Below are 112347 nucleotides of genomic sequence, written 5' to 3'. Positions count from 1 at the left end.
GGCCGGGTGCGGTCGGTTGCCAGGAAGGATGGGACCTGTGTGGCAAACACCGCGGCGATGCTTGCGAATATGACGGTACGCACGAGCATGGAAACAGAAATCCTTCCTGTATAAACCTCGCATCATGCGAGGCCATGTCTCTAGCAGCTACACGAAAATTGCTGACAAGTTGCTAATACAGGCAGGCAAACAGGCCCGGGATAGCGTTCCGGGCCATTTGCCTGTTGATAAAGTCGGAATTATTTGGTGCCGTACATGCGGTCACCTGCATCGCCGAGACCGGGAACGATGTAGCCCTTTTCGTTCAAATGGCTATCGATCGAGGCCGTGAAAACCGGGACGTCGGGATGGGCTTCGCGGAAGTTTTTGATGCCCTCGGGCGCCGCCAGCAGGCAAAGGAAGCGAATGTTGTGTGCCCCGCGCTCCTTGAGCTTCTCGATCGCGGCAATCGACGAATTGCCGGTCGCCAGCATCGGGTCGACGACGATGATCAGACGTTCGGCGATATCTTCCGGTGCCTTGAAATAGTATTCGACCGGCTGCAGGGTATCGTGATCGCGATAGACGCCGATATGGGACACGCGTGCCGACGGCACCAGATCAAGCATGCCTTCCAGCAGGCCGTTGCCGGCACGCAGGATCGACGCGAATACCAGCTTCTTGCCTTCGAGGATCGGCGACTGCATCGTCTGCATCGGCGTCTCGATCGTTTCCATCGTCAGCTCGAGATCGCGCGTGACCTCATAGCAGAGCAGCGTGGAGATTTCGCGCAGCAGGCGGCGGAAGCTGCCGGTCGATGTCTCCTTGCGCCGCATGATGGTGAGTTTGTGCTGCACAAGCGGATGATCGATGACCGTAACGCCGTCCATGGCCGAGCCCTTTCTTTAGCTGTTCTTATCGGATGTTTCTTTCATGGAAATCGCCTCCGCCGCAAGAGCAGAGGGCAATTTGCAATGCTGATCCCCAGTCTCGGCCGCCTAAATGCGAGCGAGAAGCGCCTGGCGCGTGGTCTCGTCGACGAACGCCGCCTCGATGCCGGTGCGCGTCATCTCGTCGATCTCGGCATCGCTGAAAGCAAAGATGCCGGCTGCAAGCTCATACTCGCGCTGGAGCGAGGTATGAAAAAACGGCGGATCGTCCGAACTGATGGTCACCCGCACGCCCGCTTCCTTCAGACGGCGCAGCGGATGGGACGGGAAATCGGGAAAGACGTTCAGCGCAATGTTGGAGCCGGGACAGACCTCCAGAACGGTCCCCTGGTCGGCAAGGCGCCTCACCAGGTCGGCGTCCTCGATGGCGCGGACGCCATGGCCAATGCGTGCCGGGCGAACGACGTCTAGGGCATCAGCGACGCTGAAGGCGCCACAGACTTCACCGGCATGAATGGTGAGGCCCATGCCGGCATCACGGGCAATATCAAAGGCCCTGCTGTAATCGGCAACGCGGCCCATCCGCTCCTCGCCGGCAAGGTTGAAGCCTGTAATAAGCGGGTTCTGTGCCTTCGCTGCATACTCCGCTGCGCCGATCACGCTTTCCGGACCAAAATGGCGCTCCCCGGTGACGATCAGCCGCGCTTCGATCCCGCTGGCCGCCTTGGCGCGGCGAATGCCTTCGCAGACACCCGATATATACGCGTCCGCGCCCAGGCCGATGCGCTTTCCATGGTCCGGCGAGACGATAAGCTCGCTGTATATGGTCCCGATACCGGCGAGTTCATCGAGATATGTTTCCGTCAGGAGCGCATAGTCTTCCTCGGTCTTGTAGACCTCGGAAATCTTGTCGTAGCATTGCAGGAAGCTTGCAAAATCATGCCAGACATAGACGCCGTCCCTGAGGTAGGCGCCGATGTCGATGTTGTACTTGCGGGCCTGCGCCAAGGTGAGCGCCGGCGATGCTGCACCTTCCAGGTGGCAGTGCAGCTCCACCTTCTTCAAATGCGCCGTCATAAAAAGCTTCTCCCATTCGGCCCCGTGGGAATACGCAGGTGCCGCGCAATCGTTTCGCCGATATCGGCATAGGTACGGCGGATCCCGATGTCACGCGAGCCGAGGCCAGGGCCGTACGCGATGATCGGAACACGCTCGCGGGTATGATCGGTACCGCGCCATGTCGGATCGCAGCCGTGATCGGCCGTCAGGATAACGAGATCGCCGGGTTTCAGCTTGCCGCCGACTTCGGGCAGGCGTGCATCGAAAGCCTCGAGTGCCGCCGCATAGCCCGGCACATCGCGGCGGTGTCCATAGACCATATCGAAATCAACGAAATTGGTGAAAACCAGATCGCCGTCTTCGGCAGTATCCATGGCCTGCAGGGTGGCATCCATCAGCGCCTGATTGCCGTTCGCCTTGATGACGCGCGATACACCCTGGTGCGCAAAGATATCGCCGATCTTGCCCACGGCGTGGACCGAGCGGCCCTCCTTCACCAGGCGATCGAGCAGCGTGGGCTCGGGCGGAGGAACGGAGAAATCGCGGCGATTTCCGGTGCGCTCGAACCTCGAGGGCGTTTCGCCGACAAACGGGCGCGCGATCACACGGCCGATGTTCAACGGATCGAGCAGGGCGCGTGCGATCCTGCAGAATGTCATCAGCCTGTCGAGGCCGAAGTGGGTCTCGTGCGCGGCAACCTGGAAGACCGAGTCGGACGACGTGTAGCAGATCGGTTTTCCTGTCCGAATATGCTCCGCGCCGTGGCGGGCGATTATGTCCGTGCCGGAGGCGTGACAATTGCCGAGTATACCGGGCACATCTGCCGCAGCGCATAGCGATTCGACAAGGTCGGACGGGAATGCGTCGCCCTCGGTCGGGAAATACCCCCAATCGAACGTCACGGGTGTCCCTGCTATCTCCCAGTGACCAGACGGTGTGTCCTTGCCGCGCGACACCTCGCTTGCCGATCCGAATATCGCATAGAGCTTTTCCGGGACCGGCATCCCCTGGGGAAACCGGCCGGACGCGGCCTTTGCGAGGTGCAGAAGCCCAAGCGCAGACAAATTCGGCAGCTGCAGGGGTCCGGAACGCAATCCGTCTCGGTCGGCAGCGCCGGCAGCGCAGAATTCGGCGATGTGCCCGAGCGTATCCGCGCCTTCGTCTCCATAGGTCGCGGCATCCGGCGCGCCGCCGACGCCAAAGGAATCCAGAACGAAAAGAAACGCACGCGGCATGTTGCACCTGAGAGAAGCGAGGCCTGCCTCGCAGACCGTCAAGATCCAAGGATTATAACGAGCAAGGCCGATTGGCAAATATCGCGATCGGCGGGCCTGATGTCAGCAATCGCTGCAAAGAACGTTGTCGCCCTGACGCTGGCGATAGAAATAGGTGCGGCTGATCGTCAGCGTGCGCTGGTTCGGCATCAGATTGGGTGCAAAGAGAAACAGCTTGTAAGGCACGCTCAGCTCCGTCCGAACGAGGAATGAATTGGCCTTCTTCAAATCGGGAGAGACTGTGACCGCAGAATTGGCTATGTAGGGCGCCGGCTTTCCCTGTTGCCACGACCATTTTACGGTCGGGTTTGCCGATCCATCGATGGCAATGCCTGTTATCTTGACCGTCAAGTCGGTCGTTCCATAGGGCGCGAAGATGGCGGCTGCTACGGACGGCATGTCATTGAGCCAGGCTTTGGTCACAGTCTGCTGCTGCGTCACAATATCGGCGATCGCGGCGGACGAGCGGGCCGCGCGCTTGCTGATACTGAGGCCGATGGTGATCTCGAAGGCACCGACGTACAGCATCACGAGGATCGGAAAGAGGATCGCAAACTCGATTGCGCCAACGCCTTCCCTGTCACCCATGAAGCGACGGCACAGTGTCTCCAGTCTTTCGAGCATGTCGCGTAGCGCCATCACGGATACTGCTCGTTCTGGAACGCCGTTGTCGCAACAATCAGGAAATAAGCGGCGGAGCCGTCAGCCGGTTTGACATTGGTGATGTAGGGGCGGATGAGATCCGTGATGACTTGCCAGCGATAATAGGCGCGCACCATGTTGATCGTGCCGGCGCCACCCGGCGCATACTGGAAAACCGACGTTTTGATATCGGCATCGGCCGCTGTCGAAACCCTGGGAATGGTGGTCGGAATGGCCGCGAACGTCGCGAATTTCTGAACATCGACGTAGAGCTTGCTGGGCGTTGCGGCTTCTGTCGAGGAGCATCGGATCAGAATGGATATTTCGCTGCAGAATGCCGTGCGAAACGCCGTGCGATTGGTATTCGCCAGCGTAATCTGGCCCGTTCGTATCTTGCGGCTCATCGTGTCCACGGCGTTGGACACAAGTTGTTCGCCGGCAAAGGCGACGAATGTCTCGATGATGGCGAAGACCACCATGAAATAGGGAATCGCAAGCAGCGCAAACTCAATTGCGGCTGTTCCGTCACGCGAACGTGCGAAAGCGGCAAGCGGCCGACGCCACGTGCGACGCTGATCGACCATTTCCGCTGCTTGATCCGGTTCCATCATGGCCTATCCGACACAGCTTCGATTACGCACTTGTAATCCGCGATCGTTGATATTCCGTTTCATGCCGGATCAAGAGTTTAACGAAGACGATTCGCCGAGCGTTTCAGGGGGCGGTGGCGGCCGCGGCCGCGGTATCGCTATGCTGCTCGCAGTTGGGGGTGCAGGACAGCACGGTGCGCTCGGTCTGGCGAAACACCCGGACGGTGTTAGCCTCGTCGATCGAGACGAGAATACTCTGGTCAAGGATGGCGTTGCCGTCGGCATCCAGCAGCACAAGATTGGTGCTGCCGAAGCTTCGGCCGGTCAGCACGATCGTCTTGGCGTCGGCGACAGTCGCATCCGCAACCTTGGCATTGCCGACGATGACCTTGCTCACCGGCCGGTCGAGCTTCAACACACGCGCCTGGTCCATATAGACTCGCAGCATGTCCTGCTGCTGGGCAAACGCGGACTCGCAAATGCCCAGGGCGGCAAGAATGCCGGCTAGGAATATCCTTTTGCCGCTCGAGGACATTGGCTCTCTTTCACGATCTCAACGGAACTTGCTGACAGCATGAGAAAAAATGGTGAACGAAGATTTAATCACACGCCGATTCGTCAACGAATAGGCGTTTCGCCATATATTAGCATCAACATCGATGGCCTTTCGACCCAAGGCAACGTTCTTCACCTGTCATCAAGCATCGGGGACGCTCTTTTACGATATGGCGGAGGAAATTACTTAAAATTTTACAATGTTTCGAAAACCGATACTTACCATCGTCAGACACTTCATGGCGTTTACAGATCGGTAACCCAATTCTTTAAGTTGATGGAAAGAGCGGTTCGCTAGTTTGGCGCAATCCGATCAACGGCAAACAGTTGGCGGACGTGCTGAACATCAACTGGAGTTAGGAGTTATCATGACCAAGCTTGTAAGCCGTTTTCTCAAGGACGAATCCGGCGCGACCGCAATTGAATACGGCCTGATCGCCGCGCTCATCTCCGTAGCACTGATCGCCGGCGCGAGCACGCTCGGCAGCCAGCTAAACAACGTCTTCACCACCCTCGGCACCAAGATGACCACTGCTAATACGACCGCTAGCGGTTACTAAGAAGTTTGACATTCAATGACCAGGCGCAACATCGCACTTGGTCGGCAATATAGGCCCACGTGCTAACGCAGTGGGCCTTTTCGCCATTTTGAAATCGGTGACTAGAATGATCGCAGCAGCCGTCTTCGTGATCTTTCCGTTGTGCCTTGCGGTCGCGGCATTCTCCGACCTGTTCACGATGACGATTCCCAACCGGACATCGATCATCCTTATCCTTGCTTTCCTCGCCCTAGCGCCGTTTGTCGGCCTCCCACTTCCCGAGATCGGTGCCCATCTTGGCGGCGCCTTGGCGGTCTTTTTCGTCTGCTTCGCGCTTTTCGCCACGAACACGATGGGCGGAGGCGACGCAAAGCTGCTGACCGCGGCATCGCTCTGGTTCGGCTTCAATCAGTCGCTTGTCGAGTTCCTCGCCTATGTCGGCATCATCGGCGGCGCTGCCACCTTGGTCATTCTCATCATACGCGCGCAGGCGAACACAATTCTGGCGATTGGCCTGCCGATCCCCAGCTCCATTCTCCTTGCCAAGAAAATCCCCTACGGTATTGCGATCGCGATCGGCGGCTTCATGGCCTTCCCGTCGAGTCCGTTGTTCATGGCTGCGCTGCAGAGCCTGAAATAGAGGCAAGTTAAACTTCCATTAACCTAAGATGGAAGGTTTTCGTTAACTATAATTACACCAATTGCAGTCCATTCTCCGGATCGAATATCTCGAATCTCCGGGGAACGACCGATGAAACCCGCCCGCCTTTTGATACTTGGAGTGGCTGTCGTAGCGGCTGGCCTTGCCGGCGTGCTGGCGATGAGCCTTGCCGGCCGCGGCACGGTCGTCACCCAGGTGAAGTCGGTGGTCGAGAAGGAAGCCTCGGTCAACGTGCTCGTCTCCAGCGCCAATCTGCCGGTGGGCGCCAGGCTCGATGACAAGGCCGTGCACTGGATGGCTTGGCCGCAGGGCGGCGTCGTCCAGGGTTTCATAACGGAGACTGACAAGCCTGACGCGGTCAAGGACATGCAGGGTGCCGTGGTCCGCCTTCCGATTTTCGAAGGCGAGCCTATCCGCGCGGAAAAGATCGCCGACTCCAACAGCCGTATCCTGTCCTCGCTCCTTCCATCCGGAAAGCGGGCCGTGGCCACCGAGATCTCGGTCTCTACCGGCGCCGGCGGCTTTATCCTGCCTAACGACCGGGTCGACCTCATCATGGTCCGCAAGGCCAAGACCGGCGACAAGTATCTGACCGAGACGGTGCTCAACAATGTGCGTGTCCTCGCGATCGACCAGCAGATCCAGGAAAAGGACGACGGATCGAAGGCCGTCGTCGGCACGACGGCGACGCTGGAACTAACCCCCGACCAGACGAAGGTGCTTGCAGTCGCCCAGCAGATGGCAGACCGCCTTTCGCTGGCGTTGCGCTCGGTCGCCGACGCGCGCGAGCAGGATACCAGCGCGGCTGACTACCTGCTCAGCGGCGACAACGGCAGCGCCCTCGTTCAGGTGATCAAGTCCGGCTCCATCGTCAGCGACACCACCACTGCGAAGGCCGAGTAAAGGAAATGGAAATGGGCAATTCAAAGCGGCGCATGAAGCCCCTGATGGCAGGCTGCCTGTCCTTTGCGATCGGCGTCACGGGCATGGCACCGGGCTTCCTTGACGGGACCATCGGCGCTGGCGTCGCACGCGCGGAATCCGACGGCATGGTCAACATCACCCAGGCCGGCCCGGGCGCGCACCGGAGCTTGAAACTGGGATTGAAGAAGGCGATCGTCATCGATCTTCCGGTCGACGCCCATGATATTCTCGTCTCCGATCCCTCGATGGCCGACGCGGTCACCCGCTCGTCGCGGCGCATATATCTTTTCGGGAAGACCGTCGGACAGACGAACATCTTCATCTTCGGAGCCGACGGCCAGCAGATCGTCAGCCTCGACATCGCGATCGAGCGCGACGTCGCAGGGTTGCAGAAAACCCTTCGACGCTTCATCCCCGATTCCAACATCAACGTCGAGATCGTCTCCGACAACATCGTTTTGACCGGCAATGTCCGCACGCCGCAGGATGCCGCCCAGGCTGCGGACCTGGCGCAGGTCTTCCTGAAAGGCGGCGAGGCGACCACACGCACGGAGACGGCCAGCTCCAACGGCGGCGACGTCGCGCTCTTTGCCGAGGGCCGACAGACCTCGCAGGTCGTCAACCTGTTGCAGATCGAGGGCGAGGATCAGGTCACGCTGAAGGTCACGATCGCAGAAGTGCGTCGCGAGATCCTGAAGCAGCTTGGCTTCGACAATCTGGTGTCGAACTCGAAGGGCCTGACGGTCGCACAGCTAGGCGCGCCGAACGCCAGTAGTGCGGCCGCGACCATCGGCGGCGGCTTGGCGGCTCTCTTCAAGAGCTCCGTCGGCAAGTACGATATATCGACCTATCTGAGTGCGCTCGAACAGGCGAAGGTGGTGAAGACGCTGGCCGAGCCGACGCTGACGGCCATTTCCGGCCAGGCGGCGACATTCAATTCTGGCGGTCAGGTGCTGTACTCGACGACCGACAACGACGGGAACGTCACGATCGTTCCGTACAACTACGGCATCAATCTCGCCTTCAAGCCCGTCGTGCTCTCCTCCGGGCGCATCAGCCTCGAGATCAAGACGAACGTGTCGGAACCGGCGCCTTCGGTCTCCGGTTCGACACCGACCTACCAGCGTCGCTCGGCCGAAACGTCCGTCGAGCTTCCGTCCGGAGGCTCCATCGCGCTTGCCGGCCTGATCCGCGACAACGTCCTGCAGACCTCGAACGGCACCCCTGGCGTGAACAAGATCCCCCTGCTCGGCACGCTGTTCCGCCAGAGAACGGTGGAACGTGACGAAACCGAACTGGTGATCATCGCCACGCCTTACCTTGTCCGTCCGGTGGCCCGCAACCAGCTGAACCGGCCTGACGACAATTTCAGTCCTGAGGGCGACGCCTCGGCGTTCCTGCTCAACCGCGTCAACAAGGTCTACGGCGGCCGGCAAGTGCCGATCGCGGACACCCAGTTCCACGGCTCAATCGGGTTCATCTACAAATGAGCGAAGCGGGATCAGCAATGGCACAACATAGAGATCAGCAGCCGATGGCTCACAAGAAGACCAGCTCCCACCCGACGGGCCTCCGCCTGGCGCGCTTGTCCAAGCCGATGCTGTTCGTCGCCGCAGTGGCCGCAGCGGTGCTCTCCGGCTGTGCGTCACGAGACGACCTGACGACCGGGGGCATCCCGGACGACTATCGCCAGCGTCACCCGATCGTCGTTGCCGAAGCCGAGCAATCGGTCGATATCCCCATTGCCTCTACCGATCGTCGGCTCAATACCGCGCAACGCGACATGATCCGCGGCTTCGCCCAGAACTACGGGTCGAGGGCGACCGGCCCGGTCTACCTCTTGACACCGGAGGGATCGCCCAACTCTGCAGCCGCGCGCCAGCTGCGCGGCCAGGTCCGCGCCGAACTCTCCGCACGCGGCATTGCCAGCTCAAAGATCGTCAACAGCTCGTATGCCGCCAACAGCTTCGGCGACGCAGCTCCGATCCGCCTGACCTTCGTCGGCACGACGGCGATGACATCGCAATGCGGCCAGTGGCCGAAGGATATGATCAACGACTTCAACAATCAGAATTACTACAATTTCGGTTGCGCGACGCAGAACAATCTCGCCGCGCAGATTGCCAACCCCGAAGATCTGATTGCCCCGCGCGGCATGACTCCGATCGATGCCGCGCGCCGAAACGCCGCCATCAAGGAGTATCGCGAGCGGACAAGCACGATCGAGGAAGTCAGCGGCAGCGCCAACTTCTGACCAAGGTAGGATTCACGATGGGTACGGTCGAATACGACATCAAGAACACCACCGAACTCCGACACGCTGAGGAAGCGATGCGGATGGCGGAACTCGAGAACATGCGGCCGCTGCCGCGCATCTCCGTGCACGCCTTCTGCGAAAGCGAAGAGCTCCAGCGGGTGATGGAACGCTGCGGCAACGACCGGCGGATGTCCAAGGTCGGCCTGCGGATTACCAGCGGCGGGATTGCGGCGGCCGCAAACATGTTCGCAAGCGCGCCGACGCCGAACCTGATCATACTCGAGACCAAGACGAGCAGCAGCAGCCTGCTCAGCGAACTGGCTCCTTTGGCGAGCGTCTGCGATCCATCGACGAAGGTCGTCGTCATCGGCTACTACAACGACATCGCGCTCTATCGCGAACTGGTGCGCAACGGCATCTCCGAATACATGGTTCAGCCGGTCGCCATGCCCGATATCATGGGGGCGATGGCGACCATCTTCGTCGATCCGGATTCGGAACCGCTCGGCCGCAGCATCGCCTTCATCGGCGCAAAAGGCGGCGTCGGCTCCTCGACCATCGCCCACAATTGCGCCTTCGGCATCTCGCGCCTGTTTTCGACGGAGACAATTCTCGCAGACCTCGACCTGCCCTACGGCACGGCCAACATCGACTTCGATCAGGACCCGACCCAGGGCATCGCCGAGGCTGTCTATGCGCCCGAGCGACTGGACGAGGTGTTTCTCGATCGCCTGCTGACGAAATGCTCGGAGCATCTTTCGCTGCTCGCGGCACCCTCGCTTCTCGACCGAGCCTACGATTTCGAGGGGCAGGCGTTCCAGCCCGTGCTCGACGTGCTGCAGCGCAGCGCGCCCGTCACCGTCCTCGACGTCCCGCATGCGTGGTCGGAGTGGACGCGGTCGGTTCTTTCAAGCGTCGACGAAGTCGTCATCTGCGCGTCTCCCGATCTCGCAAACCTGCGCAACACCAAGAACATGATGGATGCGCTGCGCAAGATTCGGCCCAACGACAAGACACCGCATCTCATTCTCAATCAGGTCGGCATGCCCAAGCGGCCGGAAATCAGCCCCTCCGATTTTTGCGAGCCGCTGGAAAGCGAGCCGATCGCCATCATCCCGTTCGACAGCAACCTGTTCGGCACAGCAGCCAACAGCGGCCGCATGATCTCGGAGATGGATCCGAAATCGCCGACCGCCGAGACCTTCTCGCAGCTATCGCATATCGTCACGGGCCGCATAGCCGTCAAGAAGGCGAAAAAGAGCGGTCTGCTCGGCCTGCTGAAGCGTAAATGACACCGGCCAAGAGCGGATTGGAATAAGGCATGTTCGGAAAACGCGGAAACGAGGGCTTTGGCAAGACGGGCGGTACCATCGCGCCGCCTCAGCCTGTTGCGCCGAGCTCCTCGTCGTCGCCTGCGGTTCTGGTCGAGCCGCAGCGCGAGCCGGCGCGCCATCAGGTCCCGCCGCCGCCGATGCAGACGCCGCAGCGCAAGCGCCCCGCCCGCACCGAGGAGTACTACGATACCAAGGCGCAGGTCTTTTCCGCGCTGATCGACACGATCGACCTCTCGCAGCTTGCCAAGCTCGATGGGGAAAGCGCGCGCGAAGAAATCCGCGACATCGTCAACGACATCATCACGATCAAGAACTTCGCGATGTCGATCTCCGAGCAGGAAGAGCTGCTGGACGACATCTGCAACGACGTGCTGGGCTACGGTCCCCTGGAACCGCTGCTTGCACGCGACGACATCGCCGACATCATGGTCAACGGCTCGGGCCGTACCTTCATCGAAGTCGGCGGCAAGACGATCGAATCAGAAGTCCGTTTCCGCGACAATTCCCAGCTGCTGTCGATCTGCCAGCGCATCGTCAGCCAGGTCGGCCGTCGTGTCGACGAATCGAGCCCGATCTGCGACGCACGCCTTCCGGACGGCTCGCGCGTCAACGTCATCGCGCCGCCGCTCGCCATCGACGGCCCGGCCCTAACCATCCGCAAGTTCAAGAAGGACAAGCTCACGCTCGACCAGCTCGTCCGCTTCGGTGCAATCACGCCGGAAGGAGCAACGCTCCTCCAGATCATCGGCCGCGTCCGCTGCAACATCGTCATCTCCGGCGGTACAGGCTCCGGCAAGACGACGCTGCTGAACTGCCTTACCAACTATATCGACAGGGACGAGCGGGTTATCACCTGCGAGGACACCGCCGAACTGCAGCTGCAGCAGCCGCACGTCGTGCGCCTTGAAACCCGTCCTCCGAACATCGAGGGCGAAGGCGAGATCACCATGCGCGACCTCGTCAAGAACTGCCTTCGCATGCGTCCGGAACGAATCATCGTCGGTGAAGTGCGCGGACCCGAGGTCTTCGACCTGCTGCAGGCGATGAACACGGGTCACGACGGCTCCATGGGTACGATCCACTCGAATTCGCCGCGCGAGTGCCTGAGCCGCATCGAGTCGATGATCGCAATGGGCGGCTTCACACTGCCGGCAAAGACGGTGCGCGAGATCATTTCGGGTTCGGTCGATATCATTGTCCAGGCGGCGCGCCTGCGCGACGGCTCGCGTCGCATCACGCAGATCACCGAGGTAATCGGCATGGAAGGCGACGTGATCATCACCCAGGACCTTATGCGCTACGAAATCGAAGGCGAGGATGCGTCGGGACGACTGATCGGCCGCCACAAATCGACGGGTATCGGAAAGCCGCATTTCTGGGATCGCGCGCGCTATTTCAACGAGGACAAGCGCCTTGCGGCCGCTCTCGACGAAATGGAAGCGAAGTCGAAGGAATAGACAGATGTTCGGTTTCGATCCGAAAGTCCTTGCCATCATCGTTCTCGCCGCCGTCGCGGCGGGGGCGGTCTGCTATGGTCTGCTGTTCTCAAGGATCGAGACCGAGAAGAAAGCCGCAAGCCGCGTCAATCGGGTCGCGTCGGCACAGCTTGACAAGGCGAACGTCAAGGCTGCGCGCGACCGGGTGCAGGAAATGTCGAAGCGCCGCAAGTCGGTGCAGGACAACCTCAAGGACCTTGAAAAACGGCAGCAGGAAAACGCAAAGAAGAAACTGACGCTGAAATCACGGCTGACCCAGGCCGGCCTGGCCGTCACTCCTGCGCGGTTCTACATGTTCAGTGCCATTTTCGGCGTTGTGCTGATGTTCGTCGCCTTTCTGGCCGGCGCCTCGCTGATGGTGATCCTCGGCGTACCGGTGGTCGCCGGCCTTGGTCTGCCGCGCTGGGTGCTTGGTTTTCTCATCAAGCGCCGCCAGAACAAGTTCCTCGATGAATTTCCCAACGCGCTCGACGTCATCGTCCGTTCCATCAAGTCCGGCCTGCCGCTCAACGATGCGATCCGGCTGATCGCCAACGAAGGCAAGGAGCCCGTGAAGGGCGAATTCCGGAGGGTAGTCGAGTCGCAGCAGGTTGGTCTCAGCGTGCCCGATGCATGCGCGCGCATGTCGAACCACATGCCGCTCCAGGAGGTGAGCTTCTTTGCGATCGTCATCGCCATCCAGTCGCAAGCCGGCGGCAACCTGTCTGAAGCGATCGGCAATCTGGCAAAGGTGCTTCGTGAACGCAAAAAGATGAAGGCGAAGGTCAAGGCCCTGTCGATGGAGGCAAAGGCATCGGCAGTCATCATCGGCGCGCTACCGTTCATCGTCGCCACGCTCGTCTACCTGACGTCTCCCGAATACATGATGATCCTGTTCACCGATCCGCGGGGACATCTCATCATGGGCATTTCCGCAGTCTGGATGTCCATCGGCATCTACGTCATGCGCAACATGGTCTCTTTCGACATCTAGCTGGAGAAAATGCGGTGTCATCCGATCTCGCGACAAGACTGACCGATCCCTCCATGCTGATTGCGGTGCTCGTCGCGCTGGCTGTCTTCGCGAGTTTCTATACTCTTGCCATGCCGTTCTTCGAGCGCGGCGACCTCGCCAAGCGCATGAAGGCCGTGTCGACGGAACGCGAGCAGATTCGCGCCCGCGAACGTGCCCGCATGAACGCCGATTCGGGCGGCAAGACATCGCTTCGCACGCAGAACAACCGTTCCGTTCGTCAGATCGTCGAGAAGTTCAATCTTCGTCAAGCGCTGGTCGATGAAAATACCATGAACAAGCTGCGTGCGGCCGGGTATCGGTCGGAGAACGCGTTGAACATGTTCCTGGTGGCTCGTTTCCTGCTGCCCTTCGCCTTCTTCGGATTGGCAATCTTCTGGGTTTTCGGCCTCGACCACCTCGTCGACAAACCAGCACCGATCCGCTTCCTGCTGACCCTCTTCGTCGCCTATGCTGGCTTTTATGCTCCGAACATCTTCATTTCCAACCGCATGGGAAAGCGCCAGCACTCGATCAAGCGGGCCTGGCCGGATGCGCTCGATCTGATGCTGATCTGCGTCGAGTCGGGGATCTCGATCGAAGCGGCGATGCGCCGCGTGTCGGACGAACTTGCCGAAGCCTCGCCGCCGCTCGCCGAGGAAATGGTGCTGACCACGGCCGAACTATCCTTCCTGCCGGATCGGCGTGTCGCGCTTGAGAACCTCGGCACGCGCACACAGATTCCGATCGTTCAGTCGGTCGTGCAGGCGCTGATCCAGGCCGACCGCTACGGGACGCCAATCTCGCAAGCACTGCGCGTCCTGGCTCAGGAAGGGCGCGACGAGCGCATGAACGAAGCCGAGAAGAAGGCGGCCGCCCTGCCCCCCAAGCTCACTGTTCCGATGATCCTGTTCTTCCTACCGGTTCTGGTCGCGGTCATTCTCGGACCAGCCGGTATCCAGGTCTCCGACAAATTCTAGGCCTTCCCGGCGATTTCGGCGCAAGGGCGTTTTCAAACGTCGCACGGCTTGCGTTTGCGGGTGGACGACCGACGGAGCATGGAGCACAGTGCTCCGCATCCATCTCCTGAACCGTGCGGGGCCACTGATGTCTTCACTGGGCGTATTTCTGAGCATCATTGCAGCCTTGTCGATCGGAGCCATGAGCCCCGGGCCGAGCTTCGTTGTCGTCTCCAGGATCGCCATATCGCGCTCGCGCGCCGATGGCCTCGCGGCGGCTCTCGGAATGGGTCTCGGCGGTGTCGCGTTCAGCGGATTGGCACTCGCGGGGCTGACTGCCTTGCTGTCGCAGTTCGAATGGCTCTATCTCGCCCTCAAGGTGGCCGGGGGCGGTTATCTTGGCTATATCGCATTCAGGATCTGGCGCAGTGCCAGGGAACCACTCGATGTCGGCGAGCGGACGATCGGCAGCCGCGCGCTCGGACGGAGCTTTACGACCGCGCTTTTGACGCAACTCAGCAATCCGAAGACCATTGTCGTCTACGCCAGCATCTTTGCGGCGCTGCTGCCTAAGACCATTCCGCTTGGGCTCGTTGTTGCCCTGCCGGTCGGTGTGTTTTTCGTCGAAGCCGGCTGGTATACGATCGTGGCGCTGGCCTTCTCGTCCCGGCACCCCCGCAGGATCTATCTTGCGGCGAAGACTTGGATCGACCGTGCTGCCGGCACCGTCATGGCGGGGCTCGGCCTGCAGCTGGTCGTATCGGGCCTGACGGGCCGGTGAAGGGTCAGTTCGTGCTGTTGGCGGCGCCGCCGGCGTCCTTGGCCGCGAGCTTCTGCCACGAATTCTGCTGCGACAGCATCGAGCGCAGATAGGCGACGTTGGCGTCCGCCTGCTGCTGCGACAATTCCCGCCGCGCGATCTGTTCCGCCTCGGGAAAGTGTCCCTGCAGACCGACAACGAGCGCAAGGTTCTGGCGGACGCGGCTGTCGGCCGACGGCTGGGCGGCGGCCTGGCGCAAATAGGTCTCCGCGGTGCGCAAATCGCCCGTCAGTACATAGGACATGCCGAGATTGGACAGGATCGACGGCTCGGTCGGCTGGATGTCGAGCGCATCGCGGTAGCGCTGCCGTGCCTCGGGAGAGCGGCCGAGCTGATCGAGAATCGCACCCTCTGCGGAGATCAGCTTCCAGTCCGGCCGATCCGGCGTCTGTGCGCGACCGATGGTATCGAGAGCCTGCTGCAACTGGCCAGCCGCGGCTTGTGCCTTGCCATAGGCGGCGAGTACGTTTCTATCCGACGGGTTGCTGATCGCAACCTGCTGCATCACGGCAAGTGCCTGGGCGTCCCGGCTCTGCATCCGCAGGAGATTGGCATAGTTGACGCCGTTGACCGGATCGCGCGGGTTCTTCTCGTAGGCCTGGCCCACGCGCTCTGTCGCGGCACGAACTTCCTGATCGTCCATCGTCTCGACGGGTTTCGTCAATTTCGGCACCGAACCGGTGGTCATCCGGTCCTTTGTCGTGGTGCAGCCCGCAAGAGCGAGCGCGACCAGCGTCAGCGCTACGCCATGGAAAATGCGGGTTTTGATAAGAGGGTTCGCCAAAGCAGGCATCGCGCTTTCCTGAAATCCATTGGCGCCTGACCTAGAAGCAGAACAGGGGAAAGGCTTTGACGCAATCTTCACTCCAGCAATAGTCTGTTAACCCTAACATACCGTTAAAAAGCGATTCCCGGACGCCCCCGAAGGATAATCATGGCCCCCTACCAATTCATCGAGAGACCGACCCCCTTCAACACCAAGAGTGGTTCGACCTTACCGATATTCGCCGTCACGCCTGCCCATATCGAGACGGGCACCATCGACCCGATCGCGCTCGATTGGGCAAAAAAGGCCGGATACAAGGCCGAAAGCGGCTCGATGCTGCTGATCCCGACGGAGGACGGCCATCTTGGCGGGGCGCTTTTCGGCCTCGGGACCAATCCTTCGGAGCAGCCCTATATCACCGGCAAGCTGGCGCGCTCGCTGCCGGCCGGCGATTGGCACATCGAAACCGCGCCGCTGACAGCGAATCGCCTTTCGCTTGGCTTCGGCCTCGGCAGCTATCGCTTCGACAGATACAAGTCCGAGAAAATTCCAGCTGCGACGCTGATGATCCCGCGTGACGCCGACGAAGCCGACATCAAGCGCCAACTTGCCGGCGTCTTCCTGGCACGCGATCTCATCAATACGCCGACCAACGACATGGGACCGAACGAGCTGGAAGCCGCATTCCGCGGTCTTGCCGCGCACTACAAGGCGGAAATCTCGGTCGTCGGCGGCGAGAACCTCAAGCAGAATTTCCCGCTGATCCATACCGTCGGCCGGGCAAGCGCCGACGCGCCGCGGCTGCTCGAACTGCGTTGGGGCAAGAAAGGTCACCGCAAGATCACGCTTGTCGGCAAGGGCGTCTGTTTCGACACCGGAGGCCTCGACATCAAGCCTGCTTCCTCCATGCTGCTCATGAAGAAGGACATGGGTGGCGCCGCCAACGTCATGGGCTTGGCGCTGATGATCATGGATGCGAAGCTAAAGGTCGACCTGCGCGTCATCGTCCCCGTGGTCGAGAATTCGATCTCGTCGAATGCCTTCCGTCCCGGCGACATCTACAGGAGCCGCAAGGGCCTTACCGTCCAGATCGACAACACGGACGCCGAGGGTCGGCTCATCCTCGCGGACGCGCTGGCCTATGCGGATGAAGATGCGCCGGATCTGCTGATCGACATGGCAACGCTGACGGGTGCCGCCCGCGTGGCGCTCGGCCCCGATCTGCCGCCGTTCTTCACCGACGATGCGGACCTTGCCCAGGACCTTATGGAGGCGAGCCTGGAGACCGACGATCCATTGTGGCGACTGCCGCTCTATGCCGGCTACGAGAAAGACATTCGCGCCAAGTTTGCCGATATCACCAACGCCCCGGCCGGTGGCATGGCGGGTGCGATCACCGCCGCGCTGTTCCTGAAGCGCTTCGTCAGCAACACGACGAGCTGGGCGCATTTCGACATCTACGGCTGGGCGCCGTCAGAGCGTCCGCATTCGCCGGGCGGCGGCGAAGCCCAGGCGATCCGCGCGCTCTACCACCACATCCGACAATCCGTGCGCTGATCGTTAAAATTCTATTCACCTTGCGGCGCGGCAGTTTAGCCGCACCATTGCGTCGGGCACCCGAGTACCGGAAAATGGAACGCTAGCGTAACGAATATCCGGAGGGCCCGTGCCGATCGAACTGACAGCCTCGCAGGCGCTGGGGCTTTGGCATGGCGTTGCGCTCGATCAGGTGCGCCATGACGACCGCGATTTGACGTTGCGCCAGATGGCCATCCTGCTGCATATCTATCTGGTGCCGCCGCCGCACACGGTTCGCGGGCTGGCGGCAGAACTGAACGTGACCAAGCCGGTCATCACGCGGGCGCTGGATACGATGGGTGAGATGGGTCTGGTCGATCGCGTGCGCGACGAGCGCGACAGGCGTAATGTCGTGATCAAGCGGACCGTCGGCGGCGCGCTCTACCTGGAAAAGCTCGGCGACCGGGTGCGCGAGCAGGGCCGCCGCCTGTCGCCTTGAGAGGCCGGAATCACCTTGGGAGAAATGACATGACCATCCTCGATCGCCGCTTGCACGCCTACAGGCCCGATCTCGCCGAGAGTAGCCTTCAGGGCCAGGTCGAGGCGTTGCGCTTCGTGGACGGCATGCCTGCGCGCGTTGCGGTCCCTGTCGTCGGCCTGCGGCCGAAGCCGGACCTCGCGGCCGGCATCGACACCGAACTGCTGCTTGGCGAGGAAGTCACCGTTTTCGACCGCGCCGACGGCTGGTGCTGGGTCAAGGCCGCGTCCGATGGATATGTTGGCTACATCGAGGAAAACGCGCTCTGCGAAGGCGAAGCAGCACCCACGCACATCGTGACGGTGCCGCGCACGTTTCTCTATCGAGAACCGGAACTGCGCAAGCCCTACAAATCCACCCTATCGATGGGCAGCCGCATCAGGATCGTCGGCGAGGCCGAGGCACGCGGCAACCACTATGCGATGCTGGAAGACGGGACGGCCATCTTCGCCAAACACCTCCAGCCGATCGGAGCGGGCGATGGTGGAGACTACGTCGATGTCGCGGTGCGCTTTTTGGAGACGCCGTATCTCTGGGGCGGCCGCTCGGGGCTCGGGATCGACTGCTCGGGCCTCGTCCAGCTTTCGCTGCTCGTGACAGGCCGGCGCGCACCTCGTGACACGGACATGCAGGCAGCAACGCTCGGCGATCCCATCGACCGTTCGGAGTTGCGCCGTGGCGATCTGGTTTTCTGGAAGGGCCACGTCGCCGCGATGGAAGATCCCGAAACGATCGTCCACGCAACGGGCAATACCATGACCGTCGTCCGCGAGAACTTCGAAGCGGCGATCAAGCGGATCGGCTGGCTCTACGAAGAGCCGACCGGCTATCGCCGTCCGGTCACCTGACCGGCGGTTGCGGCCAGGCAGCGACGCCGCCGGTCCAATCCTCGAAGGCCTTCGACAACCTCAGCACGCGCATGTCGTCATATCGCGGGCCAACGATCTGTAGCCCGATCGGCATCCCGGACTTCGAGAAACCGCAATTGATCGAGGCCGCCGGCTGCTCTGACATGTTCCAGGGAACCGTGAAGCCGATGTGTTCGAACGGCCGGGCGGGATCGTTGGTGGGCGACGCGCGCTCCGCCGGGTAGGAGACGATGGGATTGGTCGGCGACAGCAGCGCGTCGACCTGGGCGAACAGCGTTCCGCAGGCCTTGCGCATCTCGAACGTCTGGTTGAAGCCCTTGACGGCATCGACCCCGCTGACGTGCGCGCCGCCCTTCGCCCAGCTGTAGATATAGGGAAGGATGCTGCTGCGCCGCTCTTCGCTGAGGACCTCGATCTCGCCCCAGAAGCGGGCGCGCCAGAAGCTGTCGAGGCCATCGAGCATCGCGCGCGTCAGTACCGGCGCAATGGGGACGACGATCGCACCGGCTTGCTCGAAACGCCTTGCGGCGGCTTCGACCGCCGACTGCACCTCTGCATCGACGGCAAGACCGCAGCCGGCGTCCAGCATGAGACCGATCCTCAGCCCGCGGACGTCGACATCAAGGTCCATCCAAGCGAGATCGTTCGGCGGCAGGCTGGTTCCGTCGCGCCAATCCGGGCGCGACAATGTGGCCATGGCAAAGGCAGCATCTTCGACCGTGCGCGTCATCGGCCCGGCGCAGCGGCCGACGTAGGAGGGATCGACGGGAATGCGGCCGTGGCTCGGCTTGAAGCCGAAGATGCCGGTCCAGCCGGCGGGAAGGCGCACGGAGCCGCCGATGTCTGTCCCCACATGCAAGGGTCCATAACCCGCGGCGGCGGCGGCGGACGCCCCGGCGCTGGACCCGCCCGGGTTCTGCGTCAAGTCCCAGGGATTGCGACATAGAGGATGGAAGCTCGAAAGCCCCGACGATAGCATTCCGTAGTCCGGACATGTCGTCTTGGCAAAGATCACCGCGCCGTCTTCACGGAGCCTCGCGGCAGCAGGGGCATCTTCCTCGGCGGGCTGGAGCTCCGCAGCCCTCGTCCCGAGCGGCACGGGTTGCCCCCTGGTGGCAATCAGCTCCTTCAGAGTCACCGGAACGCCATCCAGAGCGCCGAGCGTTTCGCCCTTCATCCAGCGTTCCGTCGACGCCTGCGCCTGCTTGCGGGCCGCGTCGGGGTCGTAGGCGTAGAGCGCGCAGATCGATGGCTCCCACCCGTCGATATGCGTTTCCAACGCCAGCCAGTATTCGAGCGGAGACAGGCTTCTCTCGCCGAAACGCCGTCTCAGTTCGCGAATGGTAATGTCGGTTTCGGTCATCGGAGGTTCTTTTTCATCTGTGCAATCACCGGCTCGCGTCGCGCGGATCCAGCAGGTCGCGCAATCCGTCACCAAGCATGTTGAAGCCGAAAACGGCAAGTGCGATGGCAAGGCCGGGCAGGATCGCCAGCCAGGGCGCGAGTGCAAGGTAGGTCTGCGCCTCGGCCAGCATGCGTCCCCAGGTTGGAGCCGGCGGTGCTAGACCGAGACCGAGGAAGCTCAGCCCGGCTTCCGTCAGGACCGCGAGACCGAGCTGGATCGTCACCTGCACGACGATCTGGCTCGCAATGTTCGGCAGTATATGTCGCACCGATATCGCGAAGCGGGAGTTTCCGATCGCGCGCGCCGCCAGCACATAGTCGCGGCTCCATGCCTGCAACGCGCTCGCCAACGTGACGCGTGCGAAGACGGGGATCATGAAGGTTGCAATGGCGACGATCGCGGTCGTGCGTCCCGTGCCCAGAAACGCGCCGAGCATCATCGCCGAGAGGATCGGCGGCAGAGCGAAGATGACATCGCATGCCCGCATCAGCAGGCTCTCGAAGACACCCCGAAATGCCGCCGCGGAGATGCCCGCGATCGAGCCGAGCGTTCCGCCGATGGCGACCGCGGTGACCGCGATGGACAGCGAATTCCAGCTGCCGACCATCAGCATCGAGAGCACGTCGCGGCCGAACTGATCGGTCCCGAGAACGCCGAAGACGAACGGCGGCTGCAGCTTGTGCACGATCTGCATCCTGGCCGGGGGCAGAGGCGTCCAAACCAGCGAAAGGACCGCGATGGCAGCAAGGCAGGCAATGATCGTCCCGCCGGCGATCACGTTAATTCGCCGGCTAACTTGAATGCCCCTGCGTCTGATCATGACTTCGTTGGAGACCACCGGCGCCATCGTCAAATGCCTTTCCGCAGGCGAGGGTCGATCGCCAGATAGGAGAGATCGACGAGGAAATTCATGACGATGACGAGGCCGGCGAAGAACAGCACGACATCCTGCATGACAACGATGTCGCGTTGCGAGAGCGCCTGGTACGCAAGCCTGCCGAGACCCGGCAGATTGAAGACGTTCTCCACCAGAACAGCGCCGGCGACGAGAAAGGTGAACTGCAGGCCGAGAACGGTGAAGATCGGGACGAGTGCATTTGGCACCGAATGCCGCCACAAGACCTTGCGGGCCGAGAGACCCTTGGCGAGTGCGGTGCGGGTGAAATCCTCGTGCAGGGTTTCCAGGACGGCCGATCGCGTCACGCGCGTCAGCACGCCCGCCTGCGGCAAGGCGAGCGCCACGGCGGGCATCAGCAGTGCCTTTACGGCGGGCCAGATGCCCGCGCCCCAGCCGGGGAAGCCGCCGGCCGGCATCAGGCCGAGCGTCGTCGAGAACAGGACGATCAGCAGCAGCGCCACCCAAAAGGCCGGGACGGCTATGCCGATCTCGGAGAAGATGGAAGCGATCACGTCGATGACGCCGCCGCGGCGAGCGGCGGCTAGAGCACCCAACGGGATAGCGACCGCAACCGACAGAACGATCGCCATCAATGCAAGCGGCAGCGTAACGGCGAGACGCTCAAGGATGAGACCTGTGACCGGAACGCCATAGGTGTACGACTGCCCGAGATCGCCGGCGAACACCCCTGCCAGCCATTGGCCGTAGCGAAGGAGCAGCGGCCGGTCGAGGCCCAGATCATGGCGCAACGCCGCGAGCGTTTCCGGCGATGCGGATGTGCCGAGCATGATGGATGCAGAATCGCCCGGCAGAAAGTCCATCACCGCGAAGATCAGCAAGGACACGACCGCAAGGGTCAATAGAAGTCCCACGAAGCGGCGCGTGAGAAGAGCGATCATGCGGCGACTCTTGGATACTTCAAGGGGTTGCAACCGCGGCTATTGACGACGCCGAGACCAGGCGCGAGCAAAACCACATCCCACCGTTCCGATCTCATACCCAGCCTACGCTCCCTTTTCCGTGCCGCGGCTCCGCCTCTACCCTCAGTCCTCCCAGAAAACGTTGGTCAGCACGTTCGAGGGAATCGGCTCGTTCTCCCACAGCCCCTTCAGCTTGTTGTTCCAGACACCGAGTTTCGGCATGACGAAAAGATAGAGCGCGGGGACATCTTCGGCGAGAATCGACTGGGCCTCACCGTAAAGTTTTGCCTGAGCAGCCGGATCCGAGGTCTCCTGCACCTTCTTCATCAGGTCGTTGAAAGCCGGATTCCTATAGTTGAAGTAGTAGGGATCGCGCGAATAGATGTCGATGTCCATCGGTTCGGCATGGGCCACGATCGTCATTTCGTAGGCGCGGTCCTTCATGACGTCCTGAACCCATTTCGCCGGAAATTCGGTTGGCTCGATGTTCATGGTCACGCCGATTTCGGCCAGCATCGCCTGCATCACCTGGGCGCTGCGGGGCGCGTAGGCCATCTGGGGCGACTTGATGGTGAAGCTGAAGCCGTTCGGATAGCCGGCTTCGGCAAGCAGCGCCTTTGCCTTTGCCGGATCGTAGGCCAGCTTGCCGGTGAGATCGAGATAGCCGGGATCGTTCGGCGTGTAGTGGCTGCCGATCGGCGTGCCGAGGCCGGACCATGCGCCGTCGACTACGGTCTTCCGGTCGATCGCCATCATCAGCGCCTGGCGCACCCGCTTGTCGTCAAACGGCTTCCTGTCATTGTTCATGCCGGCGACGACCTTGAGCTCGGTGTTGCCGATCTTGGCGAGGAGCTTCGGATCGCCGTCGAAAGAACTCATCAGCTCGGGTGCGGCAAATTCCGGGATCGCATCGACGTCTCCCGACTTCAATGCAGCGGCCTGCGCCTGCGGATCGGCGATGAAGCGGAAGGTGACCCTGTCGAGCTTCACCGAAGCCCGCTTGTTCCAGTAATCCAGGTTCCTTTCGAGTTCGACCTTGTCGCCCTTGGCCCAGCTCACGAACTTGAAAGGACCGGTGCCGATCGGCTTGGTCTTGTCGCCGGCCGCCGAGTTCGGCGCCACCATGACCGAGGCCGGCCATCCGAGCCAGTAAAGCAGGCTGCCTGTCGGTGCCGAAAGGTGCAGCACCAACGTTTCGGGATCGGGCGTATCGATCGAAGCGATCGAGGCAAAGAAACGCTTCTGCGGATTGACCGAGTCGGCGCCGCGGGCGCGATCCAGCGCAAACTTGGCCGAAGCGGAGTCGAACGCCTCGCCGTCGTGGAACGTCACACCGGTCTGCAGCTTGAACGTATAGGTCAGACCGTCGGGCGAAATCTCCCAGCTCCTTGCGAGCTGCGGCTGCACCTTGCCTGCCTCATCGACCATCACAAGGCCTTCGAACACATTCTGCCAGGTGACCTGCCCTATTGCGACCGGCGCGGCGATCGTGGGGTCCAAGCCGGCCGGCTCGATCGTCATGCCGAGATTGAGCGTTGCCTTGGCGGCCTCGGCGGGAGCCAAGTTCAAAAGGATGAGGCCCGCCGAGATGGCGGCTCCGAGCGAGAGCCGCCGGACGCGACGCGCGGAGGGCGCGAGCAACACCTTGATCATCATGTTCCCCTGTCTGGCCGCCGCATCTGCAACTGGCCCATTGCGGATAGAGTGTCACCCTATGTAAGCGATCGGCGGCGATCCGGATAGCGGTCGCTCCAGGCTTCCTGCGCGCCCTCGAAGGGAAGCGCGGTCGCCTCGTAGACACCACGCGCGATGGCGCGGGCCATGACGAGGGCGGCAAGATGGCAAAGCTCCAGGAAATCGCCCGGGCCAACCCGCGGCTTCTTGCCTGTCGACGCTGCAAAGACCGTATCGCCGTCGAGCGGCAAATGAGCCGGCAGAAGGCCGCGGGCCAGGCCGTCATGAGCCATGACGGCCAGCCGATGCGCCTCGGCCTTGGTCAATTCGGCGTCGGTCACGATCGCGCCGATCGTCGTTGCGGTGGTGTTCATCCCCTTGAGACGCATCGCCGTGTCGCCCTGCGCGATCGACGACGGCAGGCCGAGACCGCCGAACTCGCCGTCCCGCTCGAATGGCGCTGACCAGAAATGCGGTCCCTCGCCGACCGTTGCTGATCCGAGCGCGTTGACGGCGACGATCGCGGCAATGCGATGGCCGGCGCTGCTTTGAGCGCTCGCAGAACCAAGGCCGCCCTTGAATGTCGCGGTGGTTGCGCCCGTCCCTGCGCCGACCGAACCAAGCGCGAACCGACCTTTGGATGCCCCCCGGAAGGCCTCGTACCCCATGTCGCGATAAGGTGAGTGCGTGCCCCAGTCCTTGTTGCCTCCGTTCAGGAGGTCCATCAGGATTGCCTGCGGCACGATGGGCACCCGCAGATTGCCGACCGGATAGCCGCGGCCAATTTCGCGCAGGCCGGCCTGGACGCCGCCTGCCGCATCCAGACCGAATGCCGAGCCGCCGGAGAGGACGAAAGCATCCACCTGGCCGACCGTCATCGAAGGATCGAGCAGCGCGGTATCGCGGCCACCCGGTGCGCCGCCCAGGACGACGCCCGATGCGGTTGCAGGCTCGTCGAAAACGATAGCGGTGACGCCCGAGCCGAGCTTCAGTTCGGTCGCATGGCCGACTGAGACACCTTCGATGTCGGTGAGGAGATTGAGCAAGCGCGGCATCCTTCCTTCGATCGGACCGTGATCCGGGAGCGCGCGATAGGACCGCAAGGAGGACCAAAAAACAAGACCGGCCCTGCTTCTGGCGGGACCGGTCGGAGATTTCTGATGGCCGTTCCTGGCCGAGACTGAACCATGCCCTCAGGCATGGAGGGGTTTTGGATGGCGGCGTGTCATCAGATCGTGAATTGCGAGTTTCACCTCGGCTGGCGAGCCGAAATGCTGCTCGTCAAGATCGTGAACGTGGTACTTCACTGCGATGAACTTCAGCCGGTTTTCATCCGGAATGACGATCCCGACGGGAACGCCTGCATATTCGATAACTTCTTTTTTCATACGTAGAACTCCTGCAGCGCGGTGGCGCTTGCGATGGCGAATTGACCTGTCTGGACCGTTTGAAGGGGGACGAACGTCACATTCGACAGTTCGGGCGGGAGAGAGCGCCCGGACGGTCATTTCCAAGCGCGGATCGCTCAAGGAGCGCGGCAAGAATATGGGTGTCTTTCATGTCTCGTTCCTTTCTTTGCGTTGCGCTTGCTTTGGGCCCCGGGGCACCGGGACCGGCGGTGACTGTCTTTCTTAATCTACTTTATTTGTAGACAATACTGGACAGCTTGTCGGAAACATATTCCGAAACGTGTCAAAATGTCGGCGATTAGGAAAAAATCATTCCGCCACAACCGAATTCACTGGAAGACCACTATCAGCTCTTTGTGCAATTCGTGTGACGCAGGAAGCTTTCCGTCGCTCGCAAACAGACATAGGAAGCACCACTGATTCCGGCAATGGGGCATTTGACTAAAAAGCGGAAAGCCGCGAAATGACCGAAATGGTTAACGCCACCGCGGCGCTTTCACCAACCGTCGGATAGTAGAGTTTCCAGCGTGTCCGCGAAGAAATCCGCGCTCTCGACCGACAGGCAGAGCGGCGGCTTTATCTTCAACACATTGAGGTGATCGCCGGTCGGCTGCATGACGATGCCAAGATCAAGCAGCCGTTCGCAGATCCCCGCGGTCTCTTCCGTTGCCGGTTCAAGCGTCGTTCTGTCGCGGACGAACTCGACGCCGAGATAGAGACCCGCGCCGTGAACCGCCCCGACGAGCGGATAGCGCTCAATCAGCGCACAAAGGCGGCTCTTCAGGTGGTCACCAACTACGCGGGCATTCTCCTGCAGCCGCTCGTCGGCCATGATGTCGAGCACGGTCATGCCGACGACGCAGCTTACCGGACTGCCACCGGTGGAGGAGAAAAAGTAGCCTTCCTTTTCAAGCGATTCGGCAATAGCACGGGTCGTGATCACCGCGCCGAGCGGGTGGCCATTGCCCATGCCCTTTGCGATGGTAATCATGTCGGGCACGACGCCCTGCTGTTCGAAGCCCCAGAACTGATGACCCAGCCTGCCATAACCGACCTGCACCTCGTCGGCGATGCAGAGACCGCCTCGGGCGCGCACTTGCGCATAGACGGCAGCCAGGTAGCCATCCGGGAGTGCGATGCCGCCGGCATTGCCATAGACCGGCTCGGCGATGAAGCCAGCCACGCCTCCACCCTTCTCGTCGACCGCTTGCAGTGCAGCCAGCACCCCTTGAAGATATTCGCCGGTGGAGTCCGGGCCGCGGAATTGCCCGCGGTAGGTATTGGGGGACGCGACGGGATGCACCCATTCGGGCCTTGACGTCAGGGCCTGCGGATTGTCTGCAATCGATGTCGAGACCGCATCGCTTGCCACCGACCAGCCATGATAGGCCTCCAGCAGGCAAAGCATGTTGCGGGCACCGGTGTGGGCCCAGGCGAGCCGCAGCGCCAGATCGTTCGCTTCCGAACCGCTGTTGACGAGAAAGACCGCGTCCAAGCCTTCCGGGGCCAGAGACGCGAGACGCTCGGAGAATTCGGCGATCGCCGCATAGTGGAAGCGCGAGTTGGTGTTGAGCCTCAGCCACTGCTCGCTGACGGCTTCTGCGATACGCGGATGCCCGTGGCCGAGAATGGAGACATTGTTGACCATGTCGAGATAGGCGCGCCCCTCGACATCGAACAGGTGCTCCTTGCAGCCGCGCTCCATCTGCGGCGGAGCCTTGTAGTAGTTTTTCTGCGGGCGGGCGAAATGCGCTTCGCGGCGGGCAAGGAGCGCCGCCGGCGCAGGAGCCGGCGCCTCGACGCCCGCGCCGAGCAGGGTCGCGGGTGATGGGCAAAGTGCCGACCAGGCGAAAACCTCGGAAGGCACGCAAAAGAGCGGCGGCTCCGCACCCCTAAGGGTGGACAATTGCACCCGAAGCCCTCCAAGGGACGATGGCTCGCCCGAGACCGTTCCGATCGCCTGTCCGGGCTCGACCTCGGCGCCATCGGCCGCGACAAGGTCCAAGCCGTCGAGATGAAGGCTCACAGCCTCGCCTGCCAACACGAGATGATGATCCTGCCAGCCGATCTTGCCGGCAAAGGGCGCCGCGACGGTGCTTCCGGCGGGCAGACAAACGTCGGCATGCAGCGCATAGGTAGCAGGGGGTTTCGCGCTTCGCAGACTGGCGCGCGACAGCCGGTATTCGCCATAGCGGGTCGCGGCCGCCCCACGTTCGGCAGCGGCACGCGCGAGCAAGCGCCAGTCGATATCGCCTTGCGACCAATTGCCTGCCGCAAAGTGCTGGCTCTGGACGCCGAGATCGACATAGGCGAGCGTATCCAGATCGAGATCGGGAAGCAGCGGCTGCCACCCCTCCGTTGCGACAGTAGCGACCGCGACCCCGGCAGTCTTCAGGATCGCGGTTTCCATCAGGTCGAACGGTACCGACATGGCGACGTCGAAGATGCGTCTCTCAAGTTCGAGATTGCCGCGAACATAGTCGTTGTCCGGATCGATGGAAATCTGCTGCTCGCTGCTGGCAACCAGAATGACGGCGCGTGCGACGACGAGCGGCCAGAGCGCCTTCAACTCCTCGTCTTTCAGCGGGTAATCGTCGTGATAGGCCTTGACGGCCGGCAGCACATAGAAGGGATCGCCGTCCGCCTGGTGCAAAAGCGACGCGCAGGTCACGGCCAGATCGCCGACCAGCCAGCCACGGATGATGTCACCGAAATCGATGACGCCGTCCGGGATCAACCGGCCATGCGCATCGCGCCGACTGACGACATTGTCGCCGGTCACATCGTGGTGCACGGCCTGCAGGCGCAGTGCCGGCGCAAACGGCTGAATGCGGCGCACTGCCGCGACCATGGTCTTGGCGATACGATCCCGGGCGGCGCTGTCGGTGATTGCCGAGAGGAGCTGCACCGCCACCGGTCCGGCGCGGCGGAGATCCCATTGCAGATTGCGATCGAGGCCGGGATGATCGAAATCCGCAAGCGACCGGGCCAACTGCGCGCAGAGTGCTCCGAGCGCGGAGACGGAAACCTTCGGCAGATATTTTCGCTGCGTCAGCCCCTCGCCTTCGAGATACTCCAGCAGGCGCACCTGGAAGGTCTGGTCGCGAACCGTGACCGCAACGATATCCTGCCCGTCCGTCGAGGCGACGACCCGCGGAACGCGCGGCGCGTCATCCTTCATGCACAGATGCCGGATCGCCGCATTCTGCGCCTCCAGCTCGAGGGTCTGGTAATCCACGTGGCAGATCTTAAGCACATAGCGGCGCTCACCGGTATCGACGCGGTAGTTGCGATCCTGCTGGCTGCCAAGTTCGTTGATCGTGCCGGACAGTCCATAGCGCGACAGGAGAATGTCGCCGGCCTCCGCGGGCGTCACATCCGGACGCGGAAGCTCGAGACGCCGAGCAAGCGTTTCATCGGTCATGATATCCCCCACCGCGCGATTCGATCTTGCACAATAAGCAGATAATCGAATGCTTGCTATCGGCAAGCGGTCAGATCACATCCCATGAAACCCTCGCGGCGCTTGCGCGTCGATCAGCCCATGCGCTCGGAAGCGTAGCTGCCGGGGCTTGCCGGGAAGACGATCGTGCGATTGCCGTTGAGGAAGACGCGGCGATGGATATGGGCGTGGATGGCGCGTGCCAGGACCTGGCTTTCGACGTCGCGGCCGATCGATACGTAGTCGTCGGCGCTCTGCGCGTGGGTGATGCGCGCCGTATCCTGCTCGATGATCGGGCCTTCGTCGAGATCGGCAGTGACGTAGTGTGCCGTTGCACCGATGAGCTTCACACCGCGCTCATATGCCTGCTTGTAAGGGTTTGCTCCCTTGAAACTCGGCAGGAAGGAGTGGTGGATGTTTATGATCTTGCCGGACATCTTCTTGCACATTGCGTCGGACAACACCTGCATGTAGCGCGCGAGCACGACGAGTTCGGTTCCCGTCTGCTCCACGAGATCGAGGATCTGCGCTTCGGCCTGCGGCTTGTTCTCCTTCGTCACCTTGATGTGGTGAAAGGGAATGTCGTGGTTCACCACGACCTTCTGGTAGTCGAAATGATTCGAGACGACGCCGACGATATCGATCGGCAGCGCGCCGATCTTCCAGCGGTAAAGCAGATCGTTCAGGCAGTGGCCGAAGCGGGAGACCATCAGCAATACCTTCATGCGGTGCTCGCCGTCATGGATTTCGGCATCCATGCCAAACTTTCCGGCTATCGGCTTAAAGCCTTCCTTCAGCACGGGAAGCGTTACCCCCTCTTCCGAAATGAAGGAAACGCGGGTGAAGAACTTGCCGGTGGAGAGATCGTCGAACTGCGAGGAATCGATGATATTGCAGCCCTGATCAGCCAGATAGTTGGCGATAGCCGCAACAATGCCGCGCGTCGACTTGCACGTGACCGTCAATACATACTTCATCATGCTTTCCATTCCTCGTTCGGCATCTGCCTGCGGACCTGCTTAGATCAAAGCCAGGCAGCCGAGCAAGCAGCGCACTCTCAGGCGCGCAGCAATTTCGGAAAATGCAGCCTCGGATCCCTGCCGCAGCTTTCGCCACCTGCATCAACTTACGGCAGAGCGCGTAAAATTCCGTTCCGCCTGCGGCGTCGAAACGCGTATCCCCGCCGTAGCGCCTTCGTTGACCTTGAGAAAGCCGACGAGCAGCCAGAGAATGCCCGCCGTCTTCATCGAAAAGATCGCAGTCGATCCGATCATCAAATTGAGGAACATGAACAGCGAAAGCGCGTGGCAGAGGCGCTTCTGGTTCGGCGTCCGACCGGCCGGGTAGAAGGAAACGAAGAGCCAGAAGAGGATCAGCCCGAAGATCGTGGCGCCATAGGTTATGTAGACATAGCCGCTGTCGACAAAGGTCGTTGCCTTATCCAGCTCGAGCCCGAGCGCTGCCGGCAAGTCCATGTTGAGGATGTTCCTGACCGTGCTGCTGATGCGGCCGACAAAATCGTCCTCGTGCGCGTCGGGCCGGAACGCGTGAATGACGAAGCCGACCACGACGATCGTCGGCATCATGAGGAAATCGCAAATCTTGGGAATCCAGGGGTAGACGACATATCCCACGGCGCTGACGACGGTAAAGATCAGCATCGTTCGCGTATCATTGGTGACAAGGATCAGGACGACCGTTCCGATGAAGATCAGCCGATCCGCCAAGGTCAGGCGGTTGCCGAAGCTGATGAGGTAGATCACGATCACGCCACAGAAATTGGCAAGCGAGACTTGTTCCAGGAATATCGACGACGAACGGTGGTCGATCAGACCGAAAGAGAAACGCCCTTCGAAACCGAGGGCTCCACGAAACAGCCCGCTGTCGCTGTAGGTCGCCGGGGGCACGCCCCGCGTATTCTGGAAATACTCGGCAGGATGAAGGAGCGCAACATAGGCAGGCGTTGATATAATCTCGCAAACCAGCACCGCGAGAACGGCAAGACAGCATACCTTGAAGGTCAGCTTGAGCGTTCGTTCATTGGTCCAGCGCCCCATGACCACGAAGGCGAAAATGATCATGACATTGCGGAGATGATCGATATAGCCGGCGCGATTGATGGCCATAACGTAGATGGTCAGAAAGATCGTCGCCAGGAGATAGCCGAGCGGCGCCATATCCTCTGCGTACAGGCCTTTGCGCAGCAGAAACACAAAGCTGAAAGTCAGCAGCAGGATTTCGCTAAGAACGACATGGGTCGGCGCAAGCGGCACGAGATTGTGATTGATGAAGGCAAGTATCGCATTGTAGGTCACGCCAAGGACGCTCACGAAGAGGATGCCGTAGTCGATGGGTTCGTCTTCGCCTGGACCCCGCCTTGCCATGTCAGTCAGTCCGCAGCCGTCGCGCAGGCGGCCTTGGGCGGAAACGGTGCCCTTGCTGCCTGCTGCAGTATGGCCATCTGCTTGCGGTCGCGGCCGTCGTGGGGCTGGATATTCAGCGCTTCGCTCTCCGGCCACCAGTCGCCGGCAACCCAATAGGTCCAGCCAAGCCAGACATCGCCGTTCGCCTGGATCTGATCGAGCACCCGCCCCAGTGCTGCGAGGCAGGCCTTGTCCTGCGGCACTCCGAATTCGCCTAGAAATACCTTCTTGCCGTTCTCGCGCGCCCACTCCGTCATCGCCACCATGGCGTCGAGCGCCTTTTCGCCGCCAGAGCACTCGGCGTGCGTTCCTGACGAATCACTGTCGAAATACTGATGGACCTCATAGGCAAAACGATTGCGCGGATCGCGTATGCCCAGCATGACGGTACCGTTGGCGCCGCCGGGGCCGTCCGACTGCCAGGAATGCGCTCCCGTCCATCGGGTTCCCGGCACCAGAATGAGGTTGTTGGCCCCCGTTGCGCGAATCGTTCGGATCGCGGCATTGGCGGCCTTGAGCCAAACGTCCGTGGCAATGTCGTTCGGCTCGTTCATCAAGCCAAAAATCACATCCTGTTGATCGGAAAATTCGACCGCCAGTCGTGCCCAGAACTCGGCGAAGGCTGACGAGGTCACGGGAGCGTCACCAATCGTCGTCTTGTTGTAATGTGCGTAATTATGCGGATCGAGAATGATCGTCAGGCGCTTGTCGCGCAGCAGCTCGACGGTGTCCTTGAGGCGCTTCAACTCGTTCTCATCCAGCGGCTGCCCAAGCCGGGGCTGCAGCCGTTCCCACTGAAACGGCAGGCGAACGGTGTTCATGCCCTTCCGTGCAAAGTAACCGATCGTCTCCTCGGAGGGATAGGCATAGGCCTTGAAATACTCGCCTCCCGGCTCCCCGAATTCGGCTCCGGAAAGATTGACGCCGCGAAGACACGGGCCCGCAGCATCGGCCACGCTTGCATGAACCACGAGCATTGCCAGAGTGGCCGCCGTCAGGCGCCACCGGGTTGGGAGACTCGCTTTCATCGTTTTTCGCATTCATTCGGTTGGACGTGATTGCATCGTGACCATCCAACTTAACGGTCCGTTAGCTAAGAATTTCTAAAGTCCGGGGAGTGCGGCTGAAACCGGCCGGGGCGCCGGAGTGAATTCATGAGTCAGTTCGACAAAAACAAGGTCAGTCGGCTGCCGCAATGGCGCAGCTATGAACATGACGATGCCCCGCCGCCAAAGCAACAAGCGCGCAGCCCGACGCTGCGGCCCAGCGACTTTGCCCAGCCGCGACCAGCCCCCGCTGTCAGAGAGCCTGCCGCCGAAGACGTCCCGCCCGACGCTCCGGGCGCGCCGGAACCAGCGATCCCACAGCCGAGGCAGGTCCGCGCGGAGCCGCTCGCCCCGGTCGAACCGATGCCGCAAGAACAGACAGCGCATGCTTCCACGCCGCTTCTTGACCTGGGATCGGCGATCTCCGCCATCTGGAACCGTCGCCTGATCGTGCTCGGCCTCTCGCTTCTTGGCGCGCTTGCGGGAGGCATCGTCTTGCCGACGACGCCGCAGAAATTCACCGCAAAGGCCAGCCTTTATTTCGATCCCCGCCAGATCGGCGTGGCCGACCAAGCGTCTTCACCGACAGGCCCTTCTCCCGAAATGATGTCCGCGCTCGTCGACAGCCAGGCCCAGATCCTGACCTCCGGCAACGTTTTGAGGCGCGTCGCCGAAGCGATGAACCTCGACCAGGATCCGGAATTCACCGCCGGCCGCCCGGATGGAGCGGCTGTCATCAGCGCGCTGCAAAAGGCGGTCGTCATCACCCGCGAGGCAACGACCTACGTCGTCTCCCTGGCGGCAACGACGCGCGATCCCCAGAAATCAGCAAGGCTTGCCAACCAGGTGGTTTCCTCCTTCCTGAAAGAGGAAAGCACCGCATCCACCGGTCTTTACGAAAACACGGCGAACGCGCTGGACGGCCGGTTGACCGACCTTCGGCAGAAGCTGCAGCAGGCTGAGCAGGCGGTGGAAAACTACCGTGCCGACAACGACATGGCATCGACCCAGCAGGGGCTGATTTCCGATCAACGCCTGACATCGCTGAACGCGCTGCTCGTGACGGCGCAGGACAAGGCAATCCAGGCGAAGACGCGTGCGGACGCGGCCTCCAAGCTCAGCTTCGAGCAGGTCGTTGCAGGCGGCGGCCAGCAGGACCAGAACGCCACTTCGACGGCACTGACAAGCCTGCGCCAGCAATATGCAACGCAAGCGGCACTTATCGGCAATCTGGAGAGCCAGCTGGGTGCCCGCCATCCGCGCCTGCAGGCTGCCCGGTCCTCGCTGCAGAGTATCGCCAACGAGGTCCGAAGCGAGCTGGACCGGCTCSCCACCTCGGCACGCGCGCAGTATGACCAGGCAAAAAAGGCCGAGGAGGCCGTCTCCAAGGAACTGTCCCTGCAGAAGGCGCTGCAGGTCAACACATCAGACAAGCAGGTCGAACTCAACGAACTTCAGCGCAAAGCCGCAGCAGCACGCGAGATCTACGAGGCGCTGCTGAAGCGCTCCGACCAGACGACCGAGGAGCAAAACCTGGCGCGCAACAACATGCGCATCATTTCCGAAGCCGAGCCGCCGGTAAAGGCTGACGGCCCCGGCAAGAAGATGCTGCTCATCGCTGGCGTAATAGGCGGGTTTCTGGCCGGCTTTGCCGCCGGCGCGGGGTTCGCCGTCCTCGCCAGCCTCCTCGCCCATCCCGCTGTCAGGGCCTACACCCGCAGGCCGTCATGAGTTCACGTTTGCGCGAACTGGCCTCAAGCGCGACCACGTTGGCTTGATGCCACCTCCGCGCCTGCCTACATCCACGACAGGCAATGACGTCCGGATGTCCGGAAGAAGATGCATGCGATGCGAACTGTGACGATGCTGCTGGTTGCGCTGACGCTGGCGTCAGGCGCGAGCCCGACAACCGGTTTTGCGACCGATTGGACACGGGCGGGTCAAACGCGCGTCCCGCCATTCTATCCCTACCAGGACCTGCCGGGCGTAAAGGCGCAGCCCGACAAGACCGAAGAAGAGCAATTCAGCTGCCGGACCGAGACGCGGCTGCTCCGCCGCCGACATGACGAGATATTCCGTTCCGGGGGGATGCCGACCCTCGTCTACATCTGCGACCGCAACGGAGTCGCTTCGACGGGGACCCTGGTGCCGCGCCGTGGGCACTATCAGCCCGTTCGCTAGTCATCGGATAAGGACGTGTGGGCACGAAATTCCGCGCCTGCAACCGCTCGCTACCCTTGCCGGAAATCCCGCGAACACAGCGCTGCAAACCCGGTTTCCAGAACCTGTCACGAAGGGCCGAGAGGATTTTAAGGAGGTCGGATCAAATGGAGGTCCCCGGCGTACCGGGGTATCCAACCATTGAATATACTGAGAAATATGGCTTTCTCAAAATGGAATGGTGCCCAGAAGAGGACTCGAACCTCCACACCCTTTCGGGTACCAGCACCTGAAGCTGGCGCGTCTACCAATTCCGCCATCTGGGCGACGGAGAGCCATGTACGGGCGTGGCCTCTTGCTGTCAACAGGGTTTTTGAAGTTTTCCTGACAGCCGGCAAAAAAGACTGTTGGAAGCGCGCTTCCCGCACAATTGATGATCGGGATAGTGCCTATGGCGGAGAAGGCACTATATTGGCAGCACACGAAGGATTGTCCGATGGCCGGCTTTCAGAATCTGTCTTTGATAGTGCTCTTGTGGCTTGCGCCTGTTGGCCAGCTTTCAGCGATGACGCTTGCGCCCTTGGGCCAAGCGGCGGGCAATCCGGACATCATCCGCGTGCAATCGACGATGTGCGATTTCCGGGGCTGCTTCACCTTCGGTCCGCAGCAGTCCTTCCGCCCGGCCTACGTGCAGCCGAATTACCGGCCACCAACGGCAACGGGACCGACTTATTATCGCCCGCAGGCACAGGGACAGGCACCGCTCTACTATGATCCGCCGCCGGTCCGCACGGTTCGTCCGACGGCGCCGAAGAAATCGTTTCATGTCGATTGGTGCCGCAACCAATACCGCACCTACAACCCGAAAACTGATCGCTTCATCACCTATGAAGGGATCTATAAAACCTGCAACTCGCCCTACGACTAGTGTCAACTCTCCAGGGACGCGCGATCGACGTGGCCGAGATCGCGGCCGGGCTCGATGACGTCGCGCACGCGCTGCTTCAGCTCCTTCGGTCCGGGGAAGCCGCCGTCGCGCTTGCGCTCCCAGATCAGCTCGCCGTCGATTCGGATTTCGAAATTGCCGCCGGTGCCGGGAAGGAGGGCGACTTCGCCGAGACTGTCGGTGAAGGTCTGCAGCAGTTCCTGCGCCATCCAGCCGGCTCGCAGCAGCCAGTTGCACTGGGTGCAATAGAGAATTGTTACACGGGGTTTGTTTTCAGCCATCTCGGTTTCCTTTCGTTGTCGGATTTAAGAAGAGACGACGCCTTGTGCAATGCATATTGCAATGCCGGGTGGCTTGGTGTTCCTCTTTCTCGGAAGATCGAACAGGAGTCGCCGATGCGGGTTGCCGTTGTCGAAAACATGAAAAGCACGCCTCTTGGATCGCTTGGCATTGCACTGGCCGAAGCGCATGCCGAGATCGAGTATTTCCGCCCCTGGATCGATGGACGCCTGCCGCGCGGGATCTTCGACCACGATGCACTTGTCGTGCTGGGCGGCGAGCAGAATGCACTCGACGACGAGAGCTATCCCTATCTGCCGGCCCTGGCCCGCCTGATGCATCGCTTCTCCGAATCCGGCAAGGCCGTCCTCGGTATTTGCCTCGGGGCGCAAATCCTGGCGCGCGCCTATGGCGCCGAGAACCGGCTGGACCTGGCGCTGGAGTTTGGCTGGCGATCCGTCGGCATGACGCAGGACGGCAAGGCGGATCCGCTTCTTGCCGGGCTCGGGGACGCCTTCACGACGTTTCAGTGGCATAGCGACAGCTTCACGCTGCCGCAGGGCGCACGCCGTCTGGCGACCAGCGAGCTTGCGGAAAACCAGGCTTTCAGGGTCGGGCGCGCGGCCTATGGCACGCAATTCCATTTCGAAGCCAATGGCGAAGTCGTCGACAGTTGGACGGTCGAGTTCCAGGCGACGATAGACCGCATGGAACCCGGCTGGCTGGGCCGCTATCCGTCCCTTTCAGCCGCCAACGCGGCAGATGCCGACATGAACGGCGTTGCCATCGCCCGGAACTGGGTTCGCATGATCGAGGTCACGGTGGACGGGAACGAGGCACGGCCGGAAAGGCAGGCCGTCGCCGGCTGACGGCATCCGAAACGCTCCCGAGCGGCCGTTGCGCGGCCCGGAAGCGTTCCTGAACCGGGAGCGTCACGCCCCTGCTTTGTCAGACCTGATCCAGACCAGCATTTCCCCGGGCGCGCGGTTGTCCCAGAGGTGATAGGGCACAAAACGCGCGGTGCCCGGCTCGGTCGCAGGCGGCCCGATGCGATAGAGCGTACTTCCCCAGTCTACGGTGTCGCGAACGACCGGCAGATCCAGTGCAACGGCGCCGCCAAGCTCCGCCATGTCCTTCGTCGTTGCCGCCGCAACGTCGCCGGCGAGCTGAATGCCGTTGAGGCCAGAGCCGTTGTCGGTCGCCTCGACGCAATAGACCAGCGGCCCGCGCATCAGGGCGGCACGACCGGCGTCCTGCCGCACCAGCGGATTTGCCCATAGGGCACGGGTCGCCAACGGGATGCGGAGATCGATGTGGTCCCCGCTCTTCCAGTCGCGTTCGATGCGGGCGTAGCCGTCGACCTCGACCGATGCGAGGTTCACGGGCTCGCCGTTGATCCTGAGCGTGGCCCCGTCGGCCCATTGCGGGATGCGGAGAGAAATCGCAAAGCGGGCCGGCCTCGCGGGCGCCACGTCGAAATGGATGGCGCCGTCCCAGGGATAGCGCGTCTGCTGCGAGAGCTCGACAGCGGTACCGGCAATCTCGAAGCGGGCCTTGCCTTCGCCGTAGAGGTGGACGGCGACCTCGTCGTCGGCAACGCCGTACATGTACGAGCCGATCGAGGCGAGCAGGCGGGCAATATTCGGCGGGCAGCAGGGGCAATGATGCCAGATCCAGCGGTGGTGCTTGCCGCCGCTTTCCAGCGGGTTTTCGTAGAAGAACGTCCTCCCGTCGAGCGAGAGACCGGACATTGCGCCATTGTAGAGTGCCTGCTCCATGATATCGGCGTAGCGCCGGTTCGGACCGCGACCGAGCATGCGGTTGGCCCAGAAGACCAGGCCGACGGAGGCGCAGGTTTCCGCATAAGCGCTTTCGTTCGGCAGATCGTAATAGTCGGTGAAACCTTCGTTGGCAGCAGCCGGGCCGATGCCGCCCGTCACGTACATCTGTTTTGTCGTAAGATCGTCCCAGAGCGTTTCGAGCGCCGACGTCAGCGTGTCGTCATTGTATTCGGTGGCGATGTCGGCCATGCCGGAATAGAGATACATGGCGCGGACGGCATGGCCGACGACCTTCGTCTGCTCTCGGACGGGCAGATGGGCCTGGCCGTATTCATAGGTCTTCTGATGGAAGTCGGCCGCATCCCGGCCGTCGCGGATCGCCTCATCGGTGAAGAAATGCGGCTGGGTCCCGCGCTCGTCGACGAAGAACTTCGCCAGATCGAGATACTTCTTCTCTCCGGTAACGCGGGCGAGCCTGACCAGCGCCAGTTCCACTTCCTCATGGCCGCAATAGCCGGGGATCTTGCCCGGGCCGTGGCCGAAGACGGTAATCATGTAGTCGGCGAAGCGGCACATGATGTCGAGCAGCTTGCGCTTTCCCGTTGCCTGATAGTAGGCGACCGCACCCTCGATCAGGTGGCCGGCGCAATAGAGTTCGTGATGGTCGCGAAGGTTGGTCCATCGACGATCGGGCTGGACCCGCTGGAACCATGCGTTCAGGTACCCGTCCTTATCCTGCATCTTCTCATAGAGGTCGATGATGGCATCGACCCGTGCCTCGAGGGCCGGGTTGGCCCGCCGGTAGAGCGAATAGGCAACCGTTTCGATCGATTTCCCGAGGTCGCTGTCCCAGAACATCTGCGTCGAGCCGCCCCACGGACCTATCGGAATGACGACGCCGTCACTCGGCTGATCGACGTCGATCGCCCGCACCATGCCGGCTTCGACGCAGCGGTCGAGCAGGGTTTCAGCGGTGGAATTGCAAATGGCGTCCTGGCGGTCGCCGAAGAGCCCGTGCACATCGACATTGGGAACGGGGAGCGGACGGAACTGGCGGTCTCTTTTCAGCTTGTTCATGGTGGAATCCATCTTTTCTCGGGAGGTCATTTCACCGCGCCGGCCATGAGCCCGCGCATGTAGTATCGTTGCAGAAGCAGGAAGACGATGAGGCAGGGAATGGTCATCACGGCGACGCCCGCCTGCACCGCCCCCCAGTTGATCGCTCCGAGGCGACCGGCGCGAACCGCCATCATCAGGACGGGCAGCGTGTACTTTTCGTTGCTGGACAGGAGGACGAGCGCCGCCAGAAACTCGTTCCAGGCGTTAAGGAAGGCAAAGATCGCGACGGTCGCAACGCCCGGCAGGACGAGCGGCAGCAGCACCAGCACGAGCAGCTTCATGTCATGCGCGCCATCGATGCGAGCAGCCTCCTCGATCTCCTTGGGCACGGCGTCGAAGGCGTTGCGCATCATGAAGACCGAAAACGGCAGCTGCAGCGTCACATAGACGAGCGTCAGGCCGAAGAGCGAGTTGTTGAGCCCGAGCTTCGCCAGAATGATGAAGAGCGGCGTCAGAATCGACTGGAACGGGATCATCAGCGTGGCGATGATCAAGACGAAGAAGACGTTCTTGAACGGAAACCGGTAGCGGGAGAAGCCGTAGCCTGCGAGCAGGCTGATCGCCACGGTCAATACCACGGTCGCCAGCGATACGATCAGCGAGTTGACGGTGTGTTGCCAGATGCCGGCGCCGAAGCTGTCGAGCGAGCGATAGGAATCGAAGCTGATGCCGGTCGTCGGCCATGGGGGGAGCGGCGGAAGGCGCGCTTCCGTACCGTGGCGCAGCGACGCCAGCAGCGTGATGACGAAGGGCGCCAGGAAGAGGATCCCGATGACCAGACCGGTCCCGTGATAGGCAGTCTGGGCCCGCAGTTGCTTGTTCTTCGGCCGTCCGGTCACCGGGCTCATGACCGCTCCTCGCCGACGCGCAGCAGCCAGAGTTGCGCGACGCTGATGACCATAAGGATGGCGAGAAGCGCGATCGACAGCGCCGCGCCGTAGCCGAGATTGAACGACACGAAGGACTGATTGAAAATGTAATAGACAACGGAGATCATGCGGTTCTGCGGGCCGCCCGAGGTCATGATGTAGAACTGATCGAATGCGAGGATCGAGCCGGTGACCGAGATGATCAGCGCAAGCGCGATCGTCCGTCGCATGAGCGGCAGCGTGATGTGGCGGAAACGCTGCCACCAGCTTGCCCCGTCGACGACTGCCGCTTCCGTCAGGTCGGCCGGAATGGCCTGCAGCCCGGTCAACAGAATGATCATGGTGAATCCGGCGATCTTCCAGACGACCATCACGATGATGGTGAGGAAGGCGCTGTCGAAGGTGGCAAGCAGGTTGGGAGCCCTGTCGACGAAGCCGAGTGCCTTCAATGCCGGGCCGATAAAGCCGCTGTCGACATTTGCCAGCCATACCCAGAGCAACGAAGCGGAGGCAAGGCCGACGACGACGGGCAGGAAGATGATCGTACGATAGGTGCTGACGAAGGCGCGCTCGCGCTCGACAAAAAGCGCAAGGGGAAAGGCGACCGCAAAGATCACGATCGTCACGATGACCGTATAGTATGCCGTGAAGTTCAGCGCCGACATGAACCGGCTGTCGTTGAACATGCGGACATAGTTGTTGAAGCCGATCCAGCGCTGGGCGCCCATCAGCGGCCAGTTGTGCAGGCTCATCCAGCCGGTGAAAATGACGGGCAACACAAAGAAGACGATGACGAGAAGCATCGCCGGGGCGATGTAGAGAAGCCCGGTCCATTCCGGTCTTTGCACCCGCTTGCGCGCAGGCGAACGCTGTACTTGACCCGTGACGGCCATGAAAACACTCCGCATCATTCCTGACAAGTTGGGCCAAGTCTGGCCCGTAAAATCGGCCGGAGGACCGCCACAATCCTCCGGCCACGGCCGTGGGAGATTATTGGCCGCTATCGATGATCGACTGCATCTCCGACTGTGCGTTGGAGAAGGCGCCGTCCACGTCGTCACCAAAAATCGCTGCGTTGGTGAAGGTTGCCCACGGACCGTTGGCGCTGTTGATCAGATCGTTGAACTGCAGCGTGTAGGGCGTCTGCGCGACGCTGATTGCCTTCAAGCCGACCTGCAGTCTCGGATCGAGCCCGTCGAGCACCTTGTCGGCAATGTCGCCACGCGTCGGCAGGCTGCCGTACTTCGCCATGATTTTCTGGCCATCCATCGAATAGATGTATTCGAGGAAATCCTTCACGGCGTCGATCTTCTTGGTACCCTTGGTGATGACGAAGTTATCGCCTCCTGCGAAGGATGAGGGCTTGCCGTCGACGCCGGGGATCAGCGTCACGCCGAAGTTGATGTCGGGATGCTCGGTCACGAGGGTGCCAATCGCGAAGGCGCCCAGGCTCTGCTGTCCGATCTTGCCATTGGTGAAACTCAGGAAGTTCGCGCCGTTGTCGCTGGCGGCGCCGGCCGGAACCACGTCCTTCTTGACCATATCGCGATAGTAGCCGACTGCCTTGCGCATCTGCGGCGTGTCGAGCGTCGCGGTCTTGCTGTCTGCGGAGAGGATGTCGGCACCGGCGCCCCAGACGAGCGGCGTGAAGGTGAAGATCATGCAACCGCCGCAACCGCCGCCGGAGAAGTAGAAGCCATAGGTGTCGTCACCGAGCTTGCGGATCTTCTCGGCGTTGGCCGAGATCTCTTCCCATGTCGCAGGCGCCTTCTCAGGATCGAGGCCGGCCTTCTTGTAGAGATCCTTGTTCCAGGCGAATACCGATGTCTCGACGGAGAGCGGCAGACCGTAGATATGATCCTGGTAGGTTCCGAGGCGGACATGCGAGGGCGACAGCGAATTGAAGTAGGGCAGTTTCTTCGCCCAGTCCGTCAGGTCCTCGAGCTGACCGGCGGCGGCAAAGGCCGGCGTGTAGATGAGGTCCATCGAGAGCGCATCCGGCGCCTGTCCGCCGGCGATCGACGTCGCATATTTCTGCACCAGTTCGGAGAACGGCACTTCGGTCGCGACGACCTGGTTCTCGTGGCTGGAGTTATAAGCCTCCACCACTTTCTTGAATGATTCGCCGATACCGGAGCGAACCCACATTTCTATCTTTTCGGCAGCCGACGCGCCGGACACCAGGCATAGGGTGGCAACGCTCGTCGCTGCCAATAGACGCTTGATCATGGCTTTCCTCCCAAAATGGCGCATCTCCTCCGCGCGCCGGTTCCTCATTCCGTGGGGTTTTCACCCCCGCATGACTGCCGGACCACAAGGCGGCACGGCAATTTCCTGACGCCAGCTTCCACCGGACGTCCCTCCGCCAGCGCGAGGACCGTCAATCCGGCCTGTCGCCCCAGCTCCTTCAACTCCATGTCGACAGACGTCAGCGGCGGCCGCGTCTGCGCCGCGACGATCTCCCAATTGTCGAACCCGATGACAGACACGTCCTCCGGCACCCGGATGCCGCGCTCACGCAATGCATCGACGGCGCCGCGGGCGATCTGGTCGTTGCCGCAGAATATCGAATCAGGCCGCCCTGTCTGACCGCTCCAGATCCGCTGAACGGCCTCGTGGCCCCAGGCCTCGGCCCATTGGCCGTACAGGACCAGACCCTCGCCACCGATCACGCTTCGGTAGGCACCGGCGCGCTCGCGAACCGAAAAGAAGTCTTCCGGCCCGGTGACGTGCACGACCCGGTGCCGCCCGCTCTTGACCAGCCATTCGACTGCCAGCCGCGCGCCCTGCGCGTCGTCCGAACGGAAGGTGACGCTATCGGGCGCCCCCTCCGTAAAGGCGTAGACAACCGGTACCGGCACCTTCGACAGATCGACCGGCAGCTGCCGGTCCACCCGCTTGCCGGATGCGATTATGCCGTCAACCTGCTTTTCCAGCATCGCCTCGACATGGATCTGGCCAAGTGCCGGATCGTCCTCGATGGCGCACAGAAAAACCGACACGCCGTGGTCGACAAGCGCTTCCGAAATACCCTGCATCAACGGCAGGGTGAAACGGCCGTAGGTATCGTTCGTCAAAAGGCCGATGGTGAAACTGCGCTTGCTCAGCAGTCCGCGGGCCAGAGCATTCGGGCGAAACCCCGCTTCCCCGGCAATCCGCTTCACACGCTCACGAGTCTCGACGCTCACGCGGCCCGTATCGTTCAGCGCCTTCGATGCCGTGGAGATGCTGACGCCTGCCGCAGCTGCGACATCGTGGATGGTCGTGCGCCCTCTTTTTCCTCCCGCGATATTCACTGCCACCTCCCGCAATTGCGATGAGAAAACCTTTTCTCTACTCATTCGTCAAGTGAGAAAAGGTTTTCTCATGCGAGTTTAAACGACGTTGGGTCGGTCGCGTGCAAAACAAAAAGAGCGGCTCGCCAAAAACGAACCGCTCTTTCTTGTGCGAAACCCGCAAATCCTCGCGATCTCGATTAGCCGGCTTTCAAATCCGACGCCGAACCACCTGCCAACTCGGGCATCAGATCGGAGATCCTGACGACCTTGCCGGTGCGCGAGCTGCTGAGGGCCGCGATACCGCACAGCACAGACATCGCGCCGGCGCGGGTGCCGGCACGCTGGCCGAGCTTGTCTTCCATGCCCGGCTTGAAGATCATGTTGCGCATCCTGTTGTCGCCGCCGTAGTGGCCGCCTGCCGAATGCGGCACGACGATTCGTTCGACGGCATCCCTGCCCCTGGGGAAGTTGCGGATGAGCAGGATCGTATCCTCGTCCGGTGTTTCCCAGGGCTGCTTTTCGAACTGGCGCAGCTCGATCCGACCCTCCGTGCCATTGAAGGCGATGTGGTGGCCCTCGATCGGCTGGAAGGTGTTCAGCGAATAGGAGACATGCACATTGTTCTTGTAGCGGATACTGACGACCATCGTGTCGGGAATGTCGATATCTTCGCGATAGACGCACCCGTCGCGGAAATAGCCATCGAGCTTCGACGGATCCTCATAAAGCGAATCGAGGAACGGATCGGCCTCGAGGTCGAGATAGTAGTCGCACTCATGCGCGTGCGGACAGAGCTTGCAGCGCGGGCCGCGGAATGGTCCCTTGCGGCCATAGTTCTGCAGGTCGGCGAAGGAGGTGACCGCGTCCGGATCGCTGTCCAGATACCAGTTCAGGAGATCGAAATGGTGGGTTGCCTTGTGAACGAAGAGACTGCCGGAATTTTCGGTGTAGGCGTGCCAGCGGCGGAAGTAATCGGCACCGTGTTTGGTGTCGAGGTACCAATGGAAATCCACCGATGTCACGCGGCCGATCTCGCCGCCGGCGAGCAACTCCTTGATCTTCGCCGCTGTCGGTGCGTAGCGGTAGTTGAAGGAGACGTCGACGCGCTTGCCGGTGCGCTTCTCCGCATCGAGGATACGGCGGATCTTGTCGACCGCGGTCGTCATCGGCTTCTCCGTGATGACGTCGATGCCGGCCTCGAGCGCACGCACGACAATGTCGTCGTGGGTGTAGTCAGGCGTGCAGACGATGACCATGTCCACCTGCTGTTCGGCCAGCATCGCATCGATATTCTCGTAGATCGGCGCGTTGCTGCCGATCATCGTGCGGGCCCGCTCGGCGCGTAGCGAATTGGTGTCGACGATGGCAACGAGGTCAACATGCTCGCGCCAGCCGGCAAGCAGCTCCTTGCCCCACATGGTCGTTCCGCGATTTCCGGTTCCTATCAGTGCAAAACGGCGCTTCTCCATCGGATGATCCTCCTTCATACGCATTGAAACGAACGACTGTTCATGCCTGGCAGCAGCTGTGAAAACGCTCGACGCAGGTGGCGATTACCTCTTTGGCGGGGCGCTTCCACCAGTTGTCTGCCGAAAATATCTCGACCTCCTGGGCACCATGGAAACCGGCGGCCTCGACCAACCGTCGTATGCCTTTCAGATCGATGACGCCATCGCCCATCATGCCGCGGTCGGTCAGCATGTCCTTGGTGGGAACCAGCCAATCGCAGATATGATGCGCGAGAATGCGTTTCATGCGCCCGGCGCGGACAATCTGAGCAGCCAAATCCGGGTCCCACCAGACATGATAGACATCGATCGCCACGCCGACGCCCTCGCCCAGTTCCTCGCAGATATCCAGCGCCTGACCCAGCGTATTCACGCAGGAGCGGTCGCCGGCATACATCGGATGCAGCGGCTCGATGGCAAGCGGGACGCCTGCCGCGCGGGCGTGCGACAGGGTCGCGGCAATGCCATCCGTCACCATCCGGCGGGCGGTGGCGAGATCCTTCGAACTGCCGGGAAGCCCGCCCACGACGAGCACGAGGCAATCCGCGCCAAGCGCGGCTGCCTCGTCGACGGCGCGCTTGTTGTCGTCGATCGCCTTCTGGCGGCCGACGGCGTCAACCGCCGGAAAGAACCCGCCGCGGCATAAGCCCGTCAACTTCAACCCGTTCGCCTTGACGATCCGCACTGCTTCGTCCAGCCCTGCGGCGGCAACCTGGTCGCGCCAGGGGGCAATGGCGGTGATGCCGTGCGCCATGCAAATGTCCACGGCTTCGGCAAAGCCGCATTGCTCGCGGATGGTCGCAAGATTGATGGACAGACCGTCGACCTGCATGGGTGTCTCCTCCGATTATTTGTTCAAGGTGCTGGGCGTCATCGCGCTCCAGTCGGGTTCGACAGCCGACCCAAGTCCACGCGCCGCGAGCACGCTTTCGAAGTGGATGTCGCCTTCGCGGATGGATAGGCGCGTACGGCCGGAAGCGCCCGAATAGAGATCGCCATGGGCAGCCAGATAGGCGGACTGCTCTGCCGCCGGTGCGCCGGCCATCCCATCGACATAGTGGTGCCCATTGCGCTCTACGTGGCCTGCGCCGACCAGGGCCGCCAGAACGAGATCCTGTTGCAATGCCAGGCCGGATTGCGTCGTCAGATCCTCAGCCGACATGAAATAACGGCCCGCGCCTTCCTGCGTGCTCCAGCTGGCAATCCGCGCCCGATTGAGCAGCGACCGATAGAACCCCTTGCAGGATTTGGAGGAGATACCGGCATAGCCGAGAGCGCGGGCGGTGACGAATGCCTCCATGTCGCCGTCCGACTCATCGATTTCAAGCGGCATTCGGCCGGAAATATCGGCGACGGATCTCGACAGTGCCTCAGCGCGGGCGATCGGCTGTTCGAAGAACAGGATCGAATCCCTCAGCCGGGAAAGCCGCGGTTCGGCGTCCATCCGATCCAGCAACTCAGCCACGACGGCGGCACTTTCGAACTGCTCATTGCCGTCGAGCGTCGCGCGATAACCGGGCGACGTTCGATCGAGGACAGCGGCGATCCGCACCAGACGCGCGGTATCCTCTTCGGGGCGACCTGATACCTTGATCTTGAAGTGGCTGTGCCCATAGGCCGCGACGACCTCTTCAAGCGTTTGCGGCAGGCCATCGTCGAGCCTCTGCGCGGCGTCGAGATCGGCAGCAACAAGCGCATCGGCCAGTCCGACCGTATGGCGCACGGCGAGATGCGGAGACGGAAGAATGCCGTCGAGGAATTGCGGAAGATCGAAACCCGAAAGATCGGCGGCGGTCGCCGTCGTCATGCCGAGAAGATTGGCCTTGACGGCGTCGACCGCGCACAGCCTCGTCATCCGGCACGCGGCGTCAACGATGGCGCGATCGACCAGCGCCAGTCCGAAGGACGCGACGAGGCCGGGGAGATTGCGCTCGGCGCAGGCGCGGTGATGATCCGCCTCAACCGCCGCATGCAAGCCGAAAGGCGTGCCGGCCCCCGCCGACAGCAACCGCTCGATTGCAAGCCGGAGTGCGGCGCGCAATTGATCGATATTGTCGTCAGGCGTCAGCGCCGGGTTCTTGTCGAACCATTTCGGCATCATCATTTCCGCCGACCAGCCGGGACTTGTCCGCCCATTGAGGTCGGCGATACGGACGCGAACGAAGACCTGCGGCGCCGCCTCGACCCTGGCCGCGCCGAAGCGGAAGGGAAACCTGAAGCGGACCGGCCGCTCGAACACCTCTGCCTCCGCGAGCCTGATCACAGGCGCATCGCTCATCACCCCACCTCAGCCGATGCCGTGGACAGCAAGAACCTGCCGCATGCGGCTTGTCGCCAGCTCGGGATCGGCGAGTACGCGCGCTTTGTCGGCGAGCCGGAAAAGTTCGGCCAGATGCGACAGAGATCGCGTCGATTGCTGACCCCCGATCATCGTGAAATGATCCTGAAGGCCGTTCAGATAGGCGAGGAACACGACGCCGGTCTTGTAGAAGCGCGTCGGTGCCTTGAAGATATGGCGAGAGAGGGGAACGGTCGGTTCGAGAAGATCGAAGAATTCGCGATTCCTGTCCCGGCCGAGCGCTTCGAGGGCTGCCGAAGCGGCTGGCGCGATGGCGTCGAAAATGCCGAGAAGCGCGTCCGAGTGCCCCTGTTTATCGCCGGCTATCAATTCCGCATAGTTGAAGTCGTCGCCGGTATACATGCGCACGCCATCGGGCAGCTGGCGGCGCATGGCCACCTCCTTCTCCTTTGACAGCAGCGAGATCTTGATGCCGTCGACCTTGGCGGCGTTGGCTTCGATGACCTGCAGGCAGGTCGACATTGCCTTGATATGGTCGGCGTTACCCCAGTAGCCTTCCAGCGCCGGATCGAACATTTCGCCGAGCCAATGGATGACCACCGGCTGCTTGACCTGGCGAAGGATGCGGTCATAGACGCGGACGTAGTCGTCAGGCCCTTTGGCGGCCGCGGCAAGCGCGCGGCTCGCCATCAGGATAATGCGACCGCCCGATGTTTCGATCGTTTCGATCTGCTCCTCGTAGGCCCTGATGATGGTATCGATCGTAACATCAGGGCCGGGCGTGAGGTGATCGGTACCGGCGCCGCAGGCAATCAGCGAATCCTTGCGGCTGGCCGCCTCGGCGAGCGCCCGACGGATGAGTTCACGCGCCTCCGGCCAGCCGAGACCCATGCCGCGTTGCGCGGTATCCATCGCCTCGGCAACGCCAAGGCCGAGATCCCACAGCCGATGGCGGAAGGCCAGCGTCCGGTCCCAATCGATCGCAGGCGTCAACCATGGATCGTTGTCCGCAAGGGGATCGGAAACGACATGCGCGGCGGCAAAGGCAATGCGCGGGAAATCCTTTGCCGAGCGCTTCTTCAATTCGATCGGTGCGCCGGTCAGCGTATAGGGTACGATCCGGCCATCAAGGGGAAGGTTGATCGCGGTCACGGCTCAGAACTCCAGCGACGGTACGTCGAGCCAGCGGCGTTCCGCCCAGGACTTCAGCCCGAGCTCGGCAAGCTGGACGCCCTTGGCGCCGGCTTCAAGCCCGTATTCCCATGGCGCATCTTCCGCCACATGGCGCAGGAACATTTCCCACTGAACCTTGAAGCCGTTGTCGAAAGCCTGCGTATCCGGCACTTCGTCCCATGTCTTGTAGAAATCGATCGTCTGCGGCTGATCCGGATTCCAGACGGGCTTGGGCGTATTGACGCGGTGCTGGGTCCAGCACTTCGTCAGGCCGGCGACCGCCGATCCGTGGGTGCCGTCGACCTGGAAGGTGACGAGATCGTCGCGGCGAACGCGGACGGCCCATGACGAATTGATATGCGCAATCGCGCCGCCCTCAAGCTCGAAAGTCGCATAGGCGGCATCGTCGGTATCGCAGTTGTAGGGCTTGCCCTGCTCATCGATGCGCGTGCCGATATGCGTAGCACCAAGGCAGGACACGGCCTTTACCTCGCCAAAGAGGTTGTCGAGCACGTAGCGCCAGTGGCACAGCATATCGAGGATGATGCCGCCACCGTCCGCCTTGCGGTAATTCCAGGACGGGCGCTGGGCCGGCACGCCCCAATCGCCCTCGAACACCCAATAGCCGAACTCGCCGCGCACGGAGAGGATCTTGCCGAAGAAGCCGGAGTCGCGCAGCAGTGCCAGCTTGCGCAGGCCCGGCAGGAACAGCTTGTCCTGCACCACACCATGCTTCAGACCGGAGGCACGCGCCTTCCGCGCTAGGTCGACCGCGACCTGCAGGTCGTCCGAGATCGGCTTTTCGCAATAGACGTGCTTGCCGGCATCCAATGCCCTGGAAAGCAGTTCAGCGCGCATGAGAGTCGTACCGGCATCGAAGAAGATCTGATCGTCCGGATTGGCAAGTGCGGCATCGAGATCCGTCGACCAGCGCTTGATGTCGTGCCTTTTGGCCAGCTCTTCCATCTTCGCGGCACTGCGGCCGACGATGATCGGATCGATTTCGAGTTTTTCGCCTGACTTCAGCGTCAGTCCGCCCTGGTCCCGTATGGCCAGGATCGATCTTACGAGATGCTGGTTGTAACCCATTCGGCCGGTAACGCCGTGCAGAATAATCCCTAGACGAGCCACGTTCTCTCTCCCTGCAAAGTCTCCGCAAAGCCGGAATGCGCCTGAACGCATCTCCTCCCGGCCAGTAACTAAACGGTTACTTGATGACAGACACAAAGTGCGCCTGTCAATAGAAAAAACCAAATTTCAGGATTCAGGCCGTGATCGAGGCGAGCGTCACGTGGACGATATGGCGCTCCCAGGCGTCAAGATTTGCCGGTTCGGCGAGGTCGCGCCCAAAGATCGTTGAGAGCGTGTACTGGTTCGAAAGGTAAAAATATCCGAGTGAGGCGATCGTCAGATAGACGTTCAGGGGATCGGCGCTTTCGATGAAGACACCGGCTTTCTTGCCTCGCTCCAGAATCTGCGCCAGCTCACCCAGCAGATGCGAATGCAGCTCCTTCAGGCGCACAGACTGACGCAGCCAGCGGGCTCGATGCAGGTTCTCGGTACCGAGCAGGCTCAGAAACTCAGGATGCTTGAGAAAATAGCGCCAGGTGAACAGCGCAAGGTCGCCGATACCCTCTTCGGGACTGCGATCGCCTATTTGCAACGCTCGCTCGGCCGTACGAATGCCGACGTAGGCATCCTCCAAGACATGCAAATACAGCTGCTCTTTGTCGCCGAAGTAGTGGTAGAGCATGCGCTTGTTGGTGCCGGCCCGTTCGGCGATCGCATCGACGCGCGCCCCGCCGATGCCGTTCTCGGCAAACTCTTTCGTCGCCGCTTCCAGAATTGCCGCACGCGTCCGTTCGGGGTCGCGTTGCAGGACACGCTCGCGCGGGCGTCGCTTTACCGTCTTCTTTTCCCCGTTACCGCCGGCGCCTTCCATCGGCTTCCCTTTCCCATTACCCCATTGCGCTCATAGTGACTTACGAGCGGATTGTAAAAAACAAATAGAGAAGAGCCCTTCTCATGAGCGCTTGACAGCGTCGGCGCTTGCTCATAACTTGTAACCAATTAGTTATTTGTTGCAAGTGAAACCAGCAAGGAGCGTGTGGAGGCGCTCCCCAAGGGAGGAGGAAACAGATGACACTACGCGTGAGCAGACGTAATTTCGTCGCGGGAGGAGCAACGCTTCTTTCGCTGTCAGCAATGGGTTCGAAGGCAGCGTTTGCCGCCGATACCCGCCTGCGGTTGTTGTGGTGGGGCTCGCAGCCGCGCGCCGATCGCACCAATAAAGTATCGCAGCTTTACCAAGCCAAGAATGCAGGGACGTCGATCACCGGGGAATTTCTCGGCTGGAGCGACTATTGGCCCCGTCTCGCGACACAGGTCGCGGGCCGCAATGCGCCCGACGTCATCCAGATGGATTACCGCTACATCGTCGAGTATGCACGACGCGGCGCCCTTGCACCGCTCGAATCCTACATGCCATCCAAGCTCAACCTCGGTGATTTCGATCCGGCGCAGGTCGAGGGCGGCAGCGTCGACGGGCACCTCTACGGCGTCAGCCTTGGTGCGAATGCCGCGGCTACCGTTCTGAACACGACGGCCTTCCAGGAAGCGGGCGTGGACCTGCCGACGCAGGCGACCACCTGGGAAGAATTCGGGAAGATCGGCGCAGAGATCAGCAAGGCTGGAAAGCGAAAGGCATTCTTTGGCTTCGCTGATGGAAGCGGCAACGAACCGCTGCTCGAAAATTACCTGCGGCAGCGCGGCAAGGCCCTTTATACGGCCGATTCCAAAATCGCGTTCGGCGTCGACGACGCGTCGGAATGGTTCGACATGTGGAGCAAATTCCGTGAAGCCGGCGCCTGCGTTCCGCCGGACGTGCAGGCGCTCTACAAGGATACGATCGACACCAGCCCACTGACGCTCGGCAAGGCGGCTGCCGACTACGCGCACAGCAACCAGTTCGTCGGCTTCCAGGCTATCAGCAAGGACAAGCTGGCGCTGACCAACTACATGCGCATCAAGCCGGATTCGAAGGGCGGGCACTACCGCAAGCCATCGATGTTCTTCTCGCTCTCGTCGCAGTCGAAGGTGCTCGATCAGGCCGTCGATTACGTCAATTTCTTCGTCACCAACCCCGATGCCGCCCTTGCCCTCGATGTCGAACGTGGCATTCCGGAATCGAAGGCAATGCGCGAAGTCGTGGCAGCAAAGCTCGATGCAACCGGCAAGATCCCGCTTGACTATGTGAGCGGGCTGGGCGACCTGGCGGGCAAGCTTCCGCCTCCGCCGCCGTCCGGAGCCGGTGAAGGCCAGGTGACGCTTCGCACAATCGCCGAGCAGGTGGCCTTCGGTCAGCTTACCGCTGCCGATGGCGGCAAGCAGCTTGTCGACGAGATCAGCCGGCTCCTCGCGCGAGGCTGATCCGGATGAGTGATGTGATGCGCACGAGCGCCCCTGAGGCCGTTCAGAGCGGCAATGGTGCAATGGCCAAGGGGCGTTTCAGACGCCTCTGGGCCGCCAACGCGCCAGGCTATCTTTTTCTCCTGCCGTGGCTGATCGGCTTTTTCGGGCTTACGCTCGGGCCGGCGATCATCTCGCTCTACCTCTCGTTCACCGATTTCGACATGATCAGGTCGCCGGAATGGGTTGGAGCAGCGAACTACGTGCGCATCACCACTGCCGATCCGAAATTCGCCGCGGCGATGAGGGTGACGCTGACCTATGTGGTCCTGTCCGTACCCTTCAAGCTTACCTTCGCGCTTCTGGTAGCGATGGCGCTCAACAAGGGGGTTCGCGGCCTGCCGCTATACCGCGCGATCTTCTACCTGCCCTCGTTGCTCGGCGGCAGCGTCGCGATCGCGGTTCTGTGGCGTCAGCTCTTCGCCGGCGACGGACTGGTCAATGCCGCTCTTGCACAATTCGGCATAGAGGGGCCAAGCTGGATCTCTCATCCGAGCTATTCCATCTACACCCTCGTCGCGCTCAGCGTCTGGCAGTTCGGCTCGCCGATGATCATCTTCCTTGCCGGATTGCGCCAGATCCCGACCGACATGTATGAAGCTGCCAGCCTGGACGGCGCCTCGAAGTTCCGGCAGTTCTACAAGATCACCCTGCCGCTGCTGACGCCGGTCATCTTCTTCAATGCGGTGGTGCAGACCATCGATGCCTTCAAGGCGTTCACGCCGGCCTTCATCATTTCCGGCGGGACCGGCGGGCCGATCAATTCGACGCTGTTCTACACGCTCTACCTCTATCAGGAGGCCTTCGGGAATTTCCGCATGGGCTACGCCTCGGCGCTTGCCTGGATCCTCGTGCTGATCATCGCGGTCTTCACGGCCTTCTCGTTCCTGACCTCGCGTTACTGGGTGCACTACGATGACTAACGGGATTACCACCGCCGTCTCGGCGCCGCCATCCGATATCACCAAGCGTAGCCTTCCTGCGTCGGTCGTCGTACACGCACTTCTGATTTTCGGCTCGCTGCTGATGCTCTATCCGCTGCTGTGGATGGTTTCCGCATCGGTGCGACCCGAAAACGAGATCTTTTCATCCACCTCTCTCATTCCGTCGTCGATAGACTTCTCGTCCTACCTTCGCGGTTGGGTCGGCCTCGACATCTCTTTTGGCCGGTTCTTCTGGAATTCGCTGGTTATCTCGGTACTGACCGTCATCGGCAACGTCGTGGCCTGTTCGCTGGCGGCCTACGCCTTTGCCCGGCTTCGCTTTGCCGGTCGGAATTTCTGGTTCGCCATCATGCTCGGCACCCTGATGATCCCGTACCACGTGACGTTGATCCCGCAATATGTGCTCTTCCTCAACCTCGGCTGGGTCAATACCATCCTGCCGCTGGTCGTGCCGAAGTTCCTGGCCAGCGACGCCTTTTTCATCTTCCTGATGGTACAGTTCTTCCGCGGCATCCCGCGCGAACTGGACGAGGCCGCGATGATGGACGGCTGCAGCGCCTGGCGCATCTACTGGAAGATCATGCTGCCGCTGTCGCTGCCTGTCCTGGCGACGGCTGCCATCTTCTCCTTCATCTGGACGTGGGACGATTTCTTCGGACCGCTGATCTATCTGAACGACATGAACACCTACACGATCCAGCTCGGCCTGCGGACGTTCGTCGACTCGACCAGTGCATCCGACTGGGGTGGCCTGTTTGCCATGTCCACGCTGACGCTGGTGCCGGTGTTCTTCTTCTTCCTGTTCTTCCAGCGCCTGCTGATCGACGGCATCGCCACGACAGGCATGAAACGCTGAAGGCGCAAATCGGACATGAGTGACATGAGTGACATGAGCATCAAGACAGTTGCGATCATCGGCTGCGGCATCGGGCGCTCCCACATCGTCGAGGGCTATCTGCCGCATCCCGACAAATTCAAGGTCGTGACGCTTTGCGACCTCAACGATGAACGCCTGAAGGAAGTCGGAGACGAGTTCGGCATCGAGAAACGAACGACCTCCTTTGCCGACGTGCTTTCGGACGACAGCATCGACATCGTCGATATCTGCACGCCGCCAGGCGTCCATCTGGAGCAGGTCGTGGCCGCCCTGGCGTCCGGCAAGCATGTGATCTGCGAGAAACCGCTGACGGGTTCGCTTGCCGGGGTGGACCAGATCATGGCAGCGGAAAAGACCGCCAAAGGCGTGCTCATGCCGATCTTCCAGTATCGCTATGGGGACGGCGTCGAGAAGGCGAAGCGGATCATTGATGCCGGTATTGCAGGCAAGCCCTACCTGGGCTCCGTCGAGACCTTCTGGCTCCGGACATCCGAGTATTATTCGGTTCCGTGGCGGGGGAAATGGACGACCGAGCTCGGCGGCGTGCTCGTTACCCACGCGCTGCATCTGCACGACATGTTGCTGCACCTGATGGGGCCGGCCGCCAGGGTCTTCGGCCGGGTTTCGACCCGCGTCAACGATATCGAGGTCGAGGATTGCGCATCGGCCAGCCTGCTGATGGCAAATGGCGCATTCGTGTCACTGTCGTGCACACTCGGTTCGCAGGAGCAAATCAGCCGCCTGCGCCTGCACTTCGAAAACGTGACTTTCGAAAGCAATCACGAACCTTATTCGCCCGGCAGGGATCCATGGAAGATCATTGCCGCTGATGATGCCGTGCAGGCGAAGATTGATGCCGTGATCGGTGATTGGCAGCCGGTCGCGCCGCGCTTCACCACGCAGATGGAGCATTTTCACGCGCATCTCATCGGGCGCGGGCCGCTGCCGGTAACCACCGGGGATGCGCGCCGCGCGCTGGAACTGGTGACCGCGATCTACCAATCGTCCGACAGCGGCAGTGACGTCGTTCTACCCGTCGGGCCGGACAGTCCAAAATACGCCGACTGGCGTGCAAAAACGAAATAACGGACCAGGAGGGATTTGGACGATGGCAACGAGCGTTGTTCTTCAGCAGGTCGAGAAGCGCTACGGCGCCCTGGACGTCATTCACGGCATCGATCTGAAGATCGATCCCGGCGAGTTCACCGTATTCGTCGGACCTTCGGGCTGCGGCAAGTCCACGCTGCTGCGAATGATCGCCGGCCTCGAGGAGATTACCGGCGGCGCCCTGCTCCTCGACAATGAGCGGATGAACGAGGTGGCTCCGGCCAAGCGCGGCATCGCCATGGTGTTCCAATCCTACGCGCTTTACCCGCACATGTCGGTCTACAAGAACCTGGCCTTCGGCCTGGAAACGGCGGGCTACAAGAAGGCCGAGATACAGCCGAAGGTGAAGCGCGCCGCGGAGATCCTGCAAATCGAGAAGCTGCTGGAGCGCAAGCCGAAGGCGCTTTCCGGCGGTCAGCGCCAGCGTGTCGCGATCGGTCGTGCCATCGTGCGCGAGCCTCGCATCTTTCTCTTCGACGAACCCTTGTCGAACCTTGATGCGGAGCTGCGCGTGCAGATGCGCGTCGAAATTTCCCGCCTGCACCGCGCTCTCGGCAATACGATGATCTATGTGACCCACGACCAGGTGGAAGCGATGACCATGGCCGACAAGATCGTCGTCCTCAACGCCGGCCGCATCGAGCAGGTCGGAGCACCGCTCGATCTCTACAACAATCCGGCAAACCGGTTCGTGGCCGGCTTCATCGGCAGCCCCAAGATGAATTTCCTGCAGGCTCGCATCGAGCGGGTCGGCGAGGCGGAAACGACGATCAACGTCTGCGGCAATTCGATCCGCCTGCCTCGCCGCGTGATGGCGGAAGCGGGCGAGAGCGTGACGTTCGGCATCCGGCCGGAGCACCTGTCGGTTCTCGAGAGCCGCAACACCACGCTGGCGACCGTGAACATCGACCTCGTCGAGAATCTCGGCGGCGCCACCATGCTCTACACCAAGACGCCGGACAATCAGCAGCTGACGATTGCGCTCGACGGACAGCAAAAGATCGAGCGCGACGCCAACGTGAAGGCCTCCTTCGATCCCGCGCGGTGCCATATCTTCGACGCCTCAGGCGCCTCGATCTAGCCACGCTTGACAGCGGATCCCTTTCTGGCCATGATTTCAATAACATAGGCCACGAAGGGGGAAAGCGTGACGCCTGAAGATCGGATTCATGGGCTAGGCATCTGGAAGGGTCCGATCGAAATTACGCCGATCACGGGCGGCATCACCAACCGGAACTATCTGGTGCGGGATCGAACCCGGCGCCATGTCGTCCGACTCGGCGAAGATATCCCCATTCATCACATCAGCCGCCAGAACGAACTGGCCGCGAGCCGCGCCGCGCACGCAGCCGGCCTTTCGCCTGCCGTCCTTCATCACGCGCCGGGTGTACTGGTGCTCGAATTCATCGAGGCGAAGGCGCTTTCGGCGCACGACCTGCAAAATGCCGAGACGCTCTTGCGCGTCATTCCACTGGTGCGCGCCTGCCACCATGACATCGCGCGCCAGTTTCGAGGGCCTGCTGCAATTTTCTGGGTCTTTCACGTCATCCGCGACTATGTCGCCAACCTGGCGGCTGCCGGGAGTTCGTATAGCGCCCTGCTTCCCGGTTTTCTCGAGAAAGCGGAAGCCCTGGAAGACGCCGCGGGACCCTTCGAGATTGCCTTCGGCCACAACGACATGCTTGCCGCCAATGTCCTCGATGACGGCAAGCGCCTGTGGTTGATCGACTGGGACTATGCCGGGTTCAACACGCCGCTTTTCGATCTCGGCGGCCTCGCCTCCAATAGCGAACTCGACCAAAGCGCCGAGCGGTCGATGCTCGAGGCCTACTATCAGACACCCCTGACGCCAGATCTCTGGCGTCGTTACTCCGCGATGAAATGTGCTTCTCTGCTGCGCGAGACGCTCTGGAGCATGATGTCGGAAATCCACTCCACCATCGACTTCGACTATGCCGGCTATACCGCCGAAAACCGCGCGCGGTTCGAGCGCGCCTTTACAGCATTTGAACAGGACACTGTACGATGAAGGAATTGCCCAAGACCGCGAAGGCCGTTGTCATCGGCGGCGGCATCATCGGCTGCTCGACGGCCTATCATCTCGGTAAGCTCGGCTGGACCGATACGGTCCTGCTCGAGCGCAAGAAGCTCACGTCGGGAACGACCTTTCATGCGGCCGGCCTCGTCGGCCAGCTGCGCACCAGCGCCAACATCACACAACTGCTCGGCTACTCCGTCGATCTCTATAAGCGGCTGGAAGCAGAGACCGGGCTCGGGACCGGCTGGAAGATGAACGGCGGCCTGCGCCTTGCCTGCAACGAGGAGCGCTGGACCGAGGTGAAGCGGCAAGCGACCACCGCCCAATCCTTCGGGCTCGAGATGCAGCTTCTGACGCCGCAGGAGGCCTTCGACCTCTGGCCGCTGATGACGACAGACGATCTCGTCGGCGCGGCCTTTCTACCGACTGACGGCCAGGCCAACCCCTCGGATATCACCCAGGCGCTTGCGAGAGGCGCGCGCATGGCCGGCGTCTCGATCTTCGAGGATACCGAGGTGATCGACCTTGAGATCGACAAGGGCAGGATCCGCGCGGTCATCACCGAGCATGGCCGCATCGAGTGTGAGCGGGTCGTCGTCTGCGCCGGTCAGTGGACGCGTGCATTCGCTGCCCGTTTCGGCGTCAACGTGCCGCTTGTTTCCGTCGAGCACCAGTACATCATCACCGAATCCTTCGGAGTACCCTCCAACCTGCCGACGCTGCGTGATCCTGACAGGCTGACCTACTACAAGGAAGAGGTCGGCGGCATCGTCATGGGGGGATACGAACCCAATCCTATCCCCTGGGCGAAGACGGGCATCCCCGACGGTTTCCACTACAGCCTGCTCGACAGCAATTTCGACCATTTCGAGCAGATCATGGAGCAGGCGCTCGGCCGCGTTCCTGCGCTCGAAACCGTCGGCGTCAAGCAGCTGCTGAACGGGCCGGAGAGCTTTACGCCGGACGGCAATTTCATTCTTGGCGAAGCACCTGAACTTCGAAACTTCTTCGTCGGCGCCGGCTTCAACGCATTCGGCATCGCGTCGGGCGGGGGCGCCGGCATGGCGCTTGCCGAGTGGGTCGCCAAGGGCGAGCCCCCCTACGACCTCTGGCCGGTCGATATCCGTCGCTTCGGGCGTCCGCATTTCGACACCGACTGGGTGCGTACCCGCACGCTGGAAGCCTACGGCAAGCATTATACCCTGGCCTTCCCCTTCGAGGAGCATTCGAGCGGCCGGCCCTGCCGCAAGTCGCCGCTCTACGACCGGCTGAAGGCGCAGGGCGCTTGCTTCGGCGAAAAGCTGGGCTGGGAGCGGCCGAACTGGTTCGCCGATCTGTTTTCCAACGAGGAGCCAAGGGATATCTACACTTATGGCCGCCAGAACTGGTTCGACGCCGTCGGCCGCGAGCATGCCGCCGTCCGCGAGGCAGCCGTAATCTTCGACCAGACGTCATTTGCCAAGTTCGTTCTCAAGGGACGCGACGCGGAAGCGGCATTGTCGTGGATCGCCTCCAACGACGTGGCGAAACCCGTCGGTTCGCTGATCTACACGCAGATGCTGAACGACAAGGGCGGCATCGAGTGCGATGTCACCTGCGCGCGCATTGCGGACGACGAGTACTACATCGTCACGGGCACCGGCTTTGCGACGCATGACTTCAATTGGATAGCACGCAATATTCCCGACGGAATGCAGGCCGAACTGGTCGATGTGACGTCCGCCTATTCGGTTCTGGCGCTGATGGGACCAAACGCACGTGCGGTGCTGGAAGCGGCGACCGGAGACGATGTGTCAAACGCCGCCTTCCCGTTCGGCCGCGTCAGGACTGTCGGCATATCGGGGTGCCCGGTGCGGGCGCTGCGCATCACCTATGTCGGCGAACTTGGCTACGAGCTGCATGTGCCGGTCGAATATGCAACCACGGTCTACGACGCGCTGATGGCGGCGGGCGGAGCGTATCAACTGGTCAATGCCGGCTACCGCGCGATCGAGAGCTGCCGTCTGGAAAAGGGCTATCGGGCGTGGGGCTCAGACATCGGCCCCGACCACACGCCCGTCGAAGCCGGTCTCGCCTGGGCCGTCAAGACACGAAGGAACATTGCCTTCCGCGGCCGCGAGGCGATCGAGCGGCAGCTGTCCGAAGGCGTCAAGAAGATGCTCGCCTGCTTCGTTCCCGACGATCCCGATGTGGTGCTGCTCGGACGCGAGACGATCTATCGCGACGGCAAACGGGTCGGCTGGCTTTCCAGCGGCGGTTTCGGCTACACGATCGACAAACCGATCGGCTACGGTTATGTGCGCAATCCGGAGGGCGTGACGGAGGATTTCGTGCTCGGCGGTCGGTACGAGCTCGACGTTGCCAGGCAGCGGGTTGCCTGCAGCGTTTCATTGAAGCCGCTCTACGATCCGGAGATGAGGCGGATCAAGGCGTAGGGACGGGGATACCCTGCTCCCCGCCAACCTCAGATCAGCGGGAGCTTGTTGTCCTGGATCAGCAGCTCCAGCTTGTTTGCCACATCCTCCGTCCAGCCGGCGTTGCCGGTCAACGCTGCCGGGAAAAGCCCGGGCAGGCCGAAGAGCGCCGCCGAGACGGCGCCGCCGTTGCGCGGCACGTCGGCCAGAAGCGCGGCAATTTCGCCCGCGCGGGGATCGCGCAGTTCAAAGCTCTTGCCGTTCCGATCGATACCTATCGCATAGCGCATCCACGCGGCGACGGCGATCGCATAGGTCTCTGCCTTGCTGCCATGCGCAAGCGCTTCCGTTGCCGGCTCCAGCAGGCGCTGCGGCAGTTTCTGGGTACCGTCCATGGCGATCTGGTAGGTACGGTGGGCAATCGCCTTGTTTGCAAAGCGGGCTATCAATTCATCGGCATAGGCATCGAAATCGATGCCTGGCAGCGGATCGAGCGTGGCTGCGGCGGCATTCATCTGGCGGCGCGCAAGCGCTGCCAGCCCGGCATCGTCCATCACGTCGCGGATAAACTCATAGCCACCTATGTATCCGAGGTAGGCGAGAAGCGAATGTGCGCCGTTCAGCATGCGCAGCTTCATCTTTTCATAGGCCGAGACATCCTCGACCATGAGCGCACCCGCCTTTTCCCACCGAGGCCGACCATTTGCGAAATGATCTTCGATGACCCATTGTGTAAAGGGTTCGGTCTCGATTGCCGCGAGGTCCTGCCGGCCGGTCAATGCCTCGGCATCGCGATAGGTCGCGTCCGTGCTTGCCGGCGTAATGCGGTCTACCATGGTCGAGGGGAACGGCACGTTGCGTTCTATCCATTGCCGCAGCGGCGGATCGACACGCTCGGCAAAATCGAGGACCAGACGCTTTAGAACTGCCCCGTTGCTTGGGAGGTTGTCGCAACTGAGCGGCGTGAACGGCGCAATGTCCTTGGCGCGGCGGCGGGACAGCCCCTCAACGAGATAGCCGATGACGCCACGCGGCGCATGCGGGTTGGCAAGGTCGGCAGCCACATCGGCGTGCTTGAGGTCGAGCCCGCCGTTGGCGGCGTCGAAGCCATACGCCTTTTCGGTGACGGTCAGGCTGACAATCCTGATTGCCGGATCTTCCAGCCGTTGCAGCAGCTCAGCGGGATTGCGGGTCGCCACGTGCGCGCGCAGGATCGGCCCGATGACCTCGGCCTGCGTGCCCGCGGAATCGCGCACCAGCACGGTATAGAGGCCGTTCTGCTCGTTCAGGTGATCGGCAACGTCGGCGGTACGCAGGCTCGCCACCTCGATCCCCCAATCGCCGCCTGCCGCGGAGAGCGCGGCATCGGTGAAGGGCGCGAAATGAGCGCGGAAGAAAGCGCCTGGGCCGAGATGCAGGATACCGGCGGTCAGCGCCTCGCGGTCATAACCGGGAAGCTTTGCGGTGGAGGCAAGGCCCGTCAGGCTCGTCAATCGTTGCGTCACAGCTTGTAGGCCTTCTTTGCGTTGCCATAGGAAAGTTCGCCGGCGACAATCTCGGCATCCTTGCGGGCGATCCGATGCTCCGCGACGAGCTGTGCCAGGAAGCCGCAGACTTCGCGGCGCCAGACATCGTGACGCGCGGGGATCGACAGCAGCGCACGCGTGTCGTCGTTGAAGCCCGCGATGTTCGCGAAGCCTGCCGTTTCGACCACCTGATCGAGATAGCGGCGGATGCCGGCCGGGCTGTCGTGAAACCACCACGGCGGACCGATCATCAGGCACGGCCAATGGCCGGCCATCGGTGCCAGTTCGCGGGCATAGGTCGTCTCGTCGAGTGTGAAGAGCAGGACGCGCAGGCCCGGCGCCTGGCCGTATTTCGAGAGCATCGCGCCGAGACCGCCGACCCAATCCGTGCGGGTCGGGATATCGGCACCCATGTTCGGGCCGCGCGCCTGGAAGAGTTCGCGGTCGGTGTTGCGGCGCGCGCCGGCATGGATCTGCATCGTCATGCCGTCTTCGGCAGACAGGCCGGCCATCTCCGTCAGCATCTGGCCGCGGAACAGCTCGGCTTCTTCAGCGCTCAACGTACCCTTGTGTGCCTTGTCGAGCAGACGCTGTCTTTCGCCAAGCGGCAGATCGGCCGTAAAGGCGGTAGGCACGCCGTGATCGGTCGCGGTCGCGCCGTATTGGCGGAAATAGGCGCGGCGCTTGCGATGGGCGTCGATCAGGCCGTCCCATGACACTACGTCTGAATTCGTCAGCTCGCCGAAGCGAACGAGATTGTCGCGGAAGCCAACGGCATCCGGATCGGTAACGCTATCGGGGCGGTAGGTGGTGCGCACCCGCCCGATCCAACCGTCCTCAGCCATCTTCTGGTGATGCACCAGCGGATCGAGCGCGCCTTCGGTCGTGGCGATCGTCTCGATGCCGAAACGCTTGTGCAGCGCACGCGGCCGGAATTCCGGCAGGGCCAGCTGCGTGTTGATGTGATCATACAGTGCATCGGCGTTTTCAGGCGTCAGCGCCTCGGTGCAGCCAAGCACCGCCGACATCGCGTGATCGACCCAGAGGCTCGACGGGGTGCCGCGGAACAGATGATAATTCGCTGCGAAGACGCGCCAGATCGCACGGCCCTCGGCCACCGGTTTGCCGTCGAGGCGTGGCACGCCGAGATCATCGAGCCGGACACCGACGCTGTGCAGCATGCGAAACAGATAGTGGTCGGGAACGACCAACAACGATGCCGCATCCTCGAACGGTTTGTCGTCGCCAAACCACGAAGGTTCGGTGTGTCCGTGCGGACTTACGATCGGCAAGGCACGCACGGTCTCGTAGAGATCGCGTGCAATGGTCCGCGTGGTCGGGTCGGCTGGAAAGAGCCGGTCCGGATGAAGAAAGCCATTCCCAACATCCATCAGTATTCCTCCCTGAGGCATACCGCCCTACCGCACAACAAAAGATGCGGCAAGGGGTTTTAGTAACCAAACGGTTCACTTGCGAATCGTTTTTCCACTCCTCTCGACATGGTTGACCTCGCGGCCTATTTCCGCTTTTGAAGGTGCACGAGAATGGCCGGTGGCGGCAAGGAGAGTCCGATGTCCGAGGAGACAAGCCGCATAGTACAACTCGAGGAAACCATAGCCCACCAGGCGAAGGCCATCGAGGAGCTTTCCGATCAGCTGACGGAACAATGGAAGGTGGTCGAGCAGACGCGTGCGAAGCTCGACCGTCTGACGGAGCGCTTCCTTTCGCTGGAGGAGCAGTCGTTGGAGGCGCCCGCCGCTACCCGTCCGCCGCACTATTGAACCTCCGGGCTTGCACCGGGCGCCCGGCGCCACTATATCAGCGATGCGAGGACGACCTCCCCCGTATGGGCATAAACTCGGGACGACCCGACTTTCCCACAGGGGGTTGAACATGCGATCTACATCAGACCGTATCCGTCATGCGATCAGCTTCGAAATCATCGGTCTTGCTCTCATTACGCCGCTGGGCGCCCTGGCGTTCGGCATGCCGATGGCAGATATCGGTGTCGTCGGCGTGGCCAGCGCCACGATCGCGACCGGTTGGAACTATCTCTACAATCTCGGCTTCGATCATGTCATGCAGCGCCTGACAGGCGGCACGCGGAAGACGGTTGCCATTCGTATCGCGCATGCGGTTCTGTTCGAGGGGGGATTGCTCATCGCCCTCTTGCCGCTGATCGCCTGGTACCTCGGCGTCAGCCTCGCGGAGGCCTTCATGATGGACGTGTCGTTCGCCCTTTTCTACCTGGTCTACGCGTTCGTGTTCAATTGGGCCTACGATCGGATCTTTCCATTGCCTGACTGGCAGCAGGCAGCCGAAGCGCCGCAGGGCTAGGAACAGGTTTCACAAAGCACCAAACGAAATGCGGGACCGCCAATGCCGGCGATCCCGCATCCGAGTGTTCAGGTAAGACCTGCTATGCTTTCTCAGAGGCTACCCATGCAGAGATATTTCATCTCGAGGTAATCATCGGCGCCATGACGCGATCCTTCGCGGCCAAGGCCTGACTGCTTGATGCCACCGAACGGCGCCGTTTCGGTGGACATCAGGCCAGTATTGATGCCGACCATTCCGTATTCCAGCGCCTCGGCGACCCGCCAGATCTTTTTCAGATCTCCGGCGAAGAAATAGGCCGCAAGACCGAACTCGGTGTCGTTCGCCTGGTGGATGACATCCTCGACGGTGTCGAAGCGGAAGAGCGGCGCGACCGGGCCGAAGGTTTCCTCGCGTGCCACCTTCATGCCGCGCGTGACGCCGGTCAGCACGGTCGGCGTAAAGAAGGTACCTGCGCCCTCGATCCGCTTGCCGCCGGTCAGGACCTTTGCGCCCTTGGATACTGCGTCCCTCACGTGGTCCTCAACCTTGGCAAGGCCTTGCTCGTCGATCAGCGGGCCGATCGTCACGCCGGCCTTGAAGCCGTCGCCGACCGACATTTCCTCGACCTTCGCGGCGAGCTTGGCCGCGAAGGCGTCGTAGACGCCGGACTGGACATAGAGGCGATTGGCGCAGACGCAGGTCTGGCCGGCATTGCGGTATTTGGAGGCGAGCGCACCTTCGACGGCAGCATCGAGGTCGGCATCGTCGAAAACGATGAAGGGTGCATTGCCGCCGAGTTCGAGGCTGATCTTCTTGATCTGGTCCGCGCACTGGCGCATCAGGATGCGGCCGACTTCCGTCGAGCCGGTGAAGCTGATCTTGCGAACCTTCTCGTTCCCACAGAGCTCCTTGCCGATGCCGGGACCGTCTTCGCCGACGATGACATTGAAGACACCGGCGGGGATGCCGGCCTGTTCCGCAAGGACAGCCAGCGCAATCGCCGAAAGCGGTGTCTGTTCAGCGGGTTTCGACACGACGGTGCAGCCGACGGCAAGCGCCGGCGCTATCTTGCGCGTGATCATCGCCGCCGGAAAATTCCAGGGCGTGATCGTGCCGACGACACCAACCGGCTGCTTTATCACGAGCATGCGCTTGTCGTTCGACGGCGCAGGAATGGTTTCGCCGTAGATGCGCTTTGCTTCTTCGGCATACCACTCGACGTAAGCCGCGGCGTAAAGGATTTCGCCGCGCGCCTCTGCAAAGGGCTTGCCCATTTCTGCGGTCAGGATCGCAGCAAGCTCGTCGGCGTTGGCGACCATCAGGTCGAACCACTTGCGCAGGATGGTTGCTCGCTCCTTGGCGGGACGGGCTGCCCAGGCGGGCTGTGCGGCATGGGCAGCGTCGATCGCATCCCTGGTTTCAGCGGCGCCCATGTCGGGAAGCGATGCCAGCACTTCGCCCGTTGCCGGGTTGACGACGTCGAATGTGCCGGTCGCACCACCCGCTGTCCAGACGCCGCCGATGTAGCCGGCGGCGCGCAGGAAGGGCGAGGAGAAGGGAACGTGTCTGGTCAGTGCGGTCGTAAATGCCATGTCATGTACTCCGAAGGCATTGATAGGCGGGACGGCTCACCTGGCGGCGCTTGCTTCCAGGATCGAGGCTTCGAGAATGTCGAGCGCCTCGCCGAAGACGTCATCCTGAATGGTGATCGGCGCGAGGAAACGGATGACATTGCCGTGGATGCCGCAGGTCAGGAGGATCAGCCCCTTTTCAAGCGCGATCAGGCGGACCGTGTTGGCGAATTCGGCGCTTGGCAGCTTCGTCGTCTTGTCGTTGAACTCGACGGCGTTCATGAAGCCCGGCCCACGGATATCGACAATTTCCGGCACTTTTTCGCGCAACGATTCCAGGCGCTGCTTGAGCCGGCCGCCAAGCTGGTTTGCACGCCCGCAGAGATCTTCGTCCTTGATCACGTCGAGAACGGCGTGCGCGGCGGCGATGCCGAGAGGATTGCCACCATAGGTGCCGCCAAGGCCACCCGGACCCGGTGCGTCCATGACCTCTGCACGACCGGTGACGGCTGCGAGCGGGAAGCCTCCGGCGAGGCTCTTGGCCATCGTCATCAGATCGGGCGCCACCTCATGGTGATCCATGGCGAACATCTTGCCTGTGCGTGCGAAGCCGGTCTGGACCTCGTCGGCTATGAGCAGGATGCCGTGCTGATCGCAGAGTTCGCGCAGTGTCTTCAGGAAGGAGACAGGCGCTGAATAAAAACCACCCTCGCCCTGGACCGGCTCGATAATGATGGCTGCAACCCGCTGCGGATCGACATCTGCAGCAAACAGCTTCTTCAAAGCCGCGATAGACTGGTCGGGGGTGACGCCGTGGAGGTCGACCGGGAACGGGACGTGAAAGACATCGCCCGGCATGGCGCCGAAGCCGACCTTGTAAGGGACGACCTTTCCGGTCAGCGCCATTCCCATGAAGGTGCGGCCGTGGAAGCCTCCGCCAAAAGCAATGACGGCGGACCGGCCGGTCGCCGCGCGCGCAATCTTCACGGCATTTTCAACAGCCTCAGCACCTGTCGTGACGAAGATCGTCTTCTTCTCGAACTTGCCGGGTGTCAGCGCGTTCAGGCGCTCGGCGAGGCGGACGTAGCTCTCGTACGGAACGACCTGATGGCAGGTATGGGTGAAACGATCGAGCTGGTCCTTGACCGCTGCAATCACACGCGGATGGCGGTGACCGGTGTTGAGCACGGCGATGCCAGCCGCAAAATCGATGTAGCGACGGCCTTCCTTGTCCCAGATCTCGGAGTTTTCCGCGCGATCTGCGTAGATCTGCGTGGTCATGCCGACGCCGCGCGAGATGGCAGCATTTTTCCGGTCTGTGAGGGTGGTCGCGGTCATCGTGCGCTCCTGTAGCGAAGGGAATTTTTAATTATCTTGCATAACTTCGGCAAGGGATGTAAAAAATTCCTACATTTTTCCTGCAAGAATGCAAGCGACATTTTCCGCTTCAAACCACCGCGGTTTTCAGCGATGTTCCGGAACATGGGTGAGGCTTGCCGACAGCCCCAAAGGAAAACGAAATCAGGAACCATTGGCTTATGAGCAACGACGCGCCCGTGCGCTACAAGGTGGCCGAGGCCGCGAGGCTGGCAGGTGTTTCTCCCTCCACCCTGCGCCTCTGGGAAAGCCAGGGCCTCGTCGTCCCTGGCCGCTCCGATACCGGCCACAGGCAATATAGTGCGGACGACGTAGCAAGGCTCCAGCGGATTTCCTGGTATCGCGTCGAGCGGGGGCTCAATCCCGCGGCAATACGCGAGGCGCTCGAAAGCGAGGATCCCACCGACAGCCCCGAGGGAAGCGCCGTTTCGGATATTGGGCGCCGGCTCCGCAGCCTGCGGCACGCGGCGGGAAAGACGCTGGATCAGGTTGCCGGCGACATGCACATCACTTCCTCCACGCTTTCAACGCTGGAACGCACCTCGCAGGGCGTCAGCTTCAAGACGCTGCACGATCTTGCAGAATACTACGGCACGACCGTATCCCGGCTATCGGGCGAAGAGCGGGACGACGTGTCGGCCGTCGTTCGCGCCGGTGAGTGGCGCACATGGCCGGAAACGACCCCAGGGGTGACCGTCCAGCTTCTGGCTGAGGGCCGCATCATGATGGACTGCCATCGGTTCGTTCTTGCACCCGGTGCCGCCAGCGAAGGTGCCTACCGGCATGACGGCGAGGAATTCATGCACATACTCTCGGGCCGCCTCGAACTCGTGCTCGATTCCGACCAGTTCTTCGATCTCGGGCCAGGGGATTCGCTGTACTTCGAAAGCCGCCGCTACCACTCCTGGCGCAACCGGCACGATGGCGAAACGATCCTGATCTGGATCAACACGCCGCCGACATTCTGACGCCGTGACCCTCGGTCCGCCACTGCGGGCGAACATTCTGGGCCGAAATCGGTATCGCGCAGCCTGCCTTTGCGCTATAGCCCCACGACAAACATCTGATAGAAAGACGAGACCGATGGCGGCCACCATACGTTACCACGAAGGCGATATTTCCACGACTGACGCCGCCCGTTACACCGGAGCGATCGCAATCGACACCGAGACGCTGGGCCTGGTGCCGCGCCGCGACCGCCTATGCGTCGTCCAGCTTTCGCCCGGCGACGGCTCGGCCGACGTGATCCGCATTGCCGCGGGCCAGAAAGAAGCACCGAACCTCGTCGCAATGCTGGCCGACACCTCGCGTCAGAAGATCTTCCACTACGGCCGGTTCGACATTGCTGTGTTGTTCCACACCTTCGGCGTGACCTCACAGCCGGTTTTCTGCACGAAGATTGCCTCGCGCCTCTGCCGCACCTATACGGACCGTCACGGCCTCAAGGACAATCTCAAGGAAATGCTCGACGTCGACGTTTCCAAGGCGCAGCAGTCGTCCGACTGGGCAGCGGCGAAGCTGTCGCAGGCGCAGCTCGAATACGCGGCTTCTGACGTCCTTTACCTGCATGCCCTGCGCGACAAACTGACCGAACGCCTCGTCCGGGACGGCCGTATCGAGCACGCAAATGCCTGCTTCGAATTCCTGCCGACCCGTGCCAAACTCGACCTGCTCGGCTGGGAAGAAGCAGACATCTTCGCGCACAGCTGAGATTAATTCCAATGGCATTCGACACCCCAGACCGGCCGCGGCGCTCCGCGCGCCGGTCATTAGCGATTCTTTAAGCAAATTTCGCTAGGATGCTTCTTAATTTTTATGCATTCGACGACGCGATGTAGCGCCACGCAGGCAGAACGAACTGCCGGGGAATGCGAAGGGCCGGATGAGCGCGGCTTTCCTGTCGCCTGCATCATCGCACTTTACGAAAGAAGGAGCATGCCATGTTGACTCCGGTTCGTGCAGCGTCAAATTCAAGTTTCTCGTCTCAAGGACAGAATACCGCCCTCGGCACCGATGGCGTGGTTCGGGGAGCGACCGCCGTCGCCCCGGTCAATCACATCGAAAGTCCTGACCTCAACTCCGCGATTGCCGCCAAGCTGAATATTCTTCTGCTCGCCGTTCGTGCCCGCATGGTCGAAGCGCTGCTCGACGTCATCAACGCCGCGGGCGACGCACTGTCCCAGCCCCGCGACGATGACGAAACCGAGATCGCCTTTGCCTCTCGCCTTGCCGACGCGATCCAGAAGCTGCCTGCCTCCAAGATCGAGACCATCGAGCGCCAGCTTGCGGCGCAAGGTCACAGCGTTCCGCTTCGTCTGCTCGCCGCTGCCTTGAAAAACCCTGCTGGACCCGAGGCGGCTCGGATTGCCGCCTACCTGGAGACCGTGCGCTACAAGGACCGTGACCTGGCGGCGCGTGCGGTTGTTCGCTCCTACGGACAGAACGACGCTTCGCCATCGCGGCAGGAACAGCGACCGGAAATCAGCCTGCACAGGGACACCCTCGCCACAGCGGCGCGCGCCGCGCCGCCCGCAACGTCACATGAAGATCCGGCCGACGCACCTGCCGGAACGGCCAACGCCGTTGTAGCAACCTATCTCGATGCGGAGAGCGCCGAGCGGTCGGAGGTCCCGATCAAGATGGCCGCCGACGGTCGCGAGATTGCCGGGGACAAGACGCCGGCAGCGACCACTATAAGCCGGGGAGCTCCAACCGAGGCGCAGAAAGCGGAGGAGCCGCTTCTGCCGCCGGACGACGAGACCGCGGTTGCGACCGCTGAACCTGCGGCGGGGAACGCAATGAACGCGGACGCCGAGCCGCGCGTTGCCAAGGGCGACCCGATCATTCCGAAAAGCTGGGCGGGTATTCCCGCATCCCTGTCGGACGACGCGACAGGTCTGATTGTCTCGATCATCCGGGACCAGGAGGCCGAAATCCTGCTGGAGGCTGCCGACGTCGATCCCGCTGTCGAAATCGACGTCATTCTCGACGAGACCCTGATCGGCGACATCCCCGAGGAGCTAAGGCTGACGCCCGACCAGGCGCCTCGGATGAACGACCCCGGGCGGCAGCCATCGCTCCTTGCATCGGAACCGCTGATCGGCCCGACCTCAGCAAGCGTGGCCGCGAACCGCCACGCTGCGCCGGAGGCGGAACCGCCGCCGGTACTTCAACATACGATCGATGCTGCCTACGCGCCTGTCATGATGAAGATCGTCGAGGGCGTGCCCTACGCGATACAGCCCTATCAGTTTGCCAAGGACGAGGCGGAAGACGGCGGTTCGCGTGAAATGCATCGCGAAGACCACGACGGCGGCACGCCATCGGAGCAACAGGAGGCAGACGGCCAACCCGACGCATCTGAGGACGCCGAGCCAGAGGTGCAGGCGCAAGGCGAGGCAAGCATCTCTTCGGAAAACGCAGACACGCGTTCCGAAACGCCCCTGCTTCCCGCCCCGGGCTTTGCCATGCCGCCGGTCGCGGAGGAGGCATACACCCTCTATCGACGCATGGTCGGCTGGGAATAAGCAAGAAGCCGCAACCGAACGCATTCAAACAGCAAAGAACCCGCCGGATCGCTCCGGCGGGTTCTTCAATTCTTCAGCCTTGAGGCCGACGATTATTCGCCGCCGCGGTTCTTCAGAGCCGCGCCGAGAATGTCGCCGAGCGACGCGCCAGAGTCGGACGAACCGAACTGAGCGACGGCTTCCTTCTCTTCTGCGATTTCCAGAGCCTTGATGGACAGCATAACCTTGCGGTCCTTCTTGGAGAAGTTGGTGACGCGAGCGTCAAAAACCTGGCCAACGGAGAAGCGTTCCGGACGCTGATCGTCGCGATCGCGCGCGAGGTCTGCACGGCGGATGAACGAGGTGATGTCTTCGTGGTTGACGAGCTTCACTTCGACGCCACCGTCGTTGACTGCGAGAACTTCGCAGGAAACGACTGCATTCTTGCGCAGGTCGCCGGAAGCTGCTGCTTCGCCGACTGCATCCTTGCCGAGCTGCTTGATGCCGAGCGAGATGCGTTCCTTTTCGACGTCCACATCGAGAACGACAGCCTTGACGACGTCACCCTTGTTGAACTCTTCGATGACCTGTTCGCCCGGACGGTTCCAGTCGAGGTCGGAGAGGTGCACCATGCCGTCAACATCGCCGTCGAGGCCGATGAACAGGCCGAATTCGGTCTTGTTCTTGACTTCGCCTTCGACTTCAGTGCCGGCCGGATGATTGCGAGCGAATGCCGCCCACGGATTTTCCAGCGTCTGCTTGAGGCCGAGCGAAATACGACGCTTGGACGGATCGACTTCGAGAACGACGACTTCGACTTCCTGGCTCGTGGACAGGATCTTGCCGGGGTGTACGTTCTTCTTGGTCCAGGACATTTCCGAGATGTGGATCAGGCCTTCGATGCCCGGCTCCAGCTCGACGAACGCACCGTAGTCGGTGATGTTCGTGACGGTACCGGAAATCTTCTTGCCTTCCGGATACTTGGCCTGGATGCCATCCCACGGATCCGACTCGAGCTGCTTCATGCCGAGCGAGATTCGGTGAGTTTCCTGGTTGATGCGGATGATCTGAACCTTGACCTGCTGGCCAATGGACAGGATTTCCGACGGATGGTTCACACGGCGCCATGCCATGTCGGTGACGTGCAGCAGGCCGTCGATGCCGCCGAGGTCGACGAACGCACCGTAATCGGTGATGTTCTTGACGACGCCGTCGACAACCTGGCCTTCTTCGAGATTCTGAACGATCTCAGAACGCTGCTCGGCACGGGATTCTTCCAGAACCGTACGACGCGATACAACGATGTTGCCGCGGCGCTTGTCCATCTTGAGGATTTCGAAGGGCTGCGGGTTGTGCATCAGCGGGGTAACGTCGCGGATTGGACGGATGTCGACCTGCGAACGCGGAAGGAAGGCAATCGCGCCATCGAGGTCGACCGTGAAGCCGCCCTTGACCTGGTTGAAGATAACGCCTTCAACGCGCTCGCCAGCTTCGAACTTGGCTTCGAGCTTGATCCAGCTTTCTTCGCGGCGAGCCTTCTCGCGCGACAGAACAGCTTCGCCGAGAGCGTTTTCGATGCGCTCAACGTAAACTTCGACTTCGTCGCCGACCTTGAGCGTGCCGTCCTTGGCCTTGGCGCCGAATTCCTTGAGTAGAATGCGACCTTCGACCTTCAGGCCGACGTCGACAACGGCAGAGTCCTTCTCGATTGCCGTGACGATACCCTTGGTGACGTAGCCTTCGGCCAGATCGTTCTTGGCAAAGGACTCTTCGAGAAGGGCCGCGAAATCTTCGCGAGAGGGAGTAGCTACTGACATGAAATCTCCTGCGTATCCGAATCTGGACACGTATGCGCCGGTTGGTTCGTGTTGAATGAGCCTGAACCCAGTCCGCCCTCTCTTCGAAGGCAATCCGGCGCTTGGACGGAATTTCAGGCTTGTCTTCCTAAGCGGCCCAGGCAAGGCTTGGGCATATCGCTCGAATTCATGCGTATCGGCTCAAGGCGACGTCGATGATCGATTTCGCAGCTTGAAACGCGGCCTCTATACTCATTTCCGACGTATCTAGCAAGTGCGCGTCTTCCGCTGGTTTCAAAGGGCTGTCGGCCCGTCCCATGTCGCGTTCGTCGCGACGCCTGACATCGTCGAAGATCGCGTCGAAATCGGCGTCAACGCCCCTGGCGACAATCTCGTCGTAGCGACGCTTCGCACGCACCTGCGGCGAGGCCGTCACATAGAGCTTCACCGGTGCGTCCGGGCAGACAACGGTCCCGATATCGCGGCCGTCGAGCACCGTGCCCGGCTGCTTTTCGGAAAACCGCCGCTGGGCCTCGACCAGCGCCCGCCGCACGGCGGGCATCACGGCAATCTTGGACGCGGCTTCGCCGATCTCGTGCTTGGACAGGATATCGCGATCCAGGCCGCCGAGTTCAACCTCGCGCGCCATCTTTTCGGCAATAGCCTCATCGTCCAGCGGCTGGCCCGCATCGAGCAGCGCCTTGGCAGTCGCCCGATAGGTCAGGCCGGTGTCCAGGTGATGAAAACCATACGCGCCGGCAACGAGGCGCGACAACGTGCCCTTGCCGGCCGCCGCCGGGCCGTCGATGGCGATGGTGAAACCGCTGGAGCTCATCAATGTACTCATTCCGTCGTCAATCCGCCGTAGCGGCGGACAAGTTCAATCATGTCAGCCTGATCCGACGATTCGCCGAGACCCGCTGCAACGCCCTCGCGGTCGGCAACCGGCCGGTTCTGGCTTACTTTCCACTTGCCTTCGATCGAGGCGATCTCGATTTCGATGCCGATGATGCCTTTCATCTGCGCGCGGATGAAATCATCAGGCGCATCGCCGACGGCCCAGGGCTTCTGGCGCCCCCCCTCCTGCTGGCGCGTGAGCGCCCCGATCTGCGCCAACAGCCAATCGGCATCGTCGATCACGCGCCCCACACCCCTCGCCTGCACGATCGCATAGTTCCATGTCGGCACGACTTTGCCGGTTTCCTGCTTTGTCTTGTACCAGGATGGCGTCACATAGGCGTCGGCGCCCTGGAAGACCGCCAGTACCTCGGCGCCAGCCTGGATATCGCGCCATTGGGCATTGGGCCTGGCGACGTGCAGCCGAAGCGTCCCCTTGGCACCGGCATCCGGATCCAGATGGAACGGCACCGAATTGGCAACCAGCCCGGACTGCCCGGCAGTAATCAGCAGACCTAGGGGATGGGCACGGATGAGCGCGTGCTGAACGCCAAGATCGTCCTCGCGGAAATGTGGGGGTTGATACATCGGCGGCGACTCGTCCAAAAACACCGGCGCTCGCCGGTTTTCCATTGCAAACAAACAATATCCAGCTCACTACCATAATCGTCAGCCTCGGTCATCCGGTCCTTGTTCCACGCGTACGAGGCAAGCGTGAAGTTTAGCTTTGACATGGAAGGCTGCAACGATTATGGGGACCGGCTTATAAATTCCGAATAGAACGCCGGTTTTAAACGGCACTTGCCGAATTTAGCATTCGGCCATTCTCACGAGGCTTACAGTGGCGAAAGCGGAACTTGGAACCAAGCGTACCGATCCGGAAACCGGCAAAAGATTCTACGACCTGAACCGGGATCCGATCGTTTCTCCTTACACAGGCAAATCCTACCCCCTCTCCTACTTCGAGGAAACCTCGGCTGCTGCTGCCGCAGAGGCTGCTCAGGACGAAGAAGAGGTTGCGGAAGTCGATACCGAAAGCACGGAAGTCGAGCTGGTTTCGCTCGAGGACGCCGATGAAGGCGCATCCGGCGACGACATCCCCGATATCGGCGATGACGATGTCGAAATCGAAGGCGATGACGACGACGATACGTTCCTCGAGGCTGACGAAGACGACGATGACGACGACATGAGCGACATCATCGGCGTGACCGGCGACGAAGACGAAGTCTGATCGATTAAGTATCGGCCCGGACGAGAAAATTCGCCGGGCCGATTTTTTTGGGCTTGCTATCTCCGAAAACCGGAAGTAATAAGCCGCCACTCCGCGAGGCGAACATCCTCGCGAAGCATCCCAGGACCGGCGAAAAACCGGACCGCCTTGATGGGGCTATAGCTCAGCTGGGAGAGCGCTTGCATGGCATGCAAGAGGTCAGCGGTTCGATCCCGCTTAGCTCCACCAAACTTTTAATTTCCCTGTGATTTGACTAGGCGGCCCAACCTGTTTCCTGCAGCGTCACGCGTTTCCTGCGATTAGGCGTCGAACCTAAGCGTGCGGAGCGCCGTATGATCGTTGCATTGTTGGTCAACCGAATCAGCTAGAAGAAGCGGAAACGATTGAAGGAGTTCTTTGTTGTTTCTCTTTTCGAAACTTGTCTGGGTTTTCGGTCAGCCCCTGTCGCTGGCTTTCCTGTTCGTCCTGCTTGCGGTGCTTTCCGGATTGATCCGCTGGCGAGGAATTAGCCTGCTTTCGTCGATCCTGGCAGTGTTGATCCTCTTCGTGACGCTGTACACGACGGTCGGCAACTACATGCTGCAGGGACTTGAGGATCGTTTTCCGAAGCCGCAGGATCCGCAAAGCCTTGAATGTATGATCGTGCTCGGCGGCGCCTTTGAAAACGAGGTCAATACCGCCCGCCACGGCATCGAGTTCAACGCAGGCGGCGACCGCTTCGTCGAGGCCCTGCGGCTGGCGCAGAAATATCCGCAGGCCCGCATCCTGATATCCGGTGGCGACGGTTCGATGTCGGGCATCTACGAGGGCGATGCGGCGACATCTGCACGCTTCTTCCCCCTGTTCGGCGTTGCCAGAGAACGCATAGTGGAGGAGACGACGTCGCGGACGACCTTCGAGAACGCCGTGAACACAAAGGAGCTTCTCGCGAGCCAGGGTCTGTCGAACTGCCTGCTGATTACTTCAGGCTATCACATGCCGCGCTCCGTCGGAATCTTCCGCAAGCTCGGGATCGACGTGGTGCCCTGGCCGACGGATTACCGGACGGACGGACGCGAGGGGCTCGGCCTCGACTTCACCCAGCCCCTACTGAATTCGCAAAACCTTGCGACGGCCGTGCGGGAATGGTTCGGGCTCGTCGGCTACTATTTCGCCGGTCGTACGTCCGCGATCTATCCCGGCTGAGCGAGACTACTTTCGCGATATGGTGACAAACTTCGTGCCGCGCACGCGCGCGGTCACGGTGCAGGGTTCCTTTTGCCTGTCGGCATCCGGCCGGTCGCAGAAGCGCGGATGCATTTTCATGGCAAGAACCATGTTGCCGAAGCGCTGAACGAAATCGTAGCCGTAGATCTGCGCCGTCGCGATCATGAAGTAGCCGCCTTCGGCTACCTGGAGATAGAAATTGAAGGTGCACCCGTCATCGTTGCACTGCGGACCCTTCTCGCCGTCACAGGTGAGCTCACCCTCGTTGACGACCGCGTCGATCAGCCCGTCATTGTTGATGTCCTGGCGGATGATGTAACCGTCGGAGAATTCCGCCTTGGTGCACTGCTCTTGAAAATGCTTCTTCTCGTAGATCTCCGGGTCGGAGATGAGCGACTGCTGGGCAAAGGCCGCAACGGGGACCACGAGGAAAGCGACAAGGTTCAGGGCGATCAGGAGCGTTTTCACGGGTTTCTCTTTTGGTCGGATAAGAACGCGATTGGTCAGGCACGTTGCCTGACCCGGCTTGCGCCGCCCTTGCCACCGTGATTCACTCTTCGAAGATAGTCTGCCGGCTCTGGAGGATCGATGTCGCCTTTCGTCTACCTGGACTATGCCGGCGTGGCGCTTTTTGCCGCAACCGGGGCGCTGGCGGCGTCCCGCAAGCAGCTCGATCTGATCGGCTTTCTGTTTTTCGCGATCGTCACGGGCGCCGGCGGCGGCACGGTGCGTGACATCGTTCTCGGCCGCGTGCCGGTTTTCTGGGTTCTCAATCCCACCTATGTACTCGTCTGCTGCGCCGTCGGCATCATCGTCTTCTTCACCGCGCATCTGGTCGAGTCACGCTACCGGCTGCTGATCTGGCTCGATGCCGTCGGCCTCTCTGCATACTGCGTGATGGGGGCAGCCAAGGGGTTTGCGGCAACGGGTTCGCCGACGATCGCGATCGTTACCGGCACGCTGACGGCGACGTTCGGCGGCATCCTGCGCGACTTGCTTGCCAACGAGCCGTCGGTGCTGCTGCGGCCCGAGATCTATATCACCGCGGCGCTGGTCGGCGCCGGCATCTTCACGGCCGCAAACGCGCTCGATCTGCCGCTGTATTCCGCCTCGGCCGTGGGCGTGATTGCTGCATTTGCCGTGCGCGGCGGGGCATTGTATTTCGGCTGGACGTTTCCGACCTACAAGGCCAAGCCCGGCCGTCATCCCGACGACGTGATGTAAAATCAGCGCAGCTTCGGGCGCAGCCGGATAATTACGTCGACATGTGCGATTTCCAGGCCCTCGGGAGGCTCGGGCAGGTTGCCGATGGTCAGATTGCTGACCGGAATATCGAGCACGTCATTCTCGCCCTCGACAAAAAAATGGTGGTGGTCGGAGACGTTGGTATCGAAATATGTCCTGGCGCTCTCGACGGCAAGAACGCGGATCATGCCTGCTTCGGTGAATTGGTGCAGCGTATTGTAAACGGTCGCCAGCGACACGGGCACGCCCGCTTCCACGGCCTCCTCATGCAATTCCTCGACGGTCAGATGCCGATCACCCTTGGCAAACAGCAGGTCGCCCAGCGCGACCCGCTGACGCGTCGGCCGCAGGCCGGCGCCACGCAGCCTTGCTTCTATGGTAAGCGGGGCTTCAGCCGCCATCCGACAAACTCCAGTTAATCTAGCATCACGCAATCAGGTTTCCTTAGCCATATAACTTTTGCGCAAAAGCCTTTCAATAGTTTCAATGGGGACAACAGGTGCGAAAAGGCCGCGAAATCGGGGTTTTGACGTAATTAACTCTGGTCGCGGCCTTGGCCTTCCTGTATTCGACCACCAAATAAGGCGCACAGGCGGTCTTCGTCGGTGGGTGGGGCTCAACCATGCTTGTGCTTCATTTTCTGCTGAACTTGGACTAAACGTTCACATCCATCGGCATAGTTGCGGGGGGAATTAGAGTTTTCATGGCGACGAAACAATCCAGCTTCAACTACGAGGAAATCCTTGCCTGCGGCCGCGGCGAACTGTTCGGCCCGGGCAATGCGCAGCTGCCCCTTCCGCCGATGTTGATGGTGCACCGCATTACAGACATCTCGGAAACGGGCGGCAGCTTCGACAAGGGCTATATTCGCGCTGAGTATGACGTGAAGCCCGACGACTGGTATTTTCCCTGCCACTTCGCGGGCAATCCCATCATGCCCGGCTGCCTCGGCCTCGATGGCATGTGGCAGTTGACCGGCTTCTTCCTCGGTTGGCTGGGCGAACAGGGGCGCGGCATGGCGCTTTCGACAGGAGAAGTTAAGTTCAAGGGCATGATCCGCCCGACGACAAAGCTTCTTGAGTACGGGATCGATTTCAAGCGCGTCATGCGCGGTCGCCTCGTGCTCGGCACGGCTGACGGCTGGCTGAAGGCCGACGGCGAGGTTATCTATCAGGCGAGCGACCTACGAGTAGGTCTGTCGAAGGACAAAGCCGCCTGATTGCGCCGGGCGCATCAGCCCGGCTTTCCAAGTTAGAAAAAACGAAAAGGTCGAAGCACATGAGACGGGTAGTTGTCACGGGTCTGGGCGTTGTTTCCTCGATCGGCAATGATGCCGCCGAGGTCACTGCCTCGCTACGCGATGCCAAGTCCGGCATTTCCTTCTCCAACGATTTTGCCGAACACGGCTTCAAGTGCCAGGTCTGGGGTCGTCCAACGCTCGATCCGACCGACCTGGTCGATCGCCGCGCCATGCGCTTCCTGTCGCAGGGCGGCGCCTGGAATCATGTGGCGATGAAGCAGGCGATCGCCGATTCCGGTCTGGAAGAAGGCGACATCAGCAACAACGAACGCACGGGCATCATCATGGGTTCGGGCGGCCCGTCCACCCGCACGCTCATCGAAGCTGCCGAGATCACCATCAAGAACAACAGCCCGAAGCGCATCGGTCCGTTTGCCGTGCCGAAGGCGATGTCCTCGACCGCGTCGGCCACTCTCGCGACCTGGTTCAAGATCCATGGCGTCAACTACTCGATCTCGTCGGCCTGCTCGACCTCCGCGCACTGCATCGGCAATGCCGCTGAAATGATCCAGTGGGGCAAGCAGGACGTGATGTTCGCCGGCGGCCACGAAGATCTCGACTGGACGATGTCGAACCTCTTCGATGCCATGGGCGCTATGTCCTCCAAGTACAACGATACGCCCGAGACAGCCTCCCGCGCCTACGACGTCAGCCGCGACGGCTTCGTCATCGCAGGCGGTGCCGGCGTTCTCGTTCTCGAAGAACTCGAGCATGCCAAGGCACGCGGCGCCAAGATCTACGCCGAAATCGTCGGCTACGGCGCGACCTCCGATGGGTACGACATGGTCGCACCGTCGGGCGAAGGCGCGATCCGCTGCATGCGCCAGGCGCTTGCCACCGTTAAGGGCAACGTCGACTACGTCAACACGCACGGCACCTCGACGCCGGTCGGCGACAGCAAGGAAATCGGCGCCATCCGCGAAGTCTTCGGCGACAAAATTCCGCACATCCAGTCGACAAAGTCGCTGACAGGCCATTCGCTGGGCGCAGCCGGCGTGCAGGAATCGATTTATTCGCTGCTGATGATGCAGGCCGGCTTCATCGGCGAAAGCGCACATATCGCCGAGCTCGACCCGGAATTCGACGGCGTTCCGATCGTTCGAAAGCGCATCGACGACGCCAAGATCGACATAGCCCTCTCCAACTCCTTCGGCTTCGGCGGCACCAACGCCACGCTCGTCTTCCAGCGCTTTAACGGATAATAAAATGACGGGAATCATGCAGGGTAAGCGCGGCCTCATCATGGGCGTCGCGAACAATCATTCCATCGCCTGGGGGATTTCCAAAGCACTTGCGGCGCAGGGCGCGGAGCTCGCCTTTACCTTTCAAGGAGATGCGCTGGGCAAACGCGTCAAGCCGCTGGCGGCTGAAGTCGGTTCCGACTTCATCCTGCCCTGCGATGTCGAGGACCTCGCATCGGTTGACGGTGTCATAGACGCCATCAAGGAGCGCTGGGGCAAGCTCGACTTCATCGTCCACGCCATCGGCTTTTCCGACAAGAACGAGCTGAAGGGTCTCTACGCAGACACCACGCGCGACAACTTCAGCCGCACGATGGTGATCTCCTGTTTCTCCTTCACCGAGATCGCCAAGCGCTGCGCGCCGCTGATGAACGACGGCGGCTCGATGCTGACGCTGACCTACAACGGCTCGACGCGCGTGATCCCGAACTACAACGTCATGGGTGTCGCCAAGGCCGCGCTCGAAGCGTCCGTGCGTTATCTCGCCGCCGACTACGGCCCGCAGGGTATTCGCGTCAACGCGATCTCGGCAGGTCCGATCCGGACGCTCGCCGGTGCCGGGATTTCGGACGCACGTGCGATCCTTTCGTGGAACCAGCTCAACTCGCCGATGCGCAAGACGGTGACGATCGATCACGTCGGAAGCTCGGCACTGTACCTCCTCTCCGATCTTTCGGCCGGTGTCACAGGCGAGATCCACTTCGTCGACGCCGGCTACAACATCACGTCGATGCCGGCACTCGAGATGCTGCGCAAGGCAGATGTCGAATAAGCGACAGCTTTTATGGACCACAAAAGGCCATGCGCATCATATTGCGCATGGCCTTTTTATTTATTTCAACATGTATTATCGAGCGAACGGTTTGCGCCAACGTGACCTTCGACAAGGGAATGTTGGATGCAATTGACGCCGCTGCGAAAGAACGTGGCCTGACGCGCTCCTCGCAAGCGTCGCTCGCAAGGAAATCGAAGGCGCCTAAGCGACTACTTCTTCGCCCAGAGCACCTTGAAGCGGGCATTGCGGCAGGTTTCGCCGCTTTCCTTGAAGTTTGCTGCCAGCACGGGCTCGTACGGGAGGCCACGGTTTGCCACGAGCAGCAGGCGGCCGCCGCCGCGCAGCGATGAGGCCGCTGTCTTGATCATTGCCTGGCCGAGGGACGGCTCGGCGGCGTGGCCTTCGTGGAAGGGCGGGTTCATGATCACGAGGTCGTACTTGTCCTTGACGGGCTCGGCAGCCAGATCGTGCCAGAAGAAGCGTGCAGGCACCTTGGGGGCGTTCTCCGCCACATTGGCCTTTGCGGCCTCCAGAGCGGCGTGGTTGGCCTCGTAGAGGTCCAGACGCCCCACTCCCGGCGACCGGGCAGCCAACTCGACCGCGAGATAGCCCCAGCCGGCTCCGAAATCGGCGACGTCGCCGGTGAAATCGGCTGGCAGGCGGGAGGCAAGCAGTTCCGAGCCGTCATCGATGCGATCATGCGAAAACATGCCCGCCGAAGCCACGAAGCGGCCATCGACGCGCACTGGCGGCTTGGCAAACTTGGACACGATCTCGCTGGCATCGGCGGGTGCTCCGAACCAGAACGCCACCCCGTGATACTTCGGCATGTGCTCGATCGAAAGGCCGAAGGCCTCCATGCGCTTGCGCAGCGGCTGGATACCGTCTTCCTTGCCGCCGGCGATCACGACGAGACCACCGATCTTCACGCGGCCGAGTGCCGTGGCGATGTTCGCTTCGTTCTCGCCCTTGTGCTTGCTGCAGAGCACGAGAACCGCGTCGTAGTCCTCACCCTCGATCTGTGGCGTGGTTTCGATGCGCTGGGAGAGCAACTGCCTGTAAAGCGGCCGGAAGCCCTGTACGGCGCTCAGGGAGGCGGTAAAGCCCTCCGGCAGGGCGAAACCCGCCTCGGCGCCGAGGAACAGCACGCGCTCGCCCTCGCCGGGCGCCTCGACGGTGCCGCTTACAAAGGGATGGAACAGGGTCTTCAGCGTGTCGCGGCTCATGGTCTCGTCTCGTTCTCGGATACAAAAAGGGCGCGGAAACTACCCCGCGCCCATGAAGTCTAGGGAAGGCGCAGCTTACTCGGCTGCTTCTTCCTTCTTCTTGTCGGCAGGGATTTCCTGGCCGGTTGCCTGGTCGACGACCTTCATCGACAGGCGGACCTTGCCGCGCTCGTCGAAGCCGAGGAGCTTGACCCAAACCTTCTGGCCTTCCTTGACGACGTCCTGCGTCTTGGCAACACGCTCGGAAGCAAGCTGCGAGATGTGGACGAGGCCGTCGCGGGCGCCGAAGAAGTTGACGAAAGCGCCGAAGTCGGCGGTCTTGACGACCGTGCCTTCGTAGATCTGGTTGATCTCAGGCTCGGCAACGATGGAGTGGATCCACTTGCGGGCCGCTTCGATTTCCTTGCCGGAAGATGAAGCGATCTTGACGGTGCCGTCGTCTTCGATGTTGATCTTCGCGCCGGTCTTTTCGACGATTTCGCGAATGACCTTACCGCCGGAGCCGATGACTTCGCGGATCTTGTCGACCGGGATGTTCATGACTTCGATGCGCGGAGCGAATTCGCCGAGCTGGCCGCGGCTTTCGGTGATGGCGTTGGCCATCTCGCCGAGGATGTGCTTGCGCCCGCCCTGAGCCTGGCTGAGAGCGACCTTCATGATCTCTTCGGTGATGCCGGCGATCTTGATGTCCATCTGCAGCGAGGTGATGCCGTCGGCGGTACCCGCGACCTTGAAGTCCATGTCGCCGAGGTGGTCTTCGTCACCGAGAATGTCGGAGAGGACCGCAAAGCGATCGCCTTCGAGGATCAGGCCCATGGCGATGCCGGCAACCGGCTTGGCAAGCGGAACGCCTGCGTCCATGAGAGCGAGCGAAGTGCCGCAAACGGTGGCCATCGAGGACGAGCCGTTCGACTCGGTGATCTCGGAGACGACGCGCAGCGTGTAGGGGAACTGCTCGGCCGTCGGCAGCATCGGACGGATAGCGCGCCATGCGAGCTTGCCGTGGCCGATTTCGCGGCGACCCGGGGAGCCCATGCGGCCGGTTTCGCCAACCGAGTAGGGAGGGAAGTTGTAATGGAGCAGGAAGCGCTCCTTGTACATGCCCGTCAGGCTGTCGACGTACTGCTCGTCTTCGCCGGTGCCGAGGGTGGCAACAACGATCGCCTGCGTTTCACCGCGGGTGAAGAGTGCAGAACCGTGCGTGCGCGGCAGGAGGCCGACTTCCGAGACGATCGGGCGAACGGTTTCGAGATCGCGGCCGTCGATGCGGCTCTTGGTGTCGAGGATGTTCCAACGAACGATCTTCGCCTGCAGGTGCTTGAACACGGCGCCGATCACTTCGGGAGTGTACTTCGGCTCGACGCCTTCCGGGAAGAAGTGAGCCTTGACCTTTGCCTTGACGGCGTCGACGGCTGCGTAGCGATCAGCCTTCTGGGTGATCTTGTAGCCTTCGCGTAGTTCGGCTTCGAACAGCTTCAGCATTTCGGCTTCGAGTTCGGAATGGTCTTCCGGCTGGAAATCGCGGGGCTCCTTGGCGGCAACCTCAGCGAGCTTGATGATCGCGTCGAGAACCGGCTGGAAACCGCGGTGACCGAACATCACAGCGCCGAGCATGACTTCCTCGTTGAGTTCCTTGGCTTCGGATTCAACCATCAGGACGGCGTCGTGAGTACCGGCAACGACGAGGTCGAGGATCGATTCTTCCATCTCGTCGAGGTGCGGGTTGAGAACATATTCGCCGTTGATGTAGCCGACGCGGGCGCCGCCGACCGGGCCCATGAAGGGAACGCCGGAGAGCGTCAGCGCAGCGGAAGCCGCGACCATCGACAGAACGTCCGGATCGTTTTCAAGATCGTGCTGGATGACCGTGACGACGACCTGGGTGTCGTTCTTGTAGCCTTCCGGGAACAGCGGGCGGATCGGGCGGTCGATCAGACGCGAAACCAGCGTTTCCTTTTCAGACGGACGACCTTCGCGCTTGAAGTAGCCGCCGGGGATCTTGCCGGCTGCGTAGGTCTTTTCCTGGTAGTTGACGGTCAGCGGGAAGAAGTCCTGGCCCGGCTTCGGCGCCTTGGCGGAAACGACCGTGGCGAGAACCACTGTTTCGCCGTAGGTCGCGAGAACGGCGCCGTCAGCCTGACGGGCGATCTTGCCGGTTTCGAGCTTCAGCGGGCGGCCTGCCCACTCGATTTCCACGGTATGGGTGTCAAACATATGTCTTGTCCTTCAATGCGGGAGCACGCGCCGCAATCCATCGGACACAGCGCACAGTCGACCGCAACAATGTGACACATCATGGGCAAGACAGCGGGATGCTTTTCAACGACGACTTCCGAGAGAAGCGAGGCCAAGGCTCCTGCAGCCCTGACCGAAAGCATCCGGCAATCCTGCCCCATGACAGGCCAACGGTTGGTTTGGCAGATCCGGCCCATCCGGGTCCGCCGAGCAGTTCTACCGCGCTTGATATAGCGCGCGGCGGCAAAATTTCATCGGGAACCAAGCTCCCGAAAAGCATCCGGCGGGCGCCCATAAGAAGCGCCCGCCGGAAAATGATTAGCGGCGAATACCCAGGCTGGTGATCAGCTTGGTGTAGCGGCCTTCGTTCTTCTTCTTGAGGTAGTCAAGAAGCGAGCGGCGGCTGGAAACCATCGTCAGCAGACCACGGCGGGAATGGTTATCCTTCTTGTGGTCCTTGAAGTGGCCGGTCAGGTTGTTGATACGCTCGGTCAGGATCGCGACCTGAACTTCCGGTGAACCGGTGTCGCCTTCGAACGTTGCGTATTCCTTGATCAGAGCCGTCTTGCGCTCAGCAGTAATCGACATCGTATGTTCCTTTCGATGAGAGGAGATAAGGTCGCCAAAAGCCGGGATGTCGTCCAGCTTTGGCCGCGAAGGCACTCAGGCCGTGCCTGATGCTGGCGCTGCCTATAAACCATTCAGGCAGCAAAGGGAAGAGGCATGCCTGGACGCGCGCCCTCAGGCAGTTTTCTCAGCCGAAGACGCGTTTGGGGCGGAACTCTCCCTGACCGATTTCGCCGATCGCGACGAGCTTGCCCCGTGCCGTGGCATAGGCTTCGCTTTCGTCGACCGGGGCGTCCCTGCCACGGACGAGAATGGGGTTGCCCATCTTCAGGCGATGCGCCTGATCGTCGTTGACAACGAGATGCGGCAATGCGGAGAGCGCTTCGCTGGTTTCAATCAGCAGGGCGTCGAGCGCAGCCAGGCGCTCGTCCATGTCCTCGATTTCCTCAAGGGCCACCAAGTCCGCCAGCGGGATCATGCTTTCTTCGGCAAAGGGCGCGACAAAAGTGCGGCGAAGACCGGAGACGTGACCGTAGCAGCCAAACTCCCGGCCGAAATCGCGTGCCAATGCCCGCACATAGGTTCCCTTGCCGCACTCGACTTCGAAATGCGCGGTGTCAGCGTCCGGGCAGCCAAGCAGCGTCAGGCGGAATATTTCGACCTCGCGCGAGGGAATTTCCACCGTCTCGCCTTCGCGCGCCAGATCATAGGCACGCTCGCCTGATATCTTGATGGCGGAGAACTGCGGCGGGATCTGACTGATAACGCCGGTATACTGAGGCAGCAGATCGCGTATCTGCTGTTCGGTCGGGCGCGTATCGGAGCTCTGGGTGACGTCGCCTTCGAGGTCGTCCGTGGCGCGTTCCTCGCCCCAGGTCACGGTGAATTCGTAGACCTTGCGACCGTCCATGACATAGGGAACCGTCTTTGTCGCGTCGCCGAGTGCGATCGGCAGCATGCCTGAGGCGAGCGGATCGAGCGTGCCGGCATGACCGCACTTCTGCGCCTTGAACAGCCATTTGATCTTGGAAACGGCTTCCGTCGAGCCGAAGTCGACAGGCTTGTCAAGGATAAGCCAGCCCGAGATCGGACGGCCTTTGGGCTTGCGTGGTTTGGACATAAGGCTCTTCTATTATTGTTCTTCGGTATCGCTGTCACCGAGATCACGCATGACCTCGGGAGAGCGCAGCAACGCATCGATCTTCTTGTAGTTGTCGAAGCTCGTATCGTCGCGGAAACGGACTTCCGGCATGTATTTCATCTGCCGGAGCTGCGGGCCGAGACGGCCACGGATATATTTGGCGTGACGGTTCAGGGCGGCGATGATCGCGTCATGGTCGGCCACGCCCAGCGGTGTGACGAAGGCCGTCGCAACCTTCAGATCCGTCGACATGCGAACTTCTGAAATGGATATGACGGTCTTTTCGATCAGGTCATCGCGCACTTCGCCGCGCTGAAGAACCTGCGTGATCGCGGCGCGCACCTGCTCGCCGACGCGCAGCATGCGCTGCGTTTGCGCGGAGGTCGGTTTTGTTGCCATTCTTCTTGCCTCAAAAGGTTCGGGCGCCGGCCTCATATGATCCGGCGCCCGTCCACAGTTCTAGTCTCGCACGATCAGAGTGTGCGGGTGATATGCTCGACACGGAAGCATTCGATCGTGTCGCCTGCACGGATGTCTTCGTAGTTCTCGAAGGCCATGCCGCACTCCTGACCGACCGGAACTTCCGATACTTCGTCCTTGAAGCGCTTGAGCGTCTTGAGCTTGCCTTCGTGGATGACGACGTTGTCGCGCACCAGGCGGACGCCTGCACCACGTTCGACCTTGCCTTCGACGACACGGCAACCTGCGACCTTGCCAACCTTCGTGATGTTGAACACCTCGAGGATCTCGGCGTTGCCGAGGAAGGTTTCGCGACGCTCCGGAGAGAGCAGGCCGGACATCGCCGCCTTCACATCATCCACGAGGTCGTAGATGATGTTGTAGTAGCGGATCTCGATGCCCTGGCGATCGGCAAACGCACGGGCCTGCGCGTTCGCACGGACATTGAAGCCGATGATCGCAGCGTTGGACGCTTCGGCCAGCGAGACGTCGGACTCCGTGATGCCGCCGGCACCGGAATGCACGATGCGGGCACGGACTTCGTCGGTGCCGAGCTTGTCGAGCGCGCCGGCAATGGCTTCGATCGAGCCCTGCACGTCGCCCTTGATCACCAGCGGGAATTCCTTCACGCCAGCGGTCTGCAGCTGCGTCATCATCTGCTCGAGCGAACCGCGCTGGCCGGACAGGCGGGCAGCCGCCTTATCACGCGCGAGACGCTGGCGATATTCCGATATTTCGCGGGCGCGGCTCTCGTTTTCGACCACGGCGAACTTGTCGCCGGCAGCCGGAGTGCCTGAAAGACCGAGAACCTCGACCGGAGCGGCCGGGCCTGCTTCCTTCACATGATCGCCCTTGTCGGTGACCAGGGCGCGGACACGACCCCAGACGTCGCCGGCAACGATGATCTGACCGGGGCGCAGCGTACCGTTCTGCACGAGAACGGTGGCAACCGCACCGCGACCGCGGTCGAGCTGGGCTTCGATGACCGTACCTTCCGCCGTGCGGTTCGGATTGGCCTTGAGGTCCAGAATTTCGGCCTGCAGCAGGACGGCTTCGAGAAGCTTGTCCAGATTGAGCCCCGTCTTTGCCGAAACCTCGACGTCGAGCACTTCGCCGCCCATGGATTCCACGAAGACTTCGTGCTGCAGCAGCTGGTTGCGAACCTTCTGCGGATCAGCCTCGTGCTTGTCGACCTTGTTGATCGCAACGATGATCGGAACACCGGCCGCCTTGGCGTGGTTGATCGATTCAATCGTCTGCGGCATGACACTGTCGTCGGCCGCGACCACCAGGATGGCGATGTCGGTCGCCTGGGCACCACGAGCACGCATTGCCGTAAAGGCGGCGTGGCCGGGGGTGTCGATGAAGGTGATCTTCTGGCCGTTCTGTTCGACCTGATATGCACCGATATGCTGGGTGATGCCGCCGGCTTCGCCGGACACGACGCTGGTCTTGCGAATGGCGTCGAGCAGCGAGGTCTTGCCGTGGTCGACGTGACCCATGATGGTGACGACCGGCGGACGCGAGACGAGCTCGCCTGCTTCGTCGGCAACGTTGAAGATGCCGAGTTCGACGTCGGATTCAGAGACGCGCTTGACCGTGTGGCCGAATTCGCCGGCGATGAGTTCGGCAAGGTCGGCGTCGATGACGTCGCCCGGCTTCATCATTTGGCCTTCCTTCATCAGGTACTTGATGACGTCGACTGCACGTTCGGACATGCGCTGCGACAGTTCCTGAATGGTGATGGTCTCAGGCAGGACAACTTCGCGAACAACCTTTTCGCGGGTTTCCTGCATCTGGCTCCGGCGGAATTTTTCCTGGCGGCGACGCATCGCGGCCATCGAGCGACCCCGTGCGGTGCCGTCGTCGTCGACGCCTGCAGTGCCGATCGTCAGCTTGCCGCGGCGACGTTCGTCTTCCGTCTTCGGCCGCGTGGTCACGGGCTTTGCCGGTTCGGGGCGTACGACGCGGCCACGAGCCGGAGCACCGCGGGGAGCGGCACGATCTTCGGTTTCGTTTTCACGGCGACCGCGAACGGCCGGAGCAGCGGCGCCACCGGGAGCCGGACGCGCCTGCGACGGCGATGCGGCGTCAGGGCGGCGGACGGCCGGAGCGGCCGACTGGACGCGCGGTGCTGCGGCGCTTGCTTCGGCGGCGACAGGCGCTGCCGGGGCAGGAGCGGCGGCAGCTTCAGCGGCGCGTATCGCCTCTTCGGCGGCCCGAACCTTCGCTTCTTCCGCTTCGGCGGCCTGGCGTACGATTTCCTCGGCTGCGCGGCGCTTTTCTTCCTCGGCACGACGCACGGCATCTTCCGCGTCGCGGACTTGCGCCATGGCAAGCGCGCGGCGACGGGCATCCATTTCTTCCGGCGACAGGTGGTTCAGGACCACCGGACGCGGACGATCCTGCTGGCGGGGCGACTGCGAGGACGGCTGCTGCGGACGCTGCTGACCACCCGGCTGGTGAATGCGCGGCTGGGGCGCCTGTGGAGCGCGAGCCTGGACAGGTGCAGGAGCGGGCGCTGGCGCAGGTTCAGCGGCGCGGACAGGAGCCGCCGGTGCGGCCGGCGTGATCGGACGTTCGTCTTCAGGACGCATCGGACGCCGCTTGCGGGTCTCGACAACGACCGCCTTGGTGCGCCCGCGACCCATATCCTGGCGCACGGTGCCCTGGCTCATCCCCGACGGTTTCAGGGTCAGAGTCTTCTTGCCCGCGCCGCCCAGTGTCTTGTCGTCATTGCTATCGGTCATTCGTTCCCGTTCCTTCGGACAGGGAGCGATGACGTCATCAGGCCCTGTCAATCAAATACTGTCGATCAATGATGTTGGGACCGGACAAAGCCGGTGACCGTATCATTGTTTTTGCCGGCCAGCGCCGCCCGCTGCCCGGGACTGACCGCCATTGCGGTACTGTTCGAGCATCTTTGCGCGCTTCACTACACCCTCACCCGCCTGCCCTGCAAGCACTGCAGCATGGATAAAAGCGTTCTGGCCCATCAGGCCTTCCATTTCGCCCTCCGAGAAGAGGCGGTAGGAAGGTATTTCCTCCTCGGTCTCCATTCCGAGGTGCCAGGCCTTGCGGGCCTGGTCGATCTTTCTCACGCCGTCGGCTGCGGCGTCCGTCGAATGGAACACCGCGATGGCGGCGCCGCTCCTGACTGCGGCATCCACCTTCGCGGACCCGCTGACGAACTGCCCGGCCTTGCGGGCCATGTTCATCATCTGCATCAACTGCTGCATCAACAGCTTTTCGACGGTTTCACCGAGATCGGCAGCCGCCTTCACATCCGCCTTCAAAGCCCGCGCAAAGAGCTTCTTCGCCACGGCCTTGTCGACCAGCGAACGATCGACCTTTACCCAGCAGCCGCGTCCCGGAAGCTGTCGCTTCAGATCGGCGACCACTGTCCCATCGGGAGCGGCAACGAAGCGGATCAGCTCATCAGGCGATCCGCTTTCGCGCGTCACGATGCACATGCGACCATTCACGTCATATCCTGCAAGATCGTCGTCCTCAGGAGAAACGGTCGGCTCACGCGCAGACATTAAACTTCCTGCTCGGCCTCGGGAGCTTCTTCAGCTTCCGCTTCCTTCGCCAGGTCTTCTTCAGTGATCCAGCCAACCGCAAGGCGGGCCTGAACAACCATCTGTTCCGCTTCGACGCGCGACACGTCGAACTTCGAGAACAGACCTTCGAACTTCTTCGTCTCGCCGTTCTTGCGCTCGCTCCAGCCGACGAGATCGTCAGCAGCGCAGCCAGCGAAGTCCTCGATCGTCTTGATGCCGTCTTCGCCGAGGGCGACCATCATCTGTGCGGTCATGCCGTCGATCTGGCGCAGCTCGTCTTCGACGCCGAGCGCCTTGCGCTTGTCGTCCATTTCGGCTTCCAGGCGCTCCAGATACTCGCGGGCGCGCTGCTGGATTTCCTGTGCCGTCTCTTCGTCAAAGCCATCGATCGAGGCAATTTCGTCGAGATCGACGTAGGCGAGTTCTTCAACGGCGGCGAAGCCTTCGGAGGCCAGAACCTGGCCGACCATTTCGTCGACGTCGAGCGAATCCATGAACAGGTTGGTGCGCTCGTTGAATTCCTTCTGACGGCGCTCGGATTCTTCGGCTTCCGTCATGATATCGATGTCCCAGCCGGTCAGCTGCGACGCGAGGCGAACGTTCTGGCCGCGGCGACCGATCGCCAGCGACAGCTGTTCGTCCGGAACCACGACTTCAATGCGCTCTGCGTCCTCATCGAGAACGACCTTGGCGACTTCAGCCGGCTGCAATGCGTTGACGACGAAAGTCGCCGGGTCCTGCGACCACGGAATAATGTCGATCTTTTCGCCCTGGAGCTCGCCGACGACGGCCTGGACGCGCGAACCGCGCATACCGACGCAGGCACCGACCGGATCGATCGAGCTATCGTTCGAGATCACGGCAATCTTGGCGCGCGAGCCCGGATCGCGGGCAACCGACTTCACCTGGATGATACCGTCGTAGATTTCCGGCACTTCCATGGTGAAGAGCTTCACCATGAACTGCGGATGCGTGCGCGACAGGAAAATCTGCGGTCCGCGCTGTTCGCGACGGACGTCATAGACATAGGCACGGACACGATCGCCATAGCGGACGTTTTCGCGCGGGATCATTTCGTCGCGGCGAATGATACCTTCGCCACGGCCGAGGTCGACGATGACGTTGCCGTATTCGACGCGCTTGACCGTGCCGTTGACGATTTCGCCGACGCGATCCTTGAATTCGTCGAACTGGCGGTCACGCTCAGCTTCGCGGACCTTCTGGACGATGACCTGCTTGGCGGACTGGGCAGCGATACGGCCGAAATCCATCGGCGGCAGCGGATCGGCGATGAAATCGCCAAGAGCAGCATCCGGGTTGCGGTCGCGGGCCAGTTCCAGCGGGATCTGGGTCGAATAGTCCTCTGCCTTTTCGACGACTTCGAGAAGGCGCTGCAGGCGGATTTCGCCGGTCTTCGGATTGATGTCGGCGCGGATATTGGATTCAGTGCCATAACGCGAGCGCGCCGCTTTCTGAATCGCATCTGCCATTGCGGCAAGCACGATCTCGCGGTCGATGACCTTTTCGCGCGCCACTGCATCTGCGATCTGCAGAAGTTCGAGCCGGTTCGCACTGACTGCCATGTCTTTTCTCTCCGTCTAGGCGTCCGGGGTTCCCGTCCCTGGAGCCACAAGTTGATCGGTCTATTCTTCGTCTTCCGTTTCGTTCTGGTTCGCGGCCTCTGCCTTCGCCAACTTATCGGCGCGCAGTGCATCGCGGATCAGATCGTCGGTCAGAATGAGCTTTGCATCGCTGAGCGCGGTGAAAGGAATTTTGACGTTCTGGTCTTCGCCTTCGGCAACCTGGTCACGCTCAAGCGTGAAACCATCAGCATCCGTCTCGAGAATCTTTCCACGGAAGCGTTTGCGATTGCCGATCATGATCGACGTTTCGCACTTCACAAGGTGTCCCTGCCAACGGGCAAAATCGGATTTCCGCACCATCGGACGGTCGATACCGGGCGAGGACACTTCCAGATGATACTCTTTATCGATCGGATCTTCCACATCCAGAACAGGAGAAATGGCCATCGAGACTTCTTCGCAGCCTTCGACGTTCATCGTTCCGTCGTTGCGTTCGGCCATGATCTGCAGCGTGGCGCCGTTCTGGTTCATCATGCGGACACGGACCAAACGGAAGCCCATGCCGACAAGCACAGGTTCGATAATGTCGGCAAGGCGCTGGTCAAGCCCGGTCTCAGTGATCAGCCGCGGCTCAAGTTGATTGTCTACGTTCGTCGGATCCGACAAGCGGGGCGCTCCTAGCAATTTCATGCATTTCGGATGATCGCGGTAATAAAAAAGAGCGGGTCCTTGCGGCCCACTCTTCATCAGTACGATCAAGATTTGAGAGCCATATAGGCCCGTTTTTACGAAATTGCAAGGTCCATCGCCAAGCCTGGGCCGAGCGAGCGAATGTGTGGCCAGCATGATCATTCGACATATATTGATTTGGAAGATGCAGGGCAATCGCACGGGAGGGATCGTGGCGTACAGTTCCACAACATTGGCGCCCCTGCGGCACGAGACCTATCGAACCATCTGGTTTGCCAGCATCGCGTCAAACTTCGGCGGACTCATCCAGGCCGTGGGTGCTGCCTGGATGATGACGACGATTACCTCCTCAGGCGACATGGTTGCGCTGGTGCAGACGTCGATCGCACTGCCGATCATGCTGTTTTCGCTCGTGTCCGGTGCGCTTGCCGACAGCTTCGACCGACGCCGGGTGATGCTGGCGGCGCAATGTTTCATGCTGGCGGTATCCGCCCTTCTCAGCATCTGTGCCTATCTCGGCTGGCTTTCACCCTGGCTGCTGCTCTTCTTCACCTTCCTGATCGGGTGCGGCACGGCGCTGAACAACCCGTCCTGGCAAGCGTCGGTCGGGGACATGGTGCCTCGCACAGACCTGCCGGCAGCCGTGACGCTCAACAGCGTAGGATTCAACATCACCCGCAGCGTTGGGCCGGCGCTCGGCGGTGTCATCGTGGCCGCCGCCGGTGCCGCAGCCGCATTTGCGGTCAACACGCTGAGCTACTTTGCCTTGATTTATGCCTTGTTGCGGTGGAAGCCCGTCGTTGCCGCCGCGACGTTGCCGCGCGAAGCCCTCGGCAGCGCCATCTTTGCCGGGCTTCGCTACATCTCGATGTCGCCCAATCTCCAGAAGGTGCTGCTGCGCGGCTTTATCTTCGGCATCGGCGCAAGCTCCGTTCTGGCACTATTGCCGATCGTGGCGCTCGAGCTCGTCACCGGCGGACCGCTGACCTATGGCCTGATGCTCGGCTCCTTCGGCATCGGCGCGATCGGCGGCGCGGTGCTGAATGCGCGCCTGCGCGAGCAGTTCACAAGCGAGACGATCGTGCGCCTGTCCTTTGCAGGCTTTGCGCTCAGCGCGATCGTTGCCGCCTTGAGCCCAGTCGCCGCGCTCACCTGCGCCGGCCTGATCGTTTCAGGCGCATGCTGGGTGCTTGCGCTGTCGCTTTTCAACACGATCGTGCAGCTCTCGACGCCCCGCTGGGTGGTCGGCAGGGCGCTGTCGCTCTACCAGACCGTCACGTTCGGCGGTATTGCCGGCGGAAGCTGGCTCTGGGGCATTGCTGCCGATCGCTACGGCGTCGCCGATGCGCTCCTGTTCTCCGCCGTCGTCATGCTATTGGGCATCGTCGTCGGGCTGCGCTTTTCCATGCCTGCTTTCGCATCGCTCAATCTCGATCCGTTGAACCGCTTTACCGAGCCATCGCTCGGGCTCGACATCACGCCGCGCAGCGGGCCGATCGTCGTTCAGGTCGACTATGAAATCGGCGACGACGATCTTCCCGAATTCCTGATGCTGATGGGCGAGCGCCGGCGCATCCGCATCCGCGACGGCGCCAGGAACTGGGCGCTGATGCGCGACCTGGAGAAACCGGGCAGCTGGACCGAAACCTACCATACGCCCACATGGGTCGAATATATCAGGCACAACCAGCGCCGGACCCAGGCGGATGCCGAAAACACCGATCGCCTGCGGGCCCTTCACTGCGGCGAGGCTGCGCCATCCGTACACCGCCTGATCGAACGCCAGGCTATTCCGCCGAACGACGACGTCTTTTACAAAGCGCCGATCGATCTGCATCACTGAGGCACATCAATGCATAGCTTCCGGGCCGCACGGCGCTCCGACCTCGCTGCCATCATCGAGCTGCTTGCCGATGACAATCTCGGCAAGACGCGTGAGATCGTGTCCGATCCGCCGGATCCGCGCTACATCGCGGCATTTTCCGCCATCGATGCCGATCCTAACCAATTGCTGGCGGTTGCCGCAGACGACGGCGATCGCGTTGTCGGCTGTCTGCAACTAACCTTTCTTCCCGGCCTATCGCGGGCCGGAATGTGGCGCGGTCAGATCGAGAGCGTGCGCATCGCAAGAAGCGTCCGCGGCTCTGGTCTAGGATCGCGTTTCATCGAGTGGGCAATCGAGCGATCCGCGGAGCGCGGCTGCAGGTTGGTGCAGCTTACCTCCGACAAGATGCGCCCGGATTCGATCCGCTTCTACGAGCAACTCGGCTTCGTTGCGAGCCACGAGGGCCTGAAGCGCAATCTGTAAGCTACTTCAGCTTGCCGATCATCGGCGCTTCGGGATAGCAGGTAGGGTTCATGCCGGCCTTTTCCTGCCATTGGCCGATCGAGCGGCGTGTCTTGTAGCCGGGCAGACCGTCGGTACCGCCAACATCGTATCCTTTCTTCTCCAGCGCCTTCTGCATGGTGGCGACGTCCGAGCGCAGCATCTTGCCAACATCGCCCCACGGCCCCTGGAAAGCGCCGGAGCCATTGGCGATCCGATCGGCGAGATTGCCGATGTAGAGGGCGTAGAGGTCGGAGTTGTCGTATTCCTTGATCACGTAGAAATTGGGAGTGACGATGAATTCCGGCCCGTCGCGACCGGCCGGAACCAGCATCATGCCGCTTGCCGTCTTTTCATCCGACGGAAAGGCCTTGCCCGTCACGCGATCGATCCCCAACGACGCCCAGTGCGAAATCGGCTTGGCGAGATCGGGGCCTTCCTGCGCGCAGGACACCTGCTCGGGAATCGTCACTTCGTAACCCCAGCCACGACCGCGCTGCCAACCCTTGTCGACAAGGAAATTGGCGATCGACGCCAGCGTGTCGGGAACGGACGTCCAGATGTTGCGATGCCCGTCCCCGTCGAAATCGACGGCGTATTTGAGGTAGCTGGTCGGCATGAACTGCGGCTGGCCGAGCGCGCCTGCCGACGAACCCTTGAAGCCGGCAGGCGTCACATCGCCACGATCTATGATGTGAAGTGCCGCGATCAGTTCGGTGCGGAACATGTCCTTGCGGGTCGACATGAAGGCCTTGGTGGCCAACACCTCGATCGCCGAGTTTGGAATTTTCGCCGCGCCGAAACCCGTCTCGCGCCCCCATATCGCAAGCACGACCGAACTCGGCACGCCATAAGTCTTCTCGATCTTCTTGAGGGTAGAGGCGTATTGCGAGGCGAAGCCGCGTCCTGTCGCCGCCAGCCGCTTCAGGCGGTCGTCATTGAAATAAGGTGCCGGCGAGGAAAACTCGGCCTGCGTCTGTTTCTGCTGCTTCGGTGGCGGAAAACCGGGAGGAGCGAGGTCGGTCAGGCTCCAGTTCAGCTCGACGCCGGCGAACGCCGCCTGAAACGCCTTCTCGGAGATACCGTTCTTCCGCGCTTCAGGCCAGAGATCGGCTTGCACCCACCGTTCGAACTGCGCTTCGACGTCGGCCTTCGACGCAGACAGGACAGGCAGACACGAGAGGGTCAGAAACGCCGCGCTCACGACGAAAAGGCGGCTGAAAATGCGCTTCCCCATGCTTCCCCCTAGATCGCAGTCCGTGCTCGGAGCGCCGCCGTCAGCGTGCCTTCGTCGAGATAATCAAGTTCGCCGCCCACCGGCACGCCATGCGCCAACCGCGTGATCTTCACATCCAATCCGACAAGCTGATCGGTTATATAGTGTGCTGTTGTTTGGCCCTCGACCGTAGCGTTGACCGCGATGATCAGCTCCCGAATGCCGCCTGCACTCACCCGCTCGATCAGGCCGCGAATATTCAGGTCATCCGGCCCGACGCCATCGAGTGGCGAAAGCGTGCCACCGAGAACATGGTAGGCGGCATTGAGGGCGGCAGCGCGCTCCAACGCCCAGAGGTCGGAGACATCTTCGACGACGATGATGACGGATCGGTCGCGCCGTTCGTCGGTGCAGACTGTGCAGGGGTCGACCGTATCGACGTTGCCGCAGCAGGAGCAGATCTTGACCTTGTCGTAGGCTTCGCCCATCGCATTCGACAGCGGCCCCAGCAACTGGTCCTTCTTCTTGATCAGATGCAGGGCAGCGCGGCGCGCGGAGCGCGGGCCGAGGCCCGGCACTTTAGCCAGAAGCTGGATGAGTTTTTCAATTTCGGGGCCGGTGACTCGCTTTGCCATGAGCGGTTATTACCCCATATGTGGGCAAAACGGAAACAGACAAGGACGCCGGATCGCATGAAAATCCTCGCCGTCTGCATCGGCAATCCGGAGAGGCTGTCGGGCAAGAGCTACAAGACCGGGATCAACAAGCATGCGGTCGGCGGCAGCGTCATGGTCGATCGGGAGGGGCTGGTCGGCGACGCGATCTGCAACAGGAAACATCATGGCGGGGTAGACCAGGCCGTCTATCTCGAGGGCTCGATCACCCTCGACTGGTGGTCCGGGCAATTGGGATACGCGGTCGCCCCCGGCACCTTCGGCGAGAATCTCGTGATCGAAGGGCTCGACAACAGGGCAGTTGCCGTCGGCGACAGATTCATAGCCGGCGATCTTGTGCTCGAGGCGACGGCGGCGCGCATCCCTTGCGCCACCTTTGCCGCCAGAATGGGCGATGCCCAATTCGTCAAGCGGTATACGCACGCGGCGCGGCCCGGTGTCTATTGCCGCGTCATCCATGGCGGCGTGGCAACCGCCGGTGAGCCTGTCGAGGTTCGCCCGTTCGAAGATGCAAGGGTGACGATACCAGAGATGATCGCTACCTTCGGCAAACGGCTGTCGGCCGAGGACCTGGCCCGGTATCTCGCCGCACCGATCCACTACAAGCTGCGCAACATTCTGGAAGCACGGCGCTAGAGTATTTCCGCTATTCTTCGAAACGCAAAAACGCTCTATCTTTTTTGATTCTAGGCAATTCCGGACGCAGAACCACGACGCACTTTTGCTGGAATTGCTCTAGCCGAGACCGGCTTCAAATGCCGCCAGCGCCGCCCTTCCCTCCGGCCAGTCTCCGAGACCGCTGCTGCCGTTGAGGTGGCCGTGAGCACCTGCATCGATGAACGCACTGCCCCATCGGGCTGCCAGGGCGTAGGAATAGGCAAGAGTACCATAGGGATCGCTGCTGCTTGCAACGACCATTGAGGGAAACGGCAGCGCAAGGGTGGGAGGATGGCCGAAACCTGCAGCCTCCACTGGAAAAACCGGCGAGGCAGGATCGGGAACAGCAACCAGAAACGCACCGGCCGCGCTATGGCTCGTGCGCTGCGCCCAGTATGCGACCAGCAGGCAAGCGAGGCTATGGGCGACGATGAGCGGCGGTTCGGCCGATTTGGCCATCTCACGATCAAGCGCTTCGATCCAATCGTCCAGCATGGGCAGATCCCAACTCGAGGGTGCAAATCGGCGCGCTCGCGGCTCGGCTTTTTGCCACCGCGACTGCCAATGCTCCTCGCCCGACCCGCCGATTCCCGGCATGATGATTACCTCTTTCATCGCATTTCCTTTGCTGTTGCCTCGGCCGCAAACTGCATGAGATAGTCGGCGAACGACATAGCAAACCATCGGATAGCCACGCCGTCTGCCGATAGATTGAAGGTGAACGTCAATGTCTGATTTCATTGAGCGGCAGCTGGATCCCACCGATATGCTGATCGTCGAGATCATGCAGGCCGACGGCCGCATTTCCGTTTCGGAGCTGGGGCGTAAGGTCGGCCTCTCGCAACCGGCGGCGTCCGAGCGGCTGAAACGGCTGGAGGAGCGTGGGATCATAGAGGGTTACGGGGCTCGCGTCAGTGCCGCAGCACTCGGCCTAGGCATGATGGCGGTCATCCGGTTGCGGACGACCCATGAGCATATCCGTGCCTGCCTTAAGCAGTTTTCGGAGATGCCGCAGGTGATCGATGTATTGCGGCTGACGGGCGAGGACTGCTTTGTTTTGAAGGTGCTGGTCCCAACTCCTTCGGAGCTTGAAACCATCGTCGACAGCATTGCCCGCTACGGTGCCGTGACCACCTCGCTCGTGCTGCGCAGCGAGCCGCCGAAGCCGATAGGAAGAGACCTTTTGCGGCTCGCGCGGGGGCGCTGATACCCCCGCGGCTGCGTGAACTAGCGCATGGCGATGGCAACGGCGGCACCGGCCATCGTGCCGGCGCTCACGCGATTGGCGATGCGGACAGCGCGCCGGCTCTTCAGGAACGCTCTCGCCTTTGAAGCAAGCAGCGCCCAGCCGAAATCGATCGCAACCAACACCAGCAGCATCGTTGCGACGAGTTCGGCCCAGCCGGCGATCGTTACTGCACCGATGTCGATGATCGACGGCAACAGCGCCATGTAGAACATCATGATCTTCGGATTGCCGAGCGTCACCGTCATGCCTGCGAAGAAAAGCTTCCGCGCAGATTGCGCCTCAGGCAGCGTTTCATGACTGTCGCCCGGCGAGGCAAACCACATTTTCCAGGCAAGATAGAGAAGGTAGCAAACGCCCAGCCATTTTATACCGACGAAGGCGTAGTGAAAAGTCTCGGCAATCGCGGCAAGACCGGCAACGGCGCTGGTGAGCCAAATCGCTTCGCCGAGCCACATGGCGGCGAGAAACGGAAGCACATCGCGCGCTCCCTTGGAGATCACCCGGGCGACGAGCGCGGCCACGCTCGGACCTGGAGTGCCGGCGCCCACGAACAGCGCGCAGGCAACGACGAACAAGGTGGTCAGCGTCATCTGCAATCCTCCCATTGCGAAAAGCGGAGGGAATGTCGTTGAACGACATCCCTCTCAATCCTCTTCGAATGGATCAGAACGGCATCTTGAAGCCGGGAGGGATCGGGAGGCCTGCGGTCAGCGCCTTGGTCTTCTCGGCAGCCGCAGCTTCCGCCTTGTCCTTGGCGTCCTTATGGGCGGCAACGATCAGGTCCTCGAGAATCTCGACGTCCTCCTCCTTGAAGAGCGACGGATCGATCTTCAGGCTCTGCATTTCGCCCTTGCCGTTGAGGATGACGGTCACCAGACCGCCGCCGGACTTGCCTTCGGCGTGGAGCTCGGCGATTTCCGCCTGCATCTTCTCCATCTTCGCCTGCATTTCCTTGACTTTGCCCATCATGCCCATGATGTCGCGCATCGTCCTACTCCTTCTTCGTCACTCAGAATTCTAGATCGTCGCCGGGGAGGATGTCGCCATCTTCGGATTCGGCGGCGGCGGGCGCCGGGACGTCCTCTTCCTCCGGCTCCGGCGCTCTCACACGCACGTCGATAATCCTTGCGCCGGGAAACTGTGCGAGGATCGCGGCGACGTCAGGATCCTGCCGCGCGTCGCTCACCTGCTGTTCCTTGGCGCGGGCTTCCGCCTCGACCATGGTCGGCTGGCCCGGGTCGCGGCTGAGGCTGACGATCCAGTGGATGCCGGTCCAGTCCCTGAGCTTGACCGCCAGTTCGTTAAGCAGCGTCGGCGGAGCGCCATCCGTCAGGTTCACGTCGAGGCGGCCCGGCTCGACGCGGACCGGGCGGACGAAGGTGCGCACCAGCGCCTTGATCTTCGCATCGCGCTTTTCGGAAGCCAGATTGACGACGTCGCCGATCGAATTGACTGCAACCAACGGCTTCGGCACCTCGGTCGGCCTGGTCTCGACGCGGCCGACGGGCATGTCCTGCGGATCGGGATTGGGGACGGAGCGCAGCACCGCTGTCGAGCCGGAGGGCTGAGGGCGCGGCGTGGCATCGGTTGCTCTGGCCGCAACGCCTGCCTGATAGTTTACCGTCGTGCCATTGCCGCCGCCGTTGCCCGACGGTACCGTCGGCCGGGCGCCTGCGTTGTTTTCGGAAAGGTCGGCCAGGCGGCGCGCAGCATCTTCGGGTGCAGGGAGATGCGCGGCATGGGCGAGCCGGATCAGCACCATTTCGGCGGCACCGGCGGGACGCGAGGAAGCCTCCGCCTCCGGAATTCCCTTCAACAGCATCTGCCAGATACGCGACAGCGTCGTCACTGCAATACCTGTTGCGAATTCGGCTGCCTTGGTGCGCTCGATCTCGCTCAGCGAAGGATCGTTCGCCGCGTCCGGCACGTATTTCAGCCGTGTCACCAGATGCGTGAAATCGGCAAGATCTGTGAGAACCGCAACCGGGTTCGCCCCAGCCTCGTATTGGCTCTGGAACTCGCCGAGCGCTGACGCGACATCGCCTTTGACGACGTGATGGAAGAGATCGACGATACGGGCGCGATCGGCAAGGCCGAGCATCCCGCGCACGGCTTCGGCCAGCACTGCACCGCCCCCATGGGCGATCGCCTGATCGAGCAACGAGAGGCCGTCGCGCGCCGAGCCTTCGGCTGCGCGAGCGATCATTGCCAGAGCGTCCGGTTCGGCCTCAATGCCTTCCTTGGACGCGATCGTGGTGAACAATCCGACGAGATCGGACGCGCTGATGCGGCGCAGGTCGAAGCGCTGGCAACGCGACAACACCGTAATCGGAACCTTGCGGATTTCGGTGGTTGCAAAGATGAACTTCACATGCTCCGGAGGCTCCTCGAGCGTCTTCAGCAAGCCGTTGAAGGCCTGTGTCGAGAGCATGTGCACTTCGTCGATGATGTAGACCTTGTAGCGCGCCGAGACCGGGCGGTAGCGCACCTGCTCGATGATCTCTCTGATATCGTCGATACCGGTGTGCGAGGCGGCGTCCATCTCGATGACATCGACGTGGCGGCCTTCCATGATCGCCTGGCAGTGTTCGCCGGGGATACGAAGGTCGATCGTCGGCTTGTCGATCTCAGATGTCTTGTAATTGAGGGCGCGCGCCAGAATACGCGCCGTCGTCGTTTTCCCGACTCCGCGAACGCCGGTCAGCATATAGGCCTGGGCGATGCGGCCGGTCTCGAAGGCGTTGGTCAACGTCTGGACCATCGGCTCCTGGCCGACCATCAGATCCGTGAAATCCTTGGGGCGGTATTTGCGTGCCAGCACCCGGTATCCGGTGCCCGTCGAGGCGGCATCTTTTGATTGTCGCTCGGTGTCGCTCATCGCCCTGCTTAGCGCCCGGACTTACCGGGCAAGGATGGAGAGAAGGGTGGGAGGCTGGCACGATGACCCGTGCCGGGCTCGTTAGGGCTGCTTCCTTCCGGACCTGACCCGGTTGGCGAGTGGCTCGTCCACCACCAACCTCCCGGATGCACATATCGGCAATATCGCCATCAAAAGCAAGCCAAGCACAAAAAAAACTGCTAGCCTTTGGAAAACTCTGGAGGAATACCTGTTGGACGTCTTCACGCTCGACCCCCGGCTTCAAAACGACAGCAAGAGTGTCATGCAGACCGGCCTCTGCGACCTCAGGCTGTCGGCGGATGCCCGTTGGCCTTGGCTGATTCTCGTCCCGCGACGAGCCGATATCACCGAAATCTTCGAGCCTACGCCGCTTGATCAGGTGCTCCTGACTTTCGAGATCGAGCTGGTCGCTTCAGCCCTCAAGACGATTACCGGCGCGACAAAAATCAACGTCGGGGCTCTTGGCAACGTCGTCCGCCAGCTTCATGTTCATGTCATTGCCCGCTTCGAAGGCGATGCCAATTGGCCGGGCCCCGTCTGGGGATTCGGCAAAGCCGAACCCTACGAAGACGCAAAGAGAGATGCATTGATAGAGACGTTGCGGGAAGCCCTTTCATCATGAGCCGTTCGCTTTTCGATTCGGATGTACCACATCCGGAACCCAGTAATCTGACAGCATTTGCCGCCAATGACCTCATCCGCGATTCCGAGCACCGCAACGAGAGCTCCGTGGACAACGCGCTCGCCAAGGAAGGCACACATATCTTTGCCTTCACCGGCGACAAGCTGGTGCTGAAGCACGACGGTCAGGTTCTCGATCCGCTGTTTGCGCGCTACGAGCTGAAGGATCTGCGTCCTGACTGGGACGAGACGATTCTGCTCGGTTACCGCAAGACCGGCGAACCGCGCCTTGCCGTTCCGGTCGGCGTTTCCGAGGAGGAACTTGCCAGCCAGTACAAGCCCGCCGACGGTCGATCGCTGTTTCGCGACATGCTGGTCGACGACGTTCTGCTCGGAGAATTCGCGCAGGGGGCCAGCCTCATTCGCTGGAACCGGGACAACAGGTTTTGCGGCCGTTGCGGCTCGACAATGGACATCCATATCGGCGGCTACAAGCGCGTCTGCATCGCCTGCGAGCACACCATCTTTCCGCGTACCGATCCCGTCGTCATCATGCTGACGATCGACGAGGAGCGCGATCTCTGCCTGCTCGGCCGCAGCCCGCATTTCGCGCCGGGCATGTATTCCTGTCTCGCGGGCTTCGTCGAGCCGGGGGAGACGATTGAGAATGCCGTTCGCCGCGAGACGCTCGAGGAATCGGGCATTCACACGGCGCGCATCCGCTACCATGCCTCGCAGCCCTGGCCGATGCCGCACACGCTGATGATCGGGTGCTATGCCGAGGCAAAGTCGACCCACATCAAGCGCGACGAGCAGGAGCTGGAAGACTGCCGCTGGTTCTCGCGCGAGGAAACAATCGAGATGCTCCAACGCCCCGGCACCAACGGCCAGGCGCCGCCGCCCAAGGGAGCGATCGCCCATCGCCTGATGCGTGACTGGGTAGAGTGGAAAGAGAGATAGGCCCGTGCCATGGCACGCTCTGAACGCCTGCTGACATTGCTGCAGACATTGCGCCGTTACCGCCGTCCGGTCAGCGGCGCCGTCCTGGCTGGAGAAACGGGCGTGAGCATCCGCACGCTCTACCGGGACATTGCGAGCCTTCAGGCACAAGGCGCCCAGATCGAGGGCGAGGCAGGCCTTGGCTACATGCTGAAGCCGGGCTTCATGCTGCCCCCGATGATGTTTTCACAGGATGAGATCGAGGCCCTGGTCCTCGGCTCACGCTGGGTGGCAAGGGCTGCCGATCCGCGGCTTGCCGCGGCCGGAGCCGATGCATTGGCCAAGATTGCGGACGTTCTGCCGCGCGACATGCGCGACGAAATCGAAACCTCGACGCTTCTCGTTCACCTGCGCCCGCCGGTCGCCGAAAAAGCCGATCTCGAGGTCATTCGCAAGGCGATCCGAACGGAGCGCGTTCTCAAATTGACCTACACGGACGAGAGCGGGCGGGCGTCCATCCGCAATGTCTGGCCATTCGCGCTCAGCTATTTCGAGCGGGTGCGCGTGATGGTGGCCTGGTGCGAACTGCGGAAGGACTATCGCCATTTCCGCACCGACCGTATCGTTGACATGGCCTCTCAGGACGTACGCTATCCACGTCGGCGCGCGGTGCTTCTGAAGGAATGGCGCGACCAGCAGGACATTTCGTCCGAACACGAGAGGCTACTGCCATAAACTGACAGCAGCCTGCGCTATTATCGGGATCAATCCAAACAGGAGAACCGATCATGGCACGCCTAAACATCTCCCAATCGACGTGCGACAACCGCGTTGTCGAGGACGCTCCCACCTATGCGGGGCCGCAGTCCCTCATGTTGCGCATGATGCTTGATGCGTCCCGCAGAATGGTCCGGACTGGCTATCCGCAACTCGATCTCGACTCCATGTCCGTGTACATGAAGCGCGACCTCGGGTTTGCCGATTGCGGCAACCCGCACCGCGAGCAATAGCCCCCGCAGCCGACGGACCACTTCAAAAAGCCGACAAGCGCCGAACGATACTGCCATAAATTGGCAGTGTCGGTCGGAAGAAGCGTGCAAATCATTCCAACAGACCGAGGGACCACGATATGAACAGCCCAAACCTGATTATTCTCTACGTCAAGGATCCGGCGGAAAGCGCCGCCTTCTACCAGAACCTGCTTGGCCGCGAACCTGTGGCCGCCGCTCCAAACTTCGTGGCGTTTGCGCTGGACGGCGGCTTCACGCTCGGGCTATGGCGCCTGAGCAAGGTGGAGCCGCAGCCCTCCGCAATCGGGAGCCGGGCGGAAATCGCATTCATGGTTCCCGGCGAAAGGGGCGTGGCTGAGGTCTATGACGATTGGCGGCAGCGACGGCTGCCCATTGCGCAGGATCTAACCGTCATGGACTTCGGTCCGACCTTCGTCGTCCTTGATCCGGACGGCCACCGGTTGCGCGTCTGCGAGCCGGACAAGTAAGCCGCATGAAAAAAGGGCGCCGATCTTGGCGCCCTTTTTTATGACTTCTGCAGCTGGCCACGCATGGGGTGCCCCTTGTAGACGCCCAGGATGCGCACCTTTTCCGAGAAGAACCGGAGCTCCTCCAGGGCGCGCCGGACATTGGCATCGTCCGGATGGCCTTCGATATCGGCATAGAACTGCGTGGCTACAAATTTGCCGCCGAGCTGGTAGCTCTCCAGTTTCGTCATGTTGATGCCGTTGGTCGCAAAGCCGCCAAGCGCCTTGTAGAGGGCGGCTGGGATATTCCTGACGTTGAAGACAAAGGTCGTGACCAGCTTCTCCTCCTCCGAATCCCGGTGAGCCCATTCCTCGTCCCGTGACAGGACGACGAAGCGGGTGACGTTGTTTTCCGTATCCTCGACGTTCTCGGCGACGATATCGAGGCCGTACAGGTCTGCGGCGAGGCGCGGTGCGAGTGCCGCCATCGTCCGGTCGCCGGTCTCCTGCACGAGCTTTGCGGCGCCCGCCGTGTCGCCGGCGACGACGGCCTTCCAGCCATTGGCGCGAACGATCTTGCGGCACTGGCCAAGCGCATGGATATGGCTGTGCACGGTGCGGATCTCGTCCTTGGTGACGCCCGGCAGCACCATCAGCTGGAAGCGGATCGGCATGAAATATTCGCCGATGATGTGCAGGCGCGATTCGGGCAGCAGGTGATGGATGTCTGCGACGCGGCCGGCAATGGTATTCTCGATCGGGATCATGCCCAGGTCGGCCTCGCCGTTGTCGACGGCCACGAAGGCATCCTCGAACGTCTGGCAGGGCAGCGGCTCCATGGTCGGAAACATGTCGCGACATGCCATGTCCGAATTCGCGCCGAAGTCGCCCTGGAAGGCGATCCTGTTGGTGTCGATGTTCATAGGAGATCCGTCAGTTCGATTTTGCGGAGAGAATGCGCCGCGCCTTTTCAAGGTCGGCGGGAGTATCGACACCGAGTGGAACCGTGTCAACGATCTCGACATCGATACGCATGCCCGCCTCGAGGGCTCGCAGCTGCTCCAGTGATTCGCGCACTTCGAGAGCGGACGGGCCGAGCGAGACGAAACGCTCGAGGGCCGCCCGGCGGTAGGCATAGAGGCCGATATGGTGGTAGAGCGGGCCGTTTCCCCAGGGTGCCGTCGCCCGGGTGAAATACAGCGCCCGCAGGCGGGTCTCGGAGAGCGGCGAGCCGATGACCTTTACAATTTGGGGCGCGGTCTTGTCTGCTTCGTCCTCGATTTCGATCGTCAGCGTGGCGATATCGACCGTCCCGTCTTCCAGCGGACGCAGCGCCGCGCGGACCGTTTCCGGCTCGATCGTCGGCAGATCGCCCTGAACGTTGACGATGAACTTCGCGCGGCCCTGGGGATCCACCTTCTGGAGCGCCTCGTAGATCCGGTCCGAACCGGACTGATGGTCCTTGCTGGTCATGACGACTTCGAAGCCGGCTTGCGACACTACGTCGAAGACCTGCTGGTCGTCCACTGCCACGACCACCCGTCCGAGAGCTGCGTCCCTGGCCCTCAGTGCGACCTGGACAACCATCGGCAGGCCGCAGATGTCGGCGAGCGGCTTGCCCGGGAGCCGGGTCGAGGCCATGCGGGCCGGAATGAGGACGAGCACGTTGTCTAAATTTGGACTGGTCATTGTTCGGGCCTTCAATTCCGGGCGGAAAAGTGTCAAAAAGTCTCACGCAGTAGACCATTTAGACTGTTGCAACAAATAGCCAAAAGACATAGGTTCCGCGCGATTTCAAGATGGTCCGGTTTTATGTCTGCCGGCTGCGAGGGGAGCATTGCAGATGAATTCTTACGTGAATACGGCAGTGGGGGCGCTGCTCGGAACGGTTTTCGTTCTGATGTCGGTCTCCATCGCGTCGGAAGGAATCTTTCATTCCGAGAAGCCGGAGAAGGAAGGTTTCGCGATCGTTGCCGAAGAGGCGTCCGCCGCGGGCGGCGGTGAAGCAGCACCCGCTGCCGCTGTTCCGATCGCACAATTGCTTGCCAAGGCCGACGCCAAGGCTGGCGAGACCGTCTTCAAGAAGTGTCAGGCCTGTCATGACGCCACCAAGGGGGGGCCCAACAAGGTTGGACCGAACCTCTTCGGTGCCGTGGATCGCCCGATCGCAACGCATGAAGGCTTCGCGTATTCTTCCGCAATGAAGGACTTCTCCAAGGGCGGCAGCGAGAAGTGGACCTTCGACCACCTGAACCATTTCCTGGCCGCTCCCAAGAAGTATGTTGCCGGCACGGCAATGGGCTTTGCCGGTCTGCCGAAGGATACCGATCGCGCCAACGTCATCCTGTACCTGCACACGCTGGCCGATTCGCCGGTTCCGCTGCCGGATCCGAACGCACCCGATTCGGCGACGCAGTGACGCTCGCAGTACAATGATGACGATCGAAGCCCGGCCGCAAGCCGGGCTTTTCGTTGGCTATGCGCCAAGCAGATAGGCCCAGAAGGATACGGAGATGGCACCGAGTGCCGTGGTCACCGTTATCGTCGAGGCTGCCAGGCTATGTCCGACGCCGAAGCGGTTGGCAATGAGCCAGGCGTTGACGCCGGTCGGTACGGACGAAATCAGCACCAGCGCCGCCGTCCAGTCGTTGGCGAGCCCGACCAGGTGACTGGCAGTCCAGACGCAAGCCGGAAGCAGCAGAAGCTTGAATGCGGATGTAACGCTGGCAATGCCGACATTGCCTGAGATGCCATATTTCTGAAGCGCCATGCCCAGCGAAATGAGCGCGACGGGACCGGCCACGCCGGCAATCTGATCGACGATCATCTCCACCGGTCCCGGCATTCGGAGACTCAGGAGATGCATGACGGCGCCTCCCGCAAGGCCGACCACCAGCGGATTGCGGATGAGATTCTGGGCGACCTGGCGGATCAACCTCACGACACTGCGTTCCTGTCCGCCCGCGATCTTGTGCTCGGCGCGCTCCATCAGGATTGTGCCGACGATCATCATGACAGGCAGATGGACCGCGATCAGGATGGAAAGCGGTACAAGTCCCTTGTCACCAACGGTGCGCTGCACAAGCGGAAGGCCGATGAAGATGGTGTTGGCGAAAGCCGACGACACGCCGGCGAGGACACCGATGCGATCGTCCCGGCCGAAGAACCGGGTTGCCGCGACATGAGCCGCAAACCAGGTCACTGCGACGCCGGAGAAATAGGCGATCCACAGGCGAAACGGCGACGCCCCGTGAAAATCGGCCTCCGCGATCGTTCGGAAAAGCAGCAGGGGAACGGCAATCTTGAAGACGAATTCGCTGAGCGCGTCGCCAATCTCCGCCTTCATCAGTCCCGCCTTGACGATCAGCCAGCCGATCAGAATCATCACGAAGATGGGGAGGACGTCGAAAATGATGGCTGACATCTGGAAGTGCTGCCTTTGCATGCGGATGGCAAAGGTCTAGCAGCAAATCGTCGGCGGTGACAAACGCGAATGGCCGCAACGTCTTGTGCCAGCGACAAAAAAAAGCGGGCCATGCCCGCTTTTCCGCATCCGACCTTGCCGGATAACCGGCCTGCGATGCTGCCAGTTCATCCGTGGTCAGCGTCGCTCCGGTATCGTCGAAGGGTATCATTCCCTTCTGTATTGGCTACGGCCCGCAGGCCGCTCATGCCAATCTCGTTGACGCTGCTTATAATCATCGAAAATGACAGGCGCGTGACGTCGCCGCGGCATTTTTTGCGCAGGGAGGGGCGGCAGAGACGGCATTTCTTCTTCCCATGCGGCGAAAATCCGCTAAGACCGACTACCGGCCACCATCAAAAACCGGGACCTCCCATTACATGACCAAATTTGACGTTCTGACTGTCGGCAACGCCATCGTGGACATCATTGCGCGTTGCGACGAGCAGTTCCTCATTGACCACAAGATCACCAAAGCGGCGATGAATCTCATCGACGCCGAGCGCGCGGAGCTTCTCTATGCCCATATGGGCCCGGCGCTTGAAGCATCCGGCGGCAGCGCCGGCAATACGGCAGCAGGCATTGCGAGCTTCGGCGGCAAGGCAGCCTATTTTGGAAAGGTGGCCGAGGATCAGCTTGGAGAGATCTTTGCGCACGACATCCGGGCGCAGGGCGTTCACTACCAGACCCAGGCGAAGGGCACGTTTCCGCCGACCGCCCGTTCCATGATCTTCGTCACCGAGGACGGCGAACGCTCGATGAACACCTATCTCGGCGCCTGCGTCGAGCTTGGCCCGGAAGATGTCGAGCCGGACGTCGTGGCGCAGTCCAAGGTCACATATTTCGAGGGATACCTCTGGGATCCGCCACGCGCCAAGGAAGCCATCCGCGACTGCGCCCGCATCGCCCACGAGAACGGCCGCGAGATGTCGATGACGCTCTCGGACAGCTTCTGCGTCGATCGCTACCGCGGCGAGTTTCTGGATCTGATGCGATCGGGTACCGTCGACATCGTCTTTGCCAACCGCCAGGAAGCGTTGGCGCTCTATGAAACCGACGATTTCGAGGAAGCCCTGACCAGGATCGCGAAGGACTGCAAGATCGCGGCTGTGACGATGAGCGAAGACGGTGCCGTGATCCTCAAGGGGACGGAGCGCTTCTACGTCGATGCGATCAAGATCAGGGAGCTGGTCGATACGACAGGGGCAGGCGATCTGTTCGCCGCGGGCTTCCTTTACGGCTATACACAGGGCCGGACGCTGGAAGATTGCGGCAAGCTCGGCTGCCTTGCCGCCGGCATCGTCATCCAGCAGATCGGACCGCGGCCCATGAGGTCGCTGGCCGAGGCGGGGAAGCAGGCAAGCCTTACTTGAAGGCTTCGCCCGGGTAGGCACCCCAGACTTCCGACTGCGCCACCCAGCCTTCGGCGCCGTCGGTCTTGGCAAAGCACCAGTCGCCGTTGCATTCGCCGATGTTCATCATGACGCCCGGCTCAAGTTTGGCGACCACCGTCGACGACGGCAGGGCCTCGCGCCGCATGTTGACGAAGACGCCTTTTCCCTTGCCCTTCATCCACGGTGCGGCAATGGCGGCGCGGGAACCGGAGAGCAGCGACTGGTTGACCCATCCCGAGGTGCCATCGGCATCGCGGATCTGCCGCCAGTTGTCGTATTCCTGAATGATCTCCACCGGCAGGCCTGCCTTCAGATACATCCAGGATGCGGCAAAATCCGTTCCCGGACCGATGCGAAGGTTGACGCGCTTGGACTTCAGCGTGACGAAGCGCGGCAATGGCAGGCCGCTCGGACCTTTTGCCGCCTGGGCGAAACTCAATTCGGCGGTTCCCGCCGAAAGCACGAAACCGATCGCAATGGCGAGGCATGATTTCAGGACTGTGCTGCGCATGGGGCTTCCGTTCGCTCGTATTCAAGGCATTCTGCTGCCTGATGTCCGGGCTTCGATTTGGCCGCACGCTGAACGAGTTTTGTTTGTCTTCGCGCGCGGGTCTGGTAGAAATTGCCCGGAACGGGGAAATTATCCCGCGTCTTGGTTAAGGACCTCTGAACAAGGCAGCTCCGGCGGACATGACGACGAAGAAAAAACCGAAGGTCTACATCACGCGCAAGCTGCCGGATGCGGTCGAGACACGCATGCGCGAGCTCTTCGATGCCGAACTCAACATCGATGACACGCCGCGCTCCGCGGCCGAACTGATCGCGGCGATGCAATCGGCCGACGTGCTGGTGCCCACGGTCACCGACCGCATCGACGCCACCCTGATCGAGCAAGCCGGGCCGCAGCTGAAGCTGATCGCCAGCTTTTCGAACGGGACCGACCACATCGATGTCGAGGCGGCAGCCCGCAAGGGAATCACCGTCACCAACACGCCGAACGTGCTGACCGAAGACACCGCCGACATGACCATGGCGCTCATTCTCGCCGTGCCGCGCCGGCTCGGCGAAGGTGCGCGGGTGCTGACGGACCAGCCCGGCGAATGGGCGGGATGGTCGCCGACCTGGATGCTGGGGCGCCGCATTCACGGCAAGCGGATCGGCATCGTCGGCATGGGCCGCATCGGCACGGCGGTTGCTCGGCGCGCCAAGGCCTTCGGGCTGTCGATCCACTATCACAATCGCAAGCGGGTGAGCCCGGCGACGGAAGACGAACTCGAGGCGACCTATTGGGAAAGCCTCGACCAGATGCTCGCCCGGGTCGACATCGTCTCGGTGAACTGCCCTTCGACGCCGGCTACCTTTCACCTTCTGTCGGCCCGCCGCCTCGCGCTGCTGCAGCCGACGGCCTACCTGGTGAATACGGCGCGCGGCGACGTGATCGACGAGGCGGCGCTGATCAAGAGTCTCAGGGAAGGCAGGCTGGCTGGCGCGGGCCTCGATGTTTTCGAGAACGAGCCGGCCGTCAATCCGAAGCTGATCAAGCTCGCCAACGAGGGCAAGGTCGTGCTGCTGCCGCATATGAGTTCGGCGACGATCGAAGGCCGCATCGACATGGGCGACAAGGTGATCATCAACATCCGCGCCTTCATCGACGGTCACCGGCCCCCGAACCGGGTGCTGCCGGGTCGCTAGACCAGTTCCGTTTTAGGCAATTCCGGACGTAAAACCGCTTCGTTGCGGGAACTGCTCCAAGCCGCGAGCGATTTGCGCATCTCGATCGATGTCGTCGTGACGAAGCCGGGATGCGCGTTTTCCGCGGTCTTCGAAAAGCCCCACCGGGAAAAGACTGCGTGGTTTTCGACAAGCTCGATGCGCGTTTCCAGCCTGAGGGCAGGCAGGGCGAGGGATCGCGCCGTCTGTTCCGCGACAGACAGAAGTTGCCGCCCGATGCCCCTGCCCTGGGCGTCGGGCGCGATCGCCAGTTTGCCGACATAGAGGCAACTGCTCTCGGGCCGCAGGAAGACGCAACCGACCAGCGCCTCGCCTTCGAGCGCGATATGGACGATCTCCGCCTGCGCTTTCCCGGCAAGCGAGGCCGCCGTCAGCTCAAGGGCCGAAGATGGCGGATCAATCCGATCCTTCATGTAGGCGAACGAGGACAGAATCAGTGAAAGAAGCTCCTGCCAACGGTCGAAGTCAGCATCAAGGCGACGGATTTTCATGACGCCTGACTCTGCCTCGGGCGCCGCCGCTTGTAGCGGATCGTATCGAAGCGGGCCGACAAGGCGTCATAGAGCAGCAGCCGGCCGACGAGGGGTTCGCCCGTGCCGGTCACCAGCTTGATCGCCTCCATGGCCATCAACGTTCCGATGACGCCGGTCAGCGCGCCGACGACGCCGGTTTCAGCGCAGACCGGGATGAGGCCGGCGGGCGGCTTTTCCGGGAAAAGATCACGGTAGGTGGGATTTTCGATGCCATCGGTGCCGGTCTCGTACGGCTTCAGGACCGTTACCGATCCGTCGAAGCGGCCGACCGCGCCGGTGACAAGCGGGATCCGCGCGGTTTCCGCGGCATCCGCCGCCGTGTAGCGCGTGTCGAAATTGTCGGATCCGTCAACCAGCAGATCGAAGCCGGAAAGATGACGCCTCGCCGACTCTTCGGTGAACCGTTCCTCGAAACGGATCACCTTCACATGCGGATTGAGCCTCGCAATCGCAAAGGCAGCGCTTTCGGTCTTCAGTTCGCCGATGGTGCCGGAATCATGGATGACCTGACGCTGCAGGTTGGAAAGCGAGACCAGGTCGTCATCTGCAATACCGAGCGTGCCGACCCCGGCGGCCGCGAGATACTGCAGGATCGGCGCGCCGAGACCCCCGGCGCCGATGACGAGCACGCGCGAGGCCTTCAACTTCTGCTGACCCGCTCCGCCGATCTCAGGAAGCAGGATATGGCGCTGGTATCTGGCGATTTCTTCAGGGCTCAAGGGTTCCATGGACCCGATGCTACCATGGCCCCGGGCAAGGGGGAAAGCGACATCCGTCATTCGAAAACCCTTCCATCGGCAATGGTGAAGAACTGTGCCCGATCCCCGAGCGCGGAAAACATCGCCCGGTCCGTTCCGGTCATGAAGGCTTGGCCCCCCAAGGCATCGATGAGGTCGAACAGCGCGGCGCGGCGGCCTTCGTCGAGATGGGCGGCGATCTCGTCCAGCAGCAGGATCGGGGCGTGGCCGGTAAGATTGCCGACGAGCCGGGCATGCGCAAGGATCAAGCCGACCAGCAACGCCTTCTGCTCGCCGGTCGAACAGCGCGCCGCTTCCATCTGCTTGTCGCGATGGCGAACCAGAAGATCGGCGCGGTGCGGACCGTCGAGCGTTCGCCCGGCAGCGGCGTCGCGATAGCGGCTTTCCGCGAGCATCGCGGTATAGTCGTCCTCGAGATCGACGGCCGGGCGGTCGAACTGCCCGTCCATGAAACCGGCAAGCTCCAGCGAGGCCGAGGGAAAGGGCGAGGTTTCGCGCGTTTCCCCGATAAGGCGGCTCAGAAGCCCGAGCATTTCCTGGCGCGCCAGCGCCATGGCGATGCCAAGGCTCGCCATCTGCTGCTCAATGCCGGAGAGCCAGGACGGATCGAACCGGCGCTCGTCGAGCAGCTTGTTGCGGCTGCGCATGGCCCGCTCGAAGTCGCCGGCACGGCGGCCGTGGGCGGGATCGAGCGACAGGACGAGCCGATCGAGAAAGCGACGACGCTCGGACGAGCCGCCGGTAAACAGTCCGTCCATCGAAGGCGTCAGCCAGAGCAGGCGCAGATGATCGGTGAGTTCGTCGGCGGTTCTTGCGGGCGTGCCGTTGATGCGCAGCCGGCGCGAGGCCGTGTCGTCGGTGGTGTCGAGCCCGGTGCCGATCTCGACTTCACCCTCCATGCCGTCGAGCTCGGCAAAGACGGAGAAGGCGGTCGCTCCGATGCGGGTGACGTCCCCATAGGCAGCGCGCCGCATGCCGCGACCGGGTGACAGGAAGGAGACTGCTTCCATCAGATTGGTCTTGCCGGCGCCATTGTCGCCGGTCAGCACGACATGCCGGCCATCGAGCGACAATGCCGCGGCCGCATAGTTGCGGAAATCGGCGAGCTTGAGGCGGGAAATGGTGACCTTGTGCGGCATGCGATATCCGGATTCGTGACGGCTGAGAGCTAAGCGCAACAGGCAACAATGGCAAGGGCGGCCGCCCTCGCCGATGCCGACGACCGCCTGAACCGGATCGTCGCCGGGTCCGGTTGCAATTTGGACGATTACGCCGGGAGACAGTGTGATATAAGCGTATGGGGGGCAGGAGGCGACACGGACGGGGATGAGACATCGCACAAAAACGCGGATGGCAGTAAGCGGGCTGGTGATCCTGCTGGTCGCCTATCTGCTTGCCGCCTATTTCATCGTTCCCGAAATATGGATTCTTCGCGATGCCAGCCGCGTTGCCGACTTCGGCAAAATGGTGACGACCACCGAACAGGATATTCCCGGAGATCCGATCAATGTCGGCCTAGTCGGTTCGAAGGAAGAGGTAATCCGGGCGTTTGCGGCCGCGAGGTGGGATCCCGCCGACAAGATCACCTTGCGGACTTCGGCTGAAATCGGATTGAGCGTCGTGCTCGATCGGCCCGACCTCGATGCACCCGTGAGCCCGCTGCTGTTTGAGGGCCGCAAGCAGGATCTGGCATTTGAGAAGCCGGTCGGCAAAAGCGCCGATGAGCGCAACCATGTGCGTTTCTGGTTGACCCCCAAGGACGGTGCGGACGGGCGCCCGCTGTGGCTGGGGTCGGCAAGCTTCGACCGAGGTGTCGGATTCAGCCACGACACAGGGCAGATCACCCATCACATCGGCCCGGATATCGATGCGGAGCGGGATTTGACGATCGGTGACCTTCTCAAGGCAGGACAGCTCTCCTCAACCTACGAGATCCCCGGCATCGGAGCGACGAAAACCGGCCGCAACGGTGGGGGCGATCCATACTTTACCGATGGGAGGGCCCTGGTCGGGGTGCTTCGCGGCAAGGACCGATAGCGGAACGACTGAGCCGCGGTGCGTCGGAGGTGGCAGTCGCAGGCGGCACGAACGGCACGGCTTCTCGGTCACGCGGCTTCATCACGCGTGGTTTGGCCATGCCTGCTCACTCGCACGGGGCGCTGGAAATTGCCGCGATTGAGTAAAAATATGGCGCTTCCCAGCGCCCCGTTCGGCGGTTTATGCCCGCAACTCCGGTCTCAAAATATGGCGCTTCCCAGCGCCCCCCATGCCTGCTCACTCGCACGGGGCGCTGGAAATTGCCGCGATTGAGTAAAAATATGGCGCTTCCCAGCGCCCCGTTCGGCGGTTTATGCCCGCAACTCCGGTCTCTCTGCATTCCCCTCCCAATTTTCGCCGGGGGAGACGCTTGCGCTTCCCCCGGGGACCAGGTGTGCCGCACAAGCACGTCCGGAGCTCAACTCGGCAAAGCCGCCGTCTCCGGAGGGAGACCATTTTCTGCGAACCCGGTGCCTGAGGTTTTGCGTCCTCCCCCCCACGCCCCGCGCCGATCCCGCCTCGCCGCAACGCCTTGCGGTGTATCCGACGACGGGACGCGGAGATTGTGGAACGGGTTCGGGGAGCGGGGATGATCTGGCGCGATATTTCGGCTAAGCGATTGATTATGCTCAGCCGATAGTGCAGAATCRTCCTCCTTGTTTCTGTGCTTTCCACGTCGTTCCTTCGCCCATGCCAACCTCATTCCTTCCTCCTTGTTTCTGTGCTTTCCACGTCGTTCCTTCGCCCATGCCAACCTCATTCCACGATCTGGTAGCCG

109 protein-coding genes, 2 tRNA genes and 1 other RNA gene (1 of these 112 only partly in view) are annotated in these 112347 nt (G+C 61.7%); 49 read left to right on the top strand and 63 right to left on the bottom strand.

What is annotated here, in order from left to right; all coding sequences use genetic code 11:
- The 7 genes from ASC97_RS04130 to ASC97_RS04100 form a co-directional block, all read right to left on the bottom strand.
- Positions 1–89, bottom strand: partial view of a TIGR02281 family clan AA aspartic protease gene (locus tag ASC97_RS04130; protein WP_057467104.1) — the beginning only. Its footprint begins 445 nt before the window's first position; the window shows 89 of its 534 coding nt (coding positions 1–89); the start codon lies at positions 87–89; its stop codon lies beyond the left edge, outside the window.
- A gap of 150 nt (positions 90–239) precedes the next feature.
- The gene (gene upp, locus ASC97_RS04125; protein ID WP_057467103.1) at positions 240–869 is read right to left on the bottom strand and encodes a uracil phosphoribosyltransferase; all 630 of its coding nucleotides are present in this window, start codon (positions 867–869) and stop codon (positions 240–242) included.
- A gap of 108 nt (positions 870–977) precedes the next feature.
- Entirely contained in the window at positions 978–1946 is a 969-nt protein-coding gene (locus ASC97_RS04120; RefSeq protein ID WP_057467102.1) for an adenosine deaminase, read from the bottom strand.
- Positions 1943–3163, bottom strand: a complete 1221-nt coding sequence (locus tag ASC97_RS04115; protein ID WP_057467101.1) for a phosphopentomutase — start codon at positions 3161–3163, stop codon at positions 1943–1945. The genes ASC97_RS04120 and ASC97_RS04115 overlap by 4 nt, the downstream gene beginning before the upstream one ends.
- A 102-nt stretch (positions 3164–3265) precedes the next feature.
- Positions 3266–3841 carry a TadE/TadG family type IV pilus assembly protein gene (locus ASC97_RS04110; protein WP_057467100.1) on the bottom strand — a complete coding sequence of 192 codons (576 nt, stop codon included), beginning with the start codon at positions 3839–3841 and terminating at the stop codon, positions 3266–3268.
- Positions 3841–4428 (bottom strand): TadE/TadG family type IV pilus assembly protein, encoded by a 588-nt coding sequence (locus ASC97_RS04105; RefSeq protein ID WP_057467160.1) that lies wholly within the window; start codon positions 4426–4428, stop codon positions 3841–3843. Before ASC97_RS04105 ends, ASC97_RS04110 begins: the two co-directional genes overlap by 1 nt.
- A gap of 130 nt (positions 4429–4558) precedes the next feature.
- Positions 4559–4969, bottom strand: a complete 411-nt coding sequence (locus ASC97_RS04100; RefSeq protein WP_057467099.1) for a pilus assembly protein N-terminal domain-containing protein — start codon at positions 4967–4969, stop codon at positions 4559–4561.
- Positions 4970–5357: 388 nt separating this feature from the next.
- Between ASC97_RS04100 and ASC97_RS04095 the strand changes: the two genes are divergently transcribed.
- The 10 genes from ASC97_RS04095 to ASC97_RS04050 all read left to right on the top strand — a co-directional run bounded on the left by ASC97_RS04095 (position 5358) and on the right by ASC97_RS04050 (position 14931).
- The gene (locus ASC97_RS04095; RefSeq protein ID WP_057467098.1) at positions 5358–5549 is read left to right on the top strand and encodes a Flp family type IVb pilin; all 192 of its coding nucleotides are present in this window, start codon (positions 5358–5360) and stop codon (positions 5547–5549) included.
- A 106-nt stretch (positions 5550–5655) separates the two neighbouring features.
- Positions 5656–6168: an A24 family peptidase gene (locus ASC97_RS04090; RefSeq protein ID WP_057467097.1), complete on the top strand. Its 513-nt coding sequence runs from the start codon at positions 5656–5658 to the stop codon at positions 6166–6168.
- 111 nt (positions 6169–6279) lie between these two features.
- Positions 6280–7092 carry a Flp pilus assembly protein CpaB gene (cpaB, locus tag ASC97_RS04085; protein ID WP_057467096.1) on the top strand — a complete coding sequence of 271 codons (813 nt, stop codon included), beginning with the start codon at positions 6280–6282 and terminating at the stop codon, positions 7090–7092.
- 11 nt (positions 7093–7103) lie between these two features.
- Complete coding sequence (locus ASC97_RS04080) at positions 7104–8603, top strand: type II and III secretion system protein family protein (RefSeq protein ID WP_057467095.1); 1500 nt, start codon at positions 7104–7106, stop codon at positions 8601–8603.
- A 17-nt stretch (positions 8604–8620) separates the two neighbouring features.
- On the top strand, positions 8621–9367 hold the full coding sequence (locus ASC97_RS04075; RefSeq protein WP_057467094.1) for a CpaD family pilus assembly protein: 747 nt from the start codon (positions 8621–8623) through the stop codon (positions 9365–9367).
- A 17-nt stretch (positions 9368–9384) separates the two neighbouring features.
- A complete protein-coding gene (locus ASC97_RS04070) occupies positions 9385–10662 on the top strand; it encodes an AAA family ATPase (protein ID WP_057467093.1) in 1278 nt (425 codons plus the stop codon).
- 29 nt (positions 10663–10691) lie between these two features.
- Positions 10692–12161 (top strand): CpaF family protein, encoded by a 1470-nt coding sequence (locus ASC97_RS04065; protein WP_057467092.1) that lies wholly within the window; start codon positions 10692–10694, stop codon positions 12159–12161.
- A 4-nt stretch (positions 12162–12165) separates the two neighbouring features.
- Positions 12166–13173, top strand: coding sequence for a type II secretion system F family protein (locus ASC97_RS04060; RefSeq protein ID WP_057467091.1), 1008 nt, complete (start codon positions 12166–12168; stop codon positions 13171–13173).
- A 14-nt stretch (positions 13174–13187) separates the two neighbouring features.
- Complete coding sequence (locus ASC97_RS04055; protein WP_057467090.1) at positions 13188–14171, top strand: type II secretion system F family protein; 984 nt, start codon at positions 13188–13190, stop codon at positions 14169–14171.
- 127 nt (positions 14172–14298) lie between these two features.
- The gene (locus ASC97_RS04050; RefSeq protein ID WP_057467159.1) at positions 14299–14931 is read left to right on the top strand and encodes a LysE family translocator; all 633 of its coding nucleotides are present in this window, start codon (positions 14299–14301) and stop codon (positions 14929–14931) included.
- 4 nt (positions 14932–14935) lie between these two features.
- On the opposite strand, the gene ASC97_RS04045 is transcribed toward ASC97_RS04050, so the two are convergent.
- Entirely contained in the window at positions 14936–15763 is an 828-nt protein-coding gene (locus tag ASC97_RS04045) for a tetratricopeptide repeat protein (protein ID WP_057467089.1), read from the bottom strand.
- Positions 15764–15904: 141 nt separating this feature from the next.
- Here ASC97_RS04045 and ASC97_RS04040 point away from each other — a divergent pair, with 141 nt between their 5' ends.
- From ASC97_RS04040 to ASC97_RS04030, 3 genes are all read left to right on the top strand, one after another.
- Complete coding sequence (locus ASC97_RS04040; protein ID WP_057467088.1) at positions 15905–17293, top strand: leucyl aminopeptidase family protein; 1389 nt, start codon at positions 15905–15907, stop codon at positions 17291–17293.
- A 109-nt stretch (positions 17294–17402) separates the two neighbouring features.
- On the top strand, positions 17403–17753 hold the full coding sequence (locus ASC97_RS04035; protein WP_057467087.1) for a MarR family transcriptional regulator: 351 nt from the start codon (positions 17403–17405) through the stop codon (positions 17751–17753).
- Between the two features lie 29 nt (positions 17754–17782).
- The gene (locus tag ASC97_RS04030) at positions 17783–18640 is read left to right on the top strand and encodes a C40 family peptidase (protein ID WP_057467086.1); all 858 of its coding nucleotides are present in this window, start codon (positions 17783–17785) and stop codon (positions 18638–18640) included.
- Here the strand turns inward: ASC97_RS04030 and ASC97_RS04025 are convergent.
- From ASC97_RS04025 to ASC97_RS03980, 10 genes are all read right to left on the bottom strand, one after another.
- Positions 18633–20024: an amidase gene (locus tag ASC97_RS04025; protein ID WP_057467085.1), complete on the bottom strand. Its 1392-nt coding sequence runs from the start codon at positions 20022–20024 to the stop codon at positions 18633–18635. The two genes, ASC97_RS04030 and ASC97_RS04025, sit on opposite strands and share 8 nt — an antisense overlap.
- A gap of 25 nt (positions 20025–20049) precedes the next feature.
- Positions 20050–20913: an ABC transporter permease gene (locus ASC97_RS04020; RefSeq protein ID WP_057467084.1), complete on the bottom strand. Its 864-nt coding sequence runs from the start codon at positions 20911–20913 to the stop codon at positions 20050–20052.
- Positions 20914–20915: 2 nt separating this feature from the next.
- Positions 20916–21863 carry an ABC transporter permease gene (locus ASC97_RS04015; RefSeq protein WP_057467083.1) on the bottom strand — a complete coding sequence of 316 codons (948 nt, stop codon included), beginning with the start codon at positions 21861–21863 and terminating at the stop codon, positions 20916–20918.
- A gap of 144 nt (positions 21864–22007) precedes the next feature.
- Positions 22008–23537, bottom strand: a complete 1530-nt coding sequence (locus ASC97_RS04010; RefSeq protein WP_200959436.1) for an ABC transporter substrate-binding protein — start codon at positions 23535–23537, stop codon at positions 22008–22010.
- A 59-nt stretch (positions 23538–23596) separates the two neighbouring features.
- Positions 23597–24613 (bottom strand): P1 family peptidase, encoded by a 1017-nt coding sequence (locus ASC97_RS04005; RefSeq protein ID WP_057467081.1) that lies wholly within the window; start codon positions 24611–24613, stop codon positions 23597–23599.
- Between the two features lie 138 nt (positions 24614–24751).
- Positions 24752–24946, bottom strand: coding sequence for a hypothetical protein (locus tag ASC97_RS04000; RefSeq protein ID WP_057467080.1), 195 nt, complete (start codon positions 24944–24946; stop codon positions 24752–24754).
- A 517-nt stretch (positions 24947–25463) separates the two neighbouring features.
- On the bottom strand, positions 25464–28391 hold the full coding sequence (locus ASC97_RS03995; RefSeq protein WP_057467079.1) for an aminotransferase: 2928 nt from the start codon (positions 28389–28391) through the stop codon (positions 25464–25466).
- A gap of 113 nt (positions 28392–28504) precedes the next feature.
- On the bottom strand, positions 28505–29389 hold the full coding sequence (purU, locus tag ASC97_RS03990) for a formyltetrahydrofolate deformylase (RefSeq protein ID WP_057467158.1): 885 nt from the start codon (positions 29387–29389) through the stop codon (positions 28505–28507).
- Positions 29390–29530: 141 nt separating this feature from the next.
- A complete protein-coding gene (locus tag ASC97_RS03985; RefSeq protein ID WP_057467078.1) occupies positions 29531–30793 on the bottom strand; it encodes a hypothetical protein in 1263 nt (420 codons plus the stop codon).
- A 5-nt stretch (positions 30794–30798) separates the two neighbouring features.
- On the bottom strand, positions 30799–31860 hold the full coding sequence (locus ASC97_RS03980; protein ID WP_057467077.1) for a glycoside hydrolase family 5 protein: 1062 nt from the start codon (positions 31858–31860) through the stop codon (positions 30799–30801).
- A 126-nt stretch (positions 31861–31986) separates the two neighbouring features.
- On the opposite strand from ASC97_RS03980, the gene ASC97_RS03975 reads away from it, so the two are divergent.
- Together ASC97_RS03975 and ASC97_RS03970 are read left to right on the top strand one after the other, a co-directional pair.
- Entirely contained in the window at positions 31987–33609 is a 1623-nt protein-coding gene (locus tag ASC97_RS03975) for a GumC family protein (RefSeq protein WP_057467076.1), read from the top strand.
- A gap of 117 nt (positions 33610–33726) precedes the next feature.
- Complete coding sequence (locus tag ASC97_RS03970) at positions 33727–34059, top strand: hypothetical protein (RefSeq protein ID WP_057467157.1); 333 nt, start codon at positions 33727–33729, stop codon at positions 34057–34059.
- 218 nt (positions 34060–34277) lie between these two features.
- On the opposite strand, the gene ASC97_RS03965 is transcribed toward ASC97_RS03970, so the two are convergent.
- A tRNA-Leu gene (locus ASC97_RS03965) sits at positions 34278–34364 on the bottom strand.
- A gap of 170 nt (positions 34365–34534) precedes the next feature.
- Between ASC97_RS03965 and ASC97_RS03960 the strand changes: the two genes are divergently transcribed.
- On the top strand, positions 34535–34966 hold the full coding sequence (locus tag ASC97_RS03960; protein ID WP_057467156.1) for a BA14K family protein: 432 nt from the start codon (positions 34535–34537) through the stop codon (positions 34964–34966).
- 2 nt (positions 34967–34968) lie between these two features.
- Here ASC97_RS03960 and ASC97_RS03955 read toward each other — a convergent pair whose 3' ends face one another.
- Entirely contained in the window at positions 34969–35265 is a 297-nt protein-coding gene (locus ASC97_RS03955; RefSeq protein ID WP_057467075.1) for a SelT/SelW/SelH family protein, read from the bottom strand.
- A gap of 114 nt (positions 35266–35379) precedes the next feature.
- Between ASC97_RS03955 and ASC97_RS03950 the strand changes: the two genes are divergently transcribed.
- Positions 35380–36132, top strand: coding sequence for a type 1 glutamine amidotransferase (locus tag ASC97_RS03950; RefSeq protein WP_057467074.1), 753 nt, complete (start codon positions 35380–35382; stop codon positions 36130–36132).
- Between the two features lie 63 nt (positions 36133–36195).
- Here ASC97_RS03950 and ASC97_RS03945 read toward each other — a convergent pair whose 3' ends face one another.
- The 11 genes from ASC97_RS03945 to ASC97_RS03895 form a co-directional block, all read right to left on the bottom strand.
- Positions 36196–38121 carry a glycoside hydrolase family 127 protein gene (locus tag ASC97_RS03945; protein ID WP_057467155.1) on the bottom strand — a complete coding sequence of 642 codons (1926 nt, stop codon included), beginning with the start codon at positions 38119–38121 and terminating at the stop codon, positions 36196–36198.
- Between the two features lie 26 nt (positions 38122–38147).
- Complete coding sequence (locus ASC97_RS03940; RefSeq protein WP_057467073.1) at positions 38148–39011, bottom strand: carbohydrate ABC transporter permease; 864 nt, start codon at positions 39009–39011, stop codon at positions 38148–38150.
- The gene (locus ASC97_RS03935; RefSeq protein WP_057467072.1) at positions 39008–39925 is read right to left on the bottom strand and encodes a carbohydrate ABC transporter permease; all 918 of its coding nucleotides are present in this window, start codon (positions 39923–39925) and stop codon (positions 39008–39010) included. The genes ASC97_RS03940 and ASC97_RS03935 overlap by 4 nt, the downstream gene beginning before the upstream one ends.
- Positions 39926–40022: 97 nt before the next feature.
- Positions 40023–41261, bottom strand: coding sequence for an ABC transporter substrate-binding protein (locus ASC97_RS03930; RefSeq protein ID WP_057467071.1), 1239 nt, complete (start codon positions 41259–41261; stop codon positions 40023–40025).
- Between the two features lie 44 nt (positions 41262–41305).
- The gene (locus ASC97_RS03925; RefSeq protein ID WP_082529872.1) at positions 41306–42328 is read right to left on the bottom strand and encodes a LacI family DNA-binding transcriptional regulator; all 1023 of its coding nucleotides are present in this window, start codon (positions 42326–42328) and stop codon (positions 41306–41308) included.
- A gap of 179 nt (positions 42329–42507) precedes the next feature.
- Entirely contained in the window at positions 42508–43779 is a 1272-nt protein-coding gene (locus ASC97_RS03920; protein WP_057467154.1) for a Gfo/Idh/MocA family protein, read from the bottom strand.
- Positions 43780–43819: 40 nt separating this feature from the next.
- Positions 43820–44650, bottom strand: a complete 831-nt coding sequence (locus ASC97_RS03915) for a sugar phosphate isomerase/epimerase family protein (protein WP_057467069.1) — start codon at positions 44648–44650, stop codon at positions 43820–43822.
- A 15-nt stretch (positions 44651–44665) separates the two neighbouring features.
- A complete protein-coding gene (locus ASC97_RS03910; protein WP_057467068.1) occupies positions 44666–46096 on the bottom strand; it encodes an enolase C-terminal domain-like protein in 1431 nt (476 codons plus the stop codon).
- Between the two features lie 9 nt (positions 46097–46105).
- Entirely contained in the window at positions 46106–47269 is a 1164-nt protein-coding gene (locus tag ASC97_RS03905; RefSeq protein ID WP_057467067.1) for a dihydrodipicolinate synthase family protein, read from the bottom strand.
- Positions 47270–47272: 3 nt separating this feature from the next.
- Positions 47273–48421: a Gfo/Idh/MocA family protein gene (locus tag ASC97_RS03900; protein WP_057467066.1), complete on the bottom strand. Its 1149-nt coding sequence runs from the start codon at positions 48419–48421 to the stop codon at positions 47273–47275.
- Positions 48422–48554: 133 nt separating this feature from the next.
- Positions 48555–49232 carry a TetR/AcrR family transcriptional regulator gene (locus ASC97_RS03895; RefSeq protein WP_057467065.1) on the bottom strand — a complete coding sequence of 226 codons (678 nt, stop codon included), beginning with the start codon at positions 49230–49232 and terminating at the stop codon, positions 48555–48557.
- Positions 49233–49429: 197 nt separating this feature from the next.
- On the opposite strand from ASC97_RS03895, the gene ASC97_RS03890 reads away from it, so the two are divergent.
- The 7 genes from ASC97_RS03890 (at position 49430) to ASC97_RS03860 (ending at position 58159) form a co-directional block, all read left to right on the top strand.
- Positions 49430–50719, top strand: coding sequence for an ABC transporter substrate-binding protein (locus ASC97_RS03890; protein WP_057467064.1), 1290 nt, complete (start codon positions 49430–49432; stop codon positions 50717–50719).
- Positions 50720–50724: 5 nt separating this feature from the next.
- Positions 50725–51681, top strand: a complete 957-nt coding sequence (locus ASC97_RS03885) for a carbohydrate ABC transporter permease (RefSeq protein WP_057467063.1) — start codon at positions 50725–50727, stop codon at positions 51679–51681.
- Positions 51674–52558 carry a carbohydrate ABC transporter permease gene (locus ASC97_RS03880; protein WP_057467062.1) on the top strand — a complete coding sequence of 295 codons (885 nt, stop codon included), beginning with the start codon at positions 51674–51676 and terminating at the stop codon, positions 52556–52558. Before ASC97_RS03885 ends, ASC97_RS03880 begins: the two co-directional genes overlap by 8 nt.
- A 33-nt stretch (positions 52559–52591) precedes the next feature.
- Positions 52592–53665: a Gfo/Idh/MocA family protein gene (locus tag ASC97_RS03875; RefSeq protein WP_057467153.1), complete on the top strand. Its 1074-nt coding sequence runs from the start codon at positions 52592–52594 to the stop codon at positions 53663–53665.
- Between the two features lie 22 nt (positions 53666–53687).
- On the top strand, positions 53688–54767 hold the full coding sequence (locus ASC97_RS03870) for an ABC transporter ATP-binding protein (RefSeq protein WP_057467061.1): 1080 nt from the start codon (positions 53688–53690) through the stop codon (positions 54765–54767).
- A gap of 66 nt (positions 54768–54833) precedes the next feature.
- A complete protein-coding gene (locus ASC97_RS03865) occupies positions 54834–55715 on the top strand; it encodes a phosphotransferase (RefSeq protein WP_057467060.1) in 882 nt (293 codons plus the stop codon).
- Positions 55712–58159, top strand: coding sequence for a GcvT family protein (locus ASC97_RS03860; RefSeq protein WP_057467059.1), 2448 nt, complete (start codon positions 55712–55714; stop codon positions 58157–58159). The genes ASC97_RS03865 and ASC97_RS03860 overlap by 4 nt, the downstream gene beginning before the upstream one ends.
- 29 nt (positions 58160–58188) lie before the next feature.
- Here the strand turns inward: ASC97_RS03860 and ASC97_RS03855 are convergent, their stop codons facing one another.
- Together ASC97_RS03855 and uxaC are read right to left on the bottom strand one after the other, a co-directional pair.
- Complete coding sequence (locus ASC97_RS03855) at positions 58189–59643, bottom strand: mannitol dehydrogenase family protein (protein ID WP_057467058.1); 1455 nt, start codon at positions 59641–59643, stop codon at positions 58189–58191.
- A complete protein-coding gene (gene uxaC, locus ASC97_RS03850) occupies positions 59640–61055 on the bottom strand; it encodes a glucuronate isomerase (RefSeq protein WP_057467057.1) in 1416 nt (471 codons plus the stop codon). The genes ASC97_RS03855 and uxaC overlap by 4 nt, the downstream gene beginning before the upstream one ends.
- 180 nt (positions 61056–61235) lie before the next feature.
- Between uxaC and ASC97_RS03845 the strand changes: the two genes are divergently transcribed.
- Both ASC97_RS03845 and ASC97_RS03840 read left to right on the top strand, forming a co-directional pair.
- Complete coding sequence (locus tag ASC97_RS03845; protein ID WP_057467152.1) at positions 61236–61445, top strand: SlyX family protein; 210 nt, start codon at positions 61236–61238, stop codon at positions 61443–61445.
- A gap of 112 nt (positions 61446–61557) precedes the next feature.
- Complete coding sequence (locus tag ASC97_RS03840) at positions 61558–62001, top strand: PACE efflux transporter (RefSeq protein WP_057467056.1); 444 nt, start codon at positions 61558–61560, stop codon at positions 61999–62001.
- A gap of 92 nt (positions 62002–62093) precedes the next feature.
- On the opposite strand, the gene ASC97_RS03835 is transcribed toward ASC97_RS03840, so the two are convergent.
- Both ASC97_RS03835 and ASC97_RS03830 read right to left on the bottom strand, forming a co-directional pair.
- Positions 62094–63575, bottom strand: a complete 1482-nt coding sequence (locus ASC97_RS03835; protein ID WP_057467055.1) for an NAD-dependent succinate-semialdehyde dehydrogenase — start codon at positions 63573–63575, stop codon at positions 62094–62096.
- 36 nt (positions 63576–63611) lie between these two features.
- On the bottom strand, positions 63612–64892 hold the full coding sequence (locus ASC97_RS03830; protein WP_057467054.1) for a 4-aminobutyrate--2-oxoglutarate transaminase: 1281 nt from the start codon (positions 64890–64892) through the stop codon (positions 63612–63614).
- Positions 64893–65092: 200 nt separating this feature from the next.
- Here ASC97_RS03830 and ASC97_RS03825 point away from each other — a divergent pair, with 200 nt between their 5' ends.
- The 3 genes from ASC97_RS03825 (at position 65093) to ASC97_RS03815 (ending at position 68458) form a co-directional block, all read left to right on the top strand.
- Positions 65093–65899, top strand: a complete 807-nt coding sequence (locus ASC97_RS03825) for a MerR family transcriptional regulator (RefSeq protein ID WP_057467053.1) — start codon at positions 65093–65095, stop codon at positions 65897–65899.
- Between the two features lie 115 nt (positions 65900–66014).
- Positions 66015–66641 carry a ribonuclease D gene (locus ASC97_RS03820; RefSeq protein WP_057467052.1) on the top strand — a complete coding sequence of 209 codons (627 nt, stop codon included), beginning with the start codon at positions 66015–66017 and terminating at the stop codon, positions 66639–66641.
- A gap of 230 nt (positions 66642–66871) precedes the next feature.
- Positions 66872–68458, top strand: coding sequence for a hypothetical protein (locus ASC97_RS03815; RefSeq protein WP_057467051.1), 1587 nt, complete (start codon positions 66872–66874; stop codon positions 68456–68458).
- Between the two features lie 92 nt (positions 68459–68550).
- On the opposite strand, the gene rpsA is transcribed toward ASC97_RS03815, so the two are convergent.
- The 3 genes from rpsA to ASC97_RS03800 all read right to left on the bottom strand — a co-directional run bounded on the left by rpsA (position 68551) and on the right by ASC97_RS03800 (position 71718).
- Positions 68551–70254: a 30S ribosomal protein S1 gene (gene rpsA, locus ASC97_RS03810; RefSeq protein ID WP_037062884.1), complete on the bottom strand. Its 1704-nt coding sequence runs from the start codon at positions 70252–70254 to the stop codon at positions 68551–68553.
- Positions 70255–70420: 166 nt separating this feature from the next.
- On the bottom strand, positions 70421–71068 hold the full coding sequence (cmk, locus tag ASC97_RS03805) for a (d)CMP kinase (RefSeq protein WP_057467050.1): 648 nt from the start codon (positions 71066–71068) through the stop codon (positions 70421–70423).
- Positions 71069–71076: 8 nt separating this feature from the next.
- The gene (locus ASC97_RS03800) at positions 71077–71718 is read right to left on the bottom strand and encodes an FMN-binding negative transcriptional regulator (protein WP_057467151.1); all 642 of its coding nucleotides are present in this window, start codon (positions 71716–71718) and stop codon (positions 71077–71079) included.
- 253 nt (positions 71719–71971) lie between these two features.
- On the opposite strand from ASC97_RS03800, the gene ASC97_RS03795 reads away from it, so the two are divergent.
- From ASC97_RS03795 to ASC97_RS03785, 3 genes are all read left to right on the top strand, one after another.
- Positions 71972–72364, top strand: coding sequence for a TIGR02300 family protein (locus ASC97_RS03795; protein WP_057467049.1), 393 nt, complete (start codon positions 71972–71974; stop codon positions 72362–72364).
- Positions 72365–72516: 152 nt separating this feature from the next.
- Positions 72517–72592: transfer RNA gene (locus ASC97_RS03790), tRNA-Ala, on the top strand.
- 171 nt (positions 72593–72763) lie between these two features.
- Positions 72764–73549, top strand: coding sequence for a YdcF family protein (locus ASC97_RS03785; protein ID WP_057467048.1), 786 nt, complete (start codon positions 72764–72766; stop codon positions 73547–73549).
- Positions 73550–73555: 6 nt separating this feature from the next.
- On the opposite strand, the gene ASC97_RS03780 is transcribed toward ASC97_RS03785, so the two are convergent.
- Positions 73556–74038: a hypothetical protein gene (locus tag ASC97_RS03780; protein ID WP_057467047.1), complete on the bottom strand. Its 483-nt coding sequence runs from the start codon at positions 74036–74038 to the stop codon at positions 73556–73558.
- A 120-nt stretch (positions 74039–74158) separates the two neighbouring features.
- Here ASC97_RS03780 and ASC97_RS03775 point away from each other — a divergent pair, with 120 nt between their 5' ends.
- Positions 74159–74794, top strand: a complete 636-nt coding sequence (locus ASC97_RS03775; protein WP_057467046.1) for a trimeric intracellular cation channel family protein — start codon at positions 74159–74161, stop codon at positions 74792–74794.
- Positions 74795–74796: 2 nt separating this feature from the next.
- Here the strand turns inward: ASC97_RS03775 and irrA are convergent, their stop codons facing one another.
- Positions 74797–75216, bottom strand: a complete 420-nt coding sequence (gene irrA / locus ASC97_RS03770) for an iron response transcriptional regulator IrrA (RefSeq protein WP_057467045.1) — start codon at positions 75214–75216, stop codon at positions 74797–74799.
- A gap of 302 nt (positions 75217–75518) precedes the next feature.
- Between irrA and fabA the strand changes: the two genes are divergently transcribed.
- The 3 genes from fabA to fabI are packed head-to-tail and all read left to right on the top strand — an operon-like array spanning position 75519 to position 78128.
- Positions 75519–76034: a 3-hydroxyacyl-[acyl-carrier-protein] dehydratase FabA gene (fabA, locus tag ASC97_RS03765; RefSeq protein WP_057467044.1), complete on the top strand. Its 516-nt coding sequence runs from the start codon at positions 75519–75521 to the stop codon at positions 76032–76034.
- Positions 76035–76093: 59 nt separating this feature from the next.
- Positions 76094–77317, top strand: coding sequence for a beta-ketoacyl-ACP synthase I (gene fabB / locus ASC97_RS03760; protein ID WP_057467043.1), 1224 nt, complete (start codon positions 76094–76096; stop codon positions 77315–77317).
- Positions 77318–77321: 4 nt separating this feature from the next.
- Positions 77322–78128, top strand: coding sequence for an enoyl-ACP reductase FabI (gene fabI / locus ASC97_RS03755; RefSeq protein WP_057467042.1), 807 nt, complete (start codon positions 77322–77324; stop codon positions 78126–78128).
- A 212-nt stretch (positions 78129–78340) separates the two neighbouring features.
- Here fabI and ASC97_RS03750 read toward each other — a convergent pair whose 3' ends face one another.
- From ASC97_RS03750 to rimP, 9 genes are all read right to left on the bottom strand, one after another.
- Entirely contained in the window at positions 78341–79357 is a 1017-nt protein-coding gene (locus ASC97_RS03750; protein WP_057467041.1) for a class I SAM-dependent methyltransferase, read from the bottom strand.
- Between the two features lie 75 nt (positions 79358–79432).
- A complete protein-coding gene (pnp, locus tag ASC97_RS03745) occupies positions 79433–81571 on the bottom strand; it encodes a polyribonucleotide nucleotidyltransferase (RefSeq protein ID WP_057467040.1) in 2139 nt (712 codons plus the stop codon).
- Between the two features lie 339 nt (positions 81572–81910).
- Positions 81911–82180 carry a 30S ribosomal protein S15 gene (gene rpsO, locus ASC97_RS03740; protein WP_025659731.1) on the bottom strand — a complete coding sequence of 90 codons (270 nt, stop codon included), beginning with the start codon at positions 82178–82180 and terminating at the stop codon, positions 81911–81913.
- 166 nt (positions 82181–82346) lie between these two features.
- Entirely contained in the window at positions 82347–83279 is a 933-nt protein-coding gene (gene truB / locus ASC97_RS03735; RefSeq protein ID WP_057467039.1) for a tRNA pseudouridine(55) synthase TruB, read from the bottom strand.
- Between the two features lie 12 nt (positions 83280–83291).
- Positions 83292–83699 carry a 30S ribosome-binding factor RbfA gene (gene rbfA, locus ASC97_RS03730; RefSeq protein ID WP_057467038.1) on the bottom strand — a complete coding sequence of 136 codons (408 nt, stop codon included), beginning with the start codon at positions 83697–83699 and terminating at the stop codon, positions 83292–83294.
- A gap of 74 nt (positions 83700–83773) precedes the next feature.
- Entirely contained in the window at positions 83774–86509 is a 2736-nt protein-coding gene (gene infB, locus ASC97_RS03725; RefSeq protein WP_057467037.1) for a translation initiation factor IF-2, read from the bottom strand.
- A gap of 102 nt (positions 86510–86611) precedes the next feature.
- On the bottom strand, positions 86612–87301 hold the full coding sequence (locus ASC97_RS03720; RefSeq protein WP_057467036.1) for an RNA-binding protein: 690 nt from the start codon (positions 87299–87301) through the stop codon (positions 86612–86614).
- Positions 87301–88905: a transcription termination factor NusA gene (gene nusA / locus ASC97_RS03715; RefSeq protein ID WP_057467035.1), complete on the bottom strand. Its 1605-nt coding sequence runs from the start codon at positions 88903–88905 to the stop codon at positions 87301–87303. The genes ASC97_RS03720 and nusA overlap by 1 nt, the downstream gene beginning before the upstream one ends.
- 60 nt (positions 88906–88965) lie before the next feature.
- Positions 88966–89571, bottom strand: coding sequence for a ribosome maturation factor RimP (rimP, locus tag ASC97_RS03710; protein ID WP_057467034.1), 606 nt, complete (start codon positions 89569–89571; stop codon positions 88966–88968).
- 208 nt (positions 89572–89779) lie between these two features.
- Here rimP and ASC97_RS03705 point away from each other — a divergent pair, with 208 nt between their 5' ends.
- Both ASC97_RS03705 and ASC97_RS03700 read left to right on the top strand, forming a co-directional pair.
- The gene (locus ASC97_RS03705) at positions 89780–91438 is read left to right on the top strand and encodes an MFS transporter (protein ID WP_200959435.1); all 1659 of its coding nucleotides are present in this window, start codon (positions 89780–89782) and stop codon (positions 91436–91438) included.
- Between the two features lie 9 nt (positions 91439–91447).
- Positions 91448–91903 carry a GNAT family N-acetyltransferase gene (locus ASC97_RS03700; RefSeq protein ID WP_057467033.1) on the top strand — a complete coding sequence of 152 codons (456 nt, stop codon included), beginning with the start codon at positions 91448–91450 and terminating at the stop codon, positions 91901–91903.
- Between the two features lies 1 nt (position 91904).
- On the opposite strand, the gene ASC97_RS03695 is transcribed toward ASC97_RS03700, so the two are convergent.
- Both ASC97_RS03695 and recR read right to left on the bottom strand, forming a co-directional pair.
- Positions 91905–93158 (bottom strand): lytic murein transglycosylase, encoded by a 1254-nt coding sequence (locus ASC97_RS03695; RefSeq protein WP_057467032.1) that lies wholly within the window; start codon positions 93156–93158, stop codon positions 91905–91907.
- Positions 93159–93166: 8 nt separating this feature from the next.
- Complete coding sequence (gene recR / locus ASC97_RS03690) at positions 93167–93772, bottom strand: recombination mediator RecR (protein WP_057467031.1); 606 nt, start codon at positions 93770–93772, stop codon at positions 93167–93169.
- Between the two features lie 57 nt (positions 93773–93829).
- Here recR and ASC97_RS03685 point away from each other — a divergent pair, with 57 nt between their 5' ends.
- A complete protein-coding gene (locus tag ASC97_RS03685) occupies positions 93830–94447 on the top strand; it encodes an MOSC domain-containing protein (protein ID WP_057467030.1) in 618 nt (205 codons plus the stop codon).
- 99 nt (positions 94448–94546) lie between these two features.
- On the opposite strand, the gene ASC97_RS03680 is transcribed toward ASC97_RS03685, so the two are convergent.
- A complete protein-coding gene (locus ASC97_RS03680) occupies positions 94547–95083 on the bottom strand; it encodes an RBBP9/YdeN family alpha/beta hydrolase (RefSeq protein WP_082529871.1) in 537 nt (178 codons plus the stop codon).
- Positions 95084–95195: 112 nt separating this feature from the next.
- On the opposite strand from ASC97_RS03680, the gene ASC97_RS03675 reads away from it, so the two are divergent.
- Complete coding sequence (locus ASC97_RS03675) at positions 95196–95675, top strand: Lrp/AsnC family transcriptional regulator (RefSeq protein ID WP_057467028.1); 480 nt, start codon at positions 95196–95198, stop codon at positions 95673–95675.
- Positions 95676–95695: 20 nt separating this feature from the next.
- On the opposite strand, the gene ASC97_RS03670 is transcribed toward ASC97_RS03675, so the two are convergent.
- The 4 genes from ASC97_RS03670 to ffs all read right to left on the bottom strand — a co-directional run bounded on the left by ASC97_RS03670 (position 95696) and on the right by ffs (position 98738).
- Entirely contained in the window at positions 95696–96307 is a 612-nt protein-coding gene (locus ASC97_RS03670) for a LysE family translocator (protein ID WP_057467027.1), read from the bottom strand.
- Between the two features lie 73 nt (positions 96308–96380).
- Positions 96381–96704: a YbaB/EbfC family nucleoid-associated protein gene (locus ASC97_RS03665; protein ID WP_057467026.1), complete on the bottom strand. Its 324-nt coding sequence runs from the start codon at positions 96702–96704 to the stop codon at positions 96381–96383.
- A 22-nt stretch (positions 96705–96726) separates the two neighbouring features.
- Positions 96727–98595: a DNA polymerase III subunit gamma/tau gene (locus tag ASC97_RS03660; RefSeq protein ID WP_057467025.1), complete on the bottom strand. Its 1869-nt coding sequence runs from the start codon at positions 98593–98595 to the stop codon at positions 96727–96729.
- Positions 98596–98641: 46 nt separating this feature from the next.
- Positions 98642–98738: signal recognition particle sRNA small type (gene ffs, locus ASC97_RS32530), an RNA gene on the bottom strand.
- A gap of 89 nt (positions 98739–98827) precedes the next feature.
- Here ffs and ASC97_RS03655 point away from each other — a divergent pair.
- From ASC97_RS03655 to ASC97_RS03635, 5 genes are all read left to right on the top strand, one after another.
- Positions 98828–99238: an HIT domain-containing protein gene (locus ASC97_RS03655; RefSeq protein ID WP_057467024.1), complete on the top strand. Its 411-nt coding sequence runs from the start codon at positions 98828–98830 to the stop codon at positions 99236–99238.
- Positions 99235–100197: an NAD(+) diphosphatase gene (gene nudC, locus ASC97_RS03650; protein WP_057467023.1), complete on the top strand. Its 963-nt coding sequence runs from the start codon at positions 99235–99237 to the stop codon at positions 100195–100197. Before ASC97_RS03655 ends, nudC begins: the two co-directional genes overlap by 4 nt.
- Before the next feature lie 9 nt (positions 100198–100206).
- Positions 100207–100911 (top strand): helix-turn-helix transcriptional regulator, encoded by a 705-nt coding sequence (locus ASC97_RS03645; RefSeq protein ID WP_057467022.1) that lies wholly within the window; start codon positions 100207–100209, stop codon positions 100909–100911.
- 53 nt (positions 100912–100964) lie between these two features.
- A complete protein-coding gene (locus tag ASC97_RS03640; RefSeq protein ID WP_244481392.1) occupies positions 100965–101186 on the top strand; it encodes a hypothetical protein in 222 nt (73 codons plus the stop codon).
- A 119-nt stretch (positions 101187–101305) separates the two neighbouring features.
- Positions 101306–101674 (top strand): VOC family protein, encoded by a 369-nt coding sequence (locus ASC97_RS03635; RefSeq protein WP_057467020.1) that lies wholly within the window; start codon positions 101306–101308, stop codon positions 101672–101674.
- Between the two features lie 38 nt (positions 101675–101712).
- On the opposite strand, the gene ASC97_RS03630 is transcribed toward ASC97_RS03635, so the two are convergent.
- Together ASC97_RS03630 and ASC97_RS03625 are read right to left on the bottom strand one after the other, a co-directional pair.
- Positions 101713–102576: a prephenate dehydratase gene (locus ASC97_RS03630; protein ID WP_057467019.1), complete on the bottom strand. Its 864-nt coding sequence runs from the start codon at positions 102574–102576 to the stop codon at positions 101713–101715.
- A gap of 10 nt (positions 102577–102586) precedes the next feature.
- Positions 102587–103342, bottom strand: a complete 756-nt coding sequence (locus tag ASC97_RS03625) for a 3-deoxy-manno-octulosonate cytidylyltransferase (protein ID WP_057467018.1) — start codon at positions 103340–103342, stop codon at positions 102587–102589.
- A gap of 154 nt (positions 103343–103496) precedes the next feature.
- On the opposite strand from ASC97_RS03625, the gene ASC97_RS03620 reads away from it, so the two are divergent.
- A complete protein-coding gene (locus tag ASC97_RS03620; protein ID WP_057467017.1) occupies positions 103497–104072 on the top strand; it encodes a c-type cytochrome in 576 nt (191 codons plus the stop codon).
- Between the two features lie 57 nt (positions 104073–104129).
- On the opposite strand, the gene ASC97_RS03615 is transcribed toward ASC97_RS03620, so the two are convergent.
- Entirely contained in the window at positions 104130–105077 is a 948-nt protein-coding gene (locus tag ASC97_RS03615) for an AEC family transporter (protein WP_057467016.1), read from the bottom strand.
- 419 nt (positions 105078–105496) lie between these two features.
- On the opposite strand from ASC97_RS03615, the gene ASC97_RS03610 reads away from it, so the two are divergent.
- Entirely contained in the window at positions 105497–106489 is a 993-nt protein-coding gene (locus ASC97_RS03610) for an adenosine kinase (protein ID WP_057467015.1), read from the top strand.
- Here ASC97_RS03610 and ASC97_RS03605 read toward each other — a convergent pair.
- Entirely contained in the window at positions 106482–107021 is a 540-nt protein-coding gene (locus ASC97_RS03605) for an SH3 domain-containing protein (RefSeq protein ID WP_057467014.1), read from the bottom strand. The two genes, ASC97_RS03610 and ASC97_RS03605, sit on opposite strands and share 8 nt — an antisense overlap.
- 179 nt (positions 107022–107200) lie before the next feature.
- Here ASC97_RS03605 and ASC97_RS03600 point away from each other — a divergent pair, with 179 nt between their 5' ends.
- The gene (locus ASC97_RS03600; protein ID WP_057467013.1) at positions 107201–108202 is read left to right on the top strand and encodes a 2-hydroxyacid dehydrogenase; all 1002 of its coding nucleotides are present in this window, start codon (positions 107201–107203) and stop codon (positions 108200–108202) included.
- Here ASC97_RS03600 and ASC97_RS03595 read toward each other — a convergent pair.
- The 3 genes from ASC97_RS03595 to recF are packed head-to-tail and all read right to left on the bottom strand — an operon-like array spanning position 108199 to position 110671.
- Positions 108199–108732 carry a GNAT family N-acetyltransferase gene (locus tag ASC97_RS03595; protein WP_057467012.1) on the bottom strand — a complete coding sequence of 178 codons (534 nt, stop codon included), beginning with the start codon at positions 108730–108732 and terminating at the stop codon, positions 108199–108201. The genes ASC97_RS03600 and ASC97_RS03595 overlap by 4 nt on opposite strands.
- On the bottom strand, positions 108729–109553 hold the full coding sequence (locus ASC97_RS03590) for a molybdopterin-synthase adenylyltransferase MoeB (protein ID WP_057467011.1): 825 nt from the start codon (positions 109551–109553) through the stop codon (positions 108729–108731). The genes ASC97_RS03595 and ASC97_RS03590 overlap by 4 nt, the downstream gene beginning before the upstream one ends.
- A complete protein-coding gene (gene recF / locus ASC97_RS03585; protein WP_057467010.1) occupies positions 109550–110671 on the bottom strand; it encodes a DNA replication/repair protein RecF in 1122 nt (373 codons plus the stop codon). Before recF ends, ASC97_RS03590 begins: the two co-directional genes overlap by 4 nt.
- 187 nt (positions 110672–110858) lie before the next feature.
- Here recF and ASC97_RS03580 point away from each other — a divergent pair, with 187 nt between their 5' ends.
- Complete coding sequence (locus ASC97_RS03580) at positions 110859–111569, top strand: LssY C-terminal domain-containing protein (protein WP_057467009.1); 711 nt, start codon at positions 110859–110861, stop codon at positions 111567–111569.
- Positions 111570–112347 lie beyond the last annotated feature (778 nt).

Source organism: Rhizobium sp. Root1203, assembly GCF_001424945.1.
GTDB lineage: Bacteria > Pseudomonadota > Alphaproteobacteria > Rhizobiales > Rhizobiaceae > Rhizobium.
This window is presented reverse-complemented; position numbering and strand designations above follow the sequence as displayed.

What these genes read in the sequence shown, in the direction of transcription:
- ASC97_RS03825 (WP_057467053.1), top strand. Translation starts at nt 65,093, where the DNA reads ATGAGCAACGACGCGCCCGTGCGCTACAAGGTGGCCGAGGCCGCGAGG.
- ASC97_RS04005 (WP_057467081.1), bottom strand. Translation starts at nt 24,613, where the DNA reads ATGCCGCGCTTGCTCAATCTCCTCACCGACATCGAAGGTGTCTCAGTC.
- ASC97_RS03995 (WP_057467079.1), bottom strand. Translation starts at nt 28,391, where the DNA reads ATGACCGATGAAACGCTTGCTCGGCGTCTCGAGCTTCCGCGTCCGGAT.
- ASC97_RS04060 (WP_057467091.1), top strand. Translation starts at nt 12,166, where the DNA reads ATGTTCGGTTTCGATCCGAAAGTCCTTGCCATCATCGTTCTCGCCGCC.
- truB (WP_057467039.1), bottom strand. Translation starts at nt 83,279, where the DNA reads ATGTCCAAACCACGCAAGCCCAAAGGCCGTCCGATCTCGGGCTGGCTT.
- ASC97_RS04040 (WP_057467088.1), top strand. Translation starts at nt 15,905, where the DNA reads ATGGCCCCCTACCAATTCATCGAGAGACCGACCCCCTTCAACACCAAG.
- ASC97_RS04095 (WP_057467098.1), top strand. Translation starts at nt 5,358, where the DNA reads ATGACCAAGCTTGTAAGCCGTTTTCTCAAGGACGAATCCGGCGCGACC.
- ASC97_RS03955 (WP_057467075.1), bottom strand. Translation starts at nt 35,265, where the DNA reads ATGGCTGAAAACAAACCCCGTGTAACAATTCTCTATTGCACCCAGTGC.
- ASC97_RS04120 (WP_057467102.1), bottom strand. Translation starts at nt 1,946, where the DNA reads ATGACGGCGCATTTGAAGAAGGTGGAGCTGCACTGCCACCTGGAAGGT.
- infB (WP_057467037.1), bottom strand. Translation starts at nt 86,509, where the DNA reads ATGACCGATAGCAATGACGACAAGACACTGGGCGGCGCGGGCAAGAAG.
- ASC97_RS03875 (WP_057467153.1), top strand. Translation starts at nt 52,592, where the DNA reads ATGAGCATCAAGACAGTTGCGATCATCGGCTGCGGCATCGGGCGCTCC.
- ASC97_RS04020 (WP_057467084.1), bottom strand. Translation starts at nt 20,913, where the DNA reads ATGGCGCCGGTGGTCTCCAACGAAGTCATGATCAGACGCAGGGGCATT.
- pnp (WP_057467040.1), bottom strand. Translation starts at nt 81,571, where the DNA reads ATGTTTGACACCCATACCGTGGAAATCGAGTGGGCAGGCCGCCCGCTG.
- ASC97_RS04000 (WP_057467080.1), bottom strand. Translation starts at nt 24,946, where the DNA reads ATGAAAAAAGAAGTTATCGAATATGCAGGCGTTCCCGTCGGGATCGTC.
- ASC97_RS03920 (WP_057467154.1), bottom strand. Translation starts at nt 43,779, where the DNA reads ATGGAGAAGCGCCGTTTTGCACTGATAGGAACCGGAAATCGCGGAACG.
- ASC97_RS03970 (WP_057467157.1), top strand. Translation starts at nt 33,727, where the DNA reads ATGCGAACTGTGACGATGCTGCTGGTTGCGCTGACGCTGGCGTCAGGC.
- uxaC (WP_057467057.1), bottom strand. Translation starts at nt 61,055, where the DNA reads ATGGATGTTGGGAATGGCTTTCTTCATCCGGACCGGCTCTTTCCAGCC.
- ASC97_RS03890 (WP_057467064.1), top strand. Translation starts at nt 49,430, where the DNA reads ATGACACTACGCGTGAGCAGACGTAATTTCGTCGCGGGAGGAGCAACG.
- ASC97_RS03800 (WP_057467151.1), bottom strand. Translation starts at nt 71,718, where the DNA reads ATGTATCAACCCCCACATTTCCGCGAGGACGATCTTGGCGTTCAGCAC.
- ASC97_RS03635 (WP_057467020.1), top strand. Translation starts at nt 101,306, where the DNA reads ATGAACAGCCCAAACCTGATTATTCTCTACGTCAAGGATCCGGCGGAA.
- ASC97_RS03615 (WP_057467016.1), bottom strand. Translation starts at nt 105,077, where the DNA reads ATGTCAGCCATCATTTTCGACGTCCTCCCCATCTTCGTGATGATTCTG.
- ASC97_RS03835 (WP_057467055.1), bottom strand. Translation starts at nt 63,575, where the DNA reads ATGGCATTTACGACCGCACTGACCAGACACGTTCCCTTCTCCTCGCCC.
- ASC97_RS04105 (WP_057467160.1), bottom strand. Translation starts at nt 4,428, where the DNA reads ATGGTCGATCAGCGTCGCACGTGGCGTCGGCCGCTTGCCGCTTTCGCA.
- ASC97_RS03880 (WP_057467062.1), top strand. Translation starts at nt 51,674, where the DNA reads ATGACTAACGGGATTACCACCGCCGTCTCGGCGCCGCCATCCGATATC.
- cpaB (WP_057467096.1), top strand. Translation starts at nt 6,280, where the DNA reads ATGAAACCCGCCCGCCTTTTGATACTTGGAGTGGCTGTCGTAGCGGCT.
- ASC97_RS03685 (WP_057467030.1), top strand. Translation starts at nt 93,830, where the DNA reads ATGAAAATCCTCGCCGTCTGCATCGGCAATCCGGAGAGGCTGTCGGGC.
- ASC97_RS03695 (WP_057467032.1), bottom strand. Translation starts at nt 93,158, where the DNA reads ATGGGGAAGCGCATTTTCAGCCGCCTTTTCGTCGTGAGCGCGGCGTTT.
- ASC97_RS03820 (WP_057467052.1), top strand. Translation starts at nt 66,015, where the DNA reads ATGGCGGCCACCATACGTTACCACGAAGGCGATATTTCCACGACTGAC.
- ASC97_RS04080 (WP_057467095.1), top strand. Translation starts at nt 7,104, where the DNA reads ATGGGCAATTCAAAGCGGCGCATGAAGCCCCTGATGGCAGGCTGCCTG.
- fabI (WP_057467042.1), top strand. Translation starts at nt 77,322, where the DNA reads ATGACGGGAATCATGCAGGGTAAGCGCGGCCTCATCATGGGCGTCGCG.
- ASC97_RS03660 (WP_057467025.1), bottom strand. Translation starts at nt 98,595, where the DNA reads ATGAGCGACACCGAGCGACAATCAAAAGATGCCGCCTCGACGGGCACC.
- ASC97_RS03980 (WP_057467077.1), bottom strand. Translation starts at nt 31,860, where the DNA reads ATGAAAGCGAGTCTCCCAACCCGGTGGCGCCTGACGGCGGCCACTCTG.
- fabA (WP_057467044.1), top strand. Translation starts at nt 75,519, where the DNA reads ATGGCGACGAAACAATCCAGCTTCAACTACGAGGAAATCCTTGCCTGC.
- ASC97_RS03935 (WP_057467072.1), bottom strand. Translation starts at nt 39,925, where the DNA reads ATGGCCGTCACGGGTCAAGTACAGCGTTCGCCTGCGCGCAAGCGGGTG.
- ASC97_RS03645 (WP_057467022.1), top strand. Translation starts at nt 100,207, where the DNA reads ATGGCACGCTCTGAACGCCTGCTGACATTGCTGCAGACATTGCGCCGT.
- rbfA (WP_057467038.1), bottom strand. Translation starts at nt 83,699, where the DNA reads ATGGCAACAAAACCGACCTCCGCGCAAACGCAGCGCATGCTGCGCGTC.
- ASC97_RS03945 (WP_057467155.1), bottom strand. Translation starts at nt 38,121, where the DNA reads ATGAACAAGCTGAAAAGAGACCGCCAGTTCCGTCCGCTCCCCGTTCCC.
- upp (WP_057467103.1), bottom strand. Translation starts at nt 869, where the DNA reads ATGGACGGCGTTACGGTCATCGATCATCCGCTTGTGCAGCACAAACTC.
- ASC97_RS04090 (WP_057467097.1), top strand. Translation starts at nt 5,656, where the DNA reads ATGATCGCAGCAGCCGTCTTCGTGATCTTTCCGTTGTGCCTTGCGGTC.
- ASC97_RS04030 (WP_057467086.1), top strand. Translation starts at nt 17,783, where the DNA reads ATGACCATCCTCGATCGCCGCTTGCACGCCTACAGGCCCGATCTCGCC.
- ASC97_RS04075 (WP_057467094.1), top strand. Translation starts at nt 8,621, where the DNA reads ATGGCACAACATAGAGATCAGCAGCCGATGGCTCACAAGAAGACCAGC.
- ASC97_RS04115 (WP_057467101.1), bottom strand. Translation starts at nt 3,163, where the DNA reads ATGCCGCGTGCGTTTCTTTTCGTTCTGGATTCCTTTGGCGTCGGCGGC.
- ASC97_RS03950 (WP_057467074.1), top strand. Translation starts at nt 35,380, where the DNA reads ATGCGGGTTGCCGTTGTCGAAAACATGAAAAGCACGCCTCTTGGATCG.
- ASC97_RS04070 (WP_057467093.1), top strand. Translation starts at nt 9,385, where the DNA reads ATGGGTACGGTCGAATACGACATCAAGAACACCACCGAACTCCGACAC.
- ASC97_RS04015 (WP_057467083.1), bottom strand. Translation starts at nt 21,863, where the DNA reads ATGATCGCTCTTCTCACGCGCCGCTTCGTGGGACTTCTATTGACCCTT.
- recR (WP_057467031.1), bottom strand. Translation starts at nt 93,772, where the DNA reads ATGGCAAAGCGAGTCACCGGCCCCGAAATTGAAAAACTCATCCAGCTT.
- ASC97_RS03720 (WP_057467036.1), bottom strand. Translation starts at nt 87,301, where the DNA reads ATGTCTGCGCGTGAGCCGACCGTTTCTCCTGAGGACGACGATCTTGCA.
- ASC97_RS04110 (WP_057467100.1), bottom strand. Translation starts at nt 3,841, where the DNA reads ATGGCGCTACGCGACATGCTCGAAAGACTGGAGACACTGTGCCGTCGC.
- purU (WP_057467158.1), bottom strand. Translation starts at nt 29,389, where the DNA reads ATGATGAAGTATGTATTGACGGTCACGTGCAAGTCGACGCGCGGCATT.
- ASC97_RS03610 (WP_057467015.1), top strand. Translation starts at nt 105,497, where the DNA reads ATGACCAAATTTGACGTTCTGACTGTCGGCAACGCCATCGTGGACATC.
- ASC97_RS04050 (WP_057467159.1), top strand. Translation starts at nt 14,299, where the DNA reads ATGTCTTCACTGGGCGTATTTCTGAGCATCATTGCAGCCTTGTCGATC.
- ASC97_RS03895 (WP_057467065.1), bottom strand. Translation starts at nt 49,232, where the DNA reads ATGGAAGGCGCCGGCGGTAACGGGGAAAAGAAGACGGTAAAGCGACGC.
- ASC97_RS04100 (WP_057467099.1), bottom strand. Translation starts at nt 4,969, where the DNA reads ATGTCCTCGAGCGGCAAAAGGATATTCCTAGCCGGCATTCTTGCCGCC.
- ASC97_RS03675 (WP_057467028.1), top strand. Translation starts at nt 95,196, where the DNA reads ATGTCTGATTTCATTGAGCGGCAGCTGGATCCCACCGATATGCTGATC.
- ASC97_RS03840 (WP_057467056.1), top strand. Translation starts at nt 61,558, where the DNA reads ATGCGATCTACATCAGACCGTATCCGTCATGCGATCAGCTTCGAAATC.
- ASC97_RS03590 (WP_057467011.1), bottom strand. Translation starts at nt 109,553, where the DNA reads ATGACGGATGTCGCTTTCCCCCTTGCCCGGGGCCATGGTAGCATCGGG.
- ASC97_RS03845 (WP_057467152.1), top strand. Translation starts at nt 61,236, where the DNA reads ATGTCCGAGGAGACAAGCCGCATAGTACAACTCGAGGAAACCATAGCC.
- ASC97_RS04065 (WP_057467092.1), top strand. Translation starts at nt 10,692, where the DNA reads ATGTTCGGAAAACGCGGAAACGAGGGCTTTGGCAAGACGGGCGGTACC.
- ASC97_RS03915 (WP_057467069.1), bottom strand. Translation starts at nt 44,650, where the DNA reads ATGCAGGTCGACGGTCTGTCCATCAATCTTGCGACCATCCGCGAGCAA.
- ASC97_RS03670 (WP_057467027.1), bottom strand. Translation starts at nt 96,307, where the DNA reads ATGACGCTGACCACCTTGTTCGTCGTTGCCTGCGCGCTGTTCGTGGGC.
- ASC97_RS03630 (WP_057467019.1), bottom strand. Translation starts at nt 102,576, where the DNA reads ATGAACATCGACACCAACAGGATCGCCTTCCAGGGCGACTTCGGCGCG.
- nudC (WP_057467023.1), top strand. Translation starts at nt 99,235, where the DNA reads ATGAGCCGTTCGCTTTTCGATTCGGATGTACCACATCCGGAACCCAGT.
- recF (WP_057467010.1), bottom strand. Translation starts at nt 110,671, where the DNA reads ATGCCGCACAAGGTCACCATTTCCCGCCTCAAGCTCGCCGATTTCCGC.
- ASC97_RS03620 (WP_057467017.1), top strand. Translation starts at nt 103,497, where the DNA reads ATGAATTCTTACGTGAATACGGCAGTGGGGGCGCTGCTCGGAACGGTT.
- ASC97_RS03775 (WP_057467046.1), top strand. Translation starts at nt 74,159, where the DNA reads ATGTCGCCTTTCGTCTACCTGGACTATGCCGGCGTGGCGCTTTTTGCC.
- ASC97_RS04010 (WP_200959436.1), bottom strand. Translation starts at nt 23,537, where the DNA reads ATGATCAAGGTGTTGCTCGCGCCCTCCGCGCGTCGCGTCCGGCGGCTC.
- ASC97_RS03640 (WP_244481392.1), top strand. Translation starts at nt 100,965, where the DNA reads ATGGCACGCCTAAACATCTCCCAATCGACGTGCGACAACCGCGTTGTC.
- ASC97_RS04045 (WP_057467089.1), bottom strand. Translation starts at nt 15,763, where the DNA reads ATGCCTGCTTTGGCGAACCCTCTTATCAAAACCCGCATTTTCCATGGC.
- ASC97_RS03870 (WP_057467061.1), top strand. Translation starts at nt 53,688, where the DNA reads ATGGCAACGAGCGTTGTTCTTCAGCAGGTCGAGAAGCGCTACGGCGCC.
- ASC97_RS03750 (WP_057467041.1), bottom strand. Translation starts at nt 79,357, where the DNA reads ATGAGCCGCGACACGCTGAAGACCCTGTTCCATCCCTTTGTAAGCGGC.
- ASC97_RS03885 (WP_057467063.1), top strand. Translation starts at nt 50,725, where the DNA reads ATGAGTGATGTGATGCGCACGAGCGCCCCTGAGGCCGTTCAGAGCGGC.
- rpsO (WP_025659731.1), bottom strand. Translation starts at nt 82,180, where the DNA reads ATGTCGATTACTGCTGAGCGCAAGACGGCTCTGATCAAGGAATACGCA.
- ASC97_RS03960 (WP_057467156.1), top strand. Translation starts at nt 34,535, where the DNA reads ATGGCCGGCTTTCAGAATCTGTCTTTGATAGTGCTCTTGTGGCTTGCG.
- ASC97_RS03595 (WP_057467012.1), bottom strand. Translation starts at nt 108,732, where the DNA reads ATGAAAATCCGTCGCCTTGATGCTGACTTCGACCGTTGGCAGGAGCTT.
- ASC97_RS03625 (WP_057467018.1), bottom strand. Translation starts at nt 103,342, where the DNA reads ATGACCAGTCCAAATTTAGACAACGTGCTCGTCCTCATTCCGGCCCGC.
- ASC97_RS03815 (WP_057467051.1), top strand. Translation starts at nt 66,872, where the DNA reads ATGTTGACTCCGGTTCGTGCAGCGTCAAATTCAAGTTTCTCGTCTCAA.
- ASC97_RS03700 (WP_057467033.1), top strand. Translation starts at nt 91,448, where the DNA reads ATGCATAGCTTCCGGGCCGCACGGCGCTCCGACCTCGCTGCCATCATC.
- nusA (WP_057467035.1), bottom strand. Translation starts at nt 88,905, where the DNA reads ATGGCAGTCAGTGCGAACCGGCTCGAACTTCTGCAGATCGCAGATGCA.
- ASC97_RS03940 (WP_057467073.1), bottom strand. Translation starts at nt 39,011, where the DNA reads ATGAGCCCGGTGACCGGACGGCCGAAGAACAAGCAACTGCGGGCCCAG.
- ASC97_RS03600 (WP_057467013.1), top strand. Translation starts at nt 107,201, where the DNA reads ATGACGACGAAGAAAAAACCGAAGGTCTACATCACGCGCAAGCTGCCG.
- ASC97_RS03930 (WP_057467071.1), bottom strand. Translation starts at nt 41,261, where the DNA reads ATGATCAAGCGTCTATTGGCAGCGACGAGCGTTGCCACCCTATGCCTG.
- rpsA (WP_037062884.1), bottom strand. Translation starts at nt 70,254, where the DNA reads ATGTCAGTAGCTACTCCCTCTCGCGAAGATTTCGCGGCCCTTCTCGAA.
- irrA (WP_057467045.1), bottom strand. Translation starts at nt 75,216, where the DNA reads ATGGCGGCTGAAGCCCCGCTTACCATAGAAGCAAGGCTGCGTGGCGCC.
- cmk (WP_057467050.1), bottom strand. Translation starts at nt 71,068, where the DNA reads ATGAGCTCCAGCGGTTTCACCATCGCCATCGACGGCCCGGCGGCGGCC.
- ASC97_RS03860 (WP_057467059.1), top strand. Translation starts at nt 55,712, where the DNA reads ATGAAGGAATTGCCCAAGACCGCGAAGGCCGTTGTCATCGGCGGCGGC.
- ASC97_RS03830 (WP_057467054.1), bottom strand. Translation starts at nt 64,892, where the DNA reads ATGACCGCGACCACCCTCACAGACCGGAAAAATGCTGCCATCTCGCGC.
- ASC97_RS03680 (WP_082529871.1), bottom strand. Translation starts at nt 95,083, where the DNA reads ATGAAAGAGGTAATCATCATGCCGGGAATCGGCGGGTCGGGCGAGGAG.
- ASC97_RS03705 (WP_200959435.1), top strand. Translation starts at nt 89,780, where the DNA reads ATGCAGGGCAATCGCACGGGAGGGATCGTGGCGTACAGTTCCACAACA.
- fabB (WP_057467043.1), top strand. Translation starts at nt 76,094, where the DNA reads ATGAGACGGGTAGTTGTCACGGGTCTGGGCGTTGTTTCCTCGATCGGC.
- ASC97_RS04025 (WP_057467085.1), bottom strand. Translation starts at nt 20,024, where the DNA reads ATGACCGAAACCGACATTACCATTCGCGAACTGAGACGGCGTTTCGGC.
- ASC97_RS03985 (WP_057467078.1), bottom strand. Translation starts at nt 30,793, where the DNA reads ATGGCAAGGCGGGGTCCAGGCGAAGACGAACCCATCGACTACGGCATC.
- ASC97_RS03605 (WP_057467014.1), bottom strand. Translation starts at nt 107,021, where the DNA reads ATGCGCAGCACAGTCCTGAAATCATGCCTCGCCATTGCGATCGGTTTC.
- ASC97_RS03910 (WP_057467068.1), bottom strand. Translation starts at nt 46,096, where the DNA reads ATGAGCGATGCGCCTGTGATCAGGCTCGCGGAGGCAGAGGTGTTCGAG.
- ASC97_RS03665 (WP_057467026.1), bottom strand. Translation starts at nt 96,704, where the DNA reads ATGCGCGACATCATGGGCATGATGGGCAAAGTCAAGGAAATGCAGGCG.
- ASC97_RS03580 (WP_057467009.1), top strand. Translation starts at nt 110,859, where the DNA reads ATGAGACATCGCACAAAAACGCGGATGGCAGTAAGCGGGCTGGTGATC.